The organism is Exilibacterium tricleocarpae (assembly GCF_007004655.1).
Classification (GTDB): domain Bacteria; phylum Pseudomonadota; class Gammaproteobacteria; order Pseudomonadales; family Cellvibrionaceae; genus Exilibacterium; species Exilibacterium tricleocarpae.
The window spans coordinates 1-112,568 of record NZ_ML660109.1; the positions used below are offsets into that span (position 1 = coordinate 1).

Here is a 112,568-nt window from a genome sequence, read left to right on the forward strand (position 1 = left end):
TGGTGCTCAGGCCGGAGTCCTTAAACTGGTCGACTAAGGTTTGCCATTGCTCTGCCGTGCGATACTTCTTTGGTTCTGTCGTTGGGGTCATGTGTGCCTCCTTTGATGTAGAGGCCAGTGTATTGCGCGAGACCAGCAATCGGAATAGCGTCACCGAATGACCGCTTACCCCACAGATGCTTAACTGAGTGTCCACTTGATCTTGACCACGACACCATCACCCGCATCAGGCCGCGATCTCGGTAGCCTTGGCAAACCAGTCGGCCACTTTTTTATGAGCTGCCGCCGGCAGGTGCAATCCGAGCTTGGAGCGGCGCCAGAGGACGTCCTCAGCACATGTCGCCCATTCAGTGTCTTTCAGATAAGTGAGTTCCGCCTCGTACAAGCCGCCGCCAAAATCCTCGCCCAGGTCCGCCGTATCGGCAGCCTTGCCCAGCAGGCGATCCACCCGCGTTCCGTAAGCCTGCAGCAGGCGCATCAACAGCGGTTGCGGCAACCAGGCATAGCGGGTCGACATCTCGCCGCAGAAGCCATCGAAATCGGCGTTTGGTATATCGCCGCCGGGCAGTGCCATTCTCGCAGTCCAGGGTTTGAGTGAGAATCCGAGCAACGGTTGCAACTCAGACATAACGTGCTCGGCAAGTTTGCGGTAGGTGGTGATTTTCCCGCCGAATACAGACAGCAGCGGTGCGGCGCCGTCCGCCGTGTCGAGGTTGAGCACATAGTCGCGGGTTACCGAGGCGGCATCCTCACTGCCGTCATCGTACAGCGGCCTGACGCCGGAGTAGGTCCCGCGCACATCCGCCGGCACCACCGCGCGCTTGAAATAGTCACTGGCGGCGGCGCAAATATAGCGGGTTTCCTCATCGCTGGCACTGACCGTGTCCAGGTCCCCCTGGTAGGCCACATCAGTGGTGCCGATCAGGGTAAAGTGATCCTGGTACGGAATGGCAAAAATAATCCGCCCGTCCGCATTTTGAAAAATATAAGCGTGGTCGCCGTCAAACAGCTTGTCGACAATGATATGGCTGCCTTTAATCAGGCGCATGCGTTTGTTTTTGGCACTGTGGGGCGAGACCTGGTTTAAGACATCGGCGACCCAGGGGCCCGCGGCATTGACCAGTGCGCGTGTCTTGTAAGTTTTGCGGCTGCCGTCCGCCTGCTGCAGCTCCACGTCCCAGATACCACCGTTTCTGCGGGCACCGGCGCAGGTGGTCCGCGTCAAAATCTCTGCGCCGCGCTCACGGGCGTCCAGCGCATTGAGCACCACCAGCCGGGCGTCATCTACCCAACAGTCCGAGTACTCGAAGCCGCGGGTAAATTCATCTTTTAGGGGCGTGCCGGCCGGATGGCGATTCAGATTCAACCCCTTCGAGGCGGGCAGCACCTTGCGCCCGCCCAGATGATCGTAGAGAAACAGACCCAGGCGCAACAACAGAGCCGGGCGCAGGCCCCGGTGGTGCGGCAGCACAAAGCGCATGGGCTTGATGATATGGGGTGCGGCGGCCAGCAGCGTCTCGCGCTCGATCAGCGCTTTGCGTACCAGACCGAATTCATAGTATTCCAGGTAGCGCAGGCCGCCGTGAATCAGCTTACTGCTGGCGGACGAGGTTGCCGCGGCCAGATCGGCCTTCTCACACAGCAAGACTTTCAGACCGCGCCCGGCCGCATCGCGGGCAATGCCGGTGCCGTTGATACCCCCGCCGATAACGAGAATGTCCAGTGTTTCCGCCATGGGTTTACTCACTTTGCATTAACTGATTGAAGTTGCCGGTCAGCCGTCCTCCGCCAGGGCCGCCGCGGCAGATCGGTCGTCGTAAATCAAATCGATACCCGCCCCGGTGATAGCGGGCATAAACGGCGCCGGCGGCGCCGCGCTGGTAATCAGGGACTGCACATCGCTCAAGTCGCCGAGACGCACCATGGCGCGGCGGCCGAACTTTGATTCGTCGGCGCCCAGCAACACATGGTTGGAACTGTCGATAATGGCTCGTGCGACCTGCACCTCGCGCAGGTCGAAGTCCAGCAGCGACCCGTCGGCGTCGATGCCGCTGATACCGATCACCGCGTAGTCGAGGCGAAACCCGCGAATAAACTCAATGGCCGCGGCACCGATAATGCCGCCGTCGCGATTGCGCACGGTGCCGCCCGCCAGAATGATTTCGAAGCTGGGATTTTCCCGCAGTATCTGGGCGACATTGATATTGTTGGTCACCACCCGCAGGCCCTCATGTCCCACCAGCGCTTTGGCCACTGCTTCGGTGGTGGTACCAATGTTGATAAAAAGAGAGGCATAGTTAGGAATCAAACCCGCCGTCAGAGCGGCGATACGCTGCTTCGCGTCCGGTGACTGGCCCTGCCGATCGGCGTAGGGGGCGTTTTCGACGCTGCTGGGCAGTCCGGCGCCGCCGTGGTAGCGCTGCAGCAGTTTCAGATCGCAGAGCGTATTGATATCCCGGCGGATGGTTTGTGGTGTGACGCCGAAGTGTCTCACCAACTGCTCGGTGGCGACAAAGCCGCCCTGGTGGGCCAGATCGAGAATGGCCTGCTGGCGGGTGGGCAGGTCCTTATCCTGTCTGGCTGCGGCCAATGGGGTGATCTTGCTGTCAGTGTTGTTCACGCGGTTTGTTCCGGCGGGGTACTGTCAATTGGTATAAGGATAGTATGTTCGAAAGCGAAAATAAATAGTTCTAATGCGAACATTTTGTTACAAAAATCGGGTGTCGATAAGCTTTTTTGGCCTGGAGTTCTGACCCTATACCGCTGTGCCGCGCGGGGTGGTGCTTATAGCACAGACGGATGGTTTCGCCGCGCCAGCACAACGAACTGCCGTTCGGGTCGGATTGGTTCAAGAAACAGCAATCTGACTGTGCCGGAATGCAATGTTCGTTTTAGAACAAAGCGTTGACGACGCAGCTGCCGCCGGCGTGGAGGAAGTGGGCCAGGCTGTCGAGCGTTTCTGAAAGCCCCACCCAGTTGGAAAGGGGGCCCTCGCCCCCCCGCAGAAAGCCAGGCGGATGCTGAGCAACAAACCCGGCAGCACCAGCACAATCAACAGACCCTGCCAGGCCTTGACCCCTCGATAGCTATAACGATAAAAAATCGCCAAAGGGTCCGCGAATTTCATAGGTGATACCGAAACCATTGCCACCACCGAACAGCGCGCTGCCACGCTGCGAGCTGAAATACAGACGAGTGCCATCGGGACTGAAGGCCGGGCCTGTGATTTCCGAATCGTCCTGCCCGACAACTTGCAATAACGGCGCAACTTTGCCCTGAGCATCGATCACCACAATTTGCATATCGCCGCCATCTTCAGCAACCAGGACATCACCCCCCGGCGACACGGTAACGTTGTCGACGCCAGTCAGAATGGGATTGGACGAGGTAGCGGCATCGTAAATGACATCGAGGTGATTGAGGTTGGTATCCAGACGCCAAACCTTGTTATCGCCTTTAGTCGTAAAATACACAAAGCCGTTTGCATACCAAATACCTTCGCCACCATCAAAAGCCGTACTTTCCGGTACTTGCTCGCGCGTCGGTGTTTGGAAAATACTGGGCGTGGGGTTGGGCACATCTATCCAACTAACGTATCCCTGGTTGTCGACGGAGGCAACTTGTAAAGTACCCGCATCCAGGTTGAGGTTGCCATCACTGTTTACGCCAGCGGGAATAAACTTATAGAGACGACCATTTCCTTCATCCTCGGTAAGGTAGAGATTTTCGAAGAGCGTATCCACAGCCACGGCTTCGTGCTTAAAATAGCCAAGTGCCGGACGCACCGTCGCCGGCATTTGACCCTGGGGGTCGCATTCAAAAACGCGCCCGAAATCAACCTCCTCACAGGATAGCCAGGTGCCCCATGGCGTCGGGCCACCGGCGCAATTTACGTTCGTATCGCCTAAGATACGATAGGCATCCTCTACGATGCCGTCGTGCGAAAAACGGACCGCAGATGCACCGCCGCCCAAGAAACTGAGTGTTTCGGAATTTGACACATAAATCCAACCGCCGTCGTTGGTGGCAAAAGTCGCGCCACCATCGGGATAAGTGTGCCAGCGATAGCGGGTACGTCGCCACCAACGGTCTTTTTCTAAACGCTGGCCCGCCGCAGCAATCAGGCGCGAAGAGAAACCTATCGGCAGCCGAATACCCAGGCTATCCGGCGCTTGCAGTTCACCTGCACCGGTAAGCGACGCGTTGATGGGGCGGCTCATAGAGAGCAGGCTTGGCCCGATAGCCAATACAGCTAGACCTTTCGAGCCGCTGGTTAGTAATCTTCGTCGCAATGGATTGGGGGGAAGATCGTTTTTCATAATCAATCTCCAGTATTGGATTTTTTTTGGAATGAATCGAGTTGCGACCCGTTACAGTAATGGGTATATGTTTAAAGGAGATTTAACTTTAATGACATTGCTGCTGAGATGAAAGGGAGAGCGGAAAGATGACGTATCCACTGACACCTTAAAGCTTACTTAATATTATCCGCCAATTTTTGATGGGTAACAGAGCGCTGATCAATACCGCCATCTATCCCAGCGCCAGTTAAAGGCTGTGCGGACCCGCCCTGTTTTTTTGTCTCTTAACTAAGGGCAGGGCATATCGGGAGCCGGTACGGCATAAGCCATAGCTGGAAATATGATGAGAATAAGTTTTAAGGTTTTCATCCTGTTGTCCTAAACTTTTTTTCATTTTCTAAAACAGCGCCGCCAACAGTGTAGTTGGCGTCGCCATGTATGAGGCTTTAATGAAGAAGGCTTCAGATACAACTGTGGAGAATGACTATAGCGATCATCTTGAGCGCCGGCGCCGCTCCCGGAATTCGGCCGACATCACTCCAGATGCTTTAGTACATTGGCCGCCGTCACCCGGCTGACACGCACATTGGATTCCACCGTGACGCCGGCAATATGGGGTGTCAGCAACAGACTGGATAAGTCGTCGAAGCGGGCGCCGTCGGCACCGCTGAGCGGCTCCCGCTCGAACACATCCAGCGCGGCACCACCCAGTTCGCCGGCGCGCAGCGCCGCGGCCAGGGCGGCTTCATCGACTATGCCGCCGCGCGCGGCATTGATAAGAATCGCGTCCTTCTTCATAGTTCCGATGGCAGCGGCATCGATCAGGTGGCGGGTCTCATCGGTCAGCGGCACATGCAGACTGACCACGTCCGCCCGGCGCAGCAGGGCGTCCAGTTCGAGGCTTTCGGTATCGTCCCAGGCCGGACTGTCCGGCGCCAGGTAGGGATCGCAGGCGATCACCGACATACCCAGCGCCCGGGCGCGGCGGGCAGTTTCCCGGGCGATGGCCCCATAACCCACCAGGCCCAAACACTGGCCCGCCATCTCTCGGCCGATCAGGGCGGTGCGCGGCCAGTCGCCGGCGGCAACCTGCCGGCTCGACAGCCAGGCGCCGCGCAACAGCATCAGAGCACTGGTGATCACGTACTCGGCCACCGACTGGTCGTTGGCACCGCTGGCGGGGCAGACGGCTATATTGCGGGCCCTGCAGGCGGCGAGGTCGATATTGTCGAGCCCCACACCAAGGCGGCCCACCACGCGCAGATCGGTGGCAGCCGCCAGCAGGGCGCCGCGCACCTCGGTGCGATTGCGCACGATCAACGCGCGGGCATCGCGCACCGCTGCCGCCAGTGCCGCGGGTTTGTCGACCAGCGCCGGATCGAACAGAACGTCGTACTGTGCAAACGCTTCACTGACGGCGGTTGCGTCCATAAATTCGCAAATTACGATATCCGCCAATTTCATTGTCTCCTGTTGCTGTCTGGATGGGCACCCGGCCGTGGTTTGATCAAGGTGTCAGGGTCTGTTCGGGCCCAACAGAGCCAACTCAATTAGTGTGAACAGGCCCTAATCTGCGGGGCAAAGTGCGGTTATCTCCTGATGCAAAGGCGCGGGAATAAAAACGCCGTCGCGGGCGGCGGCGGCCCGGTTTTGCAGGCGGCTGCTGCCCGGCGCGCGCACCCCGGGCTCGCTTTCCAGCGCTGCCATAAATGTGCTCATACGCTCGAGAAAACGGCCGTTGGAACTGATGGCGGGATCGATGGCCAGCACCACCTGGCCCAGGTCGGGGGGATCGCCGTCGCCGTCAAACAGTGACGAGGCCTCGAAACCGAAGTGGCTGCCGGTCAGCGCCGCCGCCAGTATTTCCACCATCATGACCAGGGCTGCGCCCTTGGCGGCGCCGATGGGAAGCATCGATCCCGCCATGGCCGCAGTCGGGTCCGTGGTGGGATTGCCGTCGGCATCCAGCGCCCAGTCCGGCGGAATATCGGTGCCGGCCTTCTGTGCCGCCATGACTTTGCCACGCGCCACCTTGGATAGAGCCAGGTCGATAACCAGCGGTTCCCCGACACCGGTGGGCGCGGCAAAGGCGACGGGATTGGTGCCGAGCATGGGGGTCGTGCCGCCCCAGAATGCCATGGCCTTGGGTGCGTTGCCGTAAACCATGGCCACCAGTCCCCGCTCGGCCAGGCGTTCAGCGTGGGCGCCGGCCTGGCCGAAGTGGTGCGAGCGGTGCACGGCCGCCATGGCCACACCGGTGGTTGGCGCCAGTGCGGCGAGTTCCTCGATGGCCAGATCAATAGCGGGGTAGGCGAAGCCGAGACCGGCATCGATACGCACCGCCGCCGCCGCCACTTTTTCGACCCGCGCCACCGCGTGGCCGTCGACCTTGCCGGTGCGGGTCTGGGCGACGTAGGAGGGAATACGCGAGAGGCCGTGGCCTTTTTGCCCGTCCGCCTCGGCCGCCACCAGGGCGGCGGCGGTGGCCCGGGCGCTGGCCGCGGCGGTGTTATTGGCGAGCAGGGTCCGGTAAGCCAGGGCCTGGGCTTCGGGCAGGGTCAAGTTTACCGCGTCTGTCATCGGCTGTGTTTCCGCATTCGCTGGCCGCGCGCCTAAGCGCTGCGATAGAGCTTGGTCATGACGAATTCCTTATGGCCCAAAGCTTCCGCCGCCGTAAAGCGGCCATTGGCCGTGCGGATAACATTGTCAATCAGTTTATCGCCGGCCTGGTCCATGGTGAGGTCGCGGCGCATCAGTCCCGATACGTCCACGTCGATATGTTCCGACATGGTGCGGATGGTACGCGGGTTCGCGGTAATCTTCACCACCGGCACGATCGGGTTGCCGATAATATTACCCTGTCCGGTGGGAAAAGTGTGCACCACAAAGCCCGCCGCCGCCATCAGCGTCACGCATTCGGCGGCCGCCGAGGAGGTGTCCATAAAATACATGCCGTTGCCCTGGGCCGGCGCTTCGGCGGGCTCGAGCACGTCGATAAATGAAATCTGCTTGCCGATCTTCTCCAGATTGCCCATGGCTTTCTCTTCGATGGTGGACAGACCGCCCTCGATATTGCCTTTGGTCGGCTGGCTTTCCGATAAGTCCGTGGTCTTGTGCGCCTCGATCACCTCGTCCTGGTAGGCCTGGAAGGTGCGCATAAACTTCTCGCCCACCGCCGGCGAGGCGGCGCGGGCCTGGCACAGGTGCTCGGCGCCGGTCAGCTCGGAGGTTTCTCCGAACACACCGCAGATACCCTTGGGAATCAGCTTGTCATACAGGTTGCCCACTGTGGGGTTGGCGCCGATGCCGGACGTGGTGTCGGATTCACCGCACTTGGTCGAGACCCAGAGATCGGCGATGCCGCACTCCTCGCGGCGCAACTCGGTGGCCCAGTGCACATAGTCTTTGGCGGCGCGCGAGGCGGCGGCAATGGTGGCGATATCGCCGTTTTGTTCGATGGCAAAACCGCTGACCGGTTTGCCCGTGGCCGCTATGCCGTCGACCACTTTTTGGGTCCAGCCCGGTTCGATGCCGATCACCACGCAGGCGGCCACATTGGGGTTGGCGCCGGTGCCGATAATGGTGCGAAAGTGCAGGTCGAGATCGGCGCCGAACTGCAGGCGCCCGTAGGAATGGGGCAGTGCCATAGTGCCCTGGATATTATTGGCGACGGCTTCGCAGGCGGCGTTGGAGATATCATCGACCGGTAAAATCGCCACGTAATTGCGCACGCCGACACGGCCGTTCTCGCGGCGAAATCCCCAGAATGAATCGAAATCAGACATATGCTATCCCTCCGCTTACCAGCGTTTTGTTTTTAAGTTGTGGACATGCACGTGTTCGCCGCGCTTGATCGGCTGCACCACGCGGCCGATATCTTCACCGTACTTGATGATACTGTCGCCCTCGGCCAGGTCCGCCAGCGCCACCTTGTGGCCGATCGGCACATCGTCTTTAACGACCAGTTGGTAGTCCGAATTGTCCTCAGTGACGACGCACAGCATTTCGGTACCGGCTGCCAGATGCTCTACCACGACGACGCCGACGTTATCTTTTTTGTCATGTATCAAAAGGTGTGGGTTATCCATTACAATGTCCTGCCATACTGGGTCTGGATGAAAACCAAGGGTCATTGCCCGGCCGTGAGGGGACGATCGGGGACGTGCGCCAGCCCGCGGGCCAGACAAAGCAGTTGAACGCGCCGGCTGATAGCAGCCAGCCTGCCAATAGTTATCAACTGGTAGTTATTCGGCAGCAGTTATATAGTTCAGGTAATTATACGGCTGTTGTTCAATAAATTGCTCGATAAGTTGTTCAATTAAGCTGTCGAATAAAAGGTGTCGAAAAAAGCAGCCGTGTTTTATTGTCACTGTTGCTAATCATAACTTAGGTCTTATATAAGATACAATATTCGTCTTGTATATTATGACTTTTATAAATCGATAAAATGGAATAAGTCCGGCGTTTGCAATTGAAAATTGCCGGCGCCGGCGCTGTCGGAGAGTGGAAGATGAACGATGCACCCGGATTACAACCGCTGTACCAGCAGGTTTACACCCTGCTGGTCAGGCGCATTGCGGAGGGGGCCTGGCGCCCGGCCGAGGCCCTGCCGAGCGAGCAGATGCTGGCGTCGGAGCTGGGGGTAAGCCAGGGCACCGTGCGCAAGGCGCTGAACGCCATGGTGATGGAAAAGCTGGTGGAGCGACGCCAGGGCAAAGGCACATTCGTGGCCGAGCACACCCAGGAGCGCGCCCTGTTTCAGTTTTTCCGCCTGCGCCGCACGGACGGTACCCGGGTGACGCCGGAAAGCGGCGTCCCCACCATCAAGCGCCGCCTGGCTAAGCCGCAGGAGCGCCACAAGCTCGAACTCGATGACAAGGCGAAAGTGGTGGAAATACGCCGCACACGCCTGATAGACGCCGTGCCGACCGTCGCCGAAACCGTTGTCCTGCCGCTATACCTGTTTCCCGATATCGATGAGATCGGCGACCTGCCCAACACGCTTTATTCCCTATACCAGAGCCGCTACGGCATGAGTGTAGTGGAGGCCGATGAGCAGTTGCGGGTCGATACCGCCAATCGCGAGGACGCCCGTCGGCTGGAAGTGGAGGTGGGTACGCCGCTGCTGCATATCGATCGCATAGCAATCGCGATCGATGGTAAAAAAGTGGAGTGGCGTATCAGCCGCCTGACCACCAATAATGTTGTTTACGCGGTGAGTCTGAGTTAACGCCTGCAGGCCGCCGGGGTCCCCGGTGGCTTTCGACCTGAATTGACATTTATAGAGTCAGTGTGCAAAATGTGGTCTTGTGTCTTATATAAGATATAACGTTTTTATAAGGACACATATAACACATGTAGTTGCATGTGGTTGCATGTGGTTGCGTGTAGTTGCGTGTAGTTGTAAGACATGATGTGTTGCTACGATGCATGATGCCACATGCGCGGTGCATCAAGGCTTAGCCAACGTTAGTCAACGCATAGTCAGTACAGAGTCTGTCCAGTCCAAATCTCACATTCTTCCGGTTGGTTGTTGTTGCGGGCGGAAGCCGTTACCGGGACAGCTTTTGCCAGGTAGGCTTTGATCAGCGGGCAAGTCAGCGGGCAAGATAGATAGTTGTCATTGAAGGAGCAGGATCGCTTTCACGCACAAGCCGGGTAGCTGCCACCAACAAGGTGGCTGTTATAAAAAATGTGGCTGTTATAAACCAGGATAGTTGTTATCGGGTCATTGTTGATCAACTGCAGATATCGAGGAAGCCATGACTGAAACGACATTGATGCGGCAGCAGAACTTTGTCGGCGGGCAGTGGGTGAGTGCCGCGGGTGCTGCGCAAATCGAGGTGATCAACCCGGCCACCGGCGCCCGTATCGGCAGTGTGCCCCGCGGCGGCAGGGCCGAGACCGCCGCCGCCATCGACGCGGCGGCGCGGGCGTTTCCCGCCTGGAGCAAAACCACCGCCCACGAGCGCGCCGCGCTGATGATGAAACTCTACGACGCACTGATGGCCAACCAGGCCGCGCTGGGTCAACTGCTGACTGAGGAAATGGGCAAGCCGCTGGCCGAAGCCAAAGGCGAGATAGCGTTTGGCGCCAACTATATAAAGTGGTTTGCCGAAGAGGCGAAGCGTATTTACGGCGACGTGATACCGACGCCGTGGCCGGGCAAGCGCATCCTGGTGACCAAGCAACCGGTCGGTGTGGTGGGCGCCATCACACCCTGGAACTTCCCCAACTCCATGATTGCCCGCAAACTCGGCGCCGCCCTGGCGGCGGGTTGCACCCTGGTGATCAAACCCGCCTCGCAAACGCCTTACTCCGCGCTGGCCCTCGCGGCTCTGTGTGAGGCGGTGGGGTTGCCGCCGGGCGTGGTCAACGTGATCACCGGCGCGGCCGCCGATATTGCCGCCGAGATGTGCGAAAACCCCAGGTTGCGCAAAATTACGTTTACCGGTTCCACCGCGGTGGGCAAAAAACTCGCCGCCGCTGCCGGTGCCCATATGAAACGGGTGTCGATGGAACTGGGCGGCAACGCGCCGTTTATTGTGTTTGACGATGCCGATCTGGACGCCGCGGTGGCGGGCGCCATGATCTCGAAGTTCCGCAACACCGGCCAGACCTGCGTGTGCGCCAATCGCATCCTGGTGCAGGACGGTGTCTACGACGCCTTCGCCGCCAAGTTGACGGCGGCGGTGGCGGCGCTGCAAGTGGGCAACGGTATGGAGCCCGGCGTAGAGCAGGGACCGCTGATCGATAGCGCCGCGGTGGCCAAGGTGGAGGAACATGTTGCCGATGTCCTCGCCAGAGGCGGCAAGCTGGCGGTCGGCGGCGAGCGCCACCCGCTCGGGCAGGCTTTTTACCAACCGACCGTAATGACTGATGTCGCGCGTGACGCCTTGGTGGCGAGGGAAGAGACATTCGGTCCTCTGGCTCCCCTGTTTCGCTTTAAGACGGAGGCGGAGGCGATCGCCCTGGCCAACGACACCGAGTACGGTCTGGCCTGTTACTTCTACACCCGCGATCTGGGGCGTTCCTGGCGGGTTATGGAGGGCCTGGAGTACGGCCTGGTGGGTATCAACGAAGGTTTGATTTCCACGGAGGTGGCGCCGTTTGGGGGCGTCAAGGACTCCGGCATGGGCACCGAGGGTTCCAAGTACGGTGTTGCCGATTATATCGACATCAAGTACGCCTGTGTGGGCGGTTTGGGACTGTGAAGGAAGCGTCTATGGGCGGTGTCTTTTGTGTCGGCCACGCGGTGCAGGACTTTGTGTTCGCGATGCCGTCCATACCGACCCGGGCGCAGAAACACAGGGCCTCTGACTTTTCCAGTGTCGGCGGCGGACCCGCGGCTACCGCCGCGGTGGTGGTGGCGAAGTTGGGCGGGCACGCGCAATTGGCGGCGCGCTTGGGCGATGACAGTGTTGCCGATCTGATTGTCGCCGAGTTGCAGGGCTATGGTGTGGACTGCGAGCAGGTCCGGCGTTTTCCCGGCCGGCGTTCGTCGGTGTCGTCGGTGGTGGTGGACGCCCGTGGCGAGCGCCTGATCGTCAATTACCTGGACCCGCAGTTGCCGGCCAGCGCCGACTGGTTGCCGGCGCTGCCGGCGGACGCGGCGGCGGTGCTCGCCGATACCCGCTGGCCGGAGGGGGCCGCCGCTATGCTGGCCCGCGCCAAAGCCGCAGGAATACCCGGGGTTTTGGATGCCGATCTGCCGGTACCCCGCGATACGGCGGCGCTGGCGGCGGCTTCGCATATTGCGTTTTCCGCGCCGGGCCTGGCGGACTACGCCGGGCGCGGCGATTATAAGTCCGCTTTGCAGGAGGTGGCGGCCGCCACCGGCGCCTGGTGCTGTGTGACGCTCGGCGCCGGCGGTGTGTTTTATGTGGCGGGGGCGCACAGCGATCACCTGCCGGCCTTTGCCGTGCAGCCGGTGGATACGCTGGGTGCCGGCGATACCTGGCATGGCGCTTTTGCCCTGGCACTGGCCGAGGGGCGGGGCGAAGTCGAGGCGGTTACCTTCGCCAGCGCGGCGGCGGCGCTGAAAGTACAGCGCTTCGGCGGCCGCGACGGGGTGCCGAGCCGGGTCGAAGTGGAGCGGCTTATACGCAGCCGTTGATCATTATCGCCGGGCCGTGCCTGCAACGCGGGCGCGCGCCGGGATAACAGAGTAGTTTTAAGGATTCACCATGACACTTTCAGAGACACTCCCAGCCGGTAAAGTCTGGGGTATGCGCCGGCTGGCGGATCGGCACGGGCGTTTCAAAATGACGGCCGTGGATCAGCGCCCGCCGATTAAAAACCCCATTCGCGAGAAACGCGGCACCGAAGAGGCGCCCTGGGAAGATGTCGCTGGGTTCAAACGGCTGTTGATCGAGGAGTTGCAGGGGGAGTCCTCCGCCATGCTGCTCGACCCCCACGGTGCCTACCCTCGCGGTATTTCCGCTTACAGCCCCGCCAAAGGCCTGATTCTGACGTTGGAGGACTCACTGTTTCAGGAGACGCCGGGCGGGCGCTTGTCCGCCACCATCGACGACTGGTCGGTGGAAAAAATCAAGCGCGTCGGCGCCGATGCGGTGAAAGTGCTGACCTGGTACCGCCCCGATGCCGATCCCGCCGTGTGCCGGGCGCAGCAGGATTTTACTGAAAAAATCGGCGCCGCCTGCGCCCGCTATGATATTCCCTTTGTGTTTGAATTGCTGGTCTATCCTCTCGCCGGCGACAGCGAGCAGACCGGCGACTATAAAGAAATGCGCACCAAGAAACCCGAATTGGTACTCGAGAGTGTGGCGACCTTTGCCGATCCCCGTTTCGGCGTCGATCTGTTTAAACTGGAAAGTCCGCTGGCCGCCGGGGATGTGCCCGGCGTCGGCAACGATGGTTGGGAAGACGCCCAGGCGTGGTTCGACAAACTGGGGGCGACGGCGGGGCGGCCGTGGGTAATGTTGTCGGCCGGCGCCGGCATGGAGGCGTTTGAAAAAGTGCTGACCCATGCCTATGCGGCGGGTGCTTCCGGCTATCTGGCGGGTCGTGCCATCTGGCTGGAGGCGTTCCGGCACTTTCCGGACTGGGATGCTATCCGCAACGCGCTGCGTGACGATGCGGTGGATTATATGCGCGATATCAATCGACTGACCGATACCGAGGCGCTGCCCTGGCATCGCCATTCGTGCTACGGCGGCACAGTCGATGTTGCGCCCGCCGACCAGACTTTCCGCCATCATTACTCAGGCTTTGGAGGCTAAGATGTCGACCTACGGTGTTGTCGCACTGGCGCGACCGACCTTCGATGTCGAGTTCGCCGAGGAAAACAAAAACCGCGCGTTTGCCGCCCTGGATGCGGCGGGTATTGCCACGGTCGGTCCGCGCGAACTGTTGTTTGACGGGCCGGCGGTGGTCGCTGCGGCGCAGGCAATCCAGTCTGCCGCGCGTATCGATCTGCTGTTGATCATCCAGGTGACGTTTACCGATGCCTCCATGACCGTACACCTGGCCCGGGATATCGAGGCGCCGGTGGCGCTGTGGGGTTTGCCGGAGCCGCGCGCCGGCGGACGGCTGCGGTTGAATGCCTATTGCGGTATCAACCTCGCCGCCCATGCCCTGGGCAAGGCCGAAGTGGATTACGGTTGGCTGTATCTGTCTGCAGATGCCGCCGGCATCGAACAGCGGCTGCGGGATTTGTTGCAGCCGCTGCCGCCGCGCGACAGTCGTATCAGCCGCCCGGGCGCTGCGACCGATCCCGCGGCGCAGCGGGTGATGCGGGCGCTGGCGGGTTCCCGTATCGGTGTCGTGGGCCGGCATCCGGACGGTTTCGACACCTGCGCCTACGACGGCCCGGCGCTGCGACGCCTGGCCGGTGTCGAGGTGGAGAGCGTCGAACTGGAGACCTTATTTGCCAGGGCAAAGGCCGCCGATGACGATCGCGTCGCCGCGGTGCGGGCACGGGCGCAGCGGGACCTGGCGGGTCTGGGTGCGGTGGATCAGGCGCAGTTGGACCGGTCGTTGCGGATTTATTGTGCCCTGCAGGATGTGCAGGCCGATACCGGCGCCAGCAGTCTGGCGGTGCGCTGTTGGCCGGAGACCTTTACCGATTATGGCTGCGCCGCCTGCGGGCCGATGGCGATGATGAATGAGGCGGGGGTGCCCTGTGCCTGCGAGGCTGATGTCTACGGGTCGTTGTCGACGCTGATGATGCAGGAGCTGGCGCAGGCGCCGGTGTGGATGGCTGACCTGGTGGATATCGATGCCGGTGACGATACCGCGGTGTTCTGGCACTGCGGCCTGGCGCCTTTGTCCATGTGTGATCCCGAGGCGCAGCCGCAGGCGACTATCCACACCAACCGCAAGATGCCGCTGTTGCACCAGTTTCCCCTGAAGCCGGGGCGGGTGACCCTGGCGCGCCTGTCCCAGGCCAAAAATGTCACCAAGCTGATTATCGGCGGCGCCGAGATGCTGCGCGCGCCCATGGCGTTTACCGGCACTTCCGGCACCCTGCGCTTTGACCGGCCGGCGGCAGCGGTGTGTGCGACGATTATGGACGAAGGGGTTGAGCATCACTACGCCATTGCCTACGGTGATTATCGCGAATCTTTGCGCGCCCTGGCCGCGCAGATGGAGGTGCCGGTGCTGGAGCTGACCTGAATGAACGCTTTCGATCCGCTCTCCCCCAATTGGGGACGCATAGATCAGTTGGCGATTGCGGGCCCCGCCGAGCAGCGCGGGGAGGTGTTGGTGCTGCCTACCAGCGCCGGTCCCCTGACCGTGTCGTTACATGCGTTCGGCGCGCGTTTGCGTTTTGGTGAACGCAGCACCGGTGACTACGGACTGTTGGTGGACGAACCCGTCGCCGCGCCCTTGACGGTTGCCGTCGATACCGGCGTTACTGAAGTGTCCGCTGCCGGTTTTACGCTGCGTATCGAACATCGACCTTTTGCGTTCGAATTGCGGCGCGGCGATAAGCGGGTGCAGTCTTCGCCAACCGATGCTCATTTTGTGCGCCGCTTTCGGTTGCCGCCGGTGGCGCGGCTCGAAGACGGTTGGTTTATGAGCCTCGAACTCGACACCGGCGAGCCGGTATACGGGTTAGGTGAAAAATGGGGCAGGCTGGACAAGAGAGGGCAACTGATCGAATCCTATAACCGCGATGCCCTTGGGGTAAACGGCGAGGCTTCCTACAAAAATACACCCTTTGCCTGGAGCCCCGCCGGCTGGGGGCTGTTGGTTCACACGCCGGCGCCGGTGACCCACGGGGTGGGTTTCGCGCCCTGGTCGCAGCGCGCCTACGGGCTCTATGTAGAGGAGCCGCAACTGGATTTGTTTTTGTTCGCCGGTACCGATGGTGCCGAGATCATCGGCCACTACACCGAGTTGACCGGGCGCGCGCCGGTGCCGCCGCTGTGGAGTCTCGGTGTCATTCTTTCCAAGGCCTACTATGTCGATGCTGAGGAGTTGCTGGACACCGCCAGGCAGGTGCGCGAGCGCGAGATGCCCTGCGACGTGATCACCCTGGACGGGCGCGCCTGGCTGGATACGGACACCCGCTTCGCCTTTGAGTGGGACGCCGCGCGCTACCCGCAACCCAAACAGGTACTCGATGAACTCAAGGCCTTGAACTTCAAAGTCTGTGTCTGGGAATATCCGCTGGTGTCGGTGCAGCATCCGTTGTTTGACGAGATGGCGGCCAAGGGCTGGCTGTTGACCGACAGCGAAACAGGTGCGGCCTACCGCTACCAGTGGGATAGCGAACCCTTCGGCGACGTGTTGACGCCGCTGCCGATATCCGGCCTGGTGGATTTTACTCACCCCGACGCCTATGCTTTTTGGCGCGACCGTCACCAGTCGCTGTTCGAGGTGGGGGTGGATATGATCAAGGCGGACTTCGGCGAACAGGTGGAGGACGACACTATCCAGGCCGCCAACGGTGACCGCGGACGGCAACTGCACAACGCTTATACGTTGCTTTACAACCGCTGCGTGTACGAAGCGGCCGAGCGCTATTGCGGGTCCGGCGCCTTCCTGTTCAGCCGTTCGTCCTGGACCGGTTGCCAGCGCTATCCCTCCCAGTGGGGCGGCGACCCCCAGGCGGACTGGGGCGGCCTGGCCGCCAGCCTGCGCGGCGGCCTGTCCTGGGGGTTGTCGGGCGCGCCGTTTTACGCCACCGATGTCGGTGGTTTCTACGGCGACCAACGCGATGCGGTGCTCTATCTGCGCTGGGCCCAGGCGGCGGTTTTTTCCGCCCATATGCGCCTGCACGGTATCGGGCAGCGGGAGCCCTGGTCGTATACGCATGAAACGTTCGGCGCAGCCGCGGCGGCGGCTGCGATGCAGGCTTTGCAGTTGCGCTATCGGTTGTTGCCTTATTTACAGGAAGTCGTACGGCAGGCCAGTGCCACCGGCCTGCCGTGCCAGCGGGCGATGGCGCTGGCGTTTCCACAGGAGCGCGCCGCCTGGGGATTCGAGGAACAGTTTATGTTTGGCGATAAGATGCTGGTGGCACCCTGCCTGCGCGCCGACGGTGAGGTCGAGGTCTACCTGCCGCGCGGGCAGTGGCGGCGCTTCCCCGACCGGCAGCCGTTTGCCGGCGGGCGCAGTTATCACTTGGCGCTGGCTTTGGAGGAGTACGCGGTTTTTGTGCGAGAGGGGGATCGGGTGCCTTTGGGGCCTGATGTTCTGCATACTGAGGCGTTGGGGGGGCGGGTTAAGGTGGAGCGGTATTGGTGTGCTGGAGATGATACTTCGAACGCCGGGTCATAGAGCGGGAGAGGGGGTTCAAGACCCGCCGTGAACCCATCCCTGGGGGCTCGGCTGCCGCATCCCTGCGGCAGACGGTCTTGAACCCCCTCTCCCGCTCTATGACCCTACCACCGTGCCAATTTTGAATTGAGTTGCTCCGAACGATAAAAACTAAAAGCTGGTATTTGCCGATCAGGCTAAGGGGTAAAAATTGATCGAACTCCTTTATAAACACCTTGTTACCCCACTGGCGACTTTAAATCACACCGTCAGTGTTTATGCGCGTAACCTCGCTGCCATCCTTGTGTTGTTGATGACCTCGGCCGTCTTGATCCAGGTCCTGTTTCGCTATGTGCTAAACGATTCCCTGTCCTGGACGGAAGAGTTCGCCAAAGTGATGATGGTCTGGACCGCATTTCTGGTGGCGCCCTGGGCTTACCGTCGCGGACAGAATGTGTCGATCAATATCTTTTCCGAAGCCATGTCGCGCCCCTATCGGCTGGTCTTGCAGATCGGCCTGAACCTGTTGGTGCTGTGGATAGTTTACGTGCTCTTTATCGAGTCACTGGCCTTTTGGTCGCGCGGCCAATCCATTCAGTCGGCCACTATGGGCATTGAAATGGCGTGGTTCTATTCAGTGGTCCCGTTTGGCTTTAGCGCCCTGTTTCTGGTGGGCTGTGAACTGGTTCTGCGCGACCTGCTGGCGTTGATTGACGGCGGCGACTATCGGGTGCCGGACGCCGAAGGTAATCTAGAGTAATTTAGTAATTTGGGTTCAAAGTCAAAACAATAACGAACAACGACACAGGGGTGCCCTGAATGTCACTGACGTATTTTTGGGTATTTATCTTTCTGCTGTCGGCAGGTATGCCGATTGTATTTGCGCTGCTGATCGGCCCGGGCGTGAGTTTGCTGGTGGACGACCAGGAGATGTTTTTTACCGCGCTGCTGTCGCGGCTCTATAACGGTATCGATTCGTTTCCGTTGATGGCGGTGCCGTTCTTTATCCTGGCCGGCGAACTGATGAATGCCGGCGGTATTACCCGCTCGATCGTGCACTTCAGCCAGGCTATGATCGGCCACTTTCGCGGCGGCCTGGCGCAGATGAATATTCTCTCCTCGGTGTTGTTTGCCGGATTGTCCGGTTCGGCGGTCGCCGATACCTCGGCGCTCGGTAAAATGCTGATCCCCGCCATGGAACAAAACGGTTACTCGCGCCGCTTCGCCGCCGCGGTAACCGCCGCCTCCTCGGTGATCGGCCCGATTATCCCGCCATCGGGGATCATGATTCTGTATGCCTTTATCATGAATGTGTCCGTCGGCGGATTGTTTGCCGCCGGTATTGTGCCCGGCGTTTTGATCTGTATCGGCCTGATGCTGGTAACACGACATCTGGCCAAGACGCGCAACTACCCCGTCGCCGCGGAAAAAGCCACTTGGTCGGAGCGAGGCGCCGTGCTGCGCAGGACAATTTTACCGCTGTTGACCCCGGTGATTTTGCTTGGCGGGATTCTCCTCGGCGTCTTTACCCCCACCGAGGCGGCGGCAGTGGCGGCCTTTTACGCGTTTTTGATTTCCGTGTTGATCACCCGCAGTCTCGGCTGGGAGCAATTGCCCCGAGTCTTCGTCAATGCCACTGTGCAGTCCGGCGTCATTCTGCTGCTGGTGGGGGCGGCGGTCACCTTTGCCTGGATTATCACCGTCTCCGGCATGGCGGAGATCATCGCCGGGGGTATGACGGGCTTGACCGACAACGTTTACCTGCTGCTGTTTCTGGTCAATATCTTTTTGTTTGTGGTCGGTATGTTTCTCGACGCCGGTCCGGCGATTCTGATCCTGGGTCCGGTGCTGGCGCCGATCTTTCTGGACCTCGGGATCGACCCGCTGCATTTTGCGGTGGTGATGTGTGTCAATGTCACTGTCGGTCTGGCCACCCCGCCGATGGGACTGGTGCTGTTTGTGGCGGCGTCGGTGTCGGGGGAAAGGGCGGAGAAAATCGCCTGGGAAATGTTGCCGTTTTTGGCGGTGGAAGTGGTGGTGATTTTCCTGATTACCTATTTTCCGGCGTTGACCCTGACGGTGCCCCGTTGGTTGGGTTTTGTCTAGCACTAAAAAATTATAGCCCGGAAATTTACAGCACCGGCCGGCGCCGATAAAACTGAGAGTGATACCTATGGGAAAGCTGCGATTGATAGTCTTTGGTCTGATCAGTGCCGTCTGCCTGGTCGGCGGTATGGCGACCTCGGTGAGTTCCAGCGAATACACCATTAAAATTGGTCTGCTCGGTTCACCTGACGATGAGGACTACGACGGCTCGCTGGTGTTCAAGGATTATGTGGAAAGCCGCACTAACGGTCGGGTGGCGGTAAAAATTTATATGTCGGGCCAGTTTTGCGGCAACGAAAGGGAGTGTATCGAAGGTCTGCAGAGCGGCATCCTAGAGGTCCATATGACGACCATCGGCGGTTTGGGCAATCTTTTCGGACCCGGCCAGGTATTGGATTTGCCTTATATCTTTCGCGACGACCAGGTTGCCGAGTGTGTCTTTGACGGGCCTATCGTTAAGCAGTTTCGCACAGCGATGTTAAACGCCGATCTGAATATGCGCCTGATGACGGTATCCAATACCGGGGGTTGGCGCAATTTCGCCACCGTTGATAAACAGGTAAGGGTGCCGGCGGATCTGCGCGGGCAAAAAATTCGCACCACCTCGGCCGCCATTCAACAGGAATTGGTTCGCCAACTGGGGGCCAACCCCACGCCGATTGCCTGGTCGGAACTCTACACCGCCATGGCAACCGGTGTGGTGGAGGGTACCAAAAACGGTGTGCAGGACATTATCGGCGCTAAACTGCACGAAAATATTAAATACCTGACACTCGACGGCCACGGTTATATGGGGGCGCTGTGGTGGTTTTCCGAACCGGCCTGGCAGCAGTTGCCGGAAGATATCCGGCGTGTGGTGTTCGAGGGCTTTAACCACCTGAAGACGGTCACCCGCGCGCTGCCGGTGCGCCGGCAGATAGACGCCTACGAACAGTTTAAAGCCGCCGGCGGTACCGTTTACGTGCCGACGCCGGAGGAAAAGGCCAAATTTCGACAGGCCACTGCCGGTATGCGTACCTGGTTTACGGAAAACTACGGCGATACCTGGATGAAAAAACTCGACAGCGCCGTGCAGGCGTGTGAAGCCGAAATCGACAGCGAGTTTATGGAAATAAATAAACCCATCGATGGTCGTTAAGACTGCCGTCGTGGCGACATTTTTGAACAGGATCAGGTATATAGGAGCTTGCTTTATATAAAGAAAATTAATATTGAGTGATGTAAAAAGTAGGTTGCGCCTTTGATGGCGGGTTTCGTGTTACCGGTGATGGTTTGCCTCCACCGCCAGGTTTTTATCGCACTGCAATTTGCGCGCACAGATGTATTTGTGTCTCCTACAGTTAAAGTCTAGGCTCTCTAAAGTAATCTGTCCGCGGTATTTTGAGCGAGGGGGCTGCGTCGATGGGGATCGTTAAACTTATATAAGATATATATTGTATTATATAGATTCATTTGATAATGTTCACGGCTGGTAAAAGCAATTAATAATAGCCCCTATTCCAACTATAACGATATTTCACGGTATTCTTTTGCAGGAAAAGTTGACGATGAATTGAGTGTGAAGTGCAGTGTAAGCTTATAGATCGAGTTTGTGCTGCAAGGTTGCATGGCAAGTCTGTACCAGCTGCATGGAGCACGTGGAAGAATACCGCCGGTGAATAATCAATAACGATATGAAGGTGGGAGGTAATATGTTGGTAGCGAGAATATTTTCCCGGCGGCCGGTGGCCGCGGCACTGGCTGTTGCATCGATGGCGGCCGGCGCACCGGCCCTGGCGCAGAGCGGCGAGTCGTTTCTTCTCGAAGAGATAACGGTTACCGCACAAAAGCGTGAGGAAAAGCTCACCGATGTGCCGGTAGCCGTATCGGTTTTAAACGCCGACCAGATCGATGCCGCTTTCGCCAACAATCTGGAGGGACTGCAAGCGATGGTGCCCTCCGTCAGTTTTCGCAAAGGCAATACCACCCGCAACTCGGCGATCACCGTTCGCGGTATCGGCACTATCTCGTTTAGCACCGCGGCGGAGCCGAGTGTTTCCACCGTTGTCGACGGGGTTGTCCTGGGACGTTCGGGCCAGGCGTTCGCCGATCTCTACGATCTGGAGCGCATCGAAGTGCTGCGCGGACCCCAGGGAACCCTGTTTGGTAAAAACGCCTCTGCCGGCGTCGTCAATATGATAACCAGGAGGCCGGGTGAGGAGTTCTCCGGTTCCATTGAAGCCAGTCTCTTCCAGGACAATGAGTACAGCCTGAAACTCAATGTCTCCGGGCCGCTGACGGAAAACGCACGCGGCAGCCTCACGGTGCTGGACAAAGGCTTTGACGGCTATATCAGGAATGTCTTCAACAACCGCACCACCAACGGGTATGACCGCCAGGGACTGCGCGGCATGCTGGAGATCGATGCCAGCGACGATCTGTCGTTTCTTTTTATCGCTGAAAGTTATGAAGCGGACGATGACTGCTGTACGGATCTGGAGGTTTTGCCGAGCGGCCGCAACCCGAACTCCGAGGCGGCGCCCGACAGCAACGGCGTCGTTGACGGCAATGTCGATCTGGACCTGGACCAGCGCCGTATCGATCACGATCTGGAGACACGCACGCTGGACGAAACCACCGCTTTCTCGGTACAGATCGAGAAAGGTTTCGGGGATTATCAGCTCTCTTCGATCACCGCCTTTCGCGCCTGGGACAACACCGAAATTCGCGAGGGTGATTTTACCTCGATTGGCGGCACTGCCGATACGCCGGTTTTTGACGTGCCGTTTCAGTTGCATGATGTAGGGCCGCAGGAGTGGCGGCAGATTTCGCAGGAACTGCGCCTGGCGTCGCCGCAGGGCGAGATGCTGGAGTACCAGTTGGGTTTGTTTTATTGGAATATCGATTCCGAACGCAATTTCACCCGCGAGGCCAGTTGCCAAAACAATGACGGACAGAACGCCCAAATCCTGGCCGATAACCCCGGGCTGACCTGTAATGCCAACGATATCGTTTCGGCAACCGCTTTTTTCAATACCGAATTTACCAACTATGCGTTATTCGGCCAGGGCACGTTAAACCTCAGCGACAATTTCCGGCTGTTGTTCGGTCTGCGGTTTACCGACGACGAAATCTCATTCAATCACAATCGCCGCAATCTCGATCCGTTCGGCCGCCAGGGTGTGGGTGTGCGCGCGCGTCTGCCAAACAGCCAATTTGCGGACGGCGACACCAATTTTTCCGGTGATACCGACGAGACCAACGTCTCGGGCAAAATAGGTATCCAGTGGGACTTCGGCGACGCCGGTATGGCTTACGGCACCTTTGCGCAAGGTTACAAGGGCCCCGGCTTCAATGTTTTCTATAATATGGCGGCGGTGGACCAACTCGGCATCAGCGAGGAGACCTCGGAGTCTTTCGAAATCGGTTACAAGTACGCCGCCGGTAATCTGGTGGCCAATGTGGCGATCTTTACCACCGATATCGAGGACTTCCAGGCCAACAATGCCGACAATGCCAGCGGCGTGACCATTACCCGGCTCACCAATGCCGGCGATGTGTCGACAGAAGGGGTCGAGGTGGATTTTATCTGGCGGCCGCTGGAAAACCTGCAGCTCTCCGGCGGTATTGCCTCGGTCAAAGCGGAAATTGACGACTTCAGTTGCCCGCTCAATGTCACGGTTGTCTGCGACGCCCGCTCCGGGCTGGACGTCCCCTTTGCACCGGACCTGAAATACTCCCTGATGGCGGAATACATTATTCCCACCGCCAATATGGATATTATTTTGAACGCTTCTTTCGTGCATACGGACGAACAGCAATCCGATTTGCCGGACAACGATGGCATTGTGGACCCGGAGGGACTCTTGCCTGAATATGATATTTTCAACGCCAGTGTCGCCTTCTCGTTCAATGACGACAAGTATCGCATTACGCTGATTGGCAAAAACCTGGGTGATGAAAGTTACGTCACCACCAACAGCGGCGACGGCTTCCGCTTCCAGGTGCCGCGCGATGCCGACCGTTACTTCGGCGTTGCCGCCCGGGCCAGCTTCTGATCGCCCGGCCCGGATCGGCTGCTCGGGGCCGCAGGTTGACTATGCGGGTAGGGGTATTTTATTTGTATTATTAAATATCATATATCTTGCATAAGACCAATGAGTCGAATACTATAGCTCGCGAAGTAAAGTGTTTCTCTTCGTTAAATCTGTGCTTTGTATTCGGTCATTCTACCGAGCGGTCCGGCGGCAATCAGGTCAAACCTGGTCAGCGGCCGGGCCGTTTTTTTGTTTTCTCCGCGTGTTTTTGCTGTTGGCTTTACGAAACCTTTATGCCTGACAATCAATCGCCGCTACCACAGTTTGAGGATCACGACCGCCAACAGGTGAAGTACACCACCTGTTATATGTGTGCCTGTCGCTGCGGCATCAAGGTGACCCTGGAGGGGGAGCAGATACGCTTTATCCAGGGCAACCCCAATCACCCCGTCAACAAGGGCGTGCTCTGTGCCAAGGGTAACGCCGGTGTCATGAAACAAAACTCGCCGGCCAAATTGCGGGCGCCGTTGCTGCGCAAGCCGGGCAGTGAGCGCGGTGCCGGTGAGTTTGACGAGATATCCTGGGAGCGCGCCCTGGATATCCTCACCCGGCGCCTGGCCGCTATTCGCGCCACCGATCCGAAGAAACTGGCGTTTTTTACCGGCCGCGACCAGATGCAGGCGCTTACCGGGCTCTGGGCCAGCCAGTTCGGCACGGTAAACTGGGCCGCCCACGGCGGTTTTTGTTCGGTCAATATGGCGGCGGCCGGTCTCTACACGCTGGGGCATTCGTTCTGGGAGTTCGGTGATCCGGACTGGGAGCACACCCGCTATTTTATGCTCTGGGGTGTGGCGGAGGACCACGCCTCCAACCCGATCAAGCTGGGACTGAAAAAACTCAAAGAGCGCGGCGCCAAATTCGTGGCGATCAATCCGGTGCGCACGGGCTACCAGGCAATTGCCGATGAGTGGATCGCCATCCGGCCGGGCACCGATGCCGCGCTGGCGCTGTCGATGGTGCACGTGCTGCTGCGCCGCCGTCTGGTCGACGAGGCGTTCCTGATTCGGTATACCAACGCGCCGCAGTTGGTGATCACCGCGCCCGGCACCTCGCGCGACGGTCTGATATACCGCGATGCCGACGGCGGTGCGGCGGTTTGGGACCAGACCAGCGGGGCGATTGCCAAGGCGTGCCGCACCGATGTGACGCCGGCGCTGGTGGGCGAGTACACCACGCCGACGGGGGAAAAAGTCAGAACGGTGATGAGCCTGATTCTGGAGAAGTACCTGGACCGGGCCTATGCACCGGAACATGCCGCCGCCGTCTGCGGTGTGGCCGCGGCGGATATCGAACGCATCGCACTGGAAATCGCCCGGGTGGCGTTTGAGGAAACCGTCACCATCGATGTGGCCTGGACGGATTGGGCCGGGCGCAAACACGACCGCTTTGTCGGCCGGCCGGTATCCATGCACGCGATGCGCGGTATCGCCGCTCACTCCAACGGCTTTCAAACCTGCCGCGCGCTGCATTTGCTGCAGGTGCTGCTGGGCACTATTGATTGCCCCGGCGGGCACCTGGCCAAGCCGCCGTATCCCAAACATATTCCGCCGGCGATCAGACCGGCGCAGCAGGTGGCGGCGGATACACCGCTGGCCTCGCCGCCACTGGGTTTTCCGCTGGAGCCCGAAGACCTGGTGCTGGACGCCGGCGGCCAGCCGTTGCGTATCGATAAGGCCTTTTCCTGGGAGGCGCCACTGGCCAATCACGGCCTGCTGCATAGGGTGATCAAAAATGCCGTGCAGGGCGATCCCTATCCGATCGATACGCTGATGTTGTTTATGGCCAATATGGCCTGGAACTCATCGATGAACACCCGCCAGACCATCGAGATGCTGCAGGCTAAAGACGCTGCCGGCAATTATAAGATTCCCTTTATCGTCACCGGCGATGCGTTTCACTCGGAGATGGTCAATCACTCCGATCTGGTCTTGCCCGATACCACTTACCTGGAACGGTTCGATACTATTTCCATGCTCGATCGCCCGATCTCGGAGCCCCACGCCGCCTGCGATGCCATTCGCCAGCCGGTGCTGAACCCTGAGCGCGATGTACGGCCGTGGCAGGAGGTGATGGTGGAGCTGGGGTGGCGGTTAAAGCTGCCGGTGTTTATCGGGGACGACGGGGAACGCCGTTACAGCGGCTACAAAGACTTTATCGTGAATTTTGAAAAAGAACCGGGTATCGGCTTTTTGGCCGGTTATCGCGGCGCGGATGCCGACCAGTCGCTGCGCGGCGAACCCAACCCCGGACAGTGGGAAAAGTATATCGAGAACGAATGCTTTTTCGAGTACCGCCTGGCGCCAAACCAGCGCTATTTTCGCCACGCCAACCTGGATTACCTGCAACTGGCGCAACAGGCCGGCTGGGTCAGTTCCACCGACCAGATTGTTATCGAACTCTACTCGGAAACCCTGCAGAAATTCCGTCTGGCGGGGCAGGGGCTTTACGACGGCCCCTGTCCGCAGCGCGATGTCGATAAACAACGGCTGGCGACCTACTTCGATCCGCTGCCGTTTTATTATCGGCCGCTCGAACAGCAGGCTGTCGATGCGGCGCAATACCCGTTTTACGCCATTACCCAGCGCCCCATGTTTATGTATCACTCCTGGGACTCCCAAAACGCCTGGTTGCGACAGATCGCCGCGGAGAACTTTCTCTACATGAACCGGGCGCGGGCTGAAAGCCTGGGGATCAGTGATCTATCCTGGGTGTGGGTGGCGTCGCACAACGACAGGATCAAGGTGCAGGTCAAACTGATGGAGGGTGTGGCCGCCGATACGGTCTGGACCTGGAATGCCATCGGCAAGCGCAGCGGCGCCTGGGGCCTGCACCCGGATGCCGCAGAATCGCAGCGCGGCTTTTTATTGAATCATTTAATTTCGGAGTCGCTGCCGCGCGGCGAGGGTCGCGAGCGTCTGACCAATTCCGACCCGATCACCGGCCAGGCCGCCTGGTATGACCTGCGGGTGAAGATAACCCCGGTTGCAGCGGGGGACGCGTGCAGTTTGCCGCGTTTTTCCAGCCTCAGACCGCTCCCTAACGACACGCCGCCGCCGGACCGACTGATTGTGACGACCCACGCCAATGTCAATATCAAACGCCCCCCGCCGCCGCGAGCCGGTGCTGCAGTCAAGCGCAAGTAGCCGGCCGGTATTATGAAACTCGGCCTGGTGATTGATCTGGATACCTGTGTCGGCTGTCACGCCTGCGCGACGGCCTGCAAGCAGTGGAATACGTCCGGCACCATCGGGCCCCTGGCGGATGTCGAGCCCTACGGCAAACAACCCTCGGGTACCTGGCTGAACCGGATTCGCACCTATGAGGTGGGCGATACGCCGGCCAGTAAAACGGTGCATATGCCGATGTCCTGCCTGCACTGTGAGGATGCCGCCTGCGTGACCGTATGTCCCACCGGCGCCTCCTACAAACGCGACGAGGACGGCATCGTCCTCGTCGACCAGGACAAATGCATGGGCTGTAACCTCTGTGCCTGGGCCTGTCCCTACGGCGCGCGGGAATTGGATGCGGAGCAGGGCACGATGAAGAAGTGTACGCTTTGCATTGACCGTATCTACGACGAACACCTGCCAGCGGCGGAACGCCAACCGGCCTGTGTTATCACCTGTCCCACCCACTCGCGTCTGTTCGGTGACTTTGACGATCCCGATTCGACAGTGAGCCAGGTGACGCGCGCGCGAGGCGGGCGCGACCTGATGCCTGAACTGGGTTATCGGCCGACCAATAAATACCTGCCACCGCGCAGCGGCAAGGCGGTGGCGGCGGTGAAAAAGAATTCGCTGTTGACGTCGGTGAAAGACTGGGTCAATAAAGTGATTTCACGGTAAACAGCGAGTGCTTCCGGTATGAATCCTGCGTTTTCTGTGTTGATGTTTACGGTCGCTTCCGGGGCCGGCTACGGACTTATGTCACTGTTGGTGCTGGCACAGCTCCTGGGTTTGGCCCCGCCGGCGGGCGGACGCAACCTGTGGATGCCCGCGGGCGTGGCACTGGGCTTGATCACCCTGGGTTTGTGCGCCTCCACTTTGCACCTGGCCAATCCCAAAAACGCCTGGCGGGCATTTGCCTGCTTTCGAACGTCATGGTTGTCCCGCGAGGGTGTGTTGGCCGTCTTGTATTACCCTGCTGCCATGGTTTACCTGGGCGGTTTCTGGGTGTCCGGTACCGTAACGCCCTGGGTGACAGCCTCGGGACTTGCCACCGTGTTCTTGGGTTTGGCGACACTGTTTTGCACCGGCATGATCTACGCGAGCCTGAAGACGATACCCCAGTGGCACCTGCCGCTGACACCGGTCAATTACCTGTTACTGGGCCTGATGTCCGGGGCGGTATTGCTGCTGGCGCTGGTGGGGGACACCTGGTCGGCTGTCCGCCTGCCTTATCTGTGTCTGTTGCTGATCGGCGTTGCCGCACTCGCCAAGCTGGCCTATTTTATTCGTATCGGCAAGCCCTCGGGGTCCAGTATACAGACAGCCACCACGTTCACCCGCGCGCGAGTCAGGTTGTTGGACCAGGGACATACGGCGGATGGTTTTCTCAATAAAGAATTTATTTTCAATCTCGATACCGGGCACCTGGTCGGATTGCGCTCACTCGCTGTGGTTTTGGCTTTTATCGCGCCGTCGACCTTTATCGGCCTGTTTGCGCGGACCGGTCAAGATGCTTTTACTGTCGTGGCGGTGGCCTCCATGCTTGCCGGTTTGCTGCTGGAGCGCTGGTTGTTTTTTGCCGAGGCCCGCCATGTGGTTCGACTGTATCACGGCGACCAGACGGTGTGAGGTGCAGTGCTGCCGGCACCACTGCGCTGCTTGAGCCAAGGGTCCACAGCAACGTTCATTAAACCGGCAACCTGCGCCGACGCTTACCGGGCTTTAGTTTTAACGGTGCGTCTGTGGTCGCGACACCCTCAACCGTTAACTCTGCGACCCCTGGCGGCTGACAGCAGCGCCGCGGCCGAGACAAAGCATAAAGACAGCGTCAGTGCTACGTTGACGGTCGACAGCAACTGCCGGTATTTTTCCGGGGTGATCTGCTGCTCGCCCAGCAGCAGATGCACCAGCATATTTACCAGGCTGATACCGATAAGGTTGCCCGATACACGCGCCAGGTTGATCGTTGCCGAGGCGACCCCGATCTCTCTGGCGTCGACGGCACTCATAACGGCATTGTGATTGGGGGCGGAAAACAGCCCGAAACCAATACCGATACAAAACAGTGAGGCGCTGATATACGCGGGGTCGGTATCGAAGTCCAGCCGGCTCAACAGCGCAAACCCGATGGCTACGCTGACACAGCCGGCGGTGGCGATAATGCGCGGTTCGATACGATCGGACAGCTTGCCGGCCACCGGGGCCAGCAGTGCCATGGCCAGCGCCTGCACCAGGATCACCTGACCGGAATCCAGCGGGCTGAGGCCGCGCACATACTGCAGGTACAGACTCAGCAGGAAAGTCAGGGGATAGGTGCTGGCATACATCAGCAAGGCGCTGCCCAGGGAGCAGGAAAACAGGCGGTTTTCCCTGAACATTTGCACGCGGATCAGCGGTTCGGCGTGCCGGGACTGGTGCCAGATAAACACGCCGAACAACACGAAAGCAAACAGCAGTGTGAGAATATTGGGCAACTGCGGCAGTCCGGTAAGGCCGATCACCAGGGCCAGGGTCCAGCCGGCGAATATCACCGTGCCGACCCAGTCGAAGGGCGAATAACGGTCCCTGCGCCAGTCGCCGGTCAAGAAAACGAAGATAACGATCACCAGCATTGCCGCCAGCGGCACCGGCAGCAGAAAGACCGCGCGCCAGCCGAATATCTCGGTAACCAGGCCCCCGAGGGCGGGTGCGATCGTCAGGCCCACATAGACGGCGGCGGTATTCAGGCCCAGCGGCAGACCCCGCCTGGCGGGGGGAAACACCGAGGTGATAATCGCCATACCGGTGCCGAAAGACATGGCCGAACCGGCGCCTTGGATAAAGCGAAAAAAAAGAATCCATTCAATACTGGCGCTGAAAAATGCGCCCAGCGAGGCGAGGGCGTTGATACACAGCCCCAGGGCAAAGATACGTTTGCGGCCGAAGTTATCCGCCAGTTTACCGAACGGCAGCATCAGTGCGACATTACTGAGCAGGAAGATTGTCGGCAGCCAACTGACCAGCACCGCATCGGCCTGCAGCGCCCTGGCCATAGCGGGAATGGCGACATTGACCGAGGCGATCGACAACGGTGACAGAAACGAGCCCATACAGACTACAAACAGGGCCAGGCTGCGTGTGCGGCGCTCGGTCGATGTCTCGATCAGGGTTGGCTCGGGTGAACTCAAACCGATACAACCGCTTTAGGGAAGATAAATACCAACTGTTTGCTGCGCTCCAGGTTGTGGTGTGTGGCTGTCTTGATGGGAAACCCGCTCAGATTTGCCGCTGTCCGGGGGTGTTTGCGTCTGATTGCCGGTGGGAAGTGTACCGGCTATAGGGTGGGATTGAAAATGTGGTCAGCTCATCGATAGACTTGTGCCAGGGCAAGCCGAAATGAGTTTGCGCCCGGCGCGAATTAAGGCGGTTGTGTCAGCCGATCCGGCCCCTGCCCCGGGCAAGGGCCTCACACCGCAGTGTTAACAAGATTCTTTTGGATTCGCATTAGAACCATAAGGGTAAGTTCAAGGGACCTCAGGAACTGCCGTTCGCAGGGGTGCGGCAGACAAGCTCCAGGTATGAAGCGGAAAACAGCGAAACATCGTTTCGCAAAATACTCCAAATCCAAGCCGTGCCGTTTCGGCACTACTCCACGCCGAAATGGTAACTGGTTACCGATTCAAAAATTTCTCCTGGCAACAGTGTCGTGGTTGGAAAGTGGGGCTGGTTGGGCGCGTCCGGGTAGTGCTGGGTTTCCAGGCACAGCGCTGCCCGGGGCCCGTAGGGGTTGCCGCTTTTGCCAACCATAGAGCGATCGAGAAAATTGCCGCTATAAAACTGGATGCCGGGTTCGCTGGTCCAGACTTCCAGCGTGCGGCCGGACTGCGGTTCCACCACTTTGGCAGCGAGGGCGTAGGGATCGGCCGCCGCCGGTTTGTTGAGCACCCAGTTGTGATCGTAGCCGCTGCCGCGGGCGAGTTGCGGATCGTCGGCGTCGATACGGGCACCGACGGCGGTCAGCGCGCTAAAGTCGAAGGGCGTGCCCCGCACCGGACGCAGTTCGCCGGTGGGGATAATACCGGCATCCACCGGCAGGTAGCTGTCGGCATTGAGCAGCAGGCGGTGTTCGAGGATATCGCCGTTGCCCTCGCCGCGCAGGTTGAAATAGGCATGATTGGTGAGGTTCACCACCGTCGCCTTGTCGGTAGTGGCGCGGAATTCAATGCGCAACGAGTTTTGGTTGGTCAGTCGATAGGTCACTGTCACATCGAGGTTACCCGGGTAGCCCTCCTCGCCGTCCGGGCTGAGGTAGCGCAGGCGCAGACCCGGCCCGGCGGGGTCCGGCAGGGTTTCGGCGCGCCAGACCTTTTTATCGAAGCCGCTGTCGCCGCCGTGCAGGTGGCAGGGCGCCGCCGGCGCGCCGGAATTGGTGGCGAGGGTATAAGTTTGATCCCCGAGACTGAATTTGCCGGCGGCGATGCGGTTGCAGTAACGCCCGACAATACTGCCGAAATAAGGCGACTGAGCCAGGTAGTCGGCGAGTTTGCCGTAACCCAGTACCACATCGGCCAGCGCGCCGGCGCGATCGGGGACCCGCAGTTGCACCAGGGTGGCGCCGTAGTCGGCAATTTTTGCCTGCAGGCCGTTGCGGTTGGTCAGCGTGTAGAGTTTTGTCGCTATGCCTTGCGGTGTGTGGCCGAAATCTTCCACGTCGATGGTCGGTTGCGGATCGGTCATTGGAAAGGCTCTTGTTGTAGGGCTGTTGTTTTGGTTCTACTGTTCCGGTTTTGCTATTTTGGTTTTATTGCTTTGGTTTTACTATCTTGGTTTTACAACCTTGAGTTTACTATCGCGGTTTCGTGAATATCGTTATCGCCGGCCTTTAAAACTCACGGTTTTATCGGTGGCCGTAATGATAGTGAAGTTTTCTATATTTTGCGATTATTTATAGTATTAATAAGACAATATCGATGATAATCTTTTGTTCTGAGGATTGTGGTGGCTGGTACCTGGGTCTGGGGTTTGAGTCCTGAATTTGGGTCTATGGTGTGAATAGTATTTGCTTCGAGCGCCGACTTTTGGTGGTGGTGGTCCTTGAAGGGAAGGGGATTGGCACCAAATTATCAACCCCTATTCTGGTTCTATCGATCCTGATTAAGAATACCGAGGGTAGGTCTGCCTCTGGGTGGGGCTTTCAGAAACTCTCGACAGCAGGGATGCTGTCGTGAAGTCCCCATGGATGGGTTCACGATGTGTTTCTGAAAGCCCCACCCAGAGGCAGACCGGTCGATTGGCACTCATAGGTTTAAGTATCACTACCGCCATCAATATGTAGGCGCCTGAAGCGAGTGTCATTTAGGTATTCGGTCTGGGCTGAGCCTGAATCGAACGAACCGTTCCTGCGGCCGAATGAATAAAAAGTGCGAGGGCAAAATATTGATTAGCCGGTTGACCAGTTCGTTCAGTGAGGTGGTGGTTCAGGCCGATATTGACAGCGGTGCCGGGCCCACCTTGTTGTATTGGGGCGAGCCGTTGGGTGCCCCGGTAGCAGTGGATGCCCTGGCCGATCTCAAACAGCGCCCGGCGCTCAATGCCATGCTGGATATCGTCGAACCGCTCACTTGGGTGCCCGAAGCGGGTGGCGGGTTTTTGGGCACCCCTGGTATCGAGGTACATCGCCACGGGCGCGATTTCGTCACCCAGTTTCAGTTGCGTGAGCAACTGGCCATCGAGCAGGGGTTGCGCTTTGTCTATGCCGACACGGCCGCAGCGCTGACACTGGTGGTGGAACTGGTGCTGGATCGAGCCAGCGGTGTCTTGACCAGCCAGTGCCGGGTGACCAACGAGAGTGAAACGCCCGTGCAGGTGAACTGGCTGGCGGCCGGCGCGCTGGCCCTGCCGGCGGCTTACCGCCAGTGCCTGACCTTTACCGGGCGCTGGTGCAAAGAATTTCAGTCGCGCTGGCAGACGCTGGAAAACGGTATCTGGAGCCAGGAGAGCCGCGCCGGTCGCACCTCCCACGCGAGCTTTCCCGGCCTGATGGTGGGCGCCGAGCGGGTGACCCGGGGACAGGGCGAAGTCTGCGGGTTTCACCTCGGTTGGAGCGGCAACCACCGCATCCTGTGCGAACTGACTCGCGACGGGCGGCGCCAGGTACAAATGGGAGAACTGCTGTTGCCCGGTGAAATAACCCTGGCCCAGGGTGAGAGTTACACCTCGCCCACGCTCTACGCCGCCTGGTCGGGGGCGGGTTTGAACGGCGTCGCGGCCCGCTTTCACGATTACGCCCGCATCAACCTCCTGCCGCGCCGGATTTACGAAAAACCCCGCCCGGTGCACTACAACACCTGGGAGGCAATTTATTTTTACCACTCTATGCCGAAGCTCACCCGGTTGATCGAACGGGCGGCAGCACTTGGCGTGGAGCGGTTTGTGCTCGATGACGGTTGGTTTCCCGAACGCAATGACGAACATGCCGGGCTCGGGGACTGGGAAGTGTGTCCGAAGAAATTCCCCAACGGGTTCGAGGAGTTGGGCGGGATATTGGCGAAAAACGGTCTCGAATTCGGTCTCTGGGTCGAACCGGAGATGGTCAGTGAAAACAGCGAACTGTTTCGCCGGCATCCGGATTGGGTGTTGGGGGTGGCGGGGCGGCAGCAGCCGCTCGGGCGGTATCAATATGTGCTGGATATCGCCAACCCGGCGGTATCGGATTTTCTCTATGAGCGCCTGGTGAAGCTGGTAAAGACCCACTCGATTCGTTACCTCAAATGGGATATGAACCGCGATCTGACCCATCCGGCCGGTCGCGCAGGCACGCCCTCGGTGCACCGCCAGACCCGCGCGCTGTATGAGTTGCTGGCCCGGATTCGAAATGCCTGCCCCGGGCTCGAGATCGAGAATTGCAGCTCCGGTGGCGGCCGTATCGATTTCGGGATTATGCGCTACTGTGATCGTATCTGGTTGTCGGACTGCGTCGATCCGCAGGAGCGTCAATTGATTCAGTACGGTTATTCGCTGTTTTTTCCGCCCGAGGTGATGGGCGCTCATATCGGCGAACAGCTCGCGCACACCACCGGGCGCATGACCTCGGTGGATTATCGCTGCGCCACGGCGCTGGTGGGGCATATGGGTATCGAGGCCGATATCGATCGCCTGCCCGCCGGCGAGGAGGAGGTGATCAAGCGTTACTTTGCGCTCTACAAATCCTACCGCAGCCTGATTGCCAGCGGCCGGAAGCATTACCTCGATACCGGGAGCGAAAACCTGTGCGCTTTTACGCTGGTCTCCCCGGGCCGCGAGTGGGCGCTGTTGAGCGTCAGTCGCCTCGAAACCGACCTGCAGGTGTTGGCCGACCCCGTCAGGCTCTATGGACTGGCCGACGAGGTCGAGTATCGCCTGCGGCTGATCAATCCCGAAGTCGTGGCGGCGGCCGATACCAAGACCTCAATGCTGCTGAGCGAGGGTGCAGACATTCAGTGCGCCGGAATTTTGTTGCGCTGCGCGGGTATCCAGTTGCCGGTGATACGGGCCCAGACCACATTGTTGTTGGATATTCGTGCGGTCGATGCCTGACAAGGCGGTTATTCCGGTCAGGGCCTAATGGCAGTCGCATAAGGCGATTGCCGCTACGGCCAGGACCCAGTCAGTGTCTTTATAAAGGCCGAACAGTTTTTATCGAGAGGTTAATTTTTATTGGCAGGTGTACCTTGATAAATAGATCTCGACAGTTAAACAATGATAGCTAAATAACGAGAGGTAAGTCTGATTGTGAAACTCGGTGTTTGTTACTACCCGGAGCACTGGCCCGAAAGTGAGTGGGAAACCCAGGCCGCGCAGATGGTCGATATGGGAATTGCCTATGTGCGCATCGGCGAATTTGCCTGGAGCCGGCTGGAGCCGCAGCGCGACCGGTTTAGCTGGGAGTGGCTGGATCGGGCCATCGCGGTGCTGGCGGCACACCAGTTACAAGTCGTACTGGGAACCCCCACCGCGACGCCGCCGAAATGGTTGCTCGACGAGTCGCCGGATATTGTGGCGGTGGGTGCGGACGGTCGCCGCCGGGGCTTTGGTTCGCGCCGTCACTACTGTTTTTCCAGCCGCACTTATCGCGCCGAAACCGCGCGCATTGTTACCGCCATGGCGCAACGCTACGGGGGTAACCCGGCCATTGTCGCCTGGCAGACGGACAACGAATTTGGCTGCCACAACACCACGGTCAGCTATTCGGACGAGGCGTTGCGGGCGTTCCGGTTGTGGCTGGAGGAGAAGTACGGCAATGTCGAGACGCTTAACCGGGCCTGGGGCAATGTTTTCTGGAGCATGGAATACTCAAGTTTTGAAGCCGTCGAGGCGCCCAGCGGCACCGTGACTGAAAGCAATCCCTCGCATCGCCTTGACTATCGCCGTTTCGCCTCGGATCAGGTGGCCAGTTACAACCGCCTGCAGGCGGATATCATTCGCCGCTACCACCCCGATGTCGATATCGTGCACAACTTCATGGGCTATTCCACCGGCTTCGATCACCACAAGGTAGGCCGCGATCTGGATATCGCCAGTTGGGACAGTTACCCGCTCGGATTTCTCGAACAGGGCAGGTTCGCCGCTGCGGAGAAGCTGGCGTTTATGCGCCAGGGTCACCCTGACTTTGCCGGGTTTCATCACGATCTGTATCGCGGCTGCTGTAACGGGCGCTGGTGGGTGATGGAGCAGCAGCCGGGGCCGGTCAACTGGGCTCCCAACAATCCCGCGCCCTTGCCGGGGATGGTCAGAACCTGGACCTGGGAGGCCTTTGCCCACGGCGCCGAGGTGGTGTCTTATTTTCGCTGGCGCCAGGCGCCCTTTGCCCAGGAACAGATGCACGCCGGTTTACATCTGCCCAATGGCGAACCGGACGTGGCCGCCTTCGAAGCCGCACAGGTGGCGACCGAGATCGCCGCGCTCGACACCGGTGCCGACCGGCGCAGCAGCGTGGCCCTGGTCTACAGTTATGAAGCGGAGTGGATCGTCGAGATTCAACCGCAGGGTGAAGCGTTGTCCTGTTACCACTGGACCTATGCCTGCTACACCGCCTTGCGGGAACTGGGGTTGGATGTGGATATCGTATCGCCGCAGGCGTCATTGCAAGAGTATCGGATGGTGGTGGTGCCCTGCCTGCCCCATGCCGACGATCGCTTTGTCGCCGAACTGGCCGGACTGACGGTGCCGATACTGTTGGGTATGCGTACCGGCAGCAAGACCGAGTCGTTCCAGATTCCGGGCCAACTGCCGCCCGGCGCGCTGCAAACGCTGATACCGTTGCGTATTGCGCGGGTGGAGAGCCTGCGTCCTGATCACGCTGAAATCCTGACGCTGGACGGTGCCGATTACCGGGCCCATTACTGGCTCGAGTGGGTGGAGACGGCGCTGCCGGCACTGATGTCCACAGCCGCGGGTCGGGGCGTCTGGTTCAAACACACAACAGCTACCCACCCGGGTATTCACTATCTGGCCACTTGGCCGGAGGCGGCGTTGTTGCGCAAAGTCATGCAGGCCATTGCCGTCGAAGCGGGTCTGGCGGTGGAGGAGGTACCGCCGGGGGTGCGGCTGCGCCGCCGCGGCGAGGTGCAGTTCGCGTTTAACTACAATGCCCACCCGGTGACGCTGGCGTCGCGGGAGTATGTGCTCGGCGAAGCCCTTATCCCCGCCGGCGGGGTGGCGGCTTGGAAGGGGAGATGATCCGGCCCGCCCGCGGCGGGTCCGAATCGGGCAAAGTCACCTAGTCTATTGACATAAAAGGGAATAGGTAAAAATCGGCACCCGCATCTGTCGCCGCCTTTAGTGACGTTTACCACCGCTTACAATTCTACTCTACCGCTACCGGCAATCCGGCGGTAGCATTCCCGGGCTGGCCCGTCCGTCTTTTGCCCGGCGCTGGCATCAGGTTAGCCATATGGGACAGGCCGGGATTGCTAACGATTGCCTGCTTGACCACCAGACCCGGCCTCATCACTTTAACAGTCAACTGGTATGCCCGGCGCCGTTTTGGATAAAGCTGTCCTGATAATCGTCTTAAGGAAAGTGGTTTTAAAAGCGGGGCAAGCCTGATCTCAATGGAATATTCGAATTGTCTTAAAGTTGCCTTTTTACTGGCTGTCGTTGCGTTAAGTGCCGGTGGTGGTCATGCCCTGTATGCCGCCGATAAGACGAGTGAGTCCTGGCTTAAACAAGGTAAGGTGCTGCAACGCCAGGGTGATGCGGGTGCGGGAGCCCGCTATTACCGCGAGGCACAAAGTGCCTACCGCAAAGCCCTTAAGCTCGAGCCGGCAAATATACAGGCGGCCAATGGTCTCGCATCTGTGCTTATGCGTTTGGGGAACACTATTGAGGCTGCCGACGTTGTGAAACGAGCCCTGAAAATATCGCCTGACAGCCCTGTGCTTTATGCACGGCTCGCGTATATAGCACGCTATGCCGGTTACCTCGATATTTCCATCCAAGCCTATCGCCGCTCCGAGCGCTTAGATAATTCGCCAAAAAACCGCATTCGTGTGCGTGAACAACTGGCGAAGGCCTACATCTATCAAGGCCAACACAAGGAATCGTTGAGGTTATTTGAAGAGATTGCTGCTCTGTCCAAACAACACGACATAACTGTTAGAGGTAAAACTTTCTTCTATGCCGGACTTTCCCTGCTCTATCTCGATGAACCGGTTCGGGCCCGGACGTATTTTAAGCAAGCTGTCGTCAAAGAAAAAGGATCGCTGTGGGGGCAGTTTGCCGCGGGTTATGAACGGCTCGCCGCAAAAGATAAAAAAGGTGTAAAAGACGTTGCCAACGCCCTCGCGCTTGACACGGCAAATATTGCCGATGGTGAACGGCGTTACCGAATGGTGCACCTGGCGGCAGCCGCTGGAGAGGTTGATGGTGCATTAGAGCATTTTGACAGGGCTGTAGCGGCCGGAAACTTCAATTATCCCTATTTTGCCGATGACCTTCTAACCAGAGCATTGCGCGATTCCCATCGCTTTCAGCGCATTCTTGCACAGGCTGATAAACTGCATAAAAATTTTCCAGCGATTGATTTACCCCAATTAAAGTAGAGAGGAGAGAGTAGTGATAAGTTGGCGTATTGTTGAGAAGGCTTTTTTGCCTGTGGCTTTTGTAAAAAGCCTTTTTGCCTGCAGTCTTGTTGGCAATCGGTCGATATTGAAAAGTGTAACCTCACTGGGCCTGCTGTCGATGGTATTGGCTTGCAGCGGTTTGACTTATGCGGATGAGAATAGAAAGCAAAAATCTCTGTCAAATGACTTTGTCATAGTCATTCACGGTGGCGGTGGCGTTCGCAAGCGTGACCAAATGACAGCGGAGCTTGAAGCCGCCCACCGTGCGGCGTTGAAAGCGTCCCTGCAGGCCGGCTATGACATTCTCGCGGCTGGTGGTGACGGTATTTCGGCTGTGGAAGCGGCGGTGATTGTGCTGGAAGACTCTCCCCTTTTTAATGCCGGGAAAGGCTCCAGCTTTAACCGCGATGGCGTGCATCAGCTGGATGCAGCCATTATGGATGGTCGCACATCTGATGCCGGCGCCGTGGGTGTTGTCCAGAATGTAAAGAATCCGATAACGCTGGCCCGCAAGATTATGGAGGACACCCCGCATGTCATGATGGCCGGCGAAGGGGCGAGAGACTATGCACGCAGTGCCGGTTTGGAGATGGTGGCGCCGCACTACTTCTGGACTGAACGAAAATGGGATTCTCTGCAACGGCGCTTGCAGCAGGGGACAAAATACGGCCGCAAGCCGCGCCAGGCGAGCCTGTCGGGTAGGCCTGCCGATGTCGGGCAATGGGGTACGGTCGGTGCCGTAGCACTGGACAGGCACGGCAACCTGGCGGCGGCGACATCGACTGGAGGTCGTGAGGGTAAGCTCCCCGGCCGTATTGGCGACAGCCCTATTATCGGCGCTGGAACCTATGCTCACAATGGCACGCTTGCTGCTTCGTCCACCGGGCTTGGCGAGTACGTTATTCGTACGGTAAGTACTAAACTGATGTCTGATTTAATGGCCTTTAAAGCCTACTCGGCAGATGACGCCGTGCGCGAGTCAATGCAACGCGTTATTGACCTGGGGGGAGGCGTTGGTGTCATCGCCGTCGATAAAGAGGGCAAGGTTGTTATGCGGTATTCCGGTCGGGGCATGTATCGGGGTTTCGTTCGCCAGGATGGCAAGTTCGTAACAAAAATTTATAAGGACTGATTGTGTTCTTAAGCTGATTTCTACCGAGTGCCTGTTTATTCGGATAAAGAAAACTTGACGCTAAAAAAACGGCGTCGCTGACAGGGGCGGTTTTCAAGTGGTTAACCTATCGGCGCAAATCAGCTTCCGTATAGATAAATATAGGAGTTTCAGCTCCCTAAAACCCAATGGATGCCATGAATAGGTCAGTGAAAAAATGAGCCAGCCCGATTTCGATTTTTTTCGTTCAGGTTTTCCCGCACTGAAAGAAAAAGTGTATCTCTCTATTTGTGACAAGATGATTTTGCACGATGCCGTGCGCGAGAATATTGATGTTTTTCTGGATAAACTGGCGATGGCTTCCGCCAATCGCGTTGATCATGAAGAAAAAGTTTGTAGCGCCAGGGCGAGATTCGCCCGGTTGATGGGTGTTGACGCCGCGACGGTTGCCGCTGTTAAAAACGTCTCCGATGGTATCAATTCCGTGGCCTGGGCAGTGCCGATGGCAGAGGGAGACAATGTGGTCGTGACCGCTGAAGCTGAGCACCCTAACAATGTGTATCCCTGGTTACGGGTGGGGAAAAGAGGTGTTGAAGTACGCATTGTTCCAGCAAAACCCACCGGGGAAATTGATGTCACCGCCATGATCGCGGCGATCGACAAGCGGACCCGTATTGTCAGTTGCGCCTCAGTGACATTTGCGCCTGGTCACAGAACTGATATCGCCAGGCTTGGCGAAGCATGTCGCAAGCGCGATGTGTTTTTGCTGGTGGATGGTGTCCAATCGGCGGGTATTTTAGCGCATGAACTGGTGGACGAAAATATAGATGGTTTTGCGACGTCGACGTCAAAAGGCCTGTTGGGCTTATATGGTTTTGGTTTTCTATATGTCTCGTCGCGATGGATAGAACGCCTGGAGCCAGCCTATTTATCACGGCCGGCGGTGAGTATGGACACTGAAGACCATTCCAGCATGGGCGGTTTTGACTATGTTTTGCAGCCGGATAGCCGCCGTTTTGAGCTGGGCAGTTACAATCTCGCCGGTGCTTATGCTGCCGATAAATCGCTTGAATTGCTATTGGGATTAGGTAAGAAAGTCATAGAGAAGCGGGTGTTGGAGCTGGCAGCCCTGTTACATGACGGGTTGAGTTCGCTTGATCTCAGCCCGGCCGTTCCCCGTCAGGGCGCACGGCAATCGCATATTATTACCGTGGGTGCGCTGGATGCGGGCGGCCATGGCTTTTCAACCGACCCCCATATTACGCAGATATCGGCACGGTTAGCTGAAGACGATGTTATTCATACTGTCAGGCGTGGACAGTTGCGCTTTGCTGTACACGCCTACAACAACGTTTCCGATATCGAGCAGGTATTGTCCTGTGTTAAAACTGCAATAGCATAATGGAGTACTATGACTTCGCAATCTGATAAGCCTGCAGGCCGCTCTCCTCTTCGATACTTCGACATTGTGCGTCTCTACAATGAGAGTTCTCTCGGCGTTAAGATTCTGGTTGGTATGATAATCGGCGGGGTTATCGGTCTACTGCTGGGAGAAAGGGCAACCGCAGTGCGCCCCATTGGCGATCTGTTTATCCGTCTGTTGCTAATGGCTGCTATCCCGCTGGTTTTCTTTAATCTTGCCGCCGGTATTACCAGTTTGAAAAATATCGGCGTACTGAGTCGATTTGGTGTGCGCACTGTGGGCTATTACCTCTGCACCACAACCATGGCACTCGCGTTGGGGCTGTTGATTACGCACTGGTTCAAGCCCGGCGTGGGTATGCAATTGACACAAAGTGTTGATGGAGGCTTTGGCGAGGTTCCGGCAGTTGGCCAGATTGTATTGGATTTATTTCCCGCTAATGTATTTCGGGCTTTTGCCGAGGGAAATGTAGCGCAAGTTGTCGTCTTTTCACTATTTATCGGTATCGCAACTCTGTTGTTGCCAAGTGAACCCCGCGCAAAAATTGAAGACGGTATAAGTGTTGCAGCTCAGCTTTTTAGAAAGCTGGTTGATGTTATCCTGAAATTCGGGCCGATCGGGGTAGGTGCCTTAGCCGCCGTGACTATAGGTGAGCATGGCGAGAAAATTTTTGGTCCGTTGGCAAAGTTTATCGGATCAGTCTGGTTTGCACAGGCTTTAATGGTCTTGTTTTACAGCGTTATATTATTGACAATTTCCCGGCGCAACCCCTTGCGTTGGCTTAAAAAAACATCGTCTTTGTACGCTACAACTGCAGCCACTTGCAGCAGTCTGGCAAGTTTAGTCGTAGCCATGGATATTGCCGAAAAATACCTAAAGATACCCCGCAGTGTTTTCAGCTTTACTTTGCCTCTGGGGGCCCAGCTTAACAAAGACGGCACCTCTATTATGCTGGCGGCCGTACTGTTGTTTACTGCCCAGGCCGCAGGTGTGGAGTTTACCTTAACGGAACAGATTACGATTGTTTTAATCGGACTGTTGTTATCGGAGGGTTCTGGCGGTATTCCCGGTGGTGGGCTGGTTATTGCCTTGATCTTTGTGGAGGCGTTTAATTTACCGGTGGAGGTTGCGGGTATCGTTGCGGGTATCTATCGCCTGATTGATATGGGTAGTACAACGGTGAATGTAATGAGTGATTTGGTTTGGACTACCGTCCTGAGTGATATCGAAAAGCGCAGCGGCAATTCGTAATCTCGGCAATCCGGTTTTTGGTCGGGCGGTCTTCGATAGCACCAGGGCCAAACTCCGGCGGTGGCGTTTGCCGGTGAGTCCGGCACACCGGCGCTAATGGCGCTAGTCGGAGCTAGTGCCATTAGCGATTAAACCCAATGGTTGTTATGCGAATAGAGCAAAATAAAAGCGGCAACGTCGCAGCTTTTATTCCTTGTCCCGCGCACTTTGGCGGGTCTGGATGGGGATGGCGTCACAGAACCATCGGTTATTTCTGGCTCCAGCGGTTGCCCCTGGAGTAGTATTCGTGTGTCGATTAACCGTAAGTCAAGGGCCGGCGAATGCGTGCAACGGTCTCGATCCTCATTCTCACCCTACTGGTCGCCTGTGATGGACATATCTATGTGCGCGGCGGCCTGACCGATGGCGATACCTTTTATCTGCCCAGTTATGTCTATGGGAATCAAGACCCGGTGTTACAGAGCTGGGTCGCCTACAGCCTGAGTCGCAGCGTCTGCCAGCTTGAAGAAGGTGGCGAGAATCCGGCGCGCAATCATTCGTTTGACTGCGAGTTTTCGGCGCGTATGACGCTGATCGAACGCTGGGCGGAACTTGGCAGCCCGGCGACCGGCGGCGATAACCTGCTGTCAGGGGAGTTCGGTGATGCCGCCTATCTCGACACCCTCTCACAGATACGCAGGGGCGGTTTCCTGCGCGAATATATCTGGCACTACCTGCACCGGCGCCAATGGCGCGCGCCGCCCGACCTGCGTGCGCGGGAGTTTGAGCGCTGGCGGCTGGCTGAGCTGGCGGCCGATCATCGACCGCAAACCCGCATTATCGGTTTCTGGGGTTATGGTGATGCCGGTGCCGGTGCCGGTAGCGAAGTGAGCGATCCATAAATCGCCGCTATTCTTTGACTTTCCCTGTAGTATCCCGACACGATTCTGCCCCGCATGCCGGGAACAATCCAATGGGTCTTGCTCAATTGAAAGCTTAATCTCCCAGTTAACTTGACTTTGTTATTATTTTTACCAGAGCTGAATAAGTTATGTGAACTGTCCCCTGAATACCCCCTTTTGTGGCGGGAGAGTGAGGTCAATCGGTATCTAACTGATAATTCAACCCCAAAATTATAATTAGCAGTTGCCAGCGCCTCGATCTTTGCACTATATTTTGCCATCCGTCAATAAAGGGCGGGATAACGGGCGAGGGTGAACAAAGCGATGACGGTAGATACACCTGTCAAAACGGGCGCTAAAAAACGCACGCGACTGGCGCCGGAGAAGCGCCGTGGGCTGATTCTGGACGCCGCGGCCAAAGTGGTTATCGAAGAGGGTGTCTCCGCAGTGTCCATGGAGCGCCTCGGGCGCGATGCCAATATCAGCAAAGCCCTGGTATATAACTATTTTTCCAACCGCAATGAGTTGCTGGCGGCGCTGTTGCAGCGTGAGTTCGACGCCATTCGCGACGTCAATATCGGTATTGCCGAAACCGCCAAGGACTTTGAGGAGATGGTACGGCTTACCACCCGCGCGCGGCTGTTGCGGATTCAGGAAAAAGGTTCGTTGGAGCACCGGCTGATGAGCGAACCGGCGGTACTGGACCTGGTGCGCCAGGTTTACGATGCCGACCGGCAGTTGACCAACCGGTACCTGGTCAAGCAGGTCAGGCACTTGTACGACCTCCCCCTCGAGATCGCCATTATCGTGGTCAATATGTGTAATAGCATGACAAGTGCCGGTTTGCAGTTTGTGATCGACGGTGCGGTGCAATTACAGGCGGTGGAAGACCTGAGTGTGAAAATGACCCTGGCCGCCCTCGACGCCGCCGCCGTGGAACACGGCGGTGCCGATCACGCCGCCAACAAACCTCTGGTAAAATAGCCGGGCGCGGTCGGCCCGAGTATTCACCATCAATACGATTTCGCGCTTTCAGCGCGGCCTCCACCCGCGCAACGGCAGGCCCGACTGCACATATTGCCGGGGCCACTGTCGGGGCTGTCGCTAAAGGTCCGCTCGAGAGGCTTTTACTGAGAAGACGGCAGTAGAAAGCACGATTGCCAAAGGATGAGGCCGGGTACCACAGAACTATCACAATAAAAGGTCATGCACACTATGAGCGAGTATATCTTGGTTATCGACCAGGGAACCTCCAGTACCCGGGCGATTGTCTACGATCGATCTTTTCAGTCCGTTGGCGTGGCACAACAGGAGATAGCCGTCAACTGCCCGCAGGACGGTTGGGTAGAGCAGGACCCCGCCGCTATCCTGGCCACTACCACCGCGGTGTGCCGCCAGGCAGTGGCGCAGGCCGGCGCCGGCGCGACTATCCACAGTGTCGGCATCACGAATCAGCGTGAAACCACGATTGTCTGGGACCGAGCCACGGGTACGGCGATCGGGCCGGCGATTGTGTGGCAGGACCGCCGCACCCAGGCGCACTGCCAGGCGTTGCGGGCGCGCAATGTGGAAGCCCGGGTAACGGCAAAAACCGGGCTGTTACTGGACCCCTATTTCTCCGCCACCAAGATCGCCTGGATACTGGACAATACCCCGGGTGCCCGGGCGCGGGCGGAGCGCGGGGAGCTGGCGTTCGGTACCGTCGACAGTTATCTGCTGTGGCAACTCACCGCCGGCCAGACCCACGCCACCGATGCCACCAATGCCTCGCGTACCCTGTTGTTCAATATCCACGAACAGTGTTGGGACGAAGAGTTACTGCAACTCCTCCAGGTTCCGGCTGCGGTATTGCCGGAGGTCAGGGACACGGTGGCGGACTTCGGCAAAACCAGTGCCGCCGTCTGCGGTTTTTCCGCGCCCATTACCGCGGTTATCGGCGATCAACAGTCGGCGCTGGTGGGGCAGGCGTGCACCCAGACCGGCATGGCCAAGTGCACCTTCGGCACCGGCTGTTTCCTGGTTGCCAACACCGGCAAGGCGGCTGTCGCCAGCCAGCATAAACTGCTCAGCACGGTCGCCTACCGTATCGGCGGCGAGGTCACCTATGGGCTCGAAGGCAGTATTTTTATTGCCGGCTCATTGATCCAATGGCTGCGCGACAATGTGAATTTTATCGTCAGTGCCGCGCAGACCGAAGCCATTGCGGCAAAGATACCTGAAGACAATGGCATCTATTTTGTACCGGCCTTTGCCGGGCTCGGCGCACCCTATTGGGATGCCGATGCGCGGGGCGCCATTCTGGGGTTGCACCGCGGCACCAGTATCGAGGATATCGTCGCTGCCGGCCTGCACGCCGTGGGTTACCAGACCCAGGACCTGCTTACGACCATTAAAAAGGACGGTATCGATTTATCGACCCTGAGAATAGACGGCGGTATGGCCGCCAATCACTGGTTCAACCAGTTTCTGGCCAATATTACCCGGGTCTCCGTGCAGGTGCCCGCCGACACGGAGACCACCGCGCTCGGCGCCGCTTATTTGGCCGGTTTGGCGGCGGGGTGGATCGAATCGCTGGATAGTCTCGGCGAGTATTGGCGAGCGCAGCAGGTGTACACCGCGGAGATGCCGCTCGAGCAACAGCAGAAGCTGTATAAAGGATGGCAGCGGGCGGTGCAGAGTGTGTTGACGGATTCTGCCGGATAGCGCCGTTTTTTAGTTAGCCGGTTTGTGGTGGCGCTTTCTCTGGCTGGCCCGTGGCGGCGGGTTTCGGGATTGGGGTTGAGGGACACGCCGTCAACACCTCCCTGTGGGCTTGGGCGCGGCATCCCTGCCGCGCACAGTCCCTCAACCCCAATCCCGAAACCCACCTTAACCCCACCTCACTAAGCCCGTGTTTCTAAAAGCCTCGCCCGGAGGAGGCTGGCCGATTGAGTGGCACTTCTTTACTTACAGTCTGCCCCGCATTGTACCGCCGAACTAAGAAAGTGTGGATTTGTTAGGGATTTAAAGAATCTGCCTGTAATTTAACTACAAAAAAGAGTACAATCCCCTCGCATAGATCGTCATCCCGGTGTTGTCTCCGGTCTCCGATGTCCTTGATAAGCGCTTGAATTAGTACTACAAATAATAAAATACCTGCCTGCTGTGCAGCTTTATCGCCAACTACAGAGATCGGGATGTACATTTATCCAGCAGGACTATTAAATCAGCATTACGGGAGAGTATTTTGACATTTTGTAGTTTATTTACAGGTGGCTACTACATAAACCCGATACACAGAGATAAAGCCTGGTGACAGAGCCCGCACTGAAATTGACGGCAAGCGAGATAACCCATGACCAAAGAGCCTGATCTTCCCGGCCTGGATATCGTTATTTTCGGCGGTACCGGCGACCTTTCCATACGCAAGCTGATGCCGGCTCTGTATCGGAGCGAGCTGGAGGGCAAGCTGGCTGCCGCTACCCGTATCTTCGCCATCGCCCGCAAATCCCAGGCGGTAGCCGCATTCCAGGCCAAGGTGCGCCAGGGGCTCGAACACTATTTGAACGATGGAGAGTTGTGCGAAAAGCGCTGGCAGGTATTCAAAGACCGCCTGCACCCGGTGTCCCTCGATATCGCCGCCGTCAATGAGCAGTGGGACAGTTTCGCCGACCAGTTGCAGGCCAGTCCCCAGAGCACAGCCGTCTTTTACCTGGCCATCCCGCCATCGCTCTACGGCCAGACCTGCGCCTGCCTGGCGGAGAAGTCGCTGATTTCACCGCAGTCGCGCATCGTGCTGGAAAAACCCATCGGTTACGACCTGGAATCGGCGCAGGCCATCAATGACCAGGTGGCGCAGCACTTTGACGAACATCATATTTACCGCATCGACCACTACCTCGGTAAAGCAACCGTGCAAAACCTGCTGGCGTTGCGGTTCACCAATTTATTGTTCGAGACGCTGTGGGACGGCAAGTCCATCGATCAGGTGCAGATCACGCTGGCGGAAACCGTCGGCCTGGAGGACCGGGTCGAATTTTACGACCGCGCCGGAGCCCTGCGCGACATGGTGCAGAACCACCTGTTACAACTGTTGTGCCTGGTGGCGATGGAGCCGCCGCACAAACTCGATGCGGAGAATATTCGCGCGGAAAAGCTCAAGGTGCTGAAGGCGCTGCGGCCGATAACCGGCGATGATATTCACCGCCTCACAGTGCGCGGCCAATACGGGGAGGGGGAGGTCAACGGCGCGCCGGTGCCGGGTTATCTCACCGAGCTGAGTGCCGAGAGCAAGACCGAGACCTACGCGGCGATTCGCGCCCATATCGATAACTGGCGCTGGGCCGGCGTGCCTTTTTATCTGCGCACCGGCAAACGCCTGCAGGAGCGGTTTGCGGAAATTGTGATTCAGTTCAAGCCGGTAACCCATCTGGCTTATGGCCGCGCCGCGGGCCAATTGCAGCCCAACCGCATGATCATTCGCCTGCAGCCGGACGAGGGTATTCAACTGCAGCTGATGGCGAAAGAACTGCATCGCTATGAGCCGCACCTGAAACCGGTAACGCTCAACCTGGATTTTGCCAACACCTATGAAGGGTTTTCCAGCGATGCCTACAAAAGGTTGTTACTGGATGTAATCGCCGGCGACCAGAGCCTGTTTGCACACCGGCATGAAGTGGAGGAAGCCTGGGGTTGGCTCGACCCTATTTTGGCGGCCTGGCACCACCCCCGCAACACGCCCCACCCTTATCAGGCGGGAAGCTGGGGCCCCGAGCAGGCCGATGCTCTGCTCGAACGCTATGGCCATCACTGGGTGAATCCGGACCCGGCAGACGCGGACCCGAAGGACGCCGGCGCGCGCAGTTAATCGCTCAGGTCGGCCCATCCCGACCTGAACCAGAATCAAAATCAGCAGAAGGTAACTGAATTTGAACCAGAACATACAGCAAATTATGGCAATGGCACCGGTGATTCCGGTGATGGTGATCGACAATCCGGATCACGCGGTACCCCTGGCGCGGGCATTGGTCGAGGGCGGTCTGCCGGTATTGGAGATTACCCTGCGAACCCCGGCGGCACTGGCGGCCATCGAACAGATTCGCGCGGCACTGCCCGAGGCGGTGGTCGGCGCCGGCACCGTTATTACACCAGCCGATATGGATAAGGCCAGTGACGCCGGCGCGGCGTTTATCGTCAGCCCCGGCGCGACCACACGCCTGATCGATGCGGCGGTTGAGCGCGGGGTCAATTTCCTGCCCGGTGTCAGCTCCCCCAGCGAGGCCATGGTGCTGCTGGAAAAAGGCTTTTCCCGTTTGAAGTTTTTTCCGGCGCAGGCGGCCGGTGGTATCCCCATGCTGAAATCGATCTACGGTCCGCTGGCGCAGTTGACGTTCTGCCCCACCGGCGGCATCAACCTGGCCAATGCCGAACAGTATCTGGCGCTGCCCAATGTCGCCTGCGTGGGCGGCTCCTGGATGGCGGCACCGGAGTTGGTGCAACAGGAAAACTGGCAAGAAATAAAAAGCCGTGCCCAAGCGGCGTCGCAGTTGGCGCAATAGCCTGCTCGCAGAGAGAAGCAACACGGGAGGCGTTTTGATTCCTAGTGCTTCGACCAATAAAGATTTTCACTTCGGTGGCACTGAGGGCTCTACCCGGATCGAGTCCGCACTAGCTAAGAGCACCGGAACCTGTTTTAGGTAAAAATCTTTATTGGTCGAAGCACTAGGTAACAGCTTCCGACAACTGACGACTAAACAACGAATGGAAGGTAGTGCAGCATGACAATCAAAGTAGCTATTAACGGGTACGGGCGCATCGGACGCAACGTGCTAAGGGCGCTCTATGAGTCCGACTATCGCGATCGCATTGAAGTTGTCGCCATCAATGATTTGGGCAGCCCGGAACTCAATGCCCATCTGACGCAGTTTGACAGCGTCCACGGACGCTTTCCGCTGGCTGTGGCGGCCGACAACGGCGCGCTCGTAATCGGCGCCGATCGCATTGAAACCCTCGCCGAACGCAATCCTGCAGCGCTGCCCTGGGCAGCGCTGGATGTGGACGTGGTCTATGAGTGTACCGGTTTGTTCACCCATCGCGACAAGGCCGCCGCGCACCTGCAGGCCGGCGCTAAAAAAGTGATTATCTCGGCGCCGGGCAGCGATGTGGACGCCACCGTGGTCTACGGCGTAAACGAGGAGGTACTGACGGCTGCCAGTACGGTGATTTCCAACGCCTCCTGCACCACCAACTGCCTGGCTCCGATTGCCAAGGCGCTGCACGACACCCTCGGCATTGAACAGGGCTCGATGACTACGGTGCACGCCTATACCAACGATCAAAATCTCAGTGACGTGTACCACAAAGATGTTTACCGGGCCCGCTCCGCCACGCAGTCGATGATCCCCACCGCCACCGGCGCCGCCCGCGCCATAGGCCTTGTGTTACCGGAATTAAAAGGTAAGCTTGAAGGCATGGCCGTGCGCGTGCCCACGATTAACGTGTCCCTGGTCGACCTGCATTTTCTGGCCGGTCGCGAAACGTCCGTGGCGGAGGTCAACGCGATCGTCAAGGAGTCAGCCGCCAGTGACGCTTTCAAGGGTGTATTGGCCTACAATGCGTTACCGCTGGTGTCGATTGACTTTAATCACAACCCCGCGTCTTCCACTTTCGATGCCAGCCAGACCATGGTGTCGGGGCGCTGGGTAAAAGTCATGTCCTGGTACGACAACGAGTGGGGTTTCTCCAATCGGATGTTGGACACCACGCTGGCGCTGATGCAGGCGGCATGAACCCTGACGCGACTATGCCATCGGCAGGCCGCGGGCAACCAACAGGTCGAGAGCAACCAGCAAGCCGAGAGAGGAGTTAACACCGGTGAGCACATTTAGACGGACCAAAATTGTCAGCACCCTGGGGCCCGCCACCGAGGACCCGCAGGTGTTGGAGCAGTTGATACTTGCCGGCGTCAATGTGGTGCGGCTGAACTTCTCCCACGGTCACGCCGACGACCACCGGCGCCGTGCGGAAATGGTGCGCAAGCTGTGTGCCAAGCACGGTCGCTATGTGGCGGTGCTGGGCGATTTACAGGGCCCGAAGATCCGTATCGCCCGCTTTGCCGCCGGCAAAGTCGATCTGGTCGCCGGGGCCGCCTTTGCCCTCGATGCGGGCCTGGACAGTAATGCCGGCGACCAGACCCAGGTGGGTATCGATTACAAATGCCTGCCTGCGGATTCCGCCCCCGGCGATTGTTTACTGCTGGATGACGGCCGCCTGGTTCTCAAGGTGGAAAGTGTCGACGGCCAGCGTATCAACTGCCGCGTTGAAGTCGGCGGCACCCTGTCCAACAACAAGGGTATTAACCGCCAGGGCGGCGGTTTGTCGGCGGCCGCCCTGACCGACAAAGACCGGGAAGACATTAAAACGGCGGTGGCTATCGATGTCGATTATCTCGCCGTGTCCTTCCCGCGCTGTGCCGCCGATATCGAACAGACACGCGAGCTGGTGCAACAGGCCGGCGGGCACGCCCGTATCGTTGCCAAGGTGGAGCGGGCCGAAGCCGTCAGCGATGAGGCGACACTGGACAGTATCATCCGCGCTGCCGACGCCGTTATGGTGGCGCGCGGCGACCTCGGGGTGGAGATCGGCGACGCCGCGCTGATGAGCGTGCAGAAGCATATGATTGAGCGGGCCCGCAAACTCAACCGCGGCGTGATCACCGCCACCCAGATGATGGAATCGATGATCACCAGTCCTATGCCGACCCGGGCCGAAGTGTTCGATGTGGCCAACGCCGTGCTCGATGGCACCGATGCCGTAATGTTGTCGGCCGAGACCGCCGCCGGCAGTTACCCGGTGCAGACGGTGGAGGCGATGGCCCGGGTGATACTGGGGGCCGAGCAACACCCCCAGGCGCACAGCTCACCGCTGAAACTGCACGATCGCTTTTCGGAAATTGATGAATGCATCGCCCTGTCGGCAATGTACGCCGCCAATCTGCTCGACGGGGTCAAGGCCATTATTTGTTTGACCGAGACCGGATCGACCCCGTTGTTAATGTCCCGTATCAGTTCGCGGTTGCCGATTTTTGCGTTTTCCCGCCACCCGCAGACACTGCGGCGGGTGGCGCTGTTTCGCGGTGTGCAGACGGTGCCGTTCGACAGCGACGGTATTGCCAGCGAGGATATCAACCAAATGGCGGTCAACGAACTGCAGGCGCTCGGCGTGATCAAAAGCGGCGACCTGATCATTCTGTCCAAAGGCGACTACGTGAATGTTCACGGTGGCACCAATACGATGAAGATAGTCAGGGTCGGGCAGGCGGTAAAATAAGCTGCCGGTTGCGATCACTTCACTGCTTTGGCGGCGGGCCCGGCGGCATTTAGTGGGTTTCTTCGCCGGCCTCGCCCGCTAGGGTATAGGCGTAATAATCTTGCGCCAGGGTGCGGGATTTGTGCCGCCGATCCCTCGATTTGCGGCGTTTCCTGTGATACATATCCACTCGCATTTCCCTGCAGAGATCAAGTTCAACGCGCCTGTCGCGCCCCCTGCGGCGATCGACGAATACTTTGACATCTTTCATAACTGTACTGCTGGCTCACTTACTGCTGTCATGCGTCTTTATAGCTTTAAAGTGTAGACCACGGGGGCGCAGTGGGCAGGGGCAAGAGGTGTAATTACCCGCCAAAGCTAATGCCAATAAGTTATGGGCACCGCCGCTGTGATAACCCGTATATAATGGGGCCGGTCATATTACCCTTGAGGGAGAATCCATGCGCGATCCGGATCGGGGCCCCGGCGTAGTCCAGGCCCGAGTGCAAGCCAAGCTCGGCGACTTTTTCCAGCCGAGCCATCTGCAAGTGATAAACGAAAGCCATATGCACAGCGTGCCGCCGGGCTCAGAGTCCCATTTCAAGGTGGTGCTGGTGGCGGCGGCCTTTGCCGGTCAACGCAAAGTTCAGCGCCACCAGCAGGTATACGCGGTACTGAGTGAGGAGATGCAGGAGGCGATTCACGCCCTGGCGCTGCATACTTATACGCCGGAGGAATGGCGGGACAGGACGGCGGCTCCGGCGTCTCCCCAGTGCCTGGGGGGCAGTAAAGCTGATACCTGAGAAAAACCCGCAAGGGCTGTCCATAAATTAATCGCTTGGGTACAATTGCCCGCTTTCGTTTACCTGAGTCAACCCCATGAGTGATATTGTTGTCGCCGCCCTCTATAAGTTCGTCGCGCTGCCGGATTACCGCGCGCTGCGGCAACCCCTGCTCGATCGCTGCAATGCGCTGGCCGTCAAGGGCAGCCTGCTGCTTGCCAGCGAGGGTATTAACGGCACTGTCGCGGGCTCGCGCGCCGCCATCGACGCACTGGTGGCTTATCTGCGCAGCGACCCGCGCCTGGCGGATATCGATCATAAGGAGTCGTTCGACCGGACCCAGCCGTTTCACCGCATGAAGGTAAAGTTAAAAAAAGAAATTGTAACCATGGGGGTGCAGGGGATAGACCCCAATCGGGCTGCCGGTACCTATGTGGCGCCGGCCGACTGGAATAGACTGATCAGTGCCGACGATGTGCTGGTTATCGATACCCGCAACGACTACGAGGTGGCGGTGGGCACGTTTGCCGGGGCCGAGAATCCCAAGACCAAAAGCTTTCGCGAGTTTCCCGCCTATGTTGACGCTCACCTGGATCGCGATCGGCACAAAAAAGTGGCGATGTTCTGCACCGGTGGCATCCGCTGTGAAAAGTCTACCGCCTACCTGAAACAACAGGGTTTTGAACACGTCTACCATTTGCAGGGCGGTATTTTGAAATATCTGGAAGAGGTGCCGCCGGCGCAAAGCCTGTGGCGCGGTGAGTGTTTTGTTTTCGACAATCGCGTCTCGGTGGACCACGATTTGCAAAAGGGTAGTCTCGCGCTCTGTCACGGCTGCCGCAACCCCATCACCGCCGCTGATAAGCGCAGCGATAAATACCTGCCCGGCGTTGCCTGCCCGCAGTGTCACGACCGGCAGACGGAGCGCCAGCGGGCGCGATTCAGTGAGCGACAACGCCAGGTGGAACTGGCGCAGGCTCGCAACCAGACTCATATCGGCGCGCCACCGCCGGCGCGACAACACAAGTAGCAGAAGTTGAGTGCGGCGGGATTGGGCTTGTAACAGGTAGCGTGAGGTTGATGATAAACAGTATGGGGCTGATGATAAGCAGCATGAAATTGAGCGCTGTTGCCGCAGCGGGTAGCAGGCGCCGCTGTCTTTGGCTGCTGGTGTTGGTGTGCTGGCTGCACGGTTGTGTATCCACGCCCGAGGTTGCGTTTCGCGATCCGGCCCTGCGCGAGTGTGCCGGGGTTTACCAGACGCTGAGTCGACAGGTGGAGCTTGCCGGTGTGCGCGATGCCGCCTTCCATCGGCTGGCCGGCTTTCCTTACCTGCGCAGCTCTCGTTTTCTCGGCAGCTTTGCCCCGCAGCTGGACACTGCCGATTACCGGCAGGTGGAGCAATGGCTGCAGCATTTGAATCAACTCGCCGTCGAAGGCCTGTTATTGGAATCGCTGCAACTGCCGCGGCAGTCGCTGTCGCAGGCGGGGTTGCCTGCATCTGCCGGCGAACTCGACGACCGCTTGCGGTCTTGCGGGGCCCTGTTGGTTGCCGATCTCAGTCGACGGCCGGCACCGGTTGCCGCGGTCGTGGCGCGCGCCCGTCCCGCCGATCGCTACCAGGTCTGGAAACGGTGGCTCGGCCTGTATCCGCTTTCCGCGCTGCCGTTTCGGCGCGGCGTGGTCAACGAGCACCGTCATATCCAAAGTCTGGAACAGGCGCACTATCGCAGTGCCGGCGCGTCGCGGCAGCAGCCATTCAACCGCTATGCACCGGCGCCGGGCGGCCCGGTGTCAGAGGCAGTGACGCGCCTGCGCCGTGCAGCCAGAGACAGTTTGGGTATCCCGCGGCTCAGTCCCGCTGACCGGCAACGGTTGCTGGCCGCCTGGGCGCCGGCCTGGCAGGTGGAGGCGCGCGACGACAACGACCGTATCGGCGAGCTTTTCTGGGGCGCTGACGGCGGCATAGGCCTGAACCCGGATCGGCCGAAAGTTTATACATTTGTAACCTTTGGCCGCTACCATGGCGAGGTGACCGTGCAACTCAATTACAGTGTCTGGTTTTCCGGGCGCGAGCCGAATGGGCGTTTTGATTTGCTGGCGGGGCGGCTCGATGGTTTGATCTGGCGCGTGCATTTGTTGCCTTCGGGGCAGGTGCTGGCGGCAGACAGTATCCACAACTGCGGTTGTTGGTATCAACTTTATCCCGCACCGGCTTACCGCGCGGAAGTTGCCAATCGCCTGTACCGGGAGCCGATGTTTATTGGCGCCAGTGGGCATATCGATTTTACCCGCCCGCTGACCCTGACGCTGCAGGCCAATACGCACCTGTTACTGGCGGTCGAAAACCACCGGCGCGTACATGAATCGGCCCGGGTATTACAGGCGATGCCTTACAATGAACTGCGGGCCTTGCCGCTACCCGAGGGCGGGCGGCGCAGTCTGTTTGCCGAGAACGGTCTGGTGCCGGCATCGCGGCGCGCAGAGCGCTGGCTGTTCTGGCCCATGGGGGTCGCCAGCCCCGGCGCCATGCGCATCATCGGTACCCACGCCACCGCGTTTATCGGCCGGCGTCATTTCGATGATCCGGATTTATTAAACCTGTTGCTCCCGGAAAATAATATAGGTAGTGATAGGCAATAAGTGTTAGTGCACGATTACAGTTTATGGTGTAATAGCCGTGTTGTATGACATCAGTCACAGATAGACGAACTTATGGATTTTACCGCCTGGAAAGTTGATCTTTCAGCCTTGAGCGCCAGCCACGAAAGTGGCTTCACGATTCAAATCGAAGGTAACCCCAAAGACCCGTCAAGCGTCAGCCCGGGTCGCTTTCCCCCGACGTTGAACGGTGTCGATCAAGCGCGCCTGTTGCGCCACGGGATGGAGGCGATTGCCAAAGCAGCAGCGGCGGTAAAGACCAAACCCGCCGCCCCCAAGAAGCCGGCCTATGTTCCTCCCGCCAACAAACCCAAGCGACCGGTTCTCTCGCTGAAAAAGAGAGAACAGGCTTAGCCTTAGCTTGGTGTTACATCAGTACCACAATAACCAAGCTAGTGGCGGGTAACGAATTGTCCTCTGATTTGCAGCAGGGTTTTGTGATTGTCGACCAGCTTAAACAGCAGATCAAATTTTTCCGCTGCCACCTGAGTCGACGCATCGCCGGCTTCGTCGGTATAGGTCGCACCTTCCACCAGTGAAGCAAGTTCCACGCTCACCGATGTCATCGCGGCAAAAATCCTGTCCGTGGTTTCCGCATCTTTGAACAGCCTGCCGTAATCCGTATATTTGAGATATTGATCACATTCCGCCAACCACTCCTTGCGCTGCTCGATAAAGCGACCGGTATTGCGCATGCCACCGCGATGTTTACTCTCCAGGTGTTTGAACCTGTAACTCTGCAGGCTTTTCATCGAGGTGGTCATGAACTCGCCGGCGATATCGTTGCAGTACTTGCGTGTCAGGTAGCCGGGAAAATCTACACTGTACTTGGCCTCAGCCAACTGTTTTCGGCACTCCTCGTCACAGGACAGAGCCTGTGGTGTCAATCCGAATAAGAAGAAAAGGCATATAATCTTTTTCATGGTCGCCCGCCTTTTTTATTGTCTGCTGTGTGTAGTTCGTCACACATTTCAGTCTCGATTTAATGGATATTCACATTAGGTGTCAAGGGGTGCCCCGCCGGGCGAAACGAGGTTTGCGTAGGTCCCACGTGGTGTAAGCCGTGGGTCATCAGTCCGGCGCGGGCCTGCTCACGTGCGCCCTTAACTGCGACCGCAGGTAACCGGCGCAAGGAAAAAACCTATAAATCAAGGCCCTAAGGCCAGGGTGTGGCAGGTGGCGGGCGGATCGACAGTTTGCGTCAGGGGTTGCAATTTCTTGTAATAAGTGTTCCCGACTTATATTGCGTTTAGTGCTGAAGGGTTGTTTCTATAGCAAATTAGTCTAGTTTTGTCGCAATTTTTTTTGCCAAAAGTTAGAGGACACTTGGTCTCTATGGGTGATGAGTCCTGGTTTGACACGGGTCGCGCCGGCAGGAGTCGGTACCTATAGTGCAGCCCGGAATAGTTTTTTTCCAGCGGCTTGTATTAGGTTATATAGTCTGCTGATCAGGCCAGGGCTTTGTCGATGAGTGCTGACAGATGTGCCGACAAGGGAAGTTGCAGAGCCGCCTGATGGCCTCGTTCCGACATCTTGTGCCAGGTTTTTTTGATGATATCCACCAGCTTTTCCGGGCTGTGTTTTTTCGCAAAATCCGCTAAATAGTGTTCGAGGAAAACCAGGCACACAACATCTTCCAATAACTGCACTTGCGCGTTGCGTTTTAACTGCTTTTTTTGCAGCAGCGTTTTAACCTGTTCGATGGCGTCGGTATCGTAACCGGCGGCCGCCATGATATCCCCCGTAGTGGCGGCATGAAATCGGGCCAGGTCGGTGCGCCAGCGCTTGTAGCCGGCACGACCGAGCGGGTAATCCTGCCTCGGAATTTTCCATCGCTGAATATGTTGCGCGTGCACTGCGATGCGCACCAGGTCTGATGCCTCGGGTGCGAAGGTGGCCAGCCGGGCGGTCATGCGCTGCGAATACAGGAGCTCCCGGGGCACGTCTCGGCCCTGGTGCAGTTCGGTGTTGGGGTCTTGCTGGTTGGCCTGATCAATCTGTTGAATGACTGCGGTGAAAGCGGCTTGGGTTTCCATGGCGCGGGCAGTTTAAAACCCGATCGGGTTGGCTACTGCCTGCAGTTTGCCGAGTTCGACGATTTCGATTTCTTTCTTATCGACTGTCAGCACGCCCTGTTTCTGAAAGCGGCTCAACACCCGGCTCACCGTCTCCACCGTGAGGCCGAGATAGTTGCCGATATCGGCGCGGGACATGGGCAATCGAAAGGCAGTAGAGGATAACTGGCGGCGCTGGTTGCGACTTGAAATACTCACCAACAGTGCGGCGACCCGCTCTTCGGCGCTGTTTTTGCTCAACAGCGTAATCAACTGCTGATCGGACGTGATCTCTTTGCTCATCAACTGAAAAAAGTGGCGCTGCAGACTTGGGATTTTAATGCTCAGTTCTTCCAGCCGGGTAAACGGAATCTCGCACACCGCTGTGGTCTCCAGGGCGATGGCTGAGTTGGTGTGGCGGTTGGTCGCCAGCCCGTCCATACCGACGATTTCGCCGGGCAGATAAAAACCGGTTACCTGTTCCTGGCCGTCGTTGGTAATGTTGATCGCTTTGACCGTGCCGGAGCGCACGGCAAACACTGAGACAAATTCATCGTTGGCCCGATAGAGGTAGTCGCCTTTTTGCAGCGGGCGGCTGCGCTGGATAATATCGTCCAGCTTGTCGATGTCATCGATGTGCAGGCTGATCGGCAGGCAGATCGAATTCAGTCGGCAATTACCGCAGGAAACCTGTGGATTAGTGTGGCAGCGGGTGTCTGACGCGAATTTATCCATAGTTACACGAGCGGTCTCTTTTAACTGTGGCATGGTACTTCCCTTGTTACTGATTGGTATTTGCCGTTAGCAATAGGCCCGTCAAAAAACGGGCGCAGGTCTCAGGAAATATTTTTCGGGCGTTACTGTTTTGTATAACGTTCACTGGTGTCTGTGCTTGTAGTCTTGTGTTGGTCCAGCAATCCCTCCATAACGAGCGCATCACAAATTGCCCGTAGATGCAGTATGCCTATAGGAGGTAGGTGCATACAGGCGCGATCTTTAAATTGCACCAGAGCGTGAGAACCGCTGCTCAACTCGCTCGCCAGCCGCCGGATGGATTGGCGTAGCAGCGGCATTAAATGCAGTTTGTAGCGCGACTCCATATACGTGATATCCAGGCGATGGTAGCAAAGTAACTGGTCGATAACCAGTCGTAACAGCTGCCCTTGCTCGTCCAGTGAGTAGCTCCCGATCACCGGCGATTCGCCGTTGCCGACCTTGTGGCAGTAGGTTTGCGGGTCCGGTTCGTTGCGCTGATAAGTTCTGCCCAATTGACCATAGGCACCGGGGCCCAAGCCCAGTAAATCGGCGGCATTGCTGGCGTTGTAGTTCAGTAGTGTGCGGCGCAGGCGATAGTGGCGCTGCGCCACCGCGAGTTGATCTTTCGGCAGCACGAAGCAATCGTTGCCGAGCACCCGGTAACCGTTGTTGCGCAGGGCGTTAAACAGCAGCGTAAAGTGATCCTGCAGCTCGCTGCTGTTGGCGCAGGCAGTGGCCAGAGGGTCCCAGTGGTAGTCTTCCAGCGCGTCGCATAGATAGACCCGTTCGAATTGCAGGTGAATGATGGTGTCGATGAGGTGGCGCAACTGGTGGGGTTTTTGCGCGTGGAAGCCATAGACGAGTTTTATTCCAATACTGGCAAAGCCGTAGTCCCGCAGCGCCCGTATGCGCTGGGTCAACACGGGAGCGACATCGTCCAGCTTCGAGGACAGCGCCGCCGGGGGCAGGGTGACCAACAACTGGTTAAACCCCAACCCCTTCAACAGGGCAACCTGTTCCTCTGTGGTCTGAAAGATATCGACCTCGGCGCAATATTCATGGCTGTCACCCGGCAGCAGGCGGAAATGGCTGCCGAGCTGATGCATGGTGGCGGTCAGGTCGCCGAGGCCGAAGTCATTGAACGGGTTGCGCCACATAAGCTGACTGACCGGCCGCTGGCGGAGGTTGTGGGGTTGGCTGGCAATTTCCCGGCCCAGAGCGCCCGCCAGTGCCGGGGGGAGTTCAGCGCCGCGCGCTTGCAGTGGAATATTGATACAGATCGCCAGCGGCGCGATATTCAGTGAACGGTCGCTGTCGGCGGCCCGGGGCGTCGGCCAGGGGGACTGGTTCAGCAGCGCGGGGGAGGGGTAGCTGCCGCTGGCTGCTCGGGTGGCATGACTTTCAAAAGCTGCTGACATGGTTTCCGGAGTATCTTGGGTTTTGGAGTATCTCGGGTTCTGGATTATCTTGGTTCTGGAGTAGCTCGGCTCCGGATGATCGCGGTTCGAGATTATCCCGATTCGAAGCTATCTTGTTATGAAATCCCAGTAGGCGGCTAAAGAGTAAGTCCGGGGCTCTGCGGGAGGCTTGATACAGATCAAACAAGCGCGGAATTGCCCGTTTGCGCAGTGCCGGTCGACCGCAAAGCCGGATCGCGTCTACACTGAAACTCAGAGTCTTCACGGGTTATCACAGGTACAGATATCAACTTTATGCATGCGCGACTGCAAGCCACACTGGCCGACTTTCTCAATGCCGGGTTGGACCCTCAAGCCGTTTCGCCTGTGGCCTTGAGACAGTACCGCACGGTCAATACCTGCGCGGCGATTGTCTGTGTGGCGAGCCTGATTTTTCTCTGGCGGGCCTGGCAGTGGGACATCCTGCCGCGCATGCTGTCGCTGGGATACTGCACCTTGACGGCCGGGGCCGGTCTCTGGATGTTGCGCCGGCGCACAGGTCCGGCATTGGCCGCACACCTCGTTTTGAGCGGTGTCTTCGTCGCCATTTGCCTGGGGGCCTACAGCAGCGGCGGGATTGGCCGGGTGGTGGCCGGCTGGTTCTATATTGTGCCGATGCTGGCCGGGCTGATGCTCGGGGCCCGGGCCTGCTTGCACTGGGGGGTAGCGACAGTGCTGGCGATTGTCGCGCTGCTGGCGCTGGAGAACCTGGCCGGGCCACTGGAAGACATGACGCCGATCCGGTTTCGTCATAGTCAGGATCGATTACAGCAGGTTGTTCAATTAGTTACGATTATACTCATTACACTCAGTTACCTGCGCCAGGTACAGCAGTCGGAGTCGGCCCTGTTGGGTATCATCGAGCGCAACAATGAGGAAATCGCCGCCCGTATCCGGGCCCAGGAGGAGGCCCAGGCCGCCAATCGCAGCAGAAGTGAATTTCTTGCCAGTATGAGTCACGAATTGCGCACCCCCCTCAATGCGATTATCGGCTTCAGCCGCAGACTGGTGCAAAAATTGGAGGCCGGGACTGAGGTCGACCCGCAAAAAACCGATATGGCCCTGGTCAGCATTCACCGCAACGGTCTAATTTTGCTGAATTTTATTAACGACCTGATAGCGATTGCCAGGGCTGAGTCGGGCGGTGTCGTGTTGAATTACGGCAGCGTGGAATTGACCCGGCTGGTGATGCAGGCGCTGGCGCGGGTTGAGGCGCAGGCCCAGGCAGCCGGACTATACCTGCGCAACCAGTGCCCGGCCGATATGGTGATTGAGGCCGATGCGGGTCGACTCAGGCAGGTGTTCGACAACCTGCTCAGCAATGCGGTGAAATATACCGATAGCGGGGGTGTGGTGGTTACCTGTGGCTCCAGCTCCCGTTTTGGCAGCGGCGAGGGAGTGGCGGTTAGCGTGCGCGACAGCGGCTGCGGTATTGCCCCGGAGCAACAGCCCTATCTGTTCGAGAGCCATACCAACATCGAAGCGCCGATGACCCGGGCAGGGGCGTCCAGTGGGCTGGGGCTGGCCCTGAGCCGGCGCTGGGTGCAGCTCCACGGCGGCACTATCGAGGTAGTCAGCGAACTCGGCGAGGGTACAGAATTTATCGTTCATCTGCCGCGCAAAAAAAGCGTCCCGCAGAACCCGCTTTAAGTGCCTCCGGCGCCTGTTGCCAGCGGTCTGTCGGCAGTTTCCCGCCCCGGTTTATGGCAGCGAGGCAAAAAACGCCGGCACCACTTCGGTGGCCGGGCCGTAATCCTGCCGGTCGAATTGCGAGCCGCTCAGCGAGGGCTCCAGGTTCAGTTCGACCGTATGCGCGCCGCAGGCGCTCGCCAGTTGGAAAAAACCGGCGGCGGGATAGACGTTGCCGGAGGTGCCAATGGCCACGAACAGGTCGCAGTTGCTCAACGCCGCCTCGATTTCCTGCATAAACAGCGGCATCTCACCGAACCAGACCACATGGGGGCGCAGCAGGCCGGGCCGGTTACAGCAGGGGCAGGCGCGGGCGCTGTCGATATCTTCCCGGCACGGGTAGAGCCGGCCACTGGCGGCACAGCGCACTTTGAGCAGCTCGCCGTGCATGGCGAGTACGTTTTGGCTGCCGGCCCGTTGGTGCAGGTTGTCGATATTTTGGGTGATGAGGGTGAAGTTGCCGGGAAACGCCCGCTCGAACTCGGCCAGTGCCCGGTGTCCGGCGTTGGGTTGAATATCCCCCAGCAGGTGTTGGCGGCGGGCATTGTAGAAGCGGTGCACCAGGGCGGGGTCGCGTGCAAACGCCGCGGGGGTGGCGACGTCCTCCACCCGGTGGTTTTCCCACAGACCGTCGTTGGCGCGAAAGGTCCGGATACCCGACTCGGCCGAGATACCGGCGCCGGTGAGGACGACGACAGAGCGAAAGCGCCCCATCAGAAATGCCTGATCAGCATGGCATAGCCGCCATCGCCGCCCAGCGTAACCCCGTCCGGCAGTGGCAGTGTGACCCGGTGACCGGAGCCCGGGGCGACCTCGATGGCCTGACCGCGGTTGTTTTCCATATGTTCCACCCGCAGTGGCAGATTGCCCGCCGGGGTAATCAGCTCCAACTCATTACCCTGCTCGAAGCGGTTTTTCACCTCCACTGCCAGGGTGCCGCGGGCCGGGTCGCAACCGATTATCTCACCGACAAACTGTTGTTGCAGGTTGTTCGAGACGCCTTTCTCATAGTTTTGGAACTCGCTCGGCACATGGCGACGATAAAACCCCTCGGTGTAGCCGCGGTTGGCCAGGTGTTCGAGTTGGCCCAGCAGGCGGCGGTCGAACGGCTGCCCCGCGAGGGCGTCGTCGATGGCCCGGCGATAGACCTGAGCGGTGCGGGCGGCGTAGTAGTGAGACTTGGTGCGACCTTCGATTTTCAGTGAATGGATGCCCATCCGCACCAGCCGCTCAACGTGCTGCACGGCGCGCAAGTCCTTGGAGTTCATAATGTAAGTGCCGTGCTCGTCTTCATAGGCGGGCATATACTCGCCGGGCCGGCTTTGCTCCTGCAACAGTACCGGCGCCGGCGGCTCCCAGGTTTGCGGTGCGTCCACGGCAATCAGGTCGCCGGTTTCGGTCTCCCTGGCGGCGTGGGCGTTGTACTGCCAGCGGCAGGAGTTGGTACAGGCGCCCTGGTTGGAGTCCCGGTGGGTCATATAACCCGACAACAGGCAGCGGCCGGAATAGGCGATGCAAAGGGCGCCGTGGACAAACACCTCCAATTCCATCTCCGGGCACTGCTGGCGGATTTCCTCGATTTCGTCGAGCGACAGTTCCCGCGACAGTATCACCCGCGATATGCCCTGCCGGTGCCAGAACCTGACCGTGGCGTAGTTGACGGCATTGGCCTGTACCGACAGGTGCACCGGCATCTCCGGCCAGGTCTCGCGCACCAGCATGATCAGCCCCGGGTCCGACATGATCAGGGCATCGGGCCCCATCTCGATCACCGGCGCCAGGTCCCGCAGATAGGTGCGCACCTTGTCGTTGTGGGGGGAGAGGTTGCTGGCCAGGTAGAATTGCCGGGCGTCGCGGTGGGCCTCCTCGATAGCGGCCGCCAGGTTTTCCAGTTTGTTGAATTCGTTGTTGCGCACCCGCAGGCTGTAGCGCGGCTGGCCCGCGTAAACGGCATCGGCGCCGTAGGCGAAGGCGTAGCGCATACTCTTCAAGGTGCCGGCGGGGGACAGCAGTTCGGTGGTCATGGCCTAAATCTCAGGGGCTTAAAAACGGCGCTATTCTACTGTAGTTTGGCGCGGTTTTCAGGTGCCGCCCAGCGCTTTGCCGGCGCCGGGCCCGCGACTGGTATGGTGGGGCAGTCAATCCTGTGCTATTAAATGATAGACGCCACCGAGTGGTATTGAGCGTCAGTTGGGTAAGGTAGGTTGGCGGACCCGAAAATGGGTTGGTAGCGGTAATATGTCATGGTAATAATAGTCACATGATGGATTTAGAGCGCGAGAATCGGCGTTTGCAGAGCACGGTCAATAATCTGCTGGCGCGAATTGAAGAAAACCATAAAATTCAGCAGCATTATCACGATTTCGAGTTCCAGTTGCTGGCGTGCACCGGTCTGCAGGAGTTACTGCAGCACCTGCTGGTCGATGCCAGACACTATTTCGAGTTGGACGCCGTGAGCCTGGTGCTGCTCGATCGCGATTACAGCCTGCGCGATCTGCTGAGCAAACTGGAGATCCCCCCCTTTGACAACAATCTGCAATTGCGTAACAGCGAGGATTTTTTCAATGTCATGTATCCCCGCCCGCCTGCGGTGAAACTGGGTAGTCTCGATGTGCTGGCCGCCTCGCGCTTGTTTCCGGGGCTGGATCGTCTCGGCAGCGCCGCCTGTCTGCCGCTGGTGCGCCGCGGGCGTTTTATCGGCGGACTGCACTTCGGCAGCCTGTCCAGCAACCGGTTCAGCGCCGACAAGGCGGCGGATTTTGTTTTTCACCTGGCCTCCATTGTGGCCCTGTGTCTCGAAAACTGTATCGGCCGCGAGCACCTGCGCCGCCAGGGGCAGGTGGATATGCTGACGCAGGTTAAAAACCGCCGCAGTTTTACCCTGGAATTTGCCAAGGAACTGGAGCGCGCGGAACGCGGCGGCGATCCGCTGACGTGCATGTTTGTCGATATCGATCATTTTAAGAAAATCAACGATAACTACGGTCACCAGGTTGGCGACCTGTGTTTGAAACGGGTGGCGCAGGCGGTGCACAAGCAACTGCGCAAGACCGACCTGTTGACCCGCTACGGCGGTGAGGAGTTTGTCAGCGTATTGCCGCGCTGTCAGGCGGCGCAGGCCGAGCAGATCGCCGAGCGCATTCGCGCAGCGGTCGCCGAGATGGAAGTCCTCACCGACGATCACCGGCATATCTCCGTGACCGTATCGGTCGGTATGTCGACCTGGCGCCCGCTCGGCGAACGGGCGGCGGACCTCGAGCACCTGGGCAAACAACTGTTGTCACAGGCGGACAAGGCGATGTACGCCGCCAAGCGCGACGGCCGCAACCGGGTATGCAAACTGGCCTTCAGTCAGGTTTGAGTGCCGCCGGTGGCTGCCGGGGTGGATTGGCGGCCGGTGCTCGCTCGGTAAACTGCACCAGGTAGCGCTTCGGCCAGAGTTTCCCGGTGACCCAAAATGCCTGTCGTTGCGGGTCGTAGGCGATGCCGTTGAGCACGTTGTTGTGGTCCGGGGTTACCGTTTTGCGCCGCAGGCGCGACAGGTCCGCCTCCGCCACCACCTGGCCGTCGGTGGGATGAATTTTCAAGATTGTGTCCTGTTGCCAGACATTGGCCCAGATAAAACCATCGGCGTATTCCAACTCGTTGAGCTGATGGCGGGGGCGTTCGCCGTGCAGAATCCGCAGCCGGCGCACCGGTTCGAAAGTGGCCGGATCGCGCCACACCAGTTGCTCGCTGCCGTTGCTCATAATCAGGTGAGTGCCGTCGTGGGTGAGTCCCCACCCCTCGCCGGTGTAGTGGAAGGTGTTTAACACCGTGAAGTCGTCGGGATCGAAAACCAGGGTCCGACCGGCTTTCCAGGTCAGCAGGTAGAGTCGGTTCTGCAGCAGCGTGAGACCTTCGGCAAACAAAGAGCGCGGCAGTCGCTGGGTTCGCACGACGGTGCCGGACTCGAGCTTATAGGCTGCTATCCATGATTTACCGTACAGACCGCTGCTGGCATAGAGCCGATCGCCGGCAATCTCCAGCCCCTGGGTAAAGAGCCCGGGGTTCTGGGCCTGACTGTCGATAACGGTATAGGACAGCGGCGGCGCGGCGGCGGCGCACAGACAGCAGCCCAGCCAGACGCCAAGCAGTGGAAAGCCTCTCGCCATAGTGAATCCTGTGGCAATTTCTGGTTTGAATCGAATGGTATTACGTAGGGTAAAAAAGTGCTATTCGGGCCAGGGTAAGGGTAAGGGCTGTGTATATTGGCAACGGTGCCTCTTCCGGTGGCACCTCCTCCGGTGGCACGGTGCGGGGACGTAACTTCAGTTGCGTCCCCCTAGAATGGTGCCACTCCCTCTCCTAGAGGCACCCGTCCGGTGTACTGCGGTGTTCTTTATCTTTCCAGCGACGTTAGAGGGAGTGACAGATGTCACCTGGCATACCGTGCCGGTGAAAGCAGTGCAATTTGAGGGTGGGGTGGTTCCCCGCACCGTGCCGCGGGAAGTGGTGCAGGTTGAGCGTGGGGTGGTTCCCTTCGAGGGGGACGCAACTGAAGTTACGTCCCCGCACCGTGCCGCGGGAAGTGGCGCAGGTCGGTGGAGCGCGTCGTGGACTAGGCTTGCTCCTCATCGTCGGCGACTTTTTGTCTATCGCGGCTGACGACGTAGTCGATAGCCTGCTTGACGGCGCTCTGGATTTTCTCCTGCATGTTCTGCAGCTCCAGCGGAGACATAAAGAACGTCAGGTCGACATCGTGGCGTACATAGCGCGGCGGCAGTCGGTTGAGGGCGACACAGGCGACATCGGCGAGAAAGTCCAGATCGGTTCGGGATCGCTCGTTGGTGAGGGTGATTTCTTCCAGCACCAGATGCTCGTAATAGTTGTGGACCTGGTCCACCCCTACCCGTGGTTCATGGCGTCGCCGCCCCGCGTTCAACAACATTGGCTCAGTCTCCTGGCTGCTACCCTATGGGTAAGTGTAGTCCCAACCTCAGATTTTGTTGCGAATTAGGTCCCTGATGATAAATCGGGCGGGATGCAGCGCCTGCCGCACCGGGCGGGGCAACGGTGCCGGCTGTGCGGTAATCAGACCGGCCAGCAGCTCGGCGCTGATCGGCGTATAACACAGGCCGCGCGAACCGTGTCCGAGGTTGACGTAGAGCCCCGGCCAGTAGCGCCCGGGGGCGGCGATGTCGGCGCGGGCATTGCGGCGCAGGGGCGCATAGAGATCGAGAAAATCCGCCAGCCGCGGCACCGGCCCCACCACCGGCAGGTAGTCCGGCGTAGCGCAGCGGAAACCGACCCGGCCGGCCAGGGTATGCGGCTCCCGGGCCATCCCGGCGGCGTGTAATGCAGGCGCCACCGCGGCGAAGTTGTCGAGGTTCCGGCGGTGATCTGCCGGGCGCAGGTCGGCGGTTGCCTCCCTTAAATCAAAGGTAGCGCCCAGGCAGTGCTGGCCGCCGGCGGCCGGCGCGATATAACCTTTTCCGCACAGCACCGTGGCCAGCGTCTCGGTGCCGGCGGTCGCCGGCAGGTAGCTGACCTGGCCGCGAATGGCCCGCAGCGGCAGGTAGCGGGTTTGGTCGAACTGGCGTCCGTGGTGGGCGCTGGCGATAACGGCGACCGCGGCGCGTGCCTTTTCATGCCCGCCGCGATCCAGCGCCACCCAGTGCTCGCCGGATCGTTGCAGGCTCTCCACCCGGCAATCGGTGAGCACGGTTATCTTGGGGTGCGCCGCCAATTGCCGGCACACCGCCGCCGGCTTCAGCCAGCCGGCGGCGGGAAAGTAGAGGCCGGGACAGTTGAGCAGGGTGCCCGCCAGGGTGCTGGCCGCCTCTGCCGGCAAGCGGCGTAAAAACCGCCGGTACTCGCCGAATCTGTGGGCCAGGGCCCGGTGCTGATGCTCGACGGTCTCGCTGTAGGCGAGTTGCAGGACACCGCACTGGCGGCCGAGATCGCCGTGGTTTTGCCAAAGCGGCTGGTAGAAAGCCTGGGCATACAACAGAGCGCTGAGGTTGAACTCGCTGAAAGTCTCGCGGGTGTGCGACAGCTTGGCATAGAGCACGCCCTGGGGATTGCCGGAAGCGCCGCCGGCAAGGTGCGGATATTGCTCCAGTAATGTCACCTGCCAGCCGCGTCGGGCCAGTGCGCGGGCGCTGTGGCAGCCGGCCAGGCCGCCGCCGATAACCAGGGCGCTGCGGGCCGCGGCCGCGACCCGGTCGCGGCTGTGGACGACGGGCCAGGCCATGCCCGGGGGGGCTTTGCCGGCGGCGGCCGGCTGCTCAGGTATCGGCAGCGCCCGCGCCCGGAAGCGGGCGCGCAGCATATCGCGCTTGCGCCCGAAACCGGCGACCTTTTCAATATCGAAACCGGCATCCTGCAAACCACGTTTTACCACGCCTGCTGCGGTAAATGTCGCGGCGGTGGTGCCCGGTGCGCTGAGCCTGCCGATGAGGTCGAACAGTGCCGGCGACCACATCTGCGGGTTTTTTGCCGGTGCAAAACCGTCCAGCAGCCAGGCATCGACCGGTGCCGCAGGCTGTTCAACAGCGCGGTGATCAGCGGCCAGCAGTTCGGCCAGTCCCGCCGCCGCATCGTCGATGATCAATGTCAGTGTCACGGGGCCAAAGTGGCGGCGGTGAAAGCCGCGGGTCGGCGCCGGCGGATAGGCGGCCAGCAATTGTTCCGCAAGGGGTTGCAGCGATGGCCAGAGGTGCAGTGCGCGGCTCAGGTCGACGTCGGCGAGGGGGAATTTTTCCACTGAAATAAAATGCAGTTGCCACGATGGCGGTGCGGCCTGCTGCCACAGCATCCAGGCTGCGAGGAAGTTCAGGCCGGTGCCGAAGCCGGTCTCGGCGATGGTGAAGCTGCCGTTTTTCTCGGCCGGCAGGTCGCGCCAGCGCCGGGCCAGGTGGTTGTGGTGCAGGAAGACGTGGCGCGTCTCGGCCAGGCCGTCGGCGCGGGAAAAGTAGACATCGTCGAAATCGGCGGAGACGGGCTGGCCGGCGGCGTCCCATGTTATCCTGGCGCTGGGGTCGCTCAACCAAATTCCTCCAGCACTTGCCGGCACCACTGCTCGATACGTGTGTCGGTCTTATCGAACTCGTTCTCCTCGTCCAGGGCCAGGCCGACGAACCTGTCGCCGGCTGCCGTCAGCGCTTTTGACGCTTCGAACTCGAAGCCGGCAACAGGCCAGTAGCCCACCATCTTTGCGCCCCGGTGCTCGATTTTACTGTGCAGATACCCCATCGCGTCGAGAAACCACTCCGGGTAGCCGATCTGGTCGCCGAGGCCGAACAGGGCGACGCGCCGGCCGCTGAAGTCCACCGTATCGATATCGTCCCAGATATCCTCCCAGTCTTCCTGCAGTTCGCCGTAGTCCCAGGTGGGAATGCCGAAGATCAGGCGCTCGTAAAACGCCGCGCTGATAATGGGTTCGTCGGCGATGTTGAAAAGGTCGACTTTATCGGCGCCGATACAGCGCTGGATTTTTTCCGCCGCCATTTCGGTATAACAGGTCGAGCTGCCGTAAAACAGCCCGATGGGTGCTCGCGTCATGTTTTATACGGCTCCGTCGAATTGCAGTTGCCGCCAGGCCTCGTAGACGATCACGGCGGCGGCGTTGGAAAGATTCATGCTGCGGCTGTGCGGCTGCATAGGGATGCGCAGCACCTGCGGCGGCGGCAGTTGTTGGCGGATGGCGGCGGGCAGGCCACGGGTTTCCGGACCGAACACCAGGTAATCACCGGGGCGGAAATCGACGTCGGTATAGTGGCGGGTGCCTTTGGTGCTGATAGCGTAGACCGTTCCCGGGCCCTGCTGGTCGAGAAACGCCTGCCAGCTTTTGTGCAGGCGGATATCTTTCCATTCACCGTAGTCGAGGCCGGCGCGGCGCAGGCGTTTATCGTCCAGAACGAAGCCCAGGGGCTCGATCAGGTGCAGGTCACAGCCGGTGTTGGCGGCCAGGCGGATAATATTGCCGGTGTTTGGGGGGATTTCCGGTTGAAAAAGTACAACGTTTATCATTCCAGGGTCTGAACGTGTGGTCTGCGAGTGTTAAAAGGTTAGCGATTCCTGCCGGGATACTAAATACAGGTATTGCCTCGCGGTGTCTACCGGTAAGTGTGCGGTTTTAAAGCGTTTGTTGATTGAACAGTGAGGATGTTCGCCTGAGGATATGTCATTGCAGCAGTGGGTAACAGGCGCGCGATAGCCATATGAGTCGTGGGGAAATTCGGCTAGCAGAGACCGGGGCCTGCCTTGCCATGGATTACTCTGGCTAGGGGCTGCTTCTGTCTTGCCCACAAATTCAGGGGGCAGTTCCGGACTACGGCCCCGAGGTTACAGCCGTTGGCGGTGGCGGGCAGCAGGTCTTGCAGTCCGCCGCCACCGGGTGCACCCTTGTGGTGGCGAGGGAGAAGACTATGCCGACATCGACACCAATCCGGGATCACAGCCCGGAGGCTATCTCCGAGCGCCTGGCGCTGGGACCGAATCCGAGTTACCTGAAAGATTTCGTCTACGGTGCTATCGACGGCGCTATCACCACATTTGCGGTGGTATCCGGGGTCGCGGGGGCGGGTCTGGCCGCGGCAGTGATTATCATTCTCGGCCTCGCCAACCTGCTGGCGGACGGTTTCAGCATGGCGGTGAGTAACTACCTTGCCACCCGGGCCGAGGGGCAGTTGCGGGACAAGACCCGCGCCGAGGAGCACTGGGAAATCAGCCACCACCCGGAGGGGGAGCGGGAGGAGATTCGCCAAATCTTTGCCCGCAAGGGGTTCAGTGGCCGGCAGTTGGAGGAGGCGGTGACGATTATCACCGCCGACCGCGAGCGCTGGGTCGACACGATGTTGCAGGAGGAGCACGGCCTCAGCCTGCAACCGCAAGCCGCGCTGCGGGCGGCAGTCACCACCTTTGTGGCCTTTTTCAGCATCGGTGCCCTGCCGCTGCTGACATTCCTGGTCAACTGGCGGGTGCCCGGGACCTTTGCCCATCCCTTTTTCTGGAGCGCGGGGTTGACCGGGATTGCCTTTTTCTGTGTCGGCGCTCTGAAAGGCCGCTTTGTCAATCACCCCTGGTATCGCTCAGGGCTGGAGACTGCAGTTGTCGGCGGCATTGCCGCCGCACTGGCCTACGGGGTTGGGCTGTTGCTGCGCGATCTGGTGGCCTAGCTTGGCGACCGACCGCTAACCGCCGCTAGTTGTGCTCCCGGCTTGGCTCCTGCGCGTGTTGCGGTTCCTCCAGGGCAATATCGATCGCCAACTCGTCGGCGATGGTGTCCAGTTGTTCGGTGAGATCGTCGATATCGACGCTGGTGGGCACCTGCAGGCTGCCGGTGGCGGAAAACAGCGGCTCGCCGGACCAGGGCATACTGGAGTACTCCGTACTCAGGTGCTCCATATTGATCTGGCGACTGCTCAGCGCCTGGGCGATTTCGCGCACGATTCCCGGCCGGTCGTTGCCCAGCGCAGTGAAGGTATAGTGCCGGCACGGCGGCCGGCCGGCGCTGGTACCGGCAGGTTCGGCGACCACTTTAATAGACTGTGTCTGCAAATCATCGAGTGCCCGACGCAACTGCGCCACGTTTTCCTCGCTGGCGCTGACGCGCAGGATGCCGGCAAACTTACCGGCCAGGTGGGACAGTTGGCTCTCCGACCAGTTGCCGCCGTGGGCGGCGATGGTTTGGGCCAGGGTCTCGACAACGCCGGGCTTGTCGTCACTGATTACGGTTAACACCAAATCTTTCGTCATCATGTGGGAATCCAGTAGCAGCCGCTTTTCATCGCAGTATATAGACTCACTGCACACCTCACTACCGGCGCCGCCCGTTATTCTTTACAATCGGAACCTGTTAGTGGCGGGTGGGTCAAACATGCAGGCTTATTTTGGAGCATGGGGTTATTTTGGAGCATGGGGTTATTTTGGAGCATGGGGTTATTTTGGAGAGGGGAACTGGCAATGAAAAGTGTATCTTTTGTCGTCGTGCTGGCGCTGTTGTGCTGGGCGTCGGCGCTGCGGGCCGAGGTCGAGGTCACCAACTATAAGTCAGCGGTCGAGGGCGAGCATCGCACCGCGGCTTACGCCCAGCGTGACGAGTACCGCAATCCCGCTGCCACCTTAGCGTTTTTCGGTGTGGCCCCGGATATGAGTGTGGTGGAGATATGGCCGGGCGGCGGCTGGTACTCGGAGATTCTGGCGCCTCTGCTGCGTGAAAACGGCACCTTCTATGCGGCCCATTTCCCGGTCGAGACCGAGGTCGGCTATTTTCAGCGGGTGCGCAAAAACTACGCGCAGAAGCTGGCCGCTGCGCCGGCCCTTTACGACAAAGTGGTGGTGACGGAGTTTCATCCGCCGAGTGGGGTCAGTGCTGGACCGGCGGGCAAGGTCGACAGGGTGCTGACCTTTCGCAACGTACATAATTGGATGAAGGCGGGCTATGATCAGCGTGCTTTCGACGAGTTTTTTGCGTTGCTCAAGCCCGGCGGAGTACTCGGTGTCGTGGAGCATCGCGCCCGCCCCGGTACCGACAAAGCCGCGATGGGTGCCAGCGGCTACGTTACCGAAGCTTATGTGATTGCCCGGGCGGAGGCGGCCGGCTTTGTGTTGGAGGCCAAAAGTGAAGTCAATGCCAACCCCCGCGACAGCGCCCAGCACCCCCAGGGTGTGTGGACGCTGCCGCCCTCCCTGCGCCTGGGGGAGACCGATCGCGACAAGTATCTGGCGATCGGCGAGAGTGATCGCATGACGCTCAAGTTTCGCAGACCGGCGGACGTCGATAGCCGATGATAAGATGATAAATAGTTACTGGCGCTAATCGCACTTGCTTGAGGCGCCTGCTTTATGGCGGTACTTATTAGGTTAGGATTTGCACCAATTTGTCAGCTTTCACTCTATTTCTGCCGATCTTGACTAAGAATACCGAGGCAGACGGTCAATTGGCGCTTCTTCGCTTAAGCACCGCCATAGGGAAGACGCGTGAAGTGAGTGCTACCGGTTACCGACTCTCGAATTGAGAAACCGCCATGATAGTCCCCCACGAGCAGATATCCCCCGCAGCTCTGCGCGGCTTAATCGAAGAATTTATTACCCGCGAGGGCACCGATTACGGCAGCGAGGAGATGACACTGGCCGCCAAGGTCGAACAGGTAGCGAGTCAGTTGGCGTCGGGTGAAGTCGTGGTTGTTTACGATGCGGCCAGCGAGACCGTCAACCTGATGCCGCGTCGCGACTGGGAAGCGGGGGACTGGGCACAGGTTACAGACAGCTAGTGCTTTGACAGGAAACTATTTTCACTTCGGTTGCACTGAGGTCCCGGATCGAGACCGTGTCAGCTAAGGACACCAAAACCCGTTTTGGGTGAAAATCTTTATCTTTCAAAGCCTTAGTTGTTGGCCGTCAATTTGTTCTCCGTGACTGTCAGTCTGGCAATGGATGCCAGCAGTTCGTCGACGTCCAGGGGTTTGGACACCACATCGTCGATACCCGCCTCGATATACTCCCGGCGCTGTTGCACATTGGCATTGGCGGTGAGGGCGATCACGGGAATACCGGCTTTCACCGGGTCTTTGAACTGGCGGATATGCTGGGTGGCGAGCACACCGTCCATATCCGGCATATGGATGTCCATCAACACGATATCAAAGCTGTGGCGCTGCAGTTTTTCCAGCGCCTGCCGGGCGCTTTCGGCCAGGGTGACCTTATGGCCTTCGTGCTCCAACAAACCGGCTGCCGCCACCCGGTTCAGTTCGATATCGTCCACCAGCAGCACGCGCAGCGAGCGGGCGGTTATGGCGCCGGCTTGCCGGTCGGCTTTGGTCTCGATAACCGGCTCGAGGCTGTAGGGTAATTGCAGCGTAAAGTGAAAATTGCTGCCGACCCCCACCTCGCTGTCGAGCGCCAGTTCGCCGCCCATCAACTCCACCAGTCGCCGGCAGATGCTCAACCCCAGTCCGGTGCCGCCGAAACGGCGGGTAATGGAAGCGTCGGCCTGGGTAAACATATCGAAGACCTTGGCCTGGTCCTCCTTATCGATGCCGATGCCGGAATCCTCGACCTCAAAGCGAATGGTCACCGTGGTCCCGGTGCGATGAATTTCTTTTGCGTACAGATTGACCACGCCGCGGTTGGTGAACTTGATCCCATTGCCGATCAGGTTGAGCAGTACCTGGCGCAGGCGATTGGGGTCGCCAATGACCTGGGGCGGCAACTGCTTTTCGATTTTGCTCGACAGGATCAGGCCCTTCTCGGAGGCGCGCGCCGACATCAGGATCACGATACTTTCGAGCACTGAGCGCGGGTCGAAGGCGATCGCCTCCAACTCGATATTCCTGGCTTCCAGTTTTGAGTAGTCGAGCAGGCTGTTGAGCATCGACATCAGGGCGTTGCCGGAGTAGTCCAGCGCTTTTACGTAACTGCGCTGGCGCTCGCTCAAATCACTCCTGGCGATCAGTTTGATCATTGACAGGAGGCCGTTCAACGGCGTGCGGATTTCGTGGCTCATCAGCGCCAGGAAGCCGGACTTGAGCCGATTGGCCTCCTCGGCAACCCGTTTTTCGTCGCGCAGTTGGTTGATGCGATCGGCCAGGGCCATAGACAGCAGCACCATTTCTCCGGCACTCATGGCGGTGAAATGGTGGGGCACCGGATCGTTGTACGGCATTACCCCGAAAATGGCCAGTCCGGTCTGGAAGGTGCCCACTGCCACCAGCGCCTGGCCGCCGATAAGAAAGCGCGCTGCACGGTAGCCCTTGATGATACAGACGGTAGAGACAATGAGCATCATCAGCGTGCCGGGCAGCAGGATAAACCAGAAGGCCAGGAAGATGTAGGCGGGGTGGAAGAAGAAGGCGCCCACGGCAATGGCGATAAGATACACGCCGCAGGCCCAGAACGCATAATAGAACCCTTTGGAAATACTGCGTATATTGAGAAAACTGTTGACAAACAGCAGCGTAAAAATGAGGACGCCTATCTGCGAAAAGGTGGTGATGTAACGGTAGGGGTCCGACCAGCCGAACTGAGACCACAACAGCCCGTAGTAACTGGCCCAGGTCAGGGCCATCAGGCCCGCCACCCAGGTGTACCAGAAGTAGGTAATATCGCGGGTTACGAGAAAAATAAACAGGTTGTATACGGCCATGCCGAGCATGAGTCCGAGCAGTGCGACGACGAAAATCTGGTAGTCGAAGCGCTGGTCGAGGTTGTAGGCCGCCTCTTCGAGATAGATGTAGATGCCGCCTTCGTAGAGATAGGAGTCCAGTCGAATCAGCAACACGGTGGTCTCGTTGGGCGGCAGGTGCACGGCGATGGTGTAACCGAGACCGGCAATCTCACGCTCTTGTGGCGAACTTTGCATGCCGGCGCGGGCAACCTTGGGTTGTGCGTTTCTGTTCGTTTCCCGGGTCGTTGTTCGGGCTGCAGCCTCGGGCAGCGCCAACACTTCGATCAAGTCGGTGCGACCGTGTTGGAAGTTGAGCCGCCAGTCTGCCCGCGGATGCCGGTTGTCGACCTCGAGCACCAGCCAGTAGGTGCCGCCCATGGCGGTGATGGTGCTGTGCGGTTGCTGCAGCAGCTCGCGATAATTGCGCTCGCCGCTGACAAAATCCTCCATCCGCCATTGATGGTTGGGGTCGTGCACGACATGGGCGTTGGTGAAGTTGCTGTAAACGGTGTATTCGGGTTCTTCCGGGTACAGGGTCAGTTGGGCGTCGCCGGCGTGGGCGCCACTCGCCCAGCAGCACAACGCGCCCAGCCAGATGCACAGCCGCAGCCAGTGTCGGCCGGTTCCACCCATGTTAAATGTTCTGTATTGCACTATACTTCAGCGTCGATTAAATTCAGCGTCAATTTATTATCTCTCGAGAGCTTGCTCCAGCACCTGCGTGCCTAATAAAGCAGAAATAGAACAGTTGGTAAAGCGAATTACGTCATGAGTGATGGGATACAACCGCAAGCTCAACACCGTGACTGCGACGGCGGCGATTTTTTGCTGACCGCCGCGGCGGCGCCGGTGCTGGATGCCCGCCTGGTGCTGGCCCACGGCGCCGGCGCCGGCATGGAAAGCGACTTTATGAACGCCATTGCCGAGGCTGTGACGCGGCGGGGTGTGGCGGTTATCCGCTTTGAATTCCCGTACATGGCACAACGGCGCCGCGGCGGTAAACGGCGGCCGCCGGACCGCGCCGACACCTTGCTGAGGGATTGGCGCCGGGTCGTGCAGGCGCTGCGCCCGGGGCCACCGCTGTTTGTCGGCGGCAAGTCGCTGGGCGGGCGCATGGCCAGTATGGTTGCCGACGAACTGGCGGTGGCCGGGCTGGTCTGTCTCGGTTATCCGTTTCACCCGCCGCGCCAACCGCAACGGTTGCGCACCGAACACCTGGCCGGGTTGCACACACCGGCGTTGATCGTGCAGGGCAGCCGCGATCCGTTCGGCAACTGTGACGAGGTGCGCGACTACAGCGACCGCGGTCTGCTGGCCGATCACATCCGCCTGCAGTGGCTGGAGGATGGCGATCACGACTTCAGGCCGCGGGTCAGGTCCGGGTTGTCGCAGGCGGACCATATAGAAACGGCGGCGCAGGCGATAGCAGCCTTCGTGGCTGCTACTCTGGCGACGGCTGCCCCGGGGGGCATGTCCTGAGCGCGGGCGGCGGTACGGTGGGATCAGTTTTCCAACAGCGTGATTTTTTCCTGCTCCATTAACAGCGGATTCAGTTGATTCATCATCTCGCGCCGGGTGTCGCTGTGAAACCAGCGCTGCCAGTCCTGCACCGAACGCCATTTCGACAGGACAAAACGGCGGTTGGGGTGTTGCAGGTCGGCGAAGGTTTCACCGTTGACAAAGCCGGTGGCCTGGTAGGCGAGATGTAGTGTTTTGCGTGCGGTGTCTTCGTAAGTGGACAACATATCGTCGGCGATCTGGCGTTCAATCAGCACGTGGATCATGGGCTAACTCTTAATTGGTGACTTTTAAGTAGTGACTTTTAAGTAGTGACTTTTAAGTAATGACTTCCAGCAGCGATAGCCAGGGTGGTTTGCCAGGTGGTTCGCAACGGCGGCGTTCAGCACCCGCGTTCGAGACCGCCCCTGTCGGGCATGGGTTGCCGATGGTTCAGTTGCGGCTCGAACACTCCCTGCCGGCCTGTATGATAATCCACTCCGCCAGCGCTATCCATTCGTGGATCAGGGTTTTGATTACCACCCGGCGGCCCTGCGCCGAGCTGCCGTTGTGTTCAAGCGAATGCTGGCCCATTTCGGTGAGTGCCGCCACGATCTTGCCGACGGTGCGCGCCTCCAGGCTGACGTGAAAGTGATCGGTGGCTGCGTCATTGCTACCGGGCAGTGGCTTGCCGGCCAGTACATTCTGTACCGCCAGGGCCAGGCCCGGATGCCGCTTGCGCATTAAGCGAAAGGTCAGCTCCAGTGCCCCCCGGCTGAAGATTTCGGGTTTTTTGCGGTTTGTTTCTTTATCGACTTGTGTCAATAGGGTCCCCCGATGCACTGGTGGGTGCAAGTCGGCTCACGCCGGCGGTAGCTGCTTTCCTCGCGTTGACCTTCTCTCCCGTAGATGACAATAATATGCTGCTTATAAGTAGTGTAGCAATGCTTTTGAATTACCGGATTAATTCAGCCACAATGCGAAACTGGTTTGAATATCGAATATTGTTACCCCTGCGATTGGTTATATATGAGCATGGAAGTAGACAAGTCCCTGGACGCTACCGGGCTGTTGTGTCCGGAACCGGTTATGATGCTGCACAATGTGGTCAGGGACGCCGTTTGTGGCGATGTTATCGAGGTGATCGCTACCGACCCCTCCACCACCCGCGATATTCCCAAGTTTTGTGATTTTCTGGGCCATGAGTTGCTGGCGCAAGAGGAGCGCGAGCGCAAGTATTTCTATTACATCCGCAAAGGTTGAAAGTTACAACGGTTGCAGGGCGTAAAGGTTGGAAGGCGTAAAGGTTGGAAGGTGCCAAGGTTGGAAGGATAGGTGCACAGGTAAAGGGAAGCCGGCGGATGGGAACACCGGCCGGCTTTGTTTATCGAGACTCTTTTTTAGTTTTTAGTTTTTAGTTCTTAGTTCTTAGTTCTTAGTTCGCCGCGTTTACTTCGCCGCATTTACGTCGCCGGGTTTTTAGGTACATGTTGCTTTCGTTCTACCGCCGGCGCCTTGCCCCGATTCAGGATTCTTCCACCAGTATCGAGATAGCCGCCAGAGCTTCGGGGTCCTCTGCTTTGATTTTATTGGCGATCTGGTGTTGAAAGAAATAGCGGAACGCCTCCCGGCTCTGGGCCGGATACAGGCAATCGTCACCCGGCAGCACCGGTGTGCTTTCGACTTTTTTCTCATCGGCGAGCATACCGCAAAGCATGCCGTCGAAGTGCAGGCGCCAGCTCACCACCTCGGTCAGGGTCAGGCTCTGGAAACCGTTGTCGGATAATACTGCGTGGGTGCCGATAGTATCGGGGATTTCCTGAATGACATCGCTCGGGCTTTCACATTGGTATTCATAGTATTCGGCGGCTGTTTCCAGCTCGACGATTTTGTGGATAGGCGCATCGTAGAAAACTTCATCAATGCCGGAGTCGTAGTAGCCCTCCCATTGGCCGTTTAACGGGTCCTTGATCTCGGGACAGGCAACGATATCGTCCAGCCAGGGCACCAGTCCCACCACCTCGCCATTGGCCCTCAGGCCCCAGCACAGGACGCGAAGACTGAATAACTTATCGGGGCTGGCCTCGTTGGAATACAGCATTTCCAGGCCGTCGAGTTCGGGAGCGAGTCGAATGAAACGAGTATCGCGGAGCGACGAGTAGGGCTTCCCAGTGAAGAGATCGACCACATTGTCCTTGTTGTGGGTTTGGGTTGAGGTCTTCATAATACCACCTCCTTGCTGCGGCTAAGTACTCAGACATCGTCACTTTGTCTTTGGTTTCAACGGCCTTGGTTGCAATTTTTACCCGACAGTTTTACGCGGCTGACTTTTGCGCAATTGTCTTAAGGAACTGTCTGTATGGAACTATCTGTATGGAACTGTCTTATGCAACTGTCTTGTACGACTTTAGGCTGTTCAAAAATAGCGATATCTGAGTACTCAACGAAGTCTTTTGATACCCAATTTTAAGGCAGTGTTTTAGGGCCGCCTCTATATAAGGTATATGCTCACACCCAAAAGCACAACACTTTGTTTTAAAATTGTGAGCGTTTTTATAACTTGTCCCTATAAACGCGGCGAAAAATCCCTATGAGCACCTATTATTTTGCCTATGGTTCCAATATGAACCCGGCCCGTATGGCGACCAGAGGTATGGGCGTGGTGTCGATCCAGCCCGGCAGGCTGGCCAATCTGCGCCTCAGCTTCAATATGCGGGTGGCAAATGCACCGGGCAATTCCCACGCTAATGTGGTGTACGAGGCGGGTGCAGAGGTGGAAGGCGTGCTTTATCGCCTGACTGACCCGGCGGAAATGGTCAAGATGGACCCTTTTGAAAGCGCCCCCCGATCCTACAGCCGCGATATATTCCCGATCGAAACCCCCGCCGGCACCGTACCCGGTTGGGTGTATATCGGCAACCAGGCGGTGCTGGAGGAGGGGTTGAGGCCTCCCCGTGACTACCTGGAGCACCTGCTGGCCGGGCGGGATTTTCTCAGTGAGCCCTATATTGCGCGACTGGCGCGCACCGCCTGCGCCGGCGAGGAACTGCCGTGATGCCGGGCACGGCCCCGGCCGGGGAACCGACCCGGCGGCACTGGCATTGCGACCACCTTATCGATGTCTTTGAACGGAATTTTCTCGCCAGCCACAATACCCGGCTGGTTAAAAACGGTGTGGAGCCCGTCTATCTGCCGGCCAGGCGGCCGGGAGAGCGTCACCGCATTGTCTTTACCCGCGACTATTTCGCCAGCGCCCTGCACGAGGTGGCGCACTGGTGTATCGCCGGACCGCAGCGCCGGCTGTTGCAGGACTACGGTTACTGGTATCAGCCCGACGGGCGCTCAGCCGAGCAGCAGCGCCGCTTCGAGCAGGTAGAGGTCAAACCGCAGGCCCTGGAGTGGGTCTTCGCCACGGCCGCCGGCTATCGCTTCCGCGTCAGCGCTGACAACCTGAACGGGGGCGCGGCCCCCAGCGCGGACTTTCTGGGCGCCATTTACCGGCAGGTGTTGGCTTACTGCGAGGGCGGTTTACCCGCCCGGGCCGCGGCTTTCACGGGAGCCCTGGCGGCTTTCTATCAGCGCCACCAGCCTTTCGATCCGCTGCATGCGGGACACTATAAATGCGAGGGGCTGACCTGATGGCGGCCGCGTCACCGGTGGGGCGGCCCAGGCCGCCGGCCTGCCTGATCGATGCGTCCATTTATATCTTTCGCTACTATTTTTCTCTGCCCGACAACTGGTTCAGTGAGGCGGAGGGTTATCCCACTGCCGCTGTTTACGGTTACACCACCTTTCTGCTGCAACTGCTGCAACGGCACCGGCCCGAGATTATTGCCGCCTGTTTTGACGAGAGTCTGGGCAGTTGCTTTCGCAATGAAATATACCCCGACTACAAAGCCAGCCGCGCGTTGCCCGATGCGGCTTTGGCCTATCAGTTGGATGCCTGCCGCGAAGTGACGCAACTGCTGGGTATCGCGGCATTTGCCAGCGATACCTACGAGGCGGACGACCTGATCGGCACCCTGGCGCGGCGTCTGCGCCGGCGCCGCGCGCCTGTCGCCATCCTCAGCCGTGACAAGGACCTGGGTCAGCTGCTGCGGCGGGAGGTGGATTTTCTCTGGGACTACGCCAAAGACGAGCGCTGGTACCGCGCCGATATCACCGCCAAATTCGGCGTCGAGCCCGAGCAACTGGTGGATTATCTGGCGCTGGTGGGTGACAGTATCGACGATATTCCCGGCGTGCCCGGCATCGGCGCGAAAACTGCGCGGGCGCTGCTGCAGGCGTGCGGTAACATAGACGCCGTGTTCAAGCGTCACCTGGAATTGCGGGAATTACCGATTCGCGGTGCCGGCACGCTGGCCGCGAAGCTGGCGCAACACCGGGAGCAGATCGAGATGGCGCGCCAACTGGCCACTATTGTCGACGCGGTACCGATGACCACCGACCCGGCCGCACTGGCGTGGCGGGAGCCGGACCTGGCGGCGCTGGAGGCGTTTTATCGGCGCATGGGGTTCGGCGACAGATTGATGCGCAAGACCGCGGCCCTGATCGCCTGACAGGCGCCGGCTAAGCCCTCCCGGGCGGCAGGTCATCGCCCTCGAGCAGGGCCACCGAGCGCAGCGCAATTGGCGACAACTGTGCTTTTTCCGCCGCTGAGCAGCCGATAATCTTCTCTTTCATCGAACGCGCCCAAAACTTCCCCACATGGTTGGCCACCGCCTGCGCTGCCGCTTCGTCGTCGTCGCGATGCTGGTGATTGGCCGAGATCTGGTTGAGCATGCGGATAAGGTGGTCCTGTCTGCTGTTGTCGCTGTTCATTATGGCTGGCTTCAGTTGGTGTAGATAGTGTGACGACCCTGTCTGGCAAACCCTATCAAATGGAGTCCGGATGCGCGGGCGAGTTCCACCGCCAGCGCGGTGGCGGCCGATACCGCGACCAGGGCGGTAATACCGGCGCTAGTGGCCTTTTGTACCATTTCATAGCTGGCCCGGCTCGATACCAGGGCAAAGCCCTGGTGCCGGTCGATGACGGTATTGGCCAGGGCGCCGATCAACTTGTCGAGGGCATTGTGGCGGCCAATGTCCTCGCGAAGCAAGTGTATTTTGCCCTGCATGTCGCACCAGGCGGCACCGTGGCAGGCACCGGTCAGGGCCTGTAGAGGCTGGGCGCCCGCCAGTGTCGCCAGCGCCTGTTGCACGGCGGCAGCGCTGGGCTTGCAGGCAGGGCCGACCGGAATCGGCGCGCGCACCGCCTGTTCCAGCGATTCCGTGCCGCACAGGCCGCAACCGGTGCGGCCGGTGAGATTGCGACGCCGCTGTTTGAGCTGTGCCATACAGGCGGCGCTGATGCGGATATTCACCGCGTGGCCCGGGGGGTGGCGGTGGGCCTCCACAGCGTAGATATCGTCCGTGCTCCTCACTATGCCTTCGCTGAGACTGAACCCGAGCGCCAGGTCCTCCAGGGCATCGGGACTGGCCATCATCACCACATGGGAAATACCGTTGTATACCAGTGCCACTGCTGCTTCCTGCGCCAGTGGCTCGCTCAGCGGCGCTGCGGCAGGCTGCTGTGGGTGCCAGCGCCGCACTGCCGTGCGCCGGTAGGCGGCTGTTGGCGCCGTCCCCTCGCCGGGCTGGCGGGCGGACATCAGGTCTGTTCTCCCACCGTTTGCCGGGCGCGTTGGAAGAGACTTTCCTGCCGCGTCTTGAATGCTTCAAAGCGGCGCTGCCAATGGGAGGGCCGGGAGACCTTTTCCACCTGCACTGCCGTCACTTTATACTCGGGACAGTTGGTGGCCCAATCGGAGTTGTCCGTGGTGATTACATTGGCCCCGCTGTGGGGGTGGTGGAAGGTGGTGTAGACCACGCCCGGTTGCGTGCGCGTGCTGATCCGGGCGCGCATCACGGTGGCGCCGGCACGGCTGCTGATACCGAGCCAGTCGCCGTCGCTGATGCCTCGCTCCTGGGCGTCCTGGGGATGGATGTCGAGGACATCCTCGGCGTGCCATAACTGGTTGGCAGTGCGGCGGGTCTGGGCGCCGACGTTGTACTGGCTGAGTATGCGGCCGGTGGTCAGCAGCAGCGGAAAGCGCCGGCTGGCGCGCTCCTCGGAGGCCACATAGCCGGTGATGGCGAAACGGCCTTTGCCGATCGGGAAATCCTCCGCGTGCATGATCGGCATCCCCTCGGGGTGGTCGTCGTTGCAGGGCCATTGAATACTGCCAAGACGCTCGAGCTTGGCGTAGCTGACGCCCGCGAAACTCGGTGTCAGGCTGGCAATTTCGTCCATGATTTCGGCGGGGTGGCGGTAGTCCATCGGGTAACCGAGGGCGTTGGACAACGCCTGGGTCACCTCCCAGTCCTCCTTGCCTGCCAGCGGCGGCATGACTTTGCGCACCCGGTTGATACGGCGTTCTGCGTTGGTAAAGGTACCGTTCTTCTCGAGAAACGACGCGCCGGGCAGCAGCACGTGGGCAAACTTGGCGGTTTCATTAAGAAAAATATCCTGCACGATCAGGCATTCCAGCGCCGTCAGGGCCGCCTCCACATGCTGGGTATTGGGGTCTGACTGGGCGATATCCTCGCCCTGTACGTACAGGGCCTTGAAGGTTCCCTCGATGGCGGCGTCGAACATATTGGGAATGCGCAGGCCCGGCTCCGGGTCCAGGCTGACCCCCCAGGCCCGCTCGAAGCGGCGCCGCACCGCGGTATCGGCGATATGCTGGTAGCCCGGCAGTTCGTGGGGGAAGGAACCCATATCGCAGGAGCCCTGGACATTGTTCTGGCCGCGCAGCGGATTGATCCCGACCCCGGCGCGACCGATATTACCGGTGGCCATGGCCAGGTTGGCAATGCCCATCACCATAGTGGAGCCCTGGCTGTGCTCGGTAACCCCGAGGCCGTAGTAGATGGCGCCATTGGGTGCGGCGGCATAGCGGCGGGCGGCAGCGCGTACCTGTGCAGCGGCCACGCCGGTGACAGCCGCAGTGGCCTCGGGAGCGTTGTCCGGCGCGAGAATAAAGCGCCGCCAGGACCGGTAAGCATCGGCGTCGCAGCGCCGCTCGATAAAGTCTTTGTCCTCCAGGCCCTCGGCCACCACCACATGGGCCAGGGCGTTGATCAGTGCCACGTTGGTGCCCGGCCGCAACGGCAGGTGCAGCCCGCCGCCGGCGTGGGGGGTGTCGAGCAAATCGATATGGCGGGGGTCGGCGACAATCAACCCGGCACCCTGGCGCAGGCGCCGGCGCAATTGCGAGGCGAACACCGGGTGCGCGTCGGTGGGATTGGCGCCGATAACGACAATAACATCGGCCTGCATCACCGATTCGAAGGTCTGGGTGCCGGCCGATTCGCCGATGGTGGTCTTCAGGCCGTAGCCGGTGGGGGAGTGGCAGACCCGGGCGCAGGTGTCGGTGTTGTTGTTGCCGAATGCCGCGCGGATCAGTTTTTGTACCAGGTAGGTTTCCTCGTTGGTGCAGCGCGAAGAGGTAATGCCGCCGACGCTGTCGCGACCGTAGCGGTGCTGGACGGCCTTGATACGCTCGGCGGCAAAAGCCAGCGCCGTCTCCCAGGAGACGCTGCGCCAGGGTTGTTCAATCGTCTCGCGGATCATCGGTGCGGTGATACGGTCGCGGTGGGTGGCATAGCCGAAAGCGAAGCGGCCCTTGACGCAGGCGTGCCCGCGGTTGGCGCCGCCGTTTTTGTAGGGCACCATGCGGATCAACTGATCGCCCTTCATTTCCGCTTTGAACGAACAGCCGACACCGCAGTAGGCGCAGGTGGTGATGACGCTGTGCTCCGGCTGGCCCTGCTCGATCACACTTTTTTCCATCAGGGTGGCGGTGGGGCAGGTCTGGACGCAGGCGCCACAGGAGACGCAGTCGGAGTCGATAAACGCGTCACCCTGGCCGGCGGCGACTTTGGCGTCGAAGCCGCGGCCCTGAATGGTGAGCGCAAAGGTGCCCTGGACCTCGGCGCAGGCGCGCACGCAGCGTGAGCAGACAATACACTTGCCGGGGTCGAAGGTGAAATAGGGATGGCTGGCATCCGCTTTGGCGTCCAGGTGATTGGCGCCGGCGAAGCCATAGCGCACCTCCCGCAAGCCGACGGCACCGGCCATATCCTGCAGCTCGCAGTCGCCGTTGCTGGGGCAGGTAAGGCAGTCCAGCGGGTGGTCGGAGATATACAGCTCCATCACCTGGCGCCGCAGTCGCGCCAGCTTCGGGTTTTGGGTGGTGACCCGCATGCCTTCGGCTACCGGGGTGGTGCAGGCGGCGGGGTAGCCTTTATGGCCGTCGATCTGCACCGTGCAGAGGCGGCAGGAGCCGAATGCCTGCAGGTTGTCGGATGCGCACAGCCGGGGAATATTGATATCGGCCAGCGCCGCCGCCCGCATGACGGAGGTGCCTGCCGGCACGCTGATCGCCACGCCGTCCACTGCCAGGGTCACGGTAACCGCGGGATCGGGGGCGCGCTGCGCCGGGGCCGGTGTGCCCAAATCCCGCTCGCCGTTGTCGGGGCCGGGGTCAAAATACTCAATCATGGTCGTGTCCCTCGGGTTCGAGTCCGAAGTCGGCGGGAAAGTGATCGATCGCGCTGCGTACCGGGTAGGGGGTCATACCGCCCATGGCGCACAGTGAGGCGTCCGCCAGCGTATCACATAGGTCCCGCAGCAGAGTTAGATCGGCGTCGCGGTCGTCGCCCCGGCAGAGGCGCTCGATTACCTCCACGCCGCGGGTGGAGCCGATGCGACAGGGTGTGCACTTGCCGCAGGATTCCAGCGCGCAGAATTCCATCGCAAAACGGGCCTGGGCCGCCATATCGGCGCTGTCGTCGAAGGCCACGATGCCGCCGTGGCCGAGCAGCGCGCCCAGCGCCGCAAAGGCCTCGTAGTCCAGTGGCGTATCCCATTGCGAGGCCGGCAGATAAGCACCCAGTGGGCCGCCCACCTGCACCGCGCGCATAGCCCTGCCGCTGGCAGTGCCGCCGCCGAAGTGTTGCAGCAGGGTGGACAGGGTGGCCCCGAAGGCCAGCTCCACCAGGCCGCCGCGGGCGATATTGCCCGCCAGCTGGAATGCCATGGTGCCGCTGGAGCGACCGCTGCCATAGGCGGTATAGGCGGCGGCGCCCTCGGCGAGAATAAACGGCACTGCCGCCAGGGTCAGCACATTGTTGATCGCAGTGGGCTGCCCGAACAGGCCGGCGACGGCCGGCAGTGGCGGCTTGGCCCGCACCTCTCCGCGCCTGCCCTCAAGGCTCTCCAGCAGCGCCGTCTCCTCCCCGCAGATATAAGAGCCGGCGCCGAGTCGCACCTCGAGGTGGAAGGTCTTATCGCTGCCGCAGATATTGGCACCCAGATAACGATGTTGCTCGGCCAGGGCGATGGCCCGCTCGAGAATACGATGGGCATTGGGGTATTCCGAGCGCAGGTAGATATAGCCGCGGCTGGCGCCCACCGCCAGCGCGGCGATCAGCATGCCCTCGATCAGCATAAACGGGTCCGCCTCCATCACCAGCCGGTCGGCAAAGCTGCCCGAGTCTCCCTCGTCGGCGTTGCAGACGAGGTACTTGGCGGCAGTCGCTGCCGGATTGAGCGGCGCCTCAAGCACCGTCTGCCATTTTATTCCCGTGGGGAAGGCGGCGCCGCCGCGTCCCCGCAAACCGGCGGCCCGCACCTCGTCGATAATCGTCCGGGGTGACATTGACAGCGCCTTTTGCAGCCCTTTGAAACCCCCGTGTGTCAGGTAGTCATCCAGCGACAGCGGGTCGATAACACCGGCGCGGGCAAAGGTCAGGCGCTGCTGCTCGGCCAGGTAGGGAATGTGTTCGGTCAACCCCTGACACAGCGGGTGGTGCCGGGCGCCGCGCAGCAAACCGGCATCAACCAGGTTATCAATATCGCCTGCGCCGACCGGGCCGTAGGCGACGCGCCCGGCGCCGGCGGTCGCTTCCACCTCGACCAGCGGTTCCAGCCAGAACAGCCCGCGGGAGCCGTTGCGCACGATCTCAACGTTTTCTCCACGGGCCTCGGCCGCGGCGGCCAGCGCGGTGGCCACGGCATCGGCCCCCAGGGCCAGGGCGGTGGTATCGCGGGGCACGTAAATCCTGGCGGTCATCAGCGCACCTCCACCGCGACGCGGGTAAGCGCTTCGACAAGCTGGTCGAAACGCTCGGCGTCCACCCTGCCGAGGATGCTGGAGCCGCTGTGGTTGTCGATGCGCAGCGAGGGCCCGCAGGCACAGTTGCCGAGGCAGTACACCGGTTCCAGTGAAAACTCGCCGTCTGCCGTGGTCTGGTGGTAGTCGAGCCCGAGCACCTGTTTGACGTGTGCTTCCAAAACGCCGGCGCCGCGCGCCTGGCAGGCTTCGGCCCGACACAGGCGCAGCAGATGCCGCCCGGGGGGCCGCTCGCGAAAGTCGTGGTAGAAGCTGATGACGCCATGGATTTCCGCGCGGGTCTGTTTCAGCGCCCTGGCGATGGCGGGCACCGCGGCGGCGGGAACATAACCCAGGCGGGCCTGAATGCCGTGGAGAATGGGCAGCAGGGCGCCGGGTTGGTGTTTGAGGGTGTCGATGACTTCAGTGATCGTGTTGTCGATCTGGTCGGCATCCCGGTTGCCGGCAGAATCGCGATCAGTGCCGGGGGAGTCGCTCATCGGTTGCCGCCTGACGCTGTTTTTCTCGGGCTGTTCTTGAACCTGTTTTTCTCAAGTCATTGTAGAGTTAAAGTAGCCGGGTTTAAAGTGCGCGGCCGGCACCGGCCGCAGGAAACGGTTGCCGCCGGCAACGGGAGATTTGGCCGGCAATTACCCTCTCTGCCAATAGGTGGCAGGCGTGCCCGGGCACCTATTGTAAATATTGCTGTCCGAGAGGGACAGTGCTCGATGATGCTTGCTGAAGCGGGAGCGTGTTATCAAGTGGGTGCAGATCACCTTCGGTGAAGTGCTGTTGGGATCAGCCCTGAGAGAGCCGTTAGCAGCAGGCATCGGTGACCCCGGGCAATCGTTGTTAACTGGCAGGTACTACCGATCGACCGCAGGCGCTATTACTCGCAGTGGTAGAAGCCGCGCGCGGCACCGCACAGCGGACGATCCGGTCGCCGCACTGCGGCAGGCATCTGTGCGTTGTTACACTTTTCCAACAGAATTGGCGTTGAAAAGATTTGCCGGCCGGGGATTTAATTTGTATAACGCCGGCAACACTTAGCGAAGGCCGCTTTACACCAAAGGCAGCTCTCTGCGAAGACAACTCCCAACAATTGTTTTCAACAATGGTTCTCAACAACGGTTCTCAACAACGGTTCTCAACAACGGTTCTTAACAATTGTTCTCAACAACAGTAACACTCGAAGGTAACTCTATGAAAACTACGGTATTTGCTTCTGCGGCGCTGCTGGTCTCGTTGCTGGCCAGCGGCGTCAGCCTGGCGGCCGATGAACTCCATTACAACCTCTATAATTTTACCGCCGAAGCACAGCAGATGGTCGAGAACGACCTGATGCAGGCCACCCTGTCGGCCACTCACGAATCGAATCGCGCCGCCGAGGCGGCCGATACTGTCAATCAGCAGATGCAGTGGGCGTTGAGCCTGGCCAAGAATAAAAAGGCCCTGACCGTCAGCACCGGTCAGTACCATACCTCACCGGTTTACAAAAGCGGCAAGATCGTGGCCTGGCGGGCCTCGCAACAGCTGCATATCGAGACTGAAGAATTCGGCGTGTTAACCGATTTGATCGGCGATCTGCAACAGCGGCTGAAACTCGATGCCATGCAGTTTACGCCCACGCCGGAAACCCGTCGTCGCACCGAAGATGCGCTGTTGGTGAAAGCGCTTGATCAGTTCAAGACGCGAGCCAAAGTCGTGGCGAAAACCATGGCTGCCAGCAACTACGATATTGTCAATCTGGCCATCAATACCGGCGGCTATCACCCGCCGATGCCGCAGATGCGCATGAAGGCGTTTGCCATGAACGAAAGTGTCGCCGACCCTTCAGTGGAGGGCGGCAGCAGCGCCATGACAGTCTCTGTGACGGGGCAAATTCAATTGCGCCATCAATAACAGTGCGGCGGCGATAGCGGGCCGGGTCCGGTGTTGCTCAGGCGCTGGTTGTTATTTTGCGCTTCGCTGCTGTGTGCCGCTGGCGCGGCTGCTGCCGAGGTCGATTTTGCCGCGGTAGAGCAGGCGTTTGCCCGCGCCGATGCCACCCGGTTGCGATCTCAGGTTGCCGAACTGGACGACCGCCCGGCGAGTGCCGGCGAACGCGACAGCCGTTACCTGGTCGCCTACGCGCGCTATCGCCTGGCGGCGACTTATTTGCAGCAGCAGCGACCGGCCAGCGCCAAACCGGTATTGGCTCAGGCTATCGAGCAATTGCGTGAACTGCTGCGCGCTTACCCCGAGTTTGCCGAGGCCATGGTGCTGTTGGCGGCTGTCTACGGCCTGGAAATCTTGCGCAGCCCGGTAAAAGCGGTTTATCTGGCACCGCGCGCCAATCGGTTGATCGATCGCGGCCTGGAACTGGACCCCGGCAATCCCCGCGCCTACCTGATGAAAGGGGTGGTCAAGTTTCAAACCCCTACCCTGTTCGGCGGCAGTGTTGCCGAGGCGCGGGAGTTATTGGAAACCGGTCTGGCCCGGGCGGCCGCCACGACGCGCCCGGCGGCCATAGATTGGGGACTGGTGGATTTGCACCTGTGGCTCGGGCGGGTGGCCGCAGACCAAAACCGGCGCCGGCAAGAACAGGATCACTATGCGGCCGCGCTGTCGATTTCGCCGGACAATCACTGGGTGTTGCAGGCGATGGCGGGGCGGGGATACCGCTACGAGCCGGCCGCTGCCGAGCGTTGAAGCGCTCTGTTCTGATGCCGGCTTGGGCCTGGTCTGTCGCTAAGGTGAGTTAACGGTAGTCACCAAAAAAACGCTGGTGAGGGATGGGCTTTCGGTGCTCGTGGGCGAGTTGAATGCCGATCACGTAAAACAGCGCACGCCAGACGCCGAGTTGTAAAAACTTTCGAGAATCCGTGACGATTTTGTCCGGCAGCATAAACGGTTCGCAGACCTGGGCGAGTTTTTCGCCAAACAACACGTCCTCCATTTGTTGCTCTGCGAAGCCGCCCAATAGCTGAAACAGCGATGCTTTCACGAACATCGCCTGGTCGCCGTAAATAACGCGGGTTTTGCGAAAACGGCAGTTGTGCAGCCAGGAAATCAGGCGCAGCCCCCAGTGTCTGCCGGAAAAGCGGTGGGTAAAACAACCGGCCTCGAAGCCGTGTCGATCTGCCTGTTGCAACAGGTGCTCCAGTCCCTGGTGCGGCAACAGGGTGTCGGCGTGCAGAAACAACAACCACTCGCCGCGGGCCACTTTGGCGGCGGCGTTCATCTGGCTGCCGCGACCGCGTGGCGCCGAGATAACGCGCAACTCGGGCAGCCGGCGCCGGTAGTCGGCGGCTATGGCAAGGGTTGCATCGGTGCTGCCGCCGTCGCAGACAATGACCTCGTTGATGCCATGCTGAGAGCGCAGTGCCGCCAGTGTCGCGGGCAGGGCCTGCTCCTCATCCAGAGTCGGAATAATGATGCTGATCATGGCGGGCGGCGACGCTGGCGGGTGCTGTAAAATAATAGTGTCTCATGCTGGCCCGGCGGCTCCGACATAATAAAATCGCAAATTTAGAACTCGCTGCAACCACTAAGTTCCCGTTTACAAGGCGTCGTGAAAAATGATACCCAGGGTGCGGCGATGGCCGCGGCTGATTGTGGTGACGCCGTGACGCATGCTGGCTCTTGCGTAACCTCGCACCGACGGGCGCGGGCGATCCCGTACCGGAAAAACCAGTATCTGCCCAAAACCGAGCGGCGGGACTTCGCAGCGGCTTTGTCGGCGCGGGCGGTTTTCCACCAGCGTAAACAGGCCGCCGTCGAAGTCCTCACCGGGACGGCTCAATAGAATTACCGCCTGCAGGGGAAAATGCAGGTCTCCGTATAGGTCCCGATGCAGGCAGTTGTAATCGCCGGTGCTGTAATCGAGCAGCAGCGGGGTGGGGCGGGTCTGGCCCTGGCGCCGGCACAGTTCGAGCAATTCGGCGTGGTTGTCCGGCCAGTGCTGTTGCAGTCGCAGTGCTTGCGCCCAGTGATTGGCGAGCGGCGCCAGCTGCTCATACAGCAGGGTGCGCAGCGCCTGCACCAGCGGCGGCAGCGGATAACGAAAGTACTTGTACTCTCCGCTGCCAAACCCGTGGCGGGCCATAACCACGGTGGTGCGGAAGTTGTCGGGGTGATCGTAAAGCGAGGCGAGGCCGGCGCACTCGGCGGCGCTGAGCAGCGGCGGTGTCAGTCCGTAGCCCCGGTGATCGAGGTCCCGCTGCAAAGCTTCCCAGTCGAGTGCCTGCAGTTTTTCAGTGCAACTCACTGCTGTCGCTCCTTAACTGTTTGAGTTCGCCGCGCGCGTGGTCGCGGTGACTGCGCGGCTGCGTTCGGTATCGATCAGCGCCCGCTTGCGCTCTGTGCCCCAGCGGTAGCCGCCAAGCGAACCGTCGCTGCGCAACACCCGGTGGCAGGGGATCAGCAGCGCAATATTGTTGGCGCCACAGGCATTGGCGACGGCGCGCGCGGACTTGGGTGCGCCCATACCCCGGGCCACTTCGGTGTAGCTGGCCACTGCGCCCTCGGGCACGCTCATCAGAAAGCGCCAGACCCGCATCTGAAAAGCGGTGCCGTTTAAATGCAGCGGCGGTGCGGGTGCCGGGCTGCCCCGGTCGAGGTGGTGGTTCAGGGCGTCGATCCACTGGTTGAGGGCGGGGGCGGATTCCGCCGCCGACCGGCTCAAGGTCGCGTTGGGGTATTCGTGCTGCAACGCGGCGGTAAGGGCGGCCTCGCCGGCGCCGAAGTGCACAAAGCAGACCCCGCGATCGGTCGCCGCCATCAACAGATGTCCCAGGGTGGTGGTGCGGATGGCGTAGGCAATGGTCTCGCCTTTGCCGCCATCCCGGTAAGCCGAAGGCGTCATACCCAGGTGCCCGTCGACCTGTTCGTAGATGCGGCTGGTGGAACCGAAGCCGGCCGCGAAGATCGCCTCAGTGACATCGCTACCGTGGCGCAGCGATGTTCTGAATTGGTTCAGGCGCGCCGCGTTCTGGTATTGCTTGGGCGATACGCCGTAAGCGGACTTGAAGCGGCGCTGCAGGTGTGAGGTGCTGAGCTTGAACTCCCGCGCCAGTCGCGCCAGTGACAGCGTCTCATCGACGTGGGTGTCGATAAAGTCGGCCACCGCGGCCATGGCTTCGGACGACTGCCGCTGCGGTTGACATTTTAGGCAGGGCCGCAGGCCGGCGGCGGCTGCCGCGGCGGCCGAGGGATAAAAGCGCACATTTTCCGGTTTCGCCCGCCGCGACGGGCAGGAGGGGCGGCAGTAAACGCCGGTGGTTACGACGCCGAAAAAAAACCGCCCGTCGAAGCTGGCGTCACGATTTTCGAGTGCGCGCCAGCAATCCTTTTCACTGAGGTTGTCGAACATGGTGTCAGGCCTCCGCCCGCAGCGGGTGGCAGTCAAGCCACCGGTGAGTATTGTAAACTAAGTCGGGTCGGGGTGAACTTTAGGGCGGTGGGCCGCTGGCTGCACTCCGTTTCTTGCGTTGTTATTCTTATCCATTTGCCGGCATACAGATTCCGGGAGATAAAACCATCCAGAGGCAGACCTACCTCCGGTATTTTTAATCAAGATCAATAAGTATCGTATAGGGTCGACAGACTGTTCCACCGCCAAAAGTAGGCGCCTTCAGCGAGTGTGATTACGCCAAACCTTCAGCGGGCGACAGACTGACCCTATAGACAAAAGTGGCTGGTTATCACTGCGTTTGTGGACGGCATGGCTGCCGCCCGGGGCGACGGAGATTTTACTCCCGAAAATCCTCATCCATTTCCGCAACCAGATAAACAAAGGCCGCATAGGCCGCAACGTTCTGCGCCAGCTTAGCCGGATCGATTTTGTCCAGTGTGTCGTTCGGCGTGTGGTGCAGATCGAAGTAATCCCAGCCGTTTTGCAACAACGTTACCACCGGTACCCCCGCTTCGCGCACGTATTTCATATCCGGTCCGCCGCTGGCCTCGTTGTTGCCCGGCCCGATACCAAGCGGCAGCAGCACGTCTCCAATAGCCTTGGCAACAGGCAGTTTTGCCTCTGCGATACGGGTGTCAAAGCGCCAGATTTTATCGGCCCCAAAGTCGGACTCGGTGCCGACGATATGGTTTTCCAGTTCGCGGCTATGGGCCTCGGCATAGGCTTTGGCACCGACCAGTCCCACCTCCTCGGCACCGAAATATACCACGCGGATGGTGCGCTTGGGGGCGCGGCGCAGGTTGTCCATGATGACTTTGGCGGCGCCGGTCACAATGCCGACCCCGGCGCCGTCATCCACCGCCCCGGTGCCCTGGTCCCAGGAATCGAGGTGGGCACCGATCAGTACAATTTCATCGGGCCGTTCCCGGCCCGGAATTTCGGCGATCACATTACCCGACGGGGCGCGGGCCTGGGTTTGCGGGGTCAATGTCAGCCGCAACCGCAACGGCTCGTCGCGACTCAGGGCGCGTGCCAACTGGTCCGCATCCGGGGCGGACAAGGCTGCAGAGGGTACGCTTGGCCCGACGCTTGTATCGGTGATTGCCTTCATCTGGCCGGTATGTGCAAAGCGGTGACTGGACGTGCCAACGGAGCGGATTAAAGCGCCCACCGCGCCGGCTTTATGGGCTGCAAAGGCGGTCTCCCGCCGCTTTTGCACCGCCACGCCGTAGCCCGAACCGTCCTGCGTGCGGGTCATGACCTGATCGACAAAGACGATCTTGCCGCGCAAACTGCCTGCGCGCACCGCCTGCAGCGCCGCCAGTGACGGGAAGGAGACCAGGTCGCCCTCCACCCCTTCGGGCGGGGTGGCCACGCTGCCGCCGAGAGTGGTGATATACAGGGGTTGGGGGAAGGGCGAGGTGATTTCCGCCTTCTCGACACCGCGCTGCCACAGGGGCACTTCAAAGGGTTCTATGCGCACATTTTTGAAACCGAGCTGTTTCAATTTCTTCACTGCCCAGTCCCGGGCGCGGGCCTCGGCCTCGGTGCCGGCCAGGCGCGGCCCGATTTCGGTGGTCAGAGACTCGACCAAGTCATAGGCGGTGGTATCCTGCAGGGCCGTCGCCGCCAGTTTTTCAGCGGTTTGCCGCATTTTCGGGGTGACTATCTCAGCCTCGGCGAGACCGGCTGCAGGCATCCAGAGCAGATTACACAGTAAAGCGGCGATAAAAAAGCGCATGATGCATCCTGTCGATAGGTGGGTGGATGGAAAGCGGAATGATTCTATCTAGACGAAGGAGAATTGGAAAGCCGCAGATTAGTACTGTGCCGCATCTAGATACATGCCGCTTGAGAGCTGTGGTCTCTTTGGTCAGTGTTCAGGGCCCCCGCACTGTGTCAATAGACTGGTTGACTTGTCTCTCATGGTTGAGGTGCTGGTTATCGGACCTTAAAACTACCGGGGCAGTATGCGAACTATTGATACTGATCTTTCAATGGTGCCCGGGCGGCTCTGCTCCGAAGCCATCATCATAATCAGGTGAATTATCCGGTAGGACTATACCGGAGGTCGCTACGAATCGTCTTTTTTCCTTGTTATTCTTTTCTCAATAGCCGCTTCGTGTTTCATGCGCGTGTTGTGAATTCGCAATGCCATAGTCACATAGAATCTGTCCTCTTCACTTGCATTGAAATTTTTAAACCAATCTACCCACTCTGTGATATTTTCTCCAAAATTCTTTTTTGTAATGTGATGTAGCTGGTTTATTAAATGGCTTTTATCCTCTTCCAGTTTCTTTTTTGATTCCCTCACATCTGCACATGCCATTATGAGGTCGACAATAAGTTGGGCTACCTGTTCTGATTCGAGGTTTAAGCTCATCAACGGCCGTCGTTATATCCACCGGCATATGGCGGACTTTTTGGCCACCGCAACGAGAACAAGGCTATTCGTTAATCAGACCGGCCCCGGACCACGGCCCTCTCAATCACATCCAGGCGATCCTGCCCCCAGGCCACTGTGGCACCAAATTTAAAGCAGGGCACACCCCACTGTCCGAGGGTAAACAGTTCCGCCAGGTTGGCATCCGCCCAACTGCGCCACTCGTCGCGGTGCAGCAGCGGCTTGGCTTTATCCCAGTCGAGGCCGGTGCGGGCCAAAATGGTTTTCAGGCCGGCATCGGTCTCTGAGCGGATACCGTCGCGGTTGACCGCGCGGGCGTAGTTCAGCAGATAGGGCACCGCTTTACCCGCCGACCTGGCGTACTCAAACAGCGCGTAGCAGCGCTCGGTGCCGGCTCCCAACGGATCGGCGACAAAGCCGTAGTCGATACCGAACTTGCGCGCCTCGCGTTTGGTGTCGAGAAAGATATACCACTTTTTTGCCGGCGGCACCGCCATGCCCCGCATCAACATCGGCAGTACCGGTTTGATTTCCAGTGTGAGCCGGTAATGTGCCGCCAGGGCGACCGCCCGCTCCAGACCCAGATAGGAGTAGGGGCTGCGAATGGAGAAGTAAACCAGCAGCGGCGGTTGCTGTGCGGCGCCCGGTTGCCCGTGGCGACAGAAGTCCCGGTAGGTGCGATCGAAGTCGACCCGCGCGCGTCCGTCCGCCGCCAGCCCCAGGGCGTTGAGGCGCCGCTCCAGATGATCGAGGCGGTCGAGACCCCAGTACCATTCGCCACCGTAATACAACATGGCGCTCATATAGTGGCCGAGTGTCCGGCGTCGTCGTTCGTTGGCACGCAGGCGCTGCGCCAGGACAGCGCTCAACTGACCTGCCGGCACCGCGCCGGACCAGAACGCATGATAGATATTCAGGGCGCGCCCGATAAAGTCCGGTTCCGTCTCCGCCGCGGCCAGCTGCGCCGTGGCAGCGGTTATTGCGGCGGGTGTAAAAGCGGGAGGCCTGGCGGGAAAGGCAAGACCGTATAAGCCCGCCAGGTAAACGCCGTCACGGCAGGCGTTTTGTTCCCATTTTCGGTAGTCGGGAAACATCTCCTGCGCCAGCTCCAGCGTGGTGCAACAGCGCAGCCGGCAGGTGAAGCGCTGTTGCAATTGCGGCAGCACCTGCAACAACAGGTAGCTGTAGGGATCGTCGATACGCAGGAACACCTCCACGCAGTGGGGCTGCCGCCGCAGTCGACGGCGAATTTCATACCCGTATCGCCGGGCCCGCAGTCGCGTGTCACTGCATAAAAAACGTGCTACATATGGGAATAGTTGTTTGCGCATTCAGTCTTCCTGCTTATAAGGGCTACGCATCTAGTGACACCGGTCACAGATACCCACTTCGGTTGCTCAGTTTACTTGCCGGGGGTAAAGGGATAAGTGTAATCTAGGTCAACCGCTGGTCATATATGGCCATTACATCGATAGGCGAGGCACTGATTATTATGCGGGCTTCCTTTGGCACTAGTGACGCGGTGCTGCCGACGTTTTATACGGCGACCCTGGTGCGCTGGCTGATCGACGAGGGCCACACCGAGGCGGCACTGCTCGAGAACACCGGGCTGACTCTGGCATTGCTGGAAAACCCCGACGACTATATTAATTTCCGCCAACACCGGCAGTTGCTGCTCAACGCCCTGCGTTTGAGCGGCGACCGGCATCTCGGGTTGCAGTTTGGCAGGCGTTTGAATCTCACCTCGATGGGTATGATCGGTTATGCCGCCATGAGCCGAGACAGTTTCGTCGAAGCCATAGATACGATTATCACTTACTTCCGTATTCAGGCGCCGCTGGTGGAGATGACGTTTCGCCGCACCGAGCAGGGCGCCTGCATCGTGATGGATGAGACGCTGGACTACGGCGAGATTCGCGAATTTATGTTCGAGAGTTTTCTGGGCGCAGCCGATACGGTATTTGCCTTCCTGTTGAACGATCGGCAGCCGGTGATCCGCGCGCAGGGTTGTCTGCCCCGGGCGGCCGATTGGGACCGGCACGCGCATCTGTTGCGCTTCCCGGTCAGTTTCGACCAGCCGCGCAACGCTCTCGAACTGGATGTGCGCTGCCTCGACCTGCCGCTGCCCACCGCCAACCCCATGGCCGCCAAATCGGCGCAAAAAATCTGTGATGAGCTCCTGGCGCAGGCCGCCGGTCAGAGCGATCTGGCCGGCAAGGTAAGACAGTTGTTACTCGCCCATGTGGGGCGGTTTCCCAACCTGGAGCAGGCGGCGGCACAACTGTTCATTTCACCGCGCACCCTGCGGCGCAAGCTGCAGCAACTGGACACCACCTATCAGACGGTGTTGGACGATACCCGCGAGGGATTGGCGGTGCGCTACCTAACCCAAACCAGAATGTCGGTGCAGCAAATCGCCAGTATGCTCGGCTACACGGATCCCTCAAATTTTGGCCGCGCGTTTCGCAAGTGGACGGGCAAATCGCCGTCTCAGTATCGCGGCTGACGGCGGTATCGCGGTTAACTCAAATATTGACGCTAACTTCGGTATCGGGGTTGACTTTGTCCTTTCCGGTGCGTAAACCGGGCTCATGAAAATCGTAGCCGACGAGAATATTCCACGGGTACAGGCATTTTTTTCCGGTCTGGGCGAGGTGACGACCCGGCCCGGTCGGGCGCTGTGTCAGGCCGACGTCCTCGATGCCGATATATTACTGGTGCGCTCGGTGACCCGGGTGGATCGGGCGCTGCTCGAGGGCAGCCGCGTGGGCTTCGTCGGCAGTTGCACCATCGGTGTCGACCACCTGGACCTCGAGTATCTGCGGGCCGCCGGTATCACTTACGCCAATGCTCCGGGTTGCAATGCCAATGCCGTGGTGGAGTATGTGTTCAGCGCCCTGTCGGCGCTGGGTGTCGACTGGGGTAAAAAGACAGTAGGCATTATTGGGTGCGGTGCGGTCGGTGGGGGACTTTATCGGCGCCTGACTGCACTGGGCGTGGCGTGTCGCTGCTATGACCCGCTGTTACCGGCGACCACGAATCCGGCGCTGACCGACCTCGACACAGTCCTGCAGGCCGATATCATCAGTATGCACACCCCTTTGACCCGCAGCGGACCTTACCCCAGTTATCACCTGTTGGGCGCGCGGGAACTGGCCCGACTCAAACCCGGCACCCTGCTGATCAACGCCGGTCGCGGGGCTGCCCTGGATAATCGGGCACTGCTCGAACGCTTGGTTGCGGGGGCGGAGTTGCAGGTGGTGCTGGATGTCTGGGAGCCCGAGCCGGCGCTGGAGCCGGCTCTCCTGGACCGCATCGCACTGGGAACGCCCCATATCGCCGGTTACAGTATGGACGGCAAGGTACGGGGCACTGAGATGGTGTTCGAAGCGCTGTGCCGGTACCTGGGTACCGTCCCGCCGGTTCCCGTAGCGGCGTCTGATGGTGTCGACCGCCGCCTGCTGATCGATACCGCCGCACCGGCGTTATGGCAGATAGGCGCGGCCGTGCTCCAGGCCTATGATATACGCGAAGACGACCGGCGTTTGCGGCAGGTAGCGGCCCAGCCTGCAACGCTCGGCCAGGGCTTTGATGCGCTGCGCAGGGACTATCCGGTGCGGCGCGAATTCAAGCATTTTTCCGTGTCTGGCGCCGGTTTGCAGGCGCCGGTACGCGAGACACTCACAGCGTTGGGATTCGCAGTGATCGGGTAGCGAACAACCGGGATCATTGCCGGCCTGTGTGTTCGACGGCTGCGCTGTAAATGACCCTGCTCGACAGAACCCTACTCGGCGGGACCGCCTCACCGGGCACGGTCCTGCCGAGTAGGTTTCTGTCCGGAACTGCACGTTGCGGGATTGCATCTTGCGCAACAGCAATTCTTGACGGAATTGTATTTGACGGAACCTATGCCCCACCGACAAAAGAAGAAGTCGCCTGGCATCTAGCCGGCGACTTTGGGCACTACCCCAATGTTAGTGGGAGGGAGAAAGCGGGCTTATCGGTGGCTGTTGCCTAAGCCCTGATTGTTATAGTCAAGTTCTTGTAACGCCTGTTCGACCATGGCGTCGGTGATAGGTACTTCGCGGCCGTTGCTATCGATAACGGCACCGCCGCGGTAATCGGTGCGATCGCCGCCGTCCGGTGCTGTCGCGCGCGGCCGGGTACCTGCATCCCGGTTTGCGTCGGTCATTGCGGTTTACCTCCTGGCGCTTGGCAATAGTAAACCCCGCCAGATGACAGGCCGGTTAAAGCCACCGGGTGAAGCTGTTGGGCCGGTGCGAGCGGGCTCCTTTTTGTCAGAGTGTCTATTCAGTATAGGCGCTATTTCGGTTTACACTGGCGCCTTTTTGCCGGCGCCATTAATTATGTGCGAACGTCTTTTCCGTTTGGGTCTTATTGTCAATCCCCTTGCCGGGGTCGGGGGACCGGCCGGCCTCAAGGGTAGCGACGGTGCCGCCACCGTAGCGGCGGCGCTGCAGGCGGGTGCCAAGCCGCGCGCCGGCGCCCGCGCTGCCCGCGCCCTGGTCGCCATAAAAGACTACCGTGCTCGCATAGCGTTGTTTACCGGCCCCGGCCCGATGGGGGCGGAAGCGGCCATAGCTGCCGGATTTACGCCCCAGGTGGTGGGCAGTGTGCCGCAGGAGGACCGAACCTGCGCCGAGGATACCCGCCGTATAGCGCGCGCGCTGCTCGGGCAAGGTGTCGATTTACTGGTTTTTGTGGGTGGCGACGGTACGGCGCGGGATATCTACAGCGCCATCGGCTGCGGCCCGCCGGCGCTGGGCGTGCCGGCGGGGGTGAAAATGCATTCCGGCGTCTACGCGGTCTCACCCGAGGCGGCGGGCGAGTTGATCAGGCTGATGCTCGAGGCGGACCTGGTGGCCCTGGTGGAGCAGGAGGTGCGCGATATCGATGAGGAGGCTTTTCGCGCCGGGGTCGTCAAGGCCTGCTACTACGGTGAGCTGGCGGTACCCGAAGCCGGCGGCTTCCTGCAACAAGTCAAGCAGGGCGGCCGCGAGGTGGAGGAACTGGTGCTGGCCGATATCGCCGCGGAGATTATCGAGCAGATGCAGGCCGGCACCCTCTACATTATGGGGCCGGGTTCCACCACCCGTGCTGTTATGGAGGAACTCGGCCTGGACAATACCCTGCTCGGCGTCGATGTGGTGCAGGACGGCCGCCTGCTGGCGGCCGATGTCAACGGCCCGCAACTGGAGCAGATATTGGCCGGCCATGACGGCGAGGTAAAGGCGGTGATTACCGCCATCGGCGGACAGGGGCATATTATCGGCCGCGGCAATCAGCAGCTTACCCCGGCAGTGTTGCGCCGGGTCGGCAAGGCCAACCTGGTTGTTATCGCCACCAAGGCCAAGATCAGGGCGCTGCAGGGGCGGCCGCTGCTGGTGGACAGCCACGATCCGCAGTTCGATCGCGAGATGGACGGCTATATCCGGGTGGTGACCGGCTATCGCGATGCCATTCTCTACCCCGTCGGCCATGCCGGCTGAATCCGCCGTGCCCTGGCACCTGCTGGAGGCGGCACTGGCGCCCCTGGCAGAGGATGCCCCGGCGCCGGGTGCCGACAGTCGCCGGCTGCTCCACGGTCGCGGCGGCAAGGTGCCGGGTTGGGAATTTTTATCGCTCGATTACTTTGCGCCGGTGCTGCTGGCGACGCTCTATCAACAGCCCGCCGGAGACCTTGAAGCAGACCTGTGCCGGCGCCTGGCGGAGCTGGCGCCGCTGCGGTCACTACAGGCGGTCGTCATACAGCGACGCTACCGGCCGGGCGCGCCCGCCGATATCGTCTACGGCCGGTTGCCGGAAACCTTGCTGGCGCGCCGCGGCGCCCTGCGGTTTTCCATTCGCCTGGCCGAGCGGCAGAATATCGGTTTCTTTCTGGATATGGAGCCCGGACGGCGGTGGCTGGAGCAGCGGGTGGCGGGCAAACGCCTGCTCAATCTGTTTGCCTACACCTGTGCTTTCTCGGTAGTGGCGCAGGCTGCCGGGGCGGCGGCGGTGGTAAACGTCGATATGAGCCGAACCGCGCTGACCCGCGGCCGCGATAACCACCGTTTGAATGGACTGTCGCTGGCGGGGGTTGGCTTTATGGCGGCCAACATCATGAAATCCTGGGGGCGTATCCACCGCCGCGGCCCCTTCGATATCGCCGTGATTGATCCGCCTTCCTACCAGCCCGGCAGTTTTGTGGCGGCGAAAGATTATCCGCGGGTTATCCGCCGCGTGCCGCAGTGGCTGCGACCGGGTGGGGAGCTGCTGCTGTGTTTGAACGCACCGGAGATCAGCAGTGCTTGTCTGCGCGACCTCGTGGCTGAGGCATGCCCCGCCTGTCGCTTCGCCGGTCGCCTGCCCGCTCACCCCGACTTCCCGGATCGCGACCCCGAGCGCCAGCTCAAGCTGTTGCACTATCGGTATGAGCCGTGAGGAAATACCGGGACAGACCGGAATGGCACTTAGTTAAGCAGACACGTGCTAATTTACCGGTCTGCCTCTGGAGAGGGCTTTCAGAAACACGGACTAGGCGTCCCCTCGATGAACCCGTCCCTGGGGACTTCCCGACAGCATCCCTGCTGTCGAGAGTTTCTGAAAGCCCTCTCCAGAGGCAGACCTACCCGCAGTATTCTTAAGCAAGTCCAATACGACTGGGACAGATGTCGATAAATTGGTGCAAGTTCTCTTAACTAAGTGCCATTCGGAACAGACCCTAATGGCACTTCCTCAAGCGTATTTACTTAAAGACTAGGGACAGCCCCTACCTCTGCTAGTGTTAATCCAGATCGGTATGGAAAGGGGGGGCTGCAGTGATACGGACGTGGATAATGATAGATAGAAGCTGCATCGGGGGGCGGCGTTAGTTCGCCTCAGCGGTGGTGGCGGGACTCCAGCAACAACTGGTGCACCGTCTGGCGGATCAGCGACGAAGAGCGGCTTTTCAGTGCCTGGCGCAACTGGTTGATATTGTAAGTGATCCCTCGGCCCGGCTCGGCGGCGAGGGCGGCCCGAGTCTCACCCGCATGTTCTCCCGCGCTTTGATCAATACTGCCGTCGGCGACAAAAGTCGCCCGCGTGGATAGCAGGGTGAAGCCCTTGTGGGTGAGGCAGGCCTGGTCCAGCGCCTCCTGGCGGATGGTTTCGCCGTACTGGAGATAGCCGGACTCGGCCAGCCACACCATGGTGCCGAAACAGGCCTGGTGGCGCTCGCTGTGCAGACCGAATTCATCCGGCGCGTCGGGGCCGGCGATATCCTCGACATAGAGAATGCTTTTGCGGGGAAAACAACCGTAGAGCTGCGCCAGTATCTTCGCCACATCTTTGTAAAAGTCTTCAATGTGAATATCGCTCACGGCGGTCTGATCCTGTCGCTGTCAAGCCTGCGGCCCGTCGTTGTTAATTTGTTGTCAATCTTGTTGTCAATCCTGCGAATAGGTGTCGAGGAACTGCGCAAAACGCTCCACAGCGGCGTCCAGTTCGTCGATGCGGGGCAGGAATACCACCCGGAAGTGGTCCGGCTCCGGCCAGTTGAAGGCCGTGCCCTGCACCAGCAGAATTTTTTCCTGTACCAGAAAATCCAACACCAGTTGTTCGTCATTGCGAATCTTGTGGATGTCCAAATCCAGTTTCGGGAACAGATAGATGGCGCCCTTGGGTTTCACACAGGAAACCCCCGGAATGTCGTTGATCTTGTTCCAGGCCAGGTCGCGCTGTTCGCGCAGCCGGCCGCCGGGCAGGATCAGCTCATTGATGCTCTGGTAACCGCCGAGGGCGGTCTGCACCGCGTACATGGCCGGCACATTGGCGCACAGGCGCATGGAGGCCAGCATTTCCACGCCGGACATATAGCCCACGGCGCGCTGCTTGGCGCCGCTGATCACCATCCAACCGGAGCGGAAACCCGCCAGCCGGTAGCTCTTCGACAGGCCGTTGAAGCTGATACAGACCAGGTCCTGGGCGATCCTGGCCATGGGTACGAACTCGGCGTCGTCGTAGAGGATTTTACTGTAGATTTCATCGGCGAAGACGATCAGGTTGGCGCCTCTGGCCAACTCGGCAATCTGTTCCAGCAGCGCCTGGCTGTAGACCGCGCCGGTGGGGTTGTTGGGGTTGATCACCACAATGCCGCGGGTTCTGTCGCTGATTTTACCGGCGATATCCTCGAGATCGGGAAACCAGTCCGCCTGTTCGTCGCAGTGGTAGTGCACCGGCGTGCCGCCGGCGAGCTTGACCGCCGCCGTCCACAGCGGATAGTCGGGGGCCGGGATCAGCACTTCATCGCCGTTGTTGAGCAGCGCCTGCATCGCCATCACGATCAGTTCACTGACGCCGTTGCCGAGAAAGATATCGTCGATCTCCACCTGGGGAATCTGCAACCGCTGGCACTCCTGCATCACCGCTTTGCGGGCGGCGAACAGACCGTGGGACTCGGTATAGCCCTGGGCGTGGCGCAGATTGTAAATGACGTCGAGGATGATTTCGTCGGGCGCCTCAAAGCCGAACGGCGCCGGATTGCCGATATTGAGCTTGAGGATGCGGTGGCCTTCCTCCTCCAGTCGGTGGGCGTGCTCCAGTACCGGGCCGCGGATATCGTAGCAGACGCCGTGTAGCTTATCTGATTTATCAATAGCACTCATTTGCAGTAGTATGCCCCTAGCTGGTACCCGGGACGGCGGGCGCCGAGACCCGGTCGACTGTCGCGGTTCAAGTCGCGGTTCAAGTCGCGGTTCAAAATGGTCGCGGGTTTGAACGTTGCGGGCTTAATCATAGTCGCAGGTAAATTGTCGCGGGTAAAAAGGGTGGAATTATGGCAGATCAACCGTTAAAAGACGACGCCTATTGGCGCGCACGCCTGACCCCGGAGGAGTTTCATATCTGCCGGGAGAAAGGCACCGAGCGGGCGTTTACCGGGGCTTATTGGGACACCAAGACGGCGGGTACCTACCAGTGTCGCTGCTGCGGTGGAGCGCTGTTCTCTTCCGAGACCAAATACGATTCCGGTTCCGGCTGGCCGAGCTTTTACCGCCCGCTTGATCCGGGCAGTATCGAGGAGCACAGCGACTTGAGCCTGGGGATGCAGCGCACCGAGGTGACCTGCCGTCACTGCGGTTGCCACCTCGGCCATGTCTTTGCCGACGGTCCCGCACCCACCGGGCTGCGCTACTGCATCAATTCCGCCTCCCTGCAATTGCGCGAGGCCGATGATGAGCACTGACAACAAGTCCTGGGCCCGCCGGCTGCTGGTGCTGCAGGTTTTTTTACTGGCGGTGCTGGTCATCGCACCGCTCGGCCACAAAGCTGAGTTACTGCCTTTTGCGGCAGCGTTTCTGGGGGCGCTGCTGGCCATGGCACTGGTGTTGATAACCGGGGTGCTGGGGTTCGCCATGTGGCTCTGGGCCTGGGCGAAAAAAGCACCGCAGTTGCGCTTGCAAGCCGGTTGTGCGGCGGTCATCGGGGTGGCGCCGGTGCTGGTCGCCGTGGTGGTGGTGGGCCCGGCGAACTTTGCGGTACCGCCGATTCACGATATTTCCACGGATACGGAAAATCCGCCGCAATACGTCGCGGCCAAACGCGAGCGCTCGCCGGCGGAAAACACGCTGGAGTATCCGGGCGCCGAGGTGGCCAGGCTCCAGCGCCAGGCCTATCCCGAAGTCGGGCCGCTGCTGTCGGAGCTGCCGGTGGAAGCGGCCTTCGAACGCAGCCTTGCGGTGGTGGAGGCGCTCGGTTGGCGGTTGCTCGAGCAGGAACCCGGCAGCGGGCGCATCGAGGCGGTGGAGGAGACGGCATGGTTCGGGTTCAAGGACGATATCATTATCAGGATCAGCGCCGCCGGCACGGGCAGTCGGGTGGATAGCCGATCCGTGTCCCGGGTGGGGAAGAGCGACCTGGGGGCCAATGCGGCGCGGATACTGCGCTTTCAGCGGGCATTTGAGGCGGGGGTTGAGTGAGTGAGGGCGCCTGTTGCCGTATAGCACCCGTCAGCTTGTGGTGCAGGAGGCAATTCCGGCGGTGCTGATTGATGGTGGCCGCCGGCTGCTCGCGCGGAGGTCAATGGTGGGTTAGTCGTAAAGTTTTTTCTTTTTCCAGCTCTCATCCTCGCCGAAATTGTCCCAGGCCTCTGCGGTGGCGCTTTGTTCCTCTTGATGTGTCGATTGCGGTGTTTCCTTGGCCGCCTTGGCTTCCAGTTGTTTGATTACCTGGGCCAGCTTGTCGAGTTTTTGTTGGTGGATGCCGCGGTCGTTGGCGCCCGCCAGCAGCTTGTGGGCCAGGGTATAGTGATGAATCGCCAGCCGGGCCTTGCCGCTTTGCTGGGCCTGTTTGGCGTTGCGGGTGTGGGCATCGACAGAGAGCTGCAGCGTCAGTTGTTTTATCTGGTGGCGATAGAGTTTGGCCTGCTCGGCGCTGATACTGCGGCGAGCTGTGAGCTGGGCGATGAATTTGTCCAGTTCCTGCAGGTAGTGGCGCACCTCTTTTGCCTGTTGTGGGTTTTCCAGGCCCTTCGAGCGGTTCGCTTTGGCGGTGGCCTGAAGCGCCTGCAACTGACTGGCATAGTGCTGCGACTCCTTCAGGAAGGCCGGGGTATCGGGTTCCAGCTTCGACAGCTGTTCGCAGACATCGATCAGGCACTTGTGCAACAGCACTGTCAGTTCCCTGGTCAGGAAGTCCGCCGGGAAGGCGTCGAGCATATGCTTGAAATTGCGCAAACGCACCTTTAACGCGGTCACCAGACGCTGTTTGCTTTTGCGCCGGTGGTTCACAGTCTGGGACATCACGGCATAGCCGACCAGGGCGGCGGCTAAGACGGCGATGGCGGTGGTTATATAGACGACTGACATGCCTTAATGCTAGTGACAAGGTCCAATTCTTGCAAACCGGGTTTGCAACAGGTCGGGGTGCCCGGTCCGGTGAGGTTGTTGTCGGAGGGGGGCTTCAGGCCACAAAATGTCGCTAAGTCATTGTTTCCCAAAAAATTAGAATAAGGGGGGAAAGGTGTTGACAGGGGCCGGTCTGCTCCTTAGAATGCGCCCCACTTCCGGTATTGAGGCTGTTCTGGGTCGATATCGAAAGCTCTGGGTCCCCTTCGTCTAGAGGCCTAGGACACCGCCCTTTCACGGCGGTAACAGGGGTTCGACTCCCCTAGGGGACGCCATTCAGCGGGAATAGCTCAGTTGGTAGAGCACAACCTTGCCAAGGTTGGGGTCGCGAGTTCGAGTCTCGTTTCCCGCTCCAAATATCTTCTTTTAAATCAATCAGTTGTGTTTTCAGGGTAGTCAATTGCCCCACTTTTGCCCCACTTTCATTATCGATGTCCTTTATGGCTTGTGACATAAGGCTTCGCTGAGTGGCATTTTCTCGCTGACGAATCCATTTCGCGTAGGTTTCAAAAAACTCTTGTGAGCTATGGCCGAGTTGTTCAGGCATAGAGGCGGGGACTTGCTGATAGATCTGGCGTAGCAGCAACTACTATCCAAAAGTTAGAAAAAGACTAATCAAGTCGCCGGTGTTAGGCCATCGTTGAATGAGGCCGTTCGGGAGGCGCTTTTAGCGACAGGCCAGCTTCGCTTTGAGGGTGACTGCGTTTGTGCGATAGACCGCGACTGGTTAAGCTGCTGATTTAAGTTCGTTCTCCTCATTACGCAGGCTCGCTTCTCAAGGGACTTTGCCGAAATACAGCTTCCAATTTTTCTACGGCCTACATTGTTATTTCGCTCTTAATGTAAATGCACTCAGTCAAAGGAAGGAATTACTATGAGCGCACCCTGTCAAGATAAATGTGTCGGTCAAGTGATTGGCGCGTCCCTTTCAATTAATGGTATGCCTTGCTTTATGCATCGGGATAAGAATGACGCAAACACCACCGAGCCTTCCCGTTTTCCGATGGGGCGCGTTAAAAAAGAAGTGGAGGGGTTTACACCAGGGTTAGGTTATTTACGTCGCACAGATGTGATTATGGTTTCAGATTCAGACGAACCACCGGGAGAAGGGAATATTGATAAGGTGATTGAGATGAAGTTTGGGAGTGATCAACGAGATGAGAAACAAGACAAAGCATATACTGACGTTGCCGGAGGCATTAAAACAGCGGCCGGGCCAGTTATGGTTACATTATGTTTGATAGCCGCTTTGCGGCCCCGGTGTTCATCAATAAGCGCGACAGCATCTAATTCCTTTGCAAGCGCTAAGGCTCACCTTGGTTGAGAAGTTCGAGTCCTGCTTCAAATTTAATATTAAGTCAATGGGGTGGGGCTTTTGTAGCCAAGGCTGATATCTACCTTGTTGATTCGAGTCCCTGTTAAGTCCAGTCCGATCAAAAGTTTTAATCCTCAACACCCTGCCTGCTGACTAAATTTCTCACTGTCCGTTCATCTCAAAGCCAGCGAAAAAGTTAAACGCAACCCGGGAAACTGCGAGAGTTTTAAAGAGCTCTTATAAGTAGAGAAGTTAATAAATACGCGTATTTCTATCTGCCAATTTGTAGGCAATCAATGAACCGCATTTTAAAGACATTGTTGAAAAATTTAAGTTATTTAAAGAAACAAGGTCACCTGCCTAGCGTTTGGCAGAGATGCTGAAAGGTTGAAGCCCTGAACTGTTGTATTTGCCGAGCCGAGCCGAGTCGCGTGCACGTGCTAGACGGTACTCCCAGCTATCTGAGTAGTAGCCCACGCCAAAATAGAAAACATGTATCTTATAGAAGAATCCGTTCAGGTTGCTGAACAGTTGAAAAAGAGGTTTTGGCTATGTTCAAGTGGCAAAGCGGAACACCTGACAAATCGGGCGCTTACCTTCGATTCAGTCTGATTACTCTGTTCAAAAGTAGGGCCTTTGCCGCCTTTTTATTGTGCAGAATTGCGACTGTTACGCGACTGCCTCTTTGACAGTTCGTCGCTTTAAACGACTTGCATGCGCTAAGTCGGCGCATTGGGAAAATAGGAGATCGACAGTGTGTTTAAAGCTATCACTGTCGGATTAGCGCAATACATTACAGTCGGAAATCGCTCGATCTCGATTTGATTCGGCAAAGAGTAAGTTTGTTCAATAATACAAACTGGCCCAGGTTGTTTTTGGATGAGCGAGTTAAAGCGCTATTTCCATTTAACGTTGAAAGTATAAAAGCCGATAAATTTATCCGGTGTTCATCTTGGTCAAAGTGCTGCCACGATTTCGGTGACAAAAAGTTGTAATAGTAAAAAGTTTCTCGTGCCAATAGAGTGAAAATATACTCGTTTGGTAAAATTTGTTACATGTTTTGTTTTGATGGCGCGTGTTTGCCTTGACGCTATACGTCGTTTAAGTGAATATTGCGAGCAATGCAGAACATGCAGTCACACGGCTTATATCTTCAATCCCGCCAAAAACCAAGGACGCCTGAGACAAATGATCGAAAGGGTTGCAAAAGTGGGAAGGAGGCAAAGGAAATAAAGGACAAAGAGGATAAAGGAAATGGAATAAAAAGCTGTTTTTGAAATAAGAAAACAAAGTAAAGCATTGGCAGCGATCAGAAGTTTTGTAGTTATAATTGTATGCTGTATTTGCAGTGAAAAATATAGTTTCCGCTGTAAGCACAGTTGTAAAAACACGCGTCAAGCTCAAAAAATATCCACAAAAACAGTGGATAATTCTTAGTAAAAAATCTTAGTGTTTAACAGGGCATCTCCACTTTTAAGAGTGATTTTTTAATAAAAAATCCATGTGGTTCGGTTTTTTTATTAAAAAACCTCGTAAAAAAGTTGAGAGTTGTGAAATGCTTTTGAATACAATTCCGCTGTCCTTGAGCTGCGAATTTTTTTAACTGAAAAAGTCGCAGAGTTATATAGCGGTAAATTTTTATGTCGATAGTTCTTCACTATTGAGATTTGTTGATTTTCTTGGATTTTTGTTTGGGGCTTCCTGCCTTTTTTCATCTTGGATTTTTAGTCAAAGGAGTGTTCTTCATGTCACCAGTAGATTGATTTACTTCTAGCTTCAAGCTGCCCGGTAAATAGATAAAGCCCTGTTTTCGGTGGATTTTTCCGCTGCCGGTTATCTGTTGCCGCATGTTTGGTTTGATTGCGGTTTCATTGTGCTGTGCTTATTTTAGAACAACAGGTGCACAATAAATTTCATATGTAGGAAAGATTAACTGCCAAAAATTTACGGAGTGAAATATGATTACAAAAGCCATTCTCGCCATTGCTATTCTAAAAAATGTCGTTCTACAAAGAGCTGCACCGAAAAAAATCGCTGTTGGTGTAATTGCCTTTTTTGTTTCAATTTTCTCGTATGCTGACCAGGGGGTTCAGGAAAGTGAAGCGACGGCGGTAGTCAGAAACTACTTGTATACCGTGTCCAATGTCGCTGGCGATAATTCAATAATCGGCTACCGGGTCAGGGCAAACGGCTCTTTGCGGGAGCTTGCCGGTTCTCCGTTTCCAACAGGTGGTTCCGGAGCCGGAGCGGTTATATTTAATCAAGCGGGGCTGGTAGCCAGTGAGGATGAAAGGTTCCTGTTTGCCGTCAACCCTGGCAGCAACAGTATTTCGGTGATGGAAGTCAGGGGTAATGGGAGCCTGCGACCCTTGATAGGCAGCCCTTTTTCCTCCGGCGGTGTGTTCCCGGTAAGTATAGCTTTGAGAGGTGATCTGCTCTATGTCTCTCACTTGGGGACTGACTTCTCCACCTGTGAGTTTTGTGACATCCGGGGCTTTCGCGTTAATATCAACGGCAGAGCCGTGACGGCCTCACCTTTGCCCGAGGCTACTGTATCTTTCGACGTCAATCCCCCTCGAGTGCCGTTTGCCATCGGTTTCAATCCCGCTGGGGATGTATTGGTTGCAGCGCGTTTTCCATTTTCGCCACAGCCGCCTGAAACCAGCAATATAGATACGTTCCAGGTGGACTCTGTAACCGGACGGTTAACACCTGCCCCGGGTTCGCCCTCTGTCAGCCAGGACCCGCAACCCATTGGTTTTGGCTTTCGACCCACCAACCCAACACAGTTACTGATTTCCAATGTCGTGGCGATCAATGAGCAGCCCGGTTCGATGTCGTCATACCTTATGGCGGAGACAGGTCAAATTGCCCCTATTGTTGATGAATCCTTTCCAAGTGGCGGACAGGAAGCTACTTGTTGGGTGGAGTTTACTTCCAACGGCCGATATGTTTTCGCCACCAATACGTTTAGTGACAGTATAACCACCTACGAAATGGACGAGGCCGGTTTGCTCAGGATAATTGAGGTTGAACCTGTTCCCAACGAAGCGAGCGTCGAAGCCTGGCCGCTTGAGATAGTTATCTCCAATGACGATAGCTATATCTATACGGTCCATGGCCAGGGTGGCTATGTCTCCAGCTACGAGACGACAGACGGCAGGATCGAAGCGCTGCGCAGTCAACCAGGGCCTCTGCCCCCCGGATCGCAGCCATTCGGGCTTGTGTACATGAGCAAATAGTGTAGCGCGCCCGCACTGCGATTTGTGCGGGCTCCTGATATCACCACACGCTTGTGACTTTTCTGGGGTGAGAAAATGTGGGATTTTGTTGGCAATAAAGTAAACGCCGGGTTACCCAACCTTTTATGCTTTCCATTTGCCGGAGGCAGTCCTCTCACGTTCAGACTTTGGCCACCGGCACTGGAGATGAATATTTTCGTCGCCAATCGCCCCGAATCAGAGACTTCGAACTGCACGCTCACAGATATAGCCGCCAGCCAGTTGAATAGCTTGCAGGCCGCTAATTTCAGTTTCGAAAATCAGTACTTTACTTTCGGTCATAGCCTGGGCGCGCTGAACAGCTATGAATTTGCGGTTGAAATACAGCGACGCGGGTTGCCGCCGCCGGCCTGTTCGTTTTTTTCGGGAATGAGTGCGCCACACGTGGCGGATGGAGAAATATTCACCCCGCCGGAGGAAGACAGCGACGAGGGGTTTTTGAGCCTGTTGAAAAAATTCAGGGGAACGCCTGAAAGTGTATTGAATGATCCGGACATGATGAGCTATTTGCTGCCGGGTATAAAGAGCGACTTTAAGCTGCTGTGGGGCTATAAGTTGAGGCACCGAATCCGGTTGCAAAACCCAATTTGTGTCTATTTTTCCGAAAGCGATTCATTGATACCTTGCGATAGCATGGGAGAGTGGGAATTTTACAGTGATGATTGTGCGTTTAGGAAATTTTTTGGGGACCACTTCTATCTACAGTCAAACGCGGCAGACTTTCTCATCGATTTGAGGCATCAGATTACCTCAGGGATCGCCAATGCCCAAGGAGAGGCGCTGCCTGAAAATTAAGCGGTGTATTGAGCGTCTGCCCGCGCGCACAAAAGCTATTTACGAGTCGCCGTATACCGCCTGCAAATGGGACTGTGATTTATGAGTAAGTACATAAAATATAGAAGCTTTAATGACGCCGTTTTGAAGGCGGCCAGCTCCGCGGCGGCCACCGGTAAGGGCGTTGTATTCAGAACATTTGCAGATGAAAAACGATTTGATGACTTTCTCTCTTATCGTGACTTGATAAGCAAAGCTGCCTCGCTTGCCAGCTTAATTAGTCAAGAGCACCGGGCGGGCGAGCGGGCACTGTTGATGTGTCCTACCGGAATAGACTATGTCATTGGTTTCATGGCCAGTCTGTTTTCGGGTATTGTTGTAATACCGGTATATCCGCCCAAAAAATACAGAAATAATTGGGAGAGGCTGAATTCAATCGTTGAAGATGCCGAGCCGAGTCTGCTGTTTACCGTTGGCGGCGATCGCGATTTATATATCGAACACTTTGACCGTTTGGAAAAGCAGGGTATAAAAGTCCTGTTGCTCGATAAGCTCGAGACGAAGCCATTGAATGGCTATGATAGGTTCATCGGCGGCTTGGATGACCTGGCCTACTTGCAGTATACGTCGGGATCAACCAATGCCCCAAAGGGCCTGCGTGTTACCCACCGCAATATACTGCACAATATGGAGGCAACCAGAGAAAGCTTACGATTGCCGAAAGAAAAGATATTCGTTTCCTGGCTCCCTTTCTATCACGATATGGGACTGGTTGGCACCTTGCTGCAGGCGCTCTACTTCTCTGCCGATTATATCTTTATGTCGCCATTTGACTTTGTGAAAAATCCGTTCGAATGGCTCAGGGCAATTTCCGACTATAAGGCAACGATAAGTTGGGCCCCAAATTTTGCCTATGACTTGTGTGTGGATAAAGTTAGCGAAGATCAGGCCGGAAGTCTTGATTTAAGCGCCTGGCGTGTTGCCGCCAATATGGCGGAACCCGTGCGCGGTGATACCTTAAAGCGATTTTCGAATAAATTTTCCGTTTCGGGCTTTTCTCCCGAGAACCTATGCCCGGCTTACGGCATGGCTGAAACCACGCTGACCATCACCGCCTCGCCTGCAAATGACAAGCCAGTGTTTATCGACGTCTCAGCCGAGTCTTTTACACAGGGTAAAGTGGTTTTATATGAAGAAGCATTGCACGGGGGTAAAAAGATCACTTTAGCGGGTTCAGGCAAGGTAGCCGCTGATCAGCGGGTCATTGTCGTGAATCCGGACTCGGGGGAGTTGCTAACCGATAAGCAGGTCGGCGAGATATGGGTATCTGGAGAAAGTGTCACTGACGGATACTACAACAGGGGTAGTTTTGATGCGGGCGCTTTTAATGGTAGCTGTAAGCAATATGACGGCCAAGTATTTCTAAAAACCGGTGATCTTGGTTTTTTTGACAGCGGCGAGTTGTTTGTTACCGGGCGAAAAAAGGATTTGATTATCATCCGTGGCGAAAACCACTACCCGCAGGATGTGGAGTTGACAGTGCAGAAATGCCACTCCTTATTTCGAAAAGGCTGTATCGCGGCGTTTAGGATAGAGGAAAACCAGATTGACAAACTCGTCGTTGTGGCGGAGGTCAGAAAAGCCACTATATCAATGCGCGAGAAAAATTCGTTGATTAGTGCGGCGAAGAGTGCGGTCTTGAAAGAGTACGGCATCAGCTTACACCACCTGGTGTTGCTGCCACCGGGCAGCTATTTGCGAACATCCAGCGGCAAGGTGCAGCGGTCGTTAAGCCATAAAAAATACCTCAATGGCGAACTGACAACAGTCGACGTTGCCGTTGGTAGTAGAGAAACCCTTGTAAACGGGGAGAAGGCAGCCAGTGCCGTTGCTACCGTTGATTGGTTGAAGGCCATGTTGGCGGGGCTTTTGAATATTCCTGTCAATACGTTGAATAGTGATGCCCCCATGGCTGATTTCGGGTTGGATTCGCTGACTGCCACCCAGTTTTCTGAGTTGATCAGTAGACGCCTCGGCAGAACAGTGCCGTTGGAAGTGGCTTACGATTATCCGACGTTGTCCCTTTTAGCTGATTATTTGGCGGAAATCGATACGCCCCGTGGGGATTGCCCGCCTTCTCAATCGGTTGTTGACCTGAACGAAGATACGGCAATTATTGGTATGGCCTGCAGGTTTCCCCGGGCCGAGAGTATAGATCAATTTTGGAAACTGATCCTTGCGGGAGGCGATGGGATTTCCGATATTGGCAAAAGCCGCTGGGCGTTAAATGCCCATGAGTTACAGGGCGAATTTTCTGCTTTGACAAAAGGTGGCTTCCTGAAAGATATTGCCCGGTTTGACTGCGGTTTCTTTTCGATTACGCCCCGTGAAGCTGAGTGTATGGACCCCCAGCAGCGGCTGTTATTGGAACTTTGCCATCAAGCCCTTGAGGATGCAGGGCTCTCGCAAGAGATGGTAAACGGTACCCGGGCCGGGGTCTATATCGGTATCAGCGATGCGGACTACGCCCGCCAACAACTTAAATTGGGTGTCGATAAAGCAAGTTATGCCGGAACCGGCAGCGCCCTCAGTATTGCCGCAAATCGTATTTCTTACTATTGGAACTTGAAAGGGCCCAGTGTTGCGATTGACACGGCATGTTCTTCCTCGCTTGCCGCTTTACACAATGCCTGTAAAGACCTGAGCCTCGGCGAAGTCGATATGGCGATAGTCGGTGCCGTCAATCTACTGGTCAGCCCGGATATATCCACAGTCTATAAAAAAGCGAATATGCTCTCGCCCGACTCGCTGTGTAAAGTTTTCGACGATAACGCCAACGGCTATGTGCGTGGCGAAGGCTGTGGTGTGGTGATATTGAAGCGCAAAAAAGCAGCCGCAAGTGCGGGCGATCCCGTTTATGCACTGATCAAAGGGTCTGCGGTCATGCAGGATGGTAAGAGTAACGGTCTTACTGCGCCGGTTGGTCCCGCGCAAGAGGCGACAATAAGGAGAGCGCTTGCCAAGGCGAAGCTCGCACCTGCCGACTTAACTTACGTTGAGGCCCATGGCACCGGCACGGCACTGGGAGACCCGATTGAAGTCTCGGCACTATCCAGTGTCTTTTGCGCCGATAAAACGCGGAGCACCCCGCTATTGGTCGGTTCAGTTAAAGCGAATATCGGGCACCTGGAAAGTGCGGCCGGCATGGCCGGCCTTATAAAAGTGGCGCTAAGTCTTAAGCATCAACTATTGCCGCCGCAAATTCATCTGCGCAAGCCCAGTACCAAGATTCCCTGGAATCAAAACGGTATCACAGTCGTGCCGACAGAGCCGTTAACCTGGCCTGTTGCGCAGGCGCCCCGGCGAGCCGGAGTCAGTTCGTTTGGCTTTGGCGGCACGCTGGCCCATGCGATCCTGGAACAGGCGCCGCCGCACGAGCGGCCGGCGGCGCAATATCCGCCCCGCGAACCGGCCGTGTTGTGTATCTCCGCAAAAAGTCCCGCCGCCCTGGCGGCGTTGCGCGAGCGCTATCTGACTTTCCTGCAGGAGACACCGGAGCCGGCGATCGGCGATCTCTGCTACACCGCCGCGGTGGGCCGTAGCCATTTTCCCTACCGGCTCGCGGTGACCGGCACGACCGCAGTGCAATTGCATGATGCGTTATCGCAGGCCGAGTTACCGACTGCGCCGGCTTCGTCGCCGAAGGTGGCCTGGCTGTGCAGCGGCCAGGGTTCCCAGTACGCGGGTATGGGCCACCAACTCTATCAACAAGAACCGGTGTTTCGCGCCGAGATCGATCGCTGCGCCGACCTCTTGGCCGATGAACTGGACCTGCCGCTGACCACCCTGCTGTGGGGCGAGGCCGGCGATCGCCTGGACGAGACCTGCTACACCCAAC

93 protein-coding genes and 2 tRNA genes are annotated in these 112,568 nt (G+C 58.8%); 54 read left to right on the plus strand and 41 right to left on the minus strand.

Translation table 11 applies throughout. The annotated features are described in order from the left end of the window. Positions 1-226: 226 nt before the first annotated feature. From glpD to FKG94_RS24680, 7 genes are all read right to left on the minus strand, one after another. Complete coding sequence (gene glpD / locus FKG94_RS24650) at positions 227-1,735, minus strand: glycerol-3-phosphate dehydrogenase (protein WP_142929622.1); 1,509 nt, start codon at positions 1,733-1,735, stop codon at positions 227-229. A 39-nt stretch (positions 1,736-1,774) separates the two neighbouring features. After that, the gene (locus FKG94_RS24655) at positions 1,775-2,620 is read right to left on the minus strand and encodes a DeoR family transcriptional regulator (RefSeq protein WP_179957809.1); all 846 of its coding nucleotides are present in this window, start codon (positions 2,618-2,620) and stop codon (positions 1,775-1,777) included. 466 nt (positions 2,621-3,086) lie between these two features. Then, positions 3,087-4,319: an alkaline phosphatase PhoX gene (locus FKG94_RS24660; RefSeq protein WP_142929623.1), complete on the minus strand. Its 1,233-nt coding sequence runs from the start codon at positions 4,317-4,319 to the stop codon at positions 3,087-3,089. 516 nt (positions 4,320-4,835) lie between these two features. After that, positions 4,836-5,759, minus strand: a complete 924-nt coding sequence (locus FKG94_RS24665) for an NAD(P)-dependent oxidoreductase (protein ID WP_142929624.1) — start codon at positions 5,757-5,759, stop codon at positions 4,836-4,838. Between the two features lie 108 nt (positions 5,760-5,867). Further along, positions 5,868-6,881, minus strand: a complete 1,014-nt coding sequence (locus tag FKG94_RS24670; protein WP_142929625.1) for an Ldh family oxidoreductase — start codon at positions 6,879-6,881, stop codon at positions 5,868-5,870. A gap of 32 nt (positions 6,882-6,913) precedes the next feature. Further along, on the minus strand, positions 6,914-8,086 hold the full coding sequence (locus tag FKG94_RS24675; protein ID WP_142929626.1) for a UxaA family hydrolase: 1,173 nt from the start codon (positions 8,084-8,086) through the stop codon (positions 6,914-6,916). Between the two features lie 15 nt (positions 8,087-8,101). Beyond that, on the minus strand, positions 8,102-8,389 hold the full coding sequence (locus FKG94_RS24680; RefSeq protein WP_142929627.1) for a UxaA family hydrolase: 288 nt from the start codon (positions 8,387-8,389) through the stop codon (positions 8,102-8,104). 422 nt (positions 8,390-8,811) lie between these two features. On the opposite strand from FKG94_RS24680, the gene FKG94_RS24685 reads away from it, so the two are divergent. The 13 genes from FKG94_RS24685 to FKG94_RS24745 all read left to right on the plus strand — a co-directional run bounded on the left by FKG94_RS24685 (position 8,812) and on the right by FKG94_RS24745 (position 28,008). Further along, positions 8,812-9,531, plus strand: coding sequence for a GntR family transcriptional regulator (locus FKG94_RS24685; protein WP_142929628.1), 720 nt, complete (start codon positions 8,812-8,814; stop codon positions 9,529-9,531). 532 nt (positions 9,532-10,063) lie between these two features. Continuing rightward, on the plus strand, positions 10,064-11,515 hold the full coding sequence (locus FKG94_RS24690; protein ID WP_142929629.1) for an NAD-dependent succinate-semialdehyde dehydrogenase: 1,452 nt from the start codon (positions 10,064-10,066) through the stop codon (positions 11,513-11,515). An 11-nt stretch (positions 11,516-11,526) separates the two neighbouring features. Continuing rightward, complete coding sequence (locus tag FKG94_RS24695) at positions 11,527-12,417, plus strand: PfkB family carbohydrate kinase (protein ID WP_142929630.1); 891 nt, start codon at positions 11,527-11,529, stop codon at positions 12,415-12,417. A gap of 70 nt (positions 12,418-12,487) precedes the next feature. After that, positions 12,488-13,543, plus strand: coding sequence for a tagatose 1,6-diphosphate aldolase (locus tag FKG94_RS24700; RefSeq protein ID WP_142929631.1), 1,056 nt, complete (start codon positions 12,488-12,490; stop codon positions 13,541-13,543). 1 nt (position 13,544) lies between these two features. After that, positions 13,545-14,939 (plus strand): L-fucose/L-arabinose isomerase family protein, encoded by a 1,395-nt coding sequence (locus tag FKG94_RS24705; RefSeq protein WP_142929632.1) that lies wholly within the window; start codon positions 13,545-13,547, stop codon positions 14,937-14,939. Continuing rightward, complete coding sequence (locus FKG94_RS24710) at positions 14,940-17,051, plus strand: glycoside hydrolase family 31 protein (RefSeq protein ID WP_142929633.1); 2,112 nt, start codon at positions 14,940-14,942, stop codon at positions 17,049-17,051. It abuts the gene before it with no gap. A gap of 190 nt (positions 17,052-17,241) precedes the next feature. After that, positions 17,242-17,790: a TRAP transporter small permease gene (locus FKG94_RS24715; protein WP_142929634.1), complete on the plus strand. Its 549-nt coding sequence runs from the start codon at positions 17,242-17,244 to the stop codon at positions 17,788-17,790. A 59-nt stretch (positions 17,791-17,849) separates the two neighbouring features. After that, positions 17,850-19,136: a TRAP transporter large permease gene (locus FKG94_RS24720; protein WP_142929635.1), complete on the plus strand. Its 1,287-nt coding sequence runs from the start codon at positions 17,850-17,852 to the stop codon at positions 19,134-19,136. 67 nt (positions 19,137-19,203) lie between these two features. After that, positions 19,204-20,274, plus strand: coding sequence for a TRAP transporter substrate-binding protein (locus FKG94_RS24725; RefSeq protein ID WP_142929636.1), 1,071 nt, complete (start codon positions 19,204-19,206; stop codon positions 20,272-20,274). 553 nt (positions 20,275-20,827) lie between these two features. Beyond that, positions 20,828-23,173, plus strand: coding sequence for a TonB-dependent receptor (locus tag FKG94_RS24730; protein ID WP_142929637.1), 2,346 nt, complete (start codon positions 20,828-20,830; stop codon positions 23,171-23,173). Positions 23,174-23,445: 272 nt separating this feature from the next. Further along, positions 23,446-26,355 carry a molybdopterin oxidoreductase family protein gene (locus tag FKG94_RS24735; RefSeq protein ID WP_142929638.1) on the plus strand — a complete coding sequence of 970 codons (2,910 nt, stop codon included), beginning with the start codon at positions 23,446-23,448 and terminating at the stop codon, positions 26,353-26,355. Positions 26,356-26,367: 12 nt separating this feature from the next. Continuing rightward, positions 26,368-27,057, plus strand: a complete 690-nt coding sequence (locus FKG94_RS24740) for a 4Fe-4S dicluster domain-containing protein (protein WP_142929639.1) — start codon at positions 26,368-26,370, stop codon at positions 27,055-27,057. A gap of 18 nt (positions 27,058-27,075) precedes the next feature. Further along, positions 27,076-28,008, plus strand: a complete 933-nt coding sequence (locus tag FKG94_RS24745; protein ID WP_142929640.1) for a dimethyl sulfoxide reductase anchor subunit family protein — start codon at positions 27,076-27,078, stop codon at positions 28,006-28,008. 128 nt (positions 28,009-28,136) lie between these two features. On the opposite strand, the gene FKG94_RS24750 is transcribed toward FKG94_RS24745, so the two are convergent. Then, entirely contained in the window at positions 28,137-29,546 is a 1,410-nt protein-coding gene (locus tag FKG94_RS24750) for an MFS transporter (protein WP_246125387.1), read from the minus strand. A gap of 457 nt (positions 29,547-30,003) precedes the next feature. Further along, positions 30,004-31,095 carry an aldose epimerase family protein gene (locus FKG94_RS24755; RefSeq protein WP_142929641.1) on the minus strand — a complete coding sequence of 364 codons (1,092 nt, stop codon included), beginning with the start codon at positions 31,093-31,095 and terminating at the stop codon, positions 30,004-30,006. Between the two features lie 672 nt (positions 31,096-31,767). Here FKG94_RS24755 and FKG94_RS24760 point away from each other — a divergent pair. The 13 genes from FKG94_RS24760 to pyk all read left to right on the plus strand — a co-directional run bounded on the left by FKG94_RS24760 (position 31,768) and on the right by pyk (position 50,433). After that, positions 31,768-33,933, plus strand: coding sequence for an alpha-galactosidase (locus tag FKG94_RS24760; protein WP_142929642.1), 2,166 nt, complete (start codon positions 31,768-31,770; stop codon positions 33,931-33,933). A gap of 195 nt (positions 33,934-34,128) precedes the next feature. Beyond that, the gene (locus FKG94_RS24765) at positions 34,129-36,075 is read left to right on the plus strand and encodes a beta-galactosidase (protein ID WP_142929643.1); all 1,947 of its coding nucleotides are present in this window, start codon (positions 34,129-34,131) and stop codon (positions 36,073-36,075) included. Positions 36,076-36,449: 374 nt separating this feature from the next. Then, positions 36,450-37,439 (plus strand): tetratricopeptide repeat protein, encoded by a 990-nt coding sequence (locus tag FKG94_RS24770; protein WP_142929644.1) that lies wholly within the window; start codon positions 36,450-36,452, stop codon positions 37,437-37,439. A gap of 106 nt (positions 37,440-37,545) precedes the next feature. After that, positions 37,546-38,592: an isoaspartyl peptidase/L-asparaginase family protein gene (locus tag FKG94_RS24775; protein WP_218943637.1), complete on the plus strand. Its 1,047-nt coding sequence runs from the start codon at positions 37,546-37,548 to the stop codon at positions 38,590-38,592. Positions 38,593-38,788: 196 nt separating this feature from the next. Next, positions 38,789-39,973, plus strand: a complete 1,185-nt coding sequence (locus FKG94_RS24780) for an aminotransferase class V-fold PLP-dependent enzyme (RefSeq protein ID WP_142929645.1) — start codon at positions 38,789-38,791, stop codon at positions 39,971-39,973. Between the two features lie 9 nt (positions 39,974-39,982). Further along, entirely contained in the window at positions 39,983-41,245 is a 1,263-nt protein-coding gene (locus FKG94_RS24785) for a dicarboxylate/amino acid:cation symporter (RefSeq protein ID WP_142929646.1), read from the plus strand. Between the two features lie 320 nt (positions 41,246-41,565). After that, entirely contained in the window at positions 41,566-42,126 is a 561-nt protein-coding gene (locus FKG94_RS24790; protein ID WP_142929647.1) for a hypothetical protein, read from the plus strand. A gap of 324 nt (positions 42,127-42,450) precedes the next feature. After that, the gene (locus FKG94_RS24795) at positions 42,451-43,110 is read left to right on the plus strand and encodes a TetR/AcrR family transcriptional regulator (protein ID WP_142929648.1); all 660 of its coding nucleotides are present in this window, start codon (positions 42,451-42,453) and stop codon (positions 43,108-43,110) included. A 231-nt stretch (positions 43,111-43,341) separates the two neighbouring features. Beyond that, positions 43,342-44,829, plus strand: coding sequence for a glycerol kinase GlpK (gene glpK, locus FKG94_RS24800; protein WP_142929649.1), 1,488 nt, complete (start codon positions 43,342-43,344; stop codon positions 44,827-44,829). Positions 44,830-45,460: 631 nt separating this feature from the next. Continuing rightward, positions 45,461-46,972, plus strand: coding sequence for a glucose-6-phosphate dehydrogenase (gene zwf / locus FKG94_RS24805; protein WP_142929650.1), 1,512 nt, complete (start codon positions 45,461-45,463; stop codon positions 46,970-46,972). A gap of 61 nt (positions 46,973-47,033) precedes the next feature. Continuing rightward, on the plus strand, positions 47,034-47,663 hold the full coding sequence (locus tag FKG94_RS24810) for a bifunctional 4-hydroxy-2-oxoglutarate aldolase/2-dehydro-3-deoxy-phosphogluconate aldolase (protein ID WP_142929651.1): 630 nt from the start codon (positions 47,034-47,036) through the stop codon (positions 47,661-47,663). A 219-nt stretch (positions 47,664-47,882) separates the two neighbouring features. After that, a complete protein-coding gene (gene gap / locus FKG94_RS24815; protein WP_142929652.1) occupies positions 47,883-48,893 on the plus strand; it encodes a type I glyceraldehyde-3-phosphate dehydrogenase in 1,011 nt (336 codons plus the stop codon). An 85-nt stretch (positions 48,894-48,978) separates the two neighbouring features. Continuing rightward, complete coding sequence (pyk, locus tag FKG94_RS24820; RefSeq protein ID WP_142929653.1) at positions 48,979-50,433, plus strand: pyruvate kinase; 1,455 nt, start codon at positions 48,979-48,981, stop codon at positions 50,431-50,433. A gap of 49 nt (positions 50,434-50,482) precedes the next feature. Here pyk and FKG94_RS24825 read toward each other — a convergent pair whose 3' ends face one another. Continuing rightward, positions 50,483-50,683 (minus strand): hypothetical protein, encoded by a 201-nt coding sequence (locus FKG94_RS24825; protein WP_142929654.1) that lies wholly within the window; start codon positions 50,681-50,683, stop codon positions 50,483-50,485. A gap of 190 nt (positions 50,684-50,873) precedes the next feature. On the opposite strand from FKG94_RS24825, the gene FKG94_RS24830 reads away from it, so the two are divergent. From FKG94_RS24830 to FKG94_RS24845, 4 genes are all read left to right on the plus strand, one after another. Continuing rightward, positions 50,874-51,215 carry a BolA family protein gene (locus FKG94_RS24830; protein WP_142929655.1) on the plus strand — a complete coding sequence of 114 codons (342 nt, stop codon included), beginning with the start codon at positions 50,874-50,876 and terminating at the stop codon, positions 51,213-51,215. Between the two features lie 76 nt (positions 51,216-51,291). After that, on the plus strand, positions 51,292-52,224 hold the full coding sequence (trhO, locus tag FKG94_RS24835; RefSeq protein WP_142929656.1) for an oxygen-dependent tRNA uridine(34) hydroxylase TrhO: 933 nt from the start codon (positions 51,292-51,294) through the stop codon (positions 52,222-52,224). Positions 52,225-52,307: 83 nt separating this feature from the next. Further along, positions 52,308-53,837 carry a hypothetical protein gene (locus FKG94_RS24840; protein WP_142929657.1) on the plus strand — a complete coding sequence of 510 codons (1,530 nt, stop codon included), beginning with the start codon at positions 52,308-52,310 and terminating at the stop codon, positions 53,835-53,837. A gap of 72 nt (positions 53,838-53,909) precedes the next feature. Further along, positions 53,910-54,209, plus strand: coding sequence for a hypothetical protein (locus tag FKG94_RS24845; RefSeq protein WP_142929658.1), 300 nt, complete (start codon positions 53,910-53,912; stop codon positions 54,207-54,209). A gap of 38 nt (positions 54,210-54,247) precedes the next feature. Here FKG94_RS24845 and FKG94_RS24850 read toward each other — a convergent pair whose 3' ends face one another. From FKG94_RS24850 to FKG94_RS24865, 4 genes are all read right to left on the minus strand, one after another. After that, positions 54,248-54,778 carry a hypothetical protein gene (locus tag FKG94_RS24850; RefSeq protein WP_142929659.1) on the minus strand — a complete coding sequence of 177 codons (531 nt, stop codon included), beginning with the start codon at positions 54,776-54,778 and terminating at the stop codon, positions 54,248-54,250. 525 nt (positions 54,779-55,303) lie between these two features. Beyond that, entirely contained in the window at positions 55,304-55,891 is a 588-nt protein-coding gene (locus tag FKG94_RS24855) for a DUF4202 domain-containing protein (RefSeq protein WP_142929660.1), read from the minus strand. A gap of 12 nt (positions 55,892-55,903) precedes the next feature. Next, the gene (fnr, locus tag FKG94_RS24860) at positions 55,904-56,644 is read right to left on the minus strand and encodes a fumarate/nitrate reduction transcriptional regulator Fnr (protein WP_142929661.1); all 741 of its coding nucleotides are present in this window, start codon (positions 56,642-56,644) and stop codon (positions 55,904-55,906) included. A gap of 122 nt (positions 56,645-56,766) precedes the next feature. Next, a complete protein-coding gene (locus FKG94_RS24865) occupies positions 56,767-58,083 on the minus strand; it encodes an oxygen-independent coproporphyrinogen III oxidase (protein WP_142929662.1) in 1,317 nt (438 codons plus the stop codon). 294 nt (positions 58,084-58,377) lie between these two features. Here FKG94_RS24865 and FKG94_RS24870 point away from each other — a divergent pair, with 294 nt between their 5' ends. Continuing rightward, entirely contained in the window at positions 58,378-59,772 is a 1,395-nt protein-coding gene (locus FKG94_RS24870) for a sensor histidine kinase (protein WP_142929663.1), read from the plus strand. A gap of 51 nt (positions 59,773-59,823) precedes the next feature. Here the strand turns inward: FKG94_RS24870 and cobB are convergent, their stop codons facing one another. Both cobB and trhP read right to left on the minus strand, forming a co-directional pair. Next, on the minus strand, positions 59,824-60,525 hold the full coding sequence (gene cobB, locus FKG94_RS24875) for a Sir2 family NAD+-dependent deacetylase (protein ID WP_142929664.1): 702 nt from the start codon (positions 60,523-60,525) through the stop codon (positions 59,824-59,826). Next, positions 60,525-61,835, minus strand: a complete 1,311-nt coding sequence (trhP, locus tag FKG94_RS24880; RefSeq protein WP_142929665.1) for a prephenate-dependent tRNA uridine(34) hydroxylase TrhP — start codon at positions 61,833-61,835, stop codon at positions 60,525-60,527. Before trhP ends, cobB begins: the two co-directional genes overlap by 1 nt. A 236-nt stretch (positions 61,836-62,071) precedes the next feature. On the opposite strand from trhP, the gene FKG94_RS24885 reads away from it, so the two are divergent. After that, positions 62,072-63,172 carry a sensor domain-containing diguanylate cyclase gene (locus tag FKG94_RS24885; RefSeq protein ID WP_142929666.1) on the plus strand — a complete coding sequence of 367 codons (1,101 nt, stop codon included), beginning with the start codon at positions 62,072-62,074 and terminating at the stop codon, positions 63,170-63,172. Here FKG94_RS24885 and FKG94_RS24890 read toward each other — a convergent pair. From FKG94_RS24890 to trmL, 5 genes are all read right to left on the minus strand, one after another. Next, positions 63,159-63,965: a glutaminyl-peptide cyclotransferase gene (locus FKG94_RS24890; protein WP_142929667.1), complete on the minus strand. Its 807-nt coding sequence runs from the start codon at positions 63,963-63,965 to the stop codon at positions 63,159-63,161. The genes FKG94_RS24885 and FKG94_RS24890 overlap by 14 nt on opposite strands. Before the next feature lie 446 nt (positions 63,966-64,411). Then, entirely contained in the window at positions 64,412-64,741 is a 330-nt protein-coding gene (locus tag FKG94_RS24895; RefSeq protein ID WP_142929668.1) for a late competence development ComFB family protein, read from the minus strand. Between the two features lie 48 nt (positions 64,742-64,789). Further along, on the minus strand, positions 64,790-66,841 hold the full coding sequence (gene mnmC, locus FKG94_RS24900) for a bifunctional tRNA (5-methylaminomethyl-2-thiouridine)(34)-methyltransferase MnmC2/FAD-dependent 5-carboxymethylaminomethyl-2-thiouridine(34) oxidoreductase MnmC1 (protein ID WP_142929669.1): 2,052 nt from the start codon (positions 66,839-66,841) through the stop codon (positions 64,790-64,792). Then, positions 66,838-67,356, minus strand: a complete 519-nt coding sequence (gene fldB / locus FKG94_RS28835; RefSeq protein WP_179957810.1) for a flavodoxin FldB — start codon at positions 67,354-67,356, stop codon at positions 66,838-66,840. The genes mnmC and fldB overlap by 4 nt, the downstream gene beginning before the upstream one ends. A 3-nt stretch (positions 67,357-67,359) precedes the next feature. Then, entirely contained in the window at positions 67,360-67,824 is a 465-nt protein-coding gene (gene trmL, locus FKG94_RS28840; RefSeq protein ID WP_179957811.1) for a tRNA (uridine(34)/cytosine(34)/5-carboxymethylaminomethyluridine(34)-2'-O)-methyltransferase TrmL, read from the minus strand. Between the two features lie 398 nt (positions 67,825-68,222). Here trmL and FKG94_RS24910 point away from each other — a divergent pair, with 398 nt between their 5' ends. Then, entirely contained in the window at positions 68,223-68,972 is a 750-nt protein-coding gene (locus FKG94_RS24910) for a VIT1/CCC1 transporter family protein (protein WP_142929670.1), read from the plus strand. A gap of 25 nt (positions 68,973-68,997) precedes the next feature. Here FKG94_RS24910 and FKG94_RS24915 read toward each other — a convergent pair whose 3' ends face one another. Next, on the minus strand, positions 68,998-69,555 hold the full coding sequence (locus FKG94_RS24915) for a glycine cleavage system transcriptional repressor (RefSeq protein ID WP_246125389.1): 558 nt from the start codon (positions 69,553-69,555) through the stop codon (positions 68,998-69,000). A gap of 204 nt (positions 69,556-69,759) precedes the next feature. Here FKG94_RS24915 and FKG94_RS24920 point away from each other — a divergent pair, with 204 nt between their 5' ends. Both FKG94_RS24920 and FKG94_RS24925 read left to right on the plus strand, forming a co-directional pair. Further along, positions 69,760-70,587 (plus strand): class I SAM-dependent methyltransferase, encoded by an 828-nt coding sequence (locus tag FKG94_RS24920; protein ID WP_142929671.1) that lies wholly within the window; start codon positions 69,760-69,762, stop codon positions 70,585-70,587. Positions 70,588-70,823: 236 nt separating this feature from the next. Next, a complete protein-coding gene (locus tag FKG94_RS24925; RefSeq protein ID WP_142929672.1) occupies positions 70,824-71,069 on the plus strand; it encodes a YheU family protein in 246 nt (81 codons plus the stop codon). 113 nt (positions 71,070-71,182) lie between these two features. Here FKG94_RS24925 and FKG94_RS24930 read toward each other — a convergent pair whose 3' ends face one another. Next, positions 71,183-73,594, minus strand: coding sequence for a 7TM diverse intracellular signaling domain-containing protein (locus FKG94_RS24930; RefSeq protein ID WP_142929673.1), 2,412 nt, complete (start codon positions 73,592-73,594; stop codon positions 71,183-71,185). A gap of 135 nt (positions 73,595-73,729) precedes the next feature. Here FKG94_RS24930 and FKG94_RS24935 point away from each other — a divergent pair, with 135 nt between their 5' ends. After that, positions 73,730-74,440, plus strand: a complete 711-nt coding sequence (locus tag FKG94_RS24935; protein WP_142929674.1) for an alpha/beta family hydrolase — start codon at positions 73,730-73,732, stop codon at positions 74,438-74,440. 23 nt (positions 74,441-74,463) lie between these two features. On the opposite strand, the gene FKG94_RS24940 is transcribed toward FKG94_RS24935, so the two are convergent. Continuing rightward, positions 74,464-74,745: an antibiotic biosynthesis monooxygenase family protein gene (locus FKG94_RS24940; protein ID WP_142929675.1), complete on the minus strand. Its 282-nt coding sequence runs from the start codon at positions 74,743-74,745 to the stop codon at positions 74,464-74,466. 166 nt (positions 74,746-74,911) lie between these two features. Beyond that, a complete protein-coding gene (locus tag FKG94_RS24945; protein WP_142929676.1) occupies positions 74,912-75,283 on the minus strand; it encodes a hypothetical protein in 372 nt (123 codons plus the stop codon). Positions 75,284-75,487: 204 nt separating this feature from the next. Between FKG94_RS24945 and tusA the strand changes: the two genes are divergently transcribed. Next, complete coding sequence (gene tusA, locus FKG94_RS24950) at positions 75,488-75,721, plus strand: sulfurtransferase TusA (RefSeq protein ID WP_142929677.1); 234 nt, start codon at positions 75,488-75,490, stop codon at positions 75,719-75,721. Between the two features lie 262 nt (positions 75,722-75,983). Here the strand turns inward: tusA and FKG94_RS24955 are convergent, their stop codons facing one another. Beyond that, on the minus strand, positions 75,984-76,682 hold the full coding sequence (locus FKG94_RS24955; RefSeq protein ID WP_142929678.1) for a hypothetical protein: 699 nt from the start codon (positions 76,680-76,682) through the stop codon (positions 75,984-75,986). 366 nt (positions 76,683-77,048) lie between these two features. Here FKG94_RS24955 and FKG94_RS24960 point away from each other — a divergent pair, with 366 nt between their 5' ends. Genes FKG94_RS24960 through FKG94_RS24970 form a run of 3 tightly spaced genes read left to right on the plus strand, consistent with a single transcriptional unit; the run spans position 77,049 to position 79,017 of the window. Then, positions 77,049-77,513, plus strand: a complete 465-nt coding sequence (locus FKG94_RS24960) for a gamma-glutamylcyclotransferase family protein (protein ID WP_142929679.1) — start codon at positions 77,049-77,051, stop codon at positions 77,511-77,513. Next, positions 77,513-78,097, plus strand: coding sequence for an elongation factor P hydroxylase (locus FKG94_RS24965; protein ID WP_142929680.1), 585 nt, complete (start codon positions 77,513-77,515; stop codon positions 78,095-78,097). Before FKG94_RS24960 ends, FKG94_RS24965 begins: the two co-directional genes overlap by 1 nt. Continuing rightward, on the plus strand, positions 78,079-79,017 hold the full coding sequence (locus tag FKG94_RS24970) for a 5'-3' exonuclease (RefSeq protein WP_142929681.1): 939 nt from the start codon (positions 78,079-78,081) through the stop codon (positions 79,015-79,017). Before FKG94_RS24965 ends, FKG94_RS24970 begins: the two co-directional genes overlap by 19 nt. Before the next feature lie 10 nt (positions 79,018-79,027). On the opposite strand, the gene FKG94_RS24975 is transcribed toward FKG94_RS24970, so the two are convergent. Genes FKG94_RS24975 through FKG94_RS24995 form a run of 5 tightly spaced genes read right to left on the minus strand, consistent with a single transcriptional unit; the run spans position 79,028 to position 85,115 of the window. Then, the gene (locus FKG94_RS24975) at positions 79,028-79,279 is read right to left on the minus strand and encodes a formate dehydrogenase subunit delta (protein ID WP_142929682.1); all 252 of its coding nucleotides are present in this window, start codon (positions 79,277-79,279) and stop codon (positions 79,028-79,030) included. Positions 79,280-79,290: 11 nt separating this feature from the next. Next, positions 79,291-80,109, minus strand: coding sequence for a formate dehydrogenase accessory sulfurtransferase FdhD (gene fdhD / locus FKG94_RS24980; RefSeq protein WP_142929683.1), 819 nt, complete (start codon positions 80,107-80,109; stop codon positions 79,291-79,293). Further along, positions 80,109-83,003, minus strand: coding sequence for a formate dehydrogenase subunit alpha (gene fdhF / locus FKG94_RS24985; protein ID WP_142929684.1), 2,895 nt, complete (start codon positions 83,001-83,003; stop codon positions 80,109-80,111). The genes fdhD and fdhF overlap by 1 nt, the downstream gene beginning before the upstream one ends. Continuing rightward, complete coding sequence (locus FKG94_RS24990; protein ID WP_142929685.1) at positions 82,996-84,576, minus strand: formate dehydrogenase beta subunit; 1,581 nt, start codon at positions 84,574-84,576, stop codon at positions 82,996-82,998. Before FKG94_RS24990 ends, fdhF begins: the two co-directional genes overlap by 8 nt. Next, complete coding sequence (locus FKG94_RS24995) at positions 84,576-85,115, minus strand: formate dehydrogenase subunit gamma (protein ID WP_142929686.1); 540 nt, start codon at positions 85,113-85,115, stop codon at positions 84,576-84,578. The genes FKG94_RS24990 and FKG94_RS24995 overlap by 1 nt, the downstream gene beginning before the upstream one ends. Before the next feature lie 703 nt (positions 85,116-85,818). On the opposite strand from FKG94_RS24995, the gene FKG94_RS25000 reads away from it, so the two are divergent. Next, positions 85,819-86,517 carry an SIMPL domain-containing protein gene (locus tag FKG94_RS25000; protein ID WP_142929687.1) on the plus strand — a complete coding sequence of 233 codons (699 nt, stop codon included), beginning with the start codon at positions 85,819-85,821 and terminating at the stop codon, positions 86,515-86,517. 30 nt (positions 86,518-86,547) lie between these two features. Further along, complete coding sequence (locus tag FKG94_RS25005; protein ID WP_142929688.1) at positions 86,548-87,306, plus strand: tetratricopeptide repeat protein; 759 nt, start codon at positions 86,548-86,550, stop codon at positions 87,304-87,306. Positions 87,307-87,355: 49 nt separating this feature from the next. On the opposite strand, the gene FKG94_RS25010 is transcribed toward FKG94_RS25005, so the two are convergent. The 6 genes from FKG94_RS25010 to FKG94_RS25035 all read right to left on the minus strand — a co-directional run bounded on the left by FKG94_RS25010 (position 87,356) and on the right by FKG94_RS25035 (position 93,745). Continuing rightward, a complete protein-coding gene (locus tag FKG94_RS25010; RefSeq protein ID WP_142929689.1) occupies positions 87,356-88,042 on the minus strand; it encodes a TIGR04283 family arsenosugar biosynthesis glycosyltransferase in 687 nt (228 codons plus the stop codon). A 114-nt stretch (positions 88,043-88,156) separates the two neighbouring features. Further along, positions 88,157-88,864 (minus strand): 2OG-Fe(II) oxygenase, encoded by a 708-nt coding sequence (locus FKG94_RS25015; RefSeq protein ID WP_142929690.1) that lies wholly within the window; start codon positions 88,862-88,864, stop codon positions 88,157-88,159. Between the two features lie 12 nt (positions 88,865-88,876). Next, positions 88,877-89,968 (minus strand): bifunctional DNA-binding transcriptional regulator/O6-methylguanine-DNA methyltransferase Ada, encoded by a 1,092-nt coding sequence (gene ada, locus FKG94_RS25020; RefSeq protein ID WP_142929691.1) that lies wholly within the window; start codon positions 89,966-89,968, stop codon positions 88,877-88,879. A gap of 379 nt (positions 89,969-90,347) precedes the next feature. After that, positions 90,348-91,751, minus strand: a complete 1,404-nt coding sequence (locus FKG94_RS25025) for a M20/M25/M40 family metallo-hydrolase (RefSeq protein ID WP_142929692.1) — start codon at positions 91,749-91,751, stop codon at positions 90,348-90,350. A gap of 333 nt (positions 91,752-92,084) precedes the next feature. Then, a complete protein-coding gene (locus FKG94_RS25030) occupies positions 92,085-92,393 on the minus strand; it encodes a hypothetical protein (RefSeq protein ID WP_142929693.1) in 309 nt (102 codons plus the stop codon). Between the two features lie 71 nt (positions 92,394-92,464). Further along, positions 92,465-93,745, minus strand: coding sequence for a DsbA family protein (locus tag FKG94_RS25035; RefSeq protein WP_142929694.1), 1,281 nt, complete (start codon positions 93,743-93,745; stop codon positions 92,465-92,467). 125 nt (positions 93,746-93,870) lie between these two features. Here FKG94_RS25035 and FKG94_RS25040 point away from each other — a divergent pair, with 125 nt between their 5' ends. Both FKG94_RS25040 and FKG94_RS25045 read left to right on the plus strand, forming a co-directional pair. Then, positions 93,871-94,920: an AraC family transcriptional regulator gene (locus FKG94_RS25040; RefSeq protein WP_142929695.1), complete on the plus strand. Its 1,050-nt coding sequence runs from the start codon at positions 93,871-93,873 to the stop codon at positions 94,918-94,920. Between the two features lie 85 nt (positions 94,921-95,005). Next, positions 95,006-96,127: a 4-phosphoerythronate dehydrogenase gene (locus FKG94_RS25045; RefSeq protein WP_142929696.1), complete on the plus strand. Its 1,122-nt coding sequence runs from the start codon at positions 95,006-95,008 to the stop codon at positions 96,125-96,127. 284 nt (positions 96,128-96,411) lie between these two features. Here the strand turns inward: FKG94_RS25045 and FKG94_RS25050 are convergent, their stop codons facing one another. Further along, positions 96,412-96,606 (minus strand): PA1571 family protein, encoded by a 195-nt coding sequence (locus FKG94_RS25050; protein WP_142929697.1) that lies wholly within the window; start codon positions 96,604-96,606, stop codon positions 96,412-96,414. 175 nt (positions 96,607-96,781) lie between these two features. Between FKG94_RS25050 and FKG94_RS25055 the strand changes: the two genes are divergently transcribed. Continuing rightward, positions 96,782-97,924: an ATP-NAD kinase family protein gene (locus tag FKG94_RS25055; protein WP_142929698.1), complete on the plus strand. Its 1,143-nt coding sequence runs from the start codon at positions 96,782-96,784 to the stop codon at positions 97,922-97,924. Next, complete coding sequence (locus FKG94_RS25060; RefSeq protein ID WP_246125391.1) at positions 97,890-98,858, plus strand: class I SAM-dependent methyltransferase; 969 nt, start codon at positions 97,890-97,892, stop codon at positions 98,856-98,858. The genes FKG94_RS25055 and FKG94_RS25060 overlap by 35 nt, the downstream gene beginning before the upstream one ends. Positions 98,859-99,295: 437 nt before the next feature. Here FKG94_RS25060 and FKG94_RS25065 read toward each other — a convergent pair whose 3' ends face one another. Both FKG94_RS25065 and FKG94_RS25070 read right to left on the minus strand, forming a co-directional pair. After that, the gene (locus FKG94_RS25065; RefSeq protein WP_142929699.1) at positions 99,296-99,778 is read right to left on the minus strand and encodes a hypothetical protein; all 483 of its coding nucleotides are present in this window, start codon (positions 99,776-99,778) and stop codon (positions 99,296-99,298) included. Positions 99,779-99,844: 66 nt separating this feature from the next. Next, entirely contained in the window at positions 99,845-101,062 is a 1,218-nt protein-coding gene (locus tag FKG94_RS25070) for a pyridoxal phosphate-dependent aminotransferase (protein WP_142929700.1), read from the minus strand. Positions 101,063-101,232: 170 nt separating this feature from the next. Here FKG94_RS25070 and msrB point away from each other — a divergent pair, with 170 nt between their 5' ends. Both msrB and FKG94_RS25080 read left to right on the plus strand, forming a co-directional pair. Further along, entirely contained in the window at positions 101,233-101,640 is a 408-nt protein-coding gene (gene msrB / locus FKG94_RS25075) for a peptide-methionine (R)-S-oxide reductase MsrB (protein WP_142929701.1), read from the plus strand. Further along, on the plus strand, positions 101,627-102,373 hold the full coding sequence (locus tag FKG94_RS25080; protein ID WP_179957812.1) for a DUF1499 domain-containing protein: 747 nt from the start codon (positions 101,627-101,629) through the stop codon (positions 102,371-102,373). The genes msrB and FKG94_RS25080 overlap by 14 nt, the downstream gene beginning before the upstream one ends. Positions 102,374-102,484: 111 nt before the next feature. On the opposite strand, the gene FKG94_RS25085 is transcribed toward FKG94_RS25080, so the two are convergent. Continuing rightward, complete coding sequence (locus tag FKG94_RS25085; RefSeq protein ID WP_142929703.1) at positions 102,485-103,261, minus strand: hypothetical protein; 777 nt, start codon at positions 103,259-103,261, stop codon at positions 102,485-102,487. 238 nt (positions 103,262-103,499) lie between these two features. Here FKG94_RS25085 and FKG94_RS25090 point away from each other — a divergent pair. The 6 genes from FKG94_RS25090 to FKG94_RS25115 all read left to right on the plus strand — a co-directional run. Further along, positions 103,500-103,575, plus strand: a tRNA-Glu gene (locus FKG94_RS25090). Between the two features lie 4 nt (positions 103,576-103,579). Beyond that, positions 103,580-103,655, plus strand: a tRNA-Gly gene (locus FKG94_RS25095). Positions 103,656-104,174: 519 nt separating this feature from the next. Beyond that, the gene (locus FKG94_RS25100; protein ID WP_142929704.1) at positions 104,175-104,624 is read left to right on the plus strand and encodes a hypothetical protein; all 450 of its coding nucleotides are present in this window, start codon (positions 104,175-104,177) and stop codon (positions 104,622-104,624) included. A gap of 1,949 nt (positions 104,625-106,573) precedes the next feature. Then, positions 106,574-107,857 carry a lactonase family protein gene (locus FKG94_RS25105; RefSeq protein WP_142929705.1) on the plus strand — a complete coding sequence of 428 codons (1,284 nt, stop codon included), beginning with the start codon at positions 106,574-106,576 and terminating at the stop codon, positions 107,855-107,857. A gap of 75 nt (positions 107,858-107,932) precedes the next feature. Beyond that, positions 107,933-108,691 carry a thioesterase II family protein gene (locus FKG94_RS25110; RefSeq protein ID WP_142929706.1) on the plus strand — a complete coding sequence of 253 codons (759 nt, stop codon included), beginning with the start codon at positions 107,933-107,935 and terminating at the stop codon, positions 108,689-108,691. 81 nt (positions 108,692-108,772) lie between these two features. Next, the coding region (locus tag FKG94_RS25115) for a beta-ketoacyl synthase N-terminal-like domain-containing protein (protein ID WP_142929707.1) at positions 108,773-112,568 on the plus strand (3,796 nt) is incomplete at its 3' end.

Excerpts from the sequence above, each read along its gene's own strand:
- glpD (WP_142929622.1), bottom strand. The coding sequence starts at position 1,735 with ATGGCGGAAACACTGGACATTCTCGTTATCGGCGGGGGTATCAACGGC.
- FKG94_RS24660 (WP_142929623.1), bottom strand. The coding sequence starts at position 4,319 with ATGAAAAACGATCTTCCCCCCAATCCATTGCGACGAAGATTACTAACC.
- FKG94_RS24670 (WP_142929625.1), bottom strand. The coding sequence starts at position 6,881 with ATGACAGACGCGGTAAACTTGACCCTGCCCGAAGCCCAGGCCCTGGCT.
- FKG94_RS24675 (WP_142929626.1), bottom strand. The coding sequence starts at position 8,086 with ATGTCTGATTTCGATTCATTCTGGGGATTTCGCCGCGAGAACGGCCGT.
- FKG94_RS24680 (WP_142929627.1), bottom strand. The coding sequence starts at position 8,389 with ATGGATAACCCACACCTTTTGATACATGACAAAAAAGATAACGTCGGC.
- FKG94_RS24685 (WP_142929628.1), top strand. The coding sequence starts at position 8,812 with ATGAACGATGCACCCGGATTACAACCGCTGTACCAGCAGGTTTACACC.
- FKG94_RS24690 (WP_142929629.1), top strand. The coding sequence starts at position 10,064 with ATGACTGAAACGACATTGATGCGGCAGCAGAACTTTGTCGGCGGGCAG.
- FKG94_RS24695 (WP_142929630.1), top strand. The coding sequence starts at position 11,527 with ATGGGCGGTGTCTTTTGTGTCGGCCACGCGGTGCAGGACTTTGTGTTC.
- FKG94_RS24700 (WP_142929631.1), top strand. The coding sequence starts at position 12,488 with ATGACACTTTCAGAGACACTCCCAGCCGGTAAAGTCTGGGGTATGCGC.
- FKG94_RS24705 (WP_142929632.1), top strand. The coding sequence starts at position 13,545 with ATGTCGACCTACGGTGTTGTCGCACTGGCGCGACCGACCTTCGATGTC.
- FKG94_RS24710 (WP_142929633.1), top strand. The coding sequence starts at position 14,940 with ATGAACGCTTTCGATCCGCTCTCCCCCAATTGGGGACGCATAGATCAG.
- FKG94_RS24720 (WP_142929635.1), top strand. The coding sequence starts at position 17,850 with ATGTCACTGACGTATTTTTGGGTATTTATCTTTCTGCTGTCGGCAGGT.
- FKG94_RS24725 (WP_142929636.1), top strand. The coding sequence starts at position 19,204 with ATGGGAAAGCTGCGATTGATAGTCTTTGGTCTGATCAGTGCCGTCTGC.
- FKG94_RS24730 (WP_142929637.1), top strand. The coding sequence starts at position 20,828 with ATGTTGGTAGCGAGAATATTTTCCCGGCGGCCGGTGGCCGCGGCACTG.
- FKG94_RS24735 (WP_142929638.1), top strand. The coding sequence starts at position 23,446 with ATGCCTGACAATCAATCGCCGCTACCACAGTTTGAGGATCACGACCGC.
- FKG94_RS24740 (WP_142929639.1), top strand. The coding sequence starts at position 26,368 with ATGAAACTCGGCCTGGTGATTGATCTGGATACCTGTGTCGGCTGTCAC.
- FKG94_RS24745 (WP_142929640.1), top strand. The coding sequence starts at position 27,076 with ATGAATCCTGCGTTTTCTGTGTTGATGTTTACGGTCGCTTCCGGGGCC.
- FKG94_RS24755 (WP_142929641.1), bottom strand. The coding sequence starts at position 31,095 with ATGACCGATCCGCAACCGACCATCGACGTGGAAGATTTCGGCCACACA.
- FKG94_RS24760 (WP_142929642.1), top strand. The coding sequence starts at position 31,768 with ATGAATAAAAAGTGCGAGGGCAAAATATTGATTAGCCGGTTGACCAGT.
- FKG94_RS24770 (WP_142929644.1), top strand. The coding sequence starts at position 36,450 with ATGGAATATTCGAATTGTCTTAAAGTTGCCTTTTTACTGGCTGTCGTT.
- FKG94_RS24780 (WP_142929645.1), top strand. The coding sequence starts at position 38,789 with ATGAGCCAGCCCGATTTCGATTTTTTTCGTTCAGGTTTTCCCGCACTG.
- FKG94_RS24785 (WP_142929646.1), top strand. The coding sequence starts at position 39,983 with ATGACTTCGCAATCTGATAAGCCTGCAGGCCGCTCTCCTCTTCGATAC.
- FKG94_RS24790 (WP_142929647.1), top strand. The coding sequence starts at position 41,566 with ATGCGTGCAACGGTCTCGATCCTCATTCTCACCCTACTGGTCGCCTGT.
- FKG94_RS24795 (WP_142929648.1), top strand. The coding sequence starts at position 42,451 with ATGACGGTAGATACACCTGTCAAAACGGGCGCTAAAAAACGCACGCGA.
- glpK (WP_142929649.1), top strand. The coding sequence starts at position 43,342 with ATGAGCGAGTATATCTTGGTTATCGACCAGGGAACCTCCAGTACCCGG.
- zwf (WP_142929650.1), top strand. The coding sequence starts at position 45,461 with ATGACCAAAGAGCCTGATCTTCCCGGCCTGGATATCGTTATTTTCGGC.
- gap (WP_142929652.1), top strand. The coding sequence starts at position 47,883 with ATGACAATCAAAGTAGCTATTAACGGGTACGGGCGCATCGGACGCAAC.
- FKG94_RS24825 (WP_142929654.1), bottom strand. The coding sequence starts at position 50,683 with ATGAAAGATGTCAAAGTATTCGTCGATCGCCGCAGGGGGCGCGACAGG.
- FKG94_RS24830 (WP_142929655.1), top strand. The coding sequence starts at position 50,874 with ATGCGCGATCCGGATCGGGGCCCCGGCGTAGTCCAGGCCCGAGTGCAA.
- trhO (WP_142929656.1), top strand. The coding sequence starts at position 51,292 with ATGAGTGATATTGTTGTCGCCGCCCTCTATAAGTTCGTCGCGCTGCCG.
- FKG94_RS24840 (WP_142929657.1), top strand. The coding sequence starts at position 52,308 with ATGAAATTGAGCGCTGTTGCCGCAGCGGGTAGCAGGCGCCGCTGTCTT.
- FKG94_RS24845 (WP_142929658.1), top strand. The coding sequence starts at position 53,910 with ATGGATTTTACCGCCTGGAAAGTTGATCTTTCAGCCTTGAGCGCCAGC.
- FKG94_RS24850 (WP_142929659.1), bottom strand. The coding sequence starts at position 54,778 with ATGAAAAAGATTATATGCCTTTTCTTCTTATTCGGATTGACACCACAG.
- FKG94_RS24855 (WP_142929660.1), bottom strand. The coding sequence starts at position 55,891 with ATGGAAACCCAAGCCGCTTTCACCGCAGTCATTCAACAGATTGATCAG.
- fnr (WP_142929661.1), bottom strand. The coding sequence starts at position 56,644 with ATGGATAAATTCGCGTCAGACACCCGCTGCCACACTAATCCACAGGTT.
- FKG94_RS24865 (WP_142929662.1), bottom strand. The coding sequence starts at position 58,083 with ATGTCAGCAGCTTTTGAAAGTCATGCCACCCGAGCAGCCAGCGGCAGC.
- FKG94_RS24870 (WP_142929663.1), top strand. The coding sequence starts at position 58,378 with ATGCATGCGCGACTGCAAGCCACACTGGCCGACTTTCTCAATGCCGGG.
- cobB (WP_142929664.1), bottom strand. The coding sequence starts at position 60,525 with ATGGGGCGCTTTCGCTCTGTCGTCGTCCTCACCGGCGCCGGTATCTCG.
- trhP (WP_142929665.1), bottom strand. The coding sequence starts at position 61,835 with ATGACCACCGAACTGCTGTCCCCCGCCGGCACCTTGAAGAGTATGCGC.
- FKG94_RS24885 (WP_142929666.1), top strand. The coding sequence starts at position 62,072 with ATGATGGATTTAGAGCGCGAGAATCGGCGTTTGCAGAGCACGGTCAAT.
- FKG94_RS24890 (WP_142929667.1), bottom strand. The coding sequence starts at position 63,965 with ATGGCGAGAGGCTTTCCACTGCTTGGCGTCTGGCTGGGCTGCTGTCTG.
- FKG94_RS24895 (WP_142929668.1), bottom strand. The coding sequence starts at position 64,741 with ATGTTGTTGAACGCGGGGCGGCGACGCCATGAACCACGGGTAGGGGTG.
- fldB (WP_179957810.1), bottom strand. The coding sequence starts at position 67,356 with ATGACGCGAGCACCCATCGGGCTGTTTTACGGCAGCTCGACCTGTTAT.
- trmL (WP_179957811.1), bottom strand. The coding sequence starts at position 67,824 with ATGATAAACGTTGTACTTTTTCAACCGGAAATCCCCCCAAACACCGGC.
- FKG94_RS24910 (WP_142929670.1), top strand. The coding sequence starts at position 68,223 with ATGCCGACATCGACACCAATCCGGGATCACAGCCCGGAGGCTATCTCC.
- FKG94_RS24915 (WP_246125389.1), bottom strand. The coding sequence starts at position 69,555 with ATGATGACGAAAGATTTGGTGTTAACCGTAATCAGTGACGACAAGCCC.
- FKG94_RS24920 (WP_142929671.1), top strand. The coding sequence starts at position 69,760 with ATGAAAAGTGTATCTTTTGTCGTCGTGCTGGCGCTGTTGTGCTGGGCG.
- FKG94_RS24925 (WP_142929672.1), top strand. The coding sequence starts at position 70,824 with ATGATAGTCCCCCACGAGCAGATATCCCCCGCAGCTCTGCGCGGCTTA.
- FKG94_RS24930 (WP_142929673.1), bottom strand. The coding sequence starts at position 73,594 with ATGGGTGGAACCGGCCGACACTGGCTGCGGCTGTGCATCTGGCTGGGC.
- FKG94_RS24935 (WP_142929674.1), top strand. The coding sequence starts at position 73,730 with ATGAGTGATGGGATACAACCGCAAGCTCAACACCGTGACTGCGACGGC.
- FKG94_RS24940 (WP_142929675.1), bottom strand. The coding sequence starts at position 74,745 with ATGATCCACGTGCTGATTGAACGCCAGATCGCCGACGATATGTTGTCC.
- tusA (WP_142929677.1), top strand. The coding sequence starts at position 75,488 with ATGAGCATGGAAGTAGACAAGTCCCTGGACGCTACCGGGCTGTTGTGT.
- FKG94_RS24955 (WP_142929678.1), bottom strand. The coding sequence starts at position 76,682 with ATGAAGACCTCAACCCAAACCCACAACAAGGACAATGTGGTCGATCTC.
- FKG94_RS24960 (WP_142929679.1), top strand. The coding sequence starts at position 77,049 with ATGAGCACCTATTATTTTGCCTATGGTTCCAATATGAACCCGGCCCGT.
- FKG94_RS24965 (WP_142929680.1), top strand. The coding sequence starts at position 77,513 with ATGCCGGGCACGGCCCCGGCCGGGGAACCGACCCGGCGGCACTGGCAT.
- FKG94_RS24970 (WP_142929681.1), top strand. The coding sequence starts at position 78,079 with ATGCGAGGGGCTGACCTGATGGCGGCCGCGTCACCGGTGGGGCGGCCC.
- FKG94_RS24975 (WP_142929682.1), bottom strand. The coding sequence starts at position 79,279 with ATGAACAGCGACAACAGCAGACAGGACCACCTTATCCGCATGCTCAAC.
- fdhD (WP_142929683.1), bottom strand. The coding sequence starts at position 80,109 with ATGTCCGCCCGCCAGCCCGGCGAGGGGACGGCGCCAACAGCCGCCTAC.
- fdhF (WP_142929684.1), bottom strand. The coding sequence starts at position 83,003 with ATGATTGAGTATTTTGACCCCGGCCCCGACAACGGCGAGCGGGATTTG.
- FKG94_RS24990 (WP_142929685.1), bottom strand. The coding sequence starts at position 84,576 with ATGACCGCCAGGATTTACGTGCCCCGCGATACCACCGCCCTGGCCCTG.
- FKG94_RS24995 (WP_142929686.1), bottom strand. The coding sequence starts at position 85,115 with ATGAGCGACTCCCCCGGCACTGATCGCGATTCTGCCGGCAACCGGGAT.
- FKG94_RS25000 (WP_142929687.1), top strand. The coding sequence starts at position 85,819 with ATGAAAACTACGGTATTTGCTTCTGCGGCGCTGCTGGTCTCGTTGCTG.
- FKG94_RS25010 (WP_142929689.1), bottom strand. The coding sequence starts at position 88,042 with ATGATCAGCATCATTATTCCGACTCTGGATGAGGAGCAGGCCCTGCCC.
- ada (WP_142929691.1), bottom strand. The coding sequence starts at position 89,968 with ATGTTCGACAACCTCAGTGAAAAGGATTGCTGGCGCGCACTCGAAAAT.
- FKG94_RS25025 (WP_142929692.1), bottom strand. The coding sequence starts at position 91,751 with ATGCGCTTTTTTATCGCCGCTTTACTGTGTAATCTGCTCTGGATGCCT.
- FKG94_RS25030 (WP_142929693.1), bottom strand. The coding sequence starts at position 92,393 with ATGAGCTTAAACCTCGAATCAGAACAGGTAGCCCAACTTATTGTCGAC.
- FKG94_RS25035 (WP_142929694.1), bottom strand. The coding sequence starts at position 93,745 with ATGCGCAAACAACTATTCCCATATGTAGCACGTTTTTTATGCAGTGAC.
- FKG94_RS25040 (WP_142929695.1), top strand. The coding sequence starts at position 93,871 with ATGGCCATTACATCGATAGGCGAGGCACTGATTATTATGCGGGCTTCC.
- FKG94_RS25045 (WP_142929696.1), top strand. The coding sequence starts at position 95,006 with ATGAAAATCGTAGCCGACGAGAATATTCCACGGGTACAGGCATTTTTT.
- FKG94_RS25050 (WP_142929697.1), bottom strand. The coding sequence starts at position 96,606 with ATGACCGACGCAAACCGGGATGCAGGTACCCGGCCGCGCGCGACAGCA.
- FKG94_RS25055 (WP_142929698.1), top strand. The coding sequence starts at position 96,782 with ATGTGCGAACGTCTTTTCCGTTTGGGTCTTATTGTCAATCCCCTTGCC.
- FKG94_RS25060 (WP_246125391.1), top strand. The coding sequence starts at position 97,890 with ATGCCATTCTCTACCCCGTCGGCCATGCCGGCTGAATCCGCCGTGCCC.
- FKG94_RS25070 (WP_142929700.1), bottom strand. The coding sequence starts at position 101,062 with ATGAGTGCTATTGATAAATCAGATAAGCTACACGGCGTCTGCTACGAT.
- msrB (WP_142929701.1), top strand. The coding sequence starts at position 101,233 with ATGGCAGATCAACCGTTAAAAGACGACGCCTATTGGCGCGCACGCCTG.
- FKG94_RS25080 (WP_179957812.1), top strand. The coding sequence starts at position 101,627 with ATGATGAGCACTGACAACAAGTCCTGGGCCCGCCGGCTGCTGGTGCTG.
- FKG94_RS25085 (WP_142929703.1), bottom strand. The coding sequence starts at position 103,261 with ATGTCAGTCGTCTATATAACCACCGCCATCGCCGTCTTAGCCGCCGCC.
- FKG94_RS25100 (WP_142929704.1), top strand. The coding sequence starts at position 104,175 with ATGAGCGCACCCTGTCAAGATAAATGTGTCGGTCAAGTGATTGGCGCG.
- FKG94_RS25105 (WP_142929705.1), top strand. The coding sequence starts at position 106,574 with ATGATTACAAAAGCCATTCTCGCCATTGCTATTCTAAAAAATGTCGTT.
- FKG94_RS25110 (WP_142929706.1), top strand. The coding sequence starts at position 107,933 with ATGTGGGATTTTGTTGGCAATAAAGTAAACGCCGGGTTACCCAACCTT.